Origin of the sequence: Azospirillum sp. OGB3 (genome assembly GCF_014192915.1) — a bacterium.
Lineage (GTDB): Bacteria > Pseudomonadota > Alphaproteobacteria > Azospirillales > Azospirillaceae > Azospirillum.
The window spans coordinates 1-87,016 of the sequence record NZ_JACHYN010000022.1 but is presented as its reverse complement, the minus strand read 5'-3'; the positions used below and the strand labels follow the sequence as shown (position 1 = coordinate 87,016).

The 87,016-nt window shown below is 68.1% G+C and carries 80 protein-coding genes, 2 pseudogenes and 1 riboswitch; of the genes and pseudogenes, 53 read left to right on the top strand and 29 right to left on the bottom strand.

All coding sequences use genetic code 11. From position 1 onward, the window contains the following. Nucleotides 1–126: pseudogene (locus tag FHW79_RS32990) on the top strand (succinate--CoA ligase subunit alpha); the annotation flags it as partial. Nucleotides 127–397: 271 nt separating this feature from the next. Here FHW79_RS32990 and FHW79_RS28610 read toward each other — a convergent pair. Further along, on the bottom strand, nucleotides 398–1,285 hold the full coding sequence (locus tag FHW79_RS28610) for a LysR family transcriptional regulator (RefSeq protein ID WP_183182050.1): 888 nt from the start codon (nucleotides 1,283–1,285) through the stop codon (nucleotides 398–400). 104 nt (nucleotides 1,286–1,389) lie between these two features. Here FHW79_RS28610 and FHW79_RS28605 point away from each other — a divergent pair, with 104 nt between their 5' ends. Then, the gene (locus FHW79_RS28605) at nucleotides 1,390–2,607 is read left to right on the top strand and encodes an MFS transporter (protein WP_183182049.1); all 1,218 of its coding nucleotides are present in this window, start codon (nucleotides 1,390–1,392) and stop codon (nucleotides 2,605–2,607) included. Nucleotides 2,608–3,060: 453 nt separating this feature from the next. Continuing rightward, nucleotides 3,061–4,323 carry an oxalate/formate MFS antiporter gene (gene oxlT, locus FHW79_RS28600; protein WP_183182048.1) on the top strand — a complete coding sequence of 421 codons (1,263 nt, stop codon included), beginning with the start codon at nucleotides 3,061–3,063 and terminating at the stop codon, nucleotides 4,321–4,323. A 72-nt stretch (nucleotides 4,324–4,395) separates the two neighbouring features. Here oxlT (FHW79_RS28600) and FHW79_RS28595 read toward each other — a convergent pair whose 3' ends face one another. Then, on the bottom strand, nucleotides 4,396–4,584 hold the full coding sequence (locus FHW79_RS28595; protein ID WP_183182047.1) for a hypothetical protein: 189 nt from the start codon (nucleotides 4,582–4,584) through the stop codon (nucleotides 4,396–4,398). Nucleotides 4,585–4,774: 190 nt separating this feature from the next. After that, nucleotides 4,775–4,887, top strand: a riboswitch (TPP riboswitch). A gap of 116 nt (nucleotides 4,888–5,003) precedes the next feature. Here FHW79_RS28595 and thiC point away from each other — a divergent pair. Then, nucleotides 5,004–6,845, top strand: a complete 1,842-nt coding sequence (thiC, locus tag FHW79_RS28590; protein WP_183182046.1) for a phosphomethylpyrimidine synthase ThiC — start codon at nucleotides 5,004–5,006, stop codon at nucleotides 6,843–6,845. 81 nt (nucleotides 6,846–6,926) lie between these two features. On the opposite strand, the gene oxlT (FHW79_RS28585) is transcribed toward thiC, so the two are convergent. From oxlT (FHW79_RS28585) to gcl, 5 genes are all read right to left on the bottom strand, one after another. After that, nucleotides 6,927–8,225: an oxalate/formate MFS antiporter gene (gene oxlT / locus FHW79_RS28585; RefSeq protein ID WP_183182045.1), complete on the bottom strand. Its 1,299-nt coding sequence runs from the start codon at nucleotides 8,223–8,225 to the stop codon at nucleotides 6,927–6,929. 255 nt (nucleotides 8,226–8,480) lie between these two features. Further along, complete coding sequence (locus FHW79_RS28580) at nucleotides 8,481–9,743, bottom strand: glycerate kinase (RefSeq protein ID WP_183182044.1); 1,263 nt, start codon at nucleotides 9,741–9,743, stop codon at nucleotides 8,481–8,483. A 257-nt stretch (nucleotides 9,744–10,000) separates the two neighbouring features. After that, nucleotides 10,001–10,909, bottom strand: a complete 909-nt coding sequence (gene glxR / locus FHW79_RS28575; RefSeq protein WP_183182043.1) for a 2-hydroxy-3-oxopropionate reductase — start codon at nucleotides 10,907–10,909, stop codon at nucleotides 10,001–10,003. A 40-nt stretch (nucleotides 10,910–10,949) separates the two neighbouring features. After that, nucleotides 10,950–11,747, bottom strand: coding sequence for a hydroxypyruvate isomerase (gene hyi, locus FHW79_RS28570; RefSeq protein ID WP_183182042.1), 798 nt, complete (start codon nucleotides 11,745–11,747; stop codon nucleotides 10,950–10,952). A gap of 244 nt (nucleotides 11,748–11,991) precedes the next feature. Then, nucleotides 11,992–13,761, bottom strand: a complete 1,770-nt coding sequence (gene gcl / locus FHW79_RS28565) for a glyoxylate carboligase (protein ID WP_183182041.1) — start codon at nucleotides 13,759–13,761, stop codon at nucleotides 11,992–11,994. A gap of 198 nt (nucleotides 13,762–13,959) precedes the next feature. On the opposite strand from gcl, the gene FHW79_RS28560 reads away from it, so the two are divergent. Both FHW79_RS28560 and FHW79_RS28555 read left to right on the top strand, forming a co-directional pair. After that, nucleotides 13,960–14,580 (top strand): thiamine phosphate synthase, encoded by a 621-nt coding sequence (locus FHW79_RS28560; RefSeq protein WP_247884651.1) that lies wholly within the window; start codon nucleotides 13,960–13,962, stop codon nucleotides 14,578–14,580. A 170-nt stretch (nucleotides 14,581–14,750) separates the two neighbouring features. After that, nucleotides 14,751–15,440 carry a GntR family transcriptional regulator gene (locus FHW79_RS28555; RefSeq protein WP_114859145.1) on the top strand — a complete coding sequence of 230 codons (690 nt, stop codon included), beginning with the start codon at nucleotides 14,751–14,753 and terminating at the stop codon, nucleotides 15,438–15,440. A gap of 44 nt (nucleotides 15,441–15,484) precedes the next feature. Here the strand turns inward: FHW79_RS28555 and pyk are convergent, their stop codons facing one another. Next, nucleotides 15,485–16,948 carry a pyruvate kinase gene (gene pyk, locus FHW79_RS28550; protein ID WP_038528090.1) on the bottom strand — a complete coding sequence of 488 codons (1,464 nt, stop codon included), beginning with the start codon at nucleotides 16,946–16,948 and terminating at the stop codon, nucleotides 15,485–15,487. A 192-nt stretch (nucleotides 16,949–17,140) separates the two neighbouring features. Here pyk and FHW79_RS28545 point away from each other — a divergent pair, with 192 nt between their 5' ends. Further along, nucleotides 17,141–17,893, top strand: coding sequence for an NUDIX hydrolase (locus FHW79_RS28545; RefSeq protein WP_183182039.1), 753 nt, complete (start codon nucleotides 17,141–17,143; stop codon nucleotides 17,891–17,893). A gap of 248 nt (nucleotides 17,894–18,141) precedes the next feature. Then, nucleotides 18,142–19,875: a pyruvate, phosphate dikinase gene (locus tag FHW79_RS28540; protein WP_183182038.1), complete on the top strand. Its 1,734-nt coding sequence runs from the start codon at nucleotides 18,142–18,144 to the stop codon at nucleotides 19,873–19,875. 88 nt (nucleotides 19,876–19,963) lie between these two features. Here FHW79_RS28540 and FHW79_RS28535 read toward each other — a convergent pair whose 3' ends face one another. Continuing rightward, complete coding sequence (locus tag FHW79_RS28535) at nucleotides 19,964–20,413, bottom strand: CBS domain-containing protein (RefSeq protein ID WP_183182037.1); 450 nt, start codon at nucleotides 20,411–20,413, stop codon at nucleotides 19,964–19,966. Nucleotides 20,414–20,758: 345 nt separating this feature from the next. Between FHW79_RS28535 and FHW79_RS28530 the strand changes: the two genes are divergently transcribed. Then, nucleotides 20,759–21,508: a sulfite exporter TauE/SafE family protein gene (locus FHW79_RS28530; RefSeq protein WP_183182036.1), complete on the top strand. Its 750-nt coding sequence runs from the start codon at nucleotides 20,759–20,761 to the stop codon at nucleotides 21,506–21,508. A 34-nt stretch (nucleotides 21,509–21,542) separates the two neighbouring features. Here FHW79_RS28530 and FHW79_RS28525 read toward each other — a convergent pair whose 3' ends face one another. Continuing rightward, nucleotides 21,543–22,091, bottom strand: coding sequence for a gamma carbonic anhydrase family protein (locus FHW79_RS28525; RefSeq protein ID WP_183182035.1), 549 nt, complete (start codon nucleotides 22,089–22,091; stop codon nucleotides 21,543–21,545). A gap of 128 nt (nucleotides 22,092–22,219) precedes the next feature. Between FHW79_RS28525 and FHW79_RS28520 the strand changes: the two genes are divergently transcribed. Beyond that, nucleotides 22,220–22,450, top strand: a complete 231-nt coding sequence (locus tag FHW79_RS28520; RefSeq protein ID WP_183182034.1) for a zinc ribbon domain-containing protein — start codon at nucleotides 22,220–22,222, stop codon at nucleotides 22,448–22,450. A gap of 10 nt (nucleotides 22,451–22,460) precedes the next feature. On the opposite strand, the gene FHW79_RS28515 is transcribed toward FHW79_RS28520, so the two are convergent. After that, nucleotides 22,461–24,002: a sigma 54-interacting transcriptional regulator gene (locus FHW79_RS28515; protein ID WP_183182033.1), complete on the bottom strand. Its 1,542-nt coding sequence runs from the start codon at nucleotides 24,000–24,002 to the stop codon at nucleotides 22,461–22,463. 152 nt (nucleotides 24,003–24,154) lie between these two features. Between FHW79_RS28515 and FHW79_RS28510 the strand changes: the two genes are divergently transcribed. Further along, on the top strand, nucleotides 24,155–25,585 hold the full coding sequence (locus FHW79_RS28510) for a D-amino acid dehydrogenase (RefSeq protein ID WP_348984303.1): 1,431 nt from the start codon (nucleotides 24,155–24,157) through the stop codon (nucleotides 25,583–25,585). A gap of 37 nt (nucleotides 25,586–25,622) precedes the next feature. Here the strand turns inward: FHW79_RS28510 and FHW79_RS28505 are convergent, their stop codons facing one another. Continuing rightward, entirely contained in the window at nucleotides 25,623–26,357 is a 735-nt protein-coding gene (locus FHW79_RS28505; RefSeq protein WP_183182031.1) for a PRC-barrel domain-containing protein, read from the bottom strand. A 129-nt stretch (nucleotides 26,358–26,486) separates the two neighbouring features. Here FHW79_RS28505 and FHW79_RS28500 point away from each other — a divergent pair, with 129 nt between their 5' ends. Next, nucleotides 26,487–27,059 carry a type 1 glutamine amidotransferase domain-containing protein gene (locus FHW79_RS28500; RefSeq protein ID WP_183182030.1) on the top strand — a complete coding sequence of 191 codons (573 nt, stop codon included), beginning with the start codon at nucleotides 26,487–26,489 and terminating at the stop codon, nucleotides 27,057–27,059. 47 nt (nucleotides 27,060–27,106) lie between these two features. On the opposite strand, the gene FHW79_RS28495 is transcribed toward FHW79_RS28500, so the two are convergent. Further along, complete coding sequence (locus FHW79_RS28495) at nucleotides 27,107–27,769, bottom strand: response regulator transcription factor (RefSeq protein WP_183182029.1); 663 nt, start codon at nucleotides 27,767–27,769, stop codon at nucleotides 27,107–27,109. Nucleotides 27,770–28,121: 352 nt separating this feature from the next. Between FHW79_RS28495 and FHW79_RS28490 the strand changes: the two genes are divergently transcribed. From FHW79_RS28490 to FHW79_RS28415, 16 genes are all read left to right on the top strand, one after another. Beyond that, entirely contained in the window at nucleotides 28,122–28,823 is a 702-nt protein-coding gene (locus FHW79_RS28490) for a response regulator transcription factor (RefSeq protein WP_183182028.1), read from the top strand. Between the two features lie 118 nt (nucleotides 28,824–28,941). Beyond that, a complete protein-coding gene (gene xdhA / locus FHW79_RS28485) occupies nucleotides 28,942–30,408 on the top strand; it encodes a xanthine dehydrogenase small subunit (protein ID WP_183182027.1) in 1,467 nt (488 codons plus the stop codon). Further along, nucleotides 30,401–32,776, top strand: coding sequence for a xanthine dehydrogenase molybdopterin binding subunit (gene xdhB, locus FHW79_RS28480; protein ID WP_183182026.1), 2,376 nt, complete (start codon nucleotides 30,401–30,403; stop codon nucleotides 32,774–32,776). The genes xdhA and xdhB overlap by 8 nt, the downstream gene beginning before the upstream one ends. Next, nucleotides 32,769–33,611 carry an urease accessory protein UreD gene (locus tag FHW79_RS28475; RefSeq protein ID WP_348984301.1) on the top strand — a complete coding sequence of 281 codons (843 nt, stop codon included), beginning with the start codon at nucleotides 32,769–32,771 and terminating at the stop codon, nucleotides 33,609–33,611. Before xdhB ends, FHW79_RS28475 begins: the two co-directional genes overlap by 8 nt. Nucleotides 33,612–33,653: 42 nt before the next feature. Further along, on the top strand, nucleotides 33,654–34,919 hold the full coding sequence (locus FHW79_RS28470) for a glycosyltransferase (RefSeq protein ID WP_183182025.1): 1,266 nt from the start codon (nucleotides 33,654–33,656) through the stop codon (nucleotides 34,917–34,919). A 37-nt stretch (nucleotides 34,920–34,956) separates the two neighbouring features. Further along, nucleotides 34,957–35,259, top strand: a complete 303-nt coding sequence (locus FHW79_RS28465; RefSeq protein ID WP_014240308.1) for an urease subunit gamma — start codon at nucleotides 34,957–34,959, stop codon at nucleotides 35,257–35,259. A gap of 11 nt (nucleotides 35,260–35,270) precedes the next feature. Beyond that, complete coding sequence (locus FHW79_RS28460; RefSeq protein ID WP_014240309.1) at nucleotides 35,271–35,576, top strand: urease subunit beta; 306 nt, start codon at nucleotides 35,271–35,273, stop codon at nucleotides 35,574–35,576. Nucleotides 35,577–35,602: 26 nt separating this feature from the next. Next, on the top strand, nucleotides 35,603–37,312 hold the full coding sequence (gene ureC / locus FHW79_RS28455) for an urease subunit alpha (RefSeq protein ID WP_183182024.1): 1,710 nt from the start codon (nucleotides 35,603–35,605) through the stop codon (nucleotides 37,310–37,312). An 18-nt stretch (nucleotides 37,313–37,330) separates the two neighbouring features. Next, on the top strand, nucleotides 37,331–38,182 hold the full coding sequence (gene murI, locus FHW79_RS28450) for a glutamate racemase (RefSeq protein ID WP_183182023.1): 852 nt from the start codon (nucleotides 37,331–37,333) through the stop codon (nucleotides 38,180–38,182). Next, the gene (locus FHW79_RS28445; protein WP_183182022.1) at nucleotides 38,179–38,760 is read left to right on the top strand and encodes an urease accessory protein UreE; all 582 of its coding nucleotides are present in this window, start codon (nucleotides 38,179–38,181) and stop codon (nucleotides 38,758–38,760) included. Before murI ends, FHW79_RS28445 begins: the two co-directional genes overlap by 4 nt. Before the next feature lie 142 nt (nucleotides 38,761–38,902). Continuing rightward, entirely contained in the window at nucleotides 38,903–39,556 is a 654-nt protein-coding gene (locus tag FHW79_RS28440) for an urease accessory UreF family protein (RefSeq protein ID WP_247884655.1), read from the top strand. Further along, nucleotides 39,553–40,191: an urease accessory protein UreG gene (gene ureG, locus FHW79_RS28435; RefSeq protein ID WP_014240314.1), complete on the top strand. Its 639-nt coding sequence runs from the start codon at nucleotides 39,553–39,555 to the stop codon at nucleotides 40,189–40,191. Before FHW79_RS28440 ends, ureG begins: the two co-directional genes overlap by 4 nt. Before the next feature lie 100 nt (nucleotides 40,192–40,291). Further along, nucleotides 40,292–41,164 (top strand): PRC-barrel domain-containing protein, encoded by an 873-nt coding sequence (locus tag FHW79_RS28430; protein ID WP_183182021.1) that lies wholly within the window; start codon nucleotides 40,292–40,294, stop codon nucleotides 41,162–41,164. 28 nt (nucleotides 41,165–41,192) lie between these two features. Beyond that, nucleotides 41,193–41,612 carry a YgaP-like transmembrane domain gene (locus FHW79_RS28425; protein WP_183182020.1) on the top strand — a complete coding sequence of 140 codons (420 nt, stop codon included), beginning with the start codon at nucleotides 41,193–41,195 and terminating at the stop codon, nucleotides 41,610–41,612. 288 nt (nucleotides 41,613–41,900) lie between these two features. After that, on the top strand, nucleotides 41,901–42,686 hold the full coding sequence (fabI, locus tag FHW79_RS28420; RefSeq protein ID WP_183182019.1) for an enoyl-ACP reductase FabI: 786 nt from the start codon (nucleotides 41,901–41,903) through the stop codon (nucleotides 42,684–42,686). 361 nt (nucleotides 42,687–43,047) lie between these two features. Beyond that, entirely contained in the window at nucleotides 43,048–43,458 is a 411-nt protein-coding gene (locus FHW79_RS28415; RefSeq protein ID WP_183182018.1) for a bacteriohemerythrin, read from the top strand. A 15-nt stretch (nucleotides 43,459–43,473) separates the two neighbouring features. Here FHW79_RS28415 and hutG read toward each other — a convergent pair whose 3' ends face one another. Together hutG and FHW79_RS28405 are read right to left on the bottom strand one after the other, a co-directional pair. Beyond that, nucleotides 43,474–44,292: an N-formylglutamate deformylase gene (gene hutG, locus FHW79_RS28410; RefSeq protein ID WP_183182017.1), complete on the bottom strand. Its 819-nt coding sequence runs from the start codon at nucleotides 44,290–44,292 to the stop codon at nucleotides 43,474–43,476. Between the two features lie 176 nt (nucleotides 44,293–44,468). Then, the gene (locus FHW79_RS28405; protein WP_014240322.1) at nucleotides 44,469–44,819 is read right to left on the bottom strand and encodes a metalloregulator ArsR/SmtB family transcription factor; all 351 of its coding nucleotides are present in this window, start codon (nucleotides 44,817–44,819) and stop codon (nucleotides 44,469–44,471) included. A 288-nt stretch (nucleotides 44,820–45,107) separates the two neighbouring features. On the opposite strand from FHW79_RS28405, the gene FHW79_RS28400 reads away from it, so the two are divergent. The 5 genes from FHW79_RS28400 (at nucleotide 45,108) to FHW79_RS28380 (ending at nucleotide 49,992) form a co-directional block, all read left to right on the top strand. Further along, the gene (locus FHW79_RS28400; RefSeq protein ID WP_183182016.1) at nucleotides 45,108–45,578 is read left to right on the top strand and encodes a DUF3299 domain-containing protein; all 471 of its coding nucleotides are present in this window, start codon (nucleotides 45,108–45,110) and stop codon (nucleotides 45,576–45,578) included. A gap of 87 nt (nucleotides 45,579–45,665) precedes the next feature. After that, nucleotides 45,666–46,883, top strand: coding sequence for a hypothetical protein (locus tag FHW79_RS28395; RefSeq protein ID WP_348984299.1), 1,218 nt, complete (start codon nucleotides 45,666–45,668; stop codon nucleotides 46,881–46,883). Between the two features lie 49 nt (nucleotides 46,884–46,932). Beyond that, entirely contained in the window at nucleotides 46,933–48,180 is a 1,248-nt protein-coding gene (locus FHW79_RS33590) for a glycosyltransferase family 4 protein (protein WP_183182015.1), read from the top strand. Next, a complete protein-coding gene (locus FHW79_RS28385; RefSeq protein WP_183182014.1) occupies nucleotides 48,173–49,144 on the top strand; it encodes a hypothetical protein in 972 nt (323 codons plus the stop codon). The genes FHW79_RS33590 and FHW79_RS28385 overlap by 8 nt, the downstream gene beginning before the upstream one ends. Then, on the top strand, nucleotides 49,141–49,992 hold the full coding sequence (locus FHW79_RS28380) for a glycosyltransferase family 2 protein (protein WP_183182013.1): 852 nt from the start codon (nucleotides 49,141–49,143) through the stop codon (nucleotides 49,990–49,992). Before FHW79_RS28385 ends, FHW79_RS28380 begins: the two co-directional genes overlap by 4 nt. Before the next feature lie 23 nt (nucleotides 49,993–50,015). On the opposite strand, the gene FHW79_RS28375 is transcribed toward FHW79_RS28380, so the two are convergent. The 3 genes from FHW79_RS28375 to FHW79_RS28365 all read right to left on the bottom strand — a co-directional run bounded on the left by FHW79_RS28375 (nucleotide 50,016) and on the right by FHW79_RS28365 (nucleotide 54,403). Continuing rightward, nucleotides 50,016–50,483 carry a helix-turn-helix transcriptional regulator gene (locus FHW79_RS28375; protein WP_183182012.1) on the bottom strand — a complete coding sequence of 156 codons (468 nt, stop codon included), beginning with the start codon at nucleotides 50,481–50,483 and terminating at the stop codon, nucleotides 50,016–50,018. Nucleotides 50,484–50,603: 120 nt separating this feature from the next. Then, nucleotides 50,604–51,377, bottom strand: coding sequence for a glycosyltransferase (locus tag FHW79_RS28370; protein ID WP_348984297.1), 774 nt, complete (start codon nucleotides 51,375–51,377; stop codon nucleotides 50,604–50,606). Between the two features lie 32 nt (nucleotides 51,378–51,409). Continuing rightward, a complete protein-coding gene (locus tag FHW79_RS28365) occupies nucleotides 51,410–54,403 on the bottom strand; it encodes an SLBB domain-containing protein (protein WP_247884649.1) in 2,994 nt (997 codons plus the stop codon). A 213-nt stretch (nucleotides 54,404–54,616) separates the two neighbouring features. On the opposite strand from FHW79_RS28365, the gene FHW79_RS28360 reads away from it, so the two are divergent. Beyond that, nucleotides 54,617–55,258, top strand: coding sequence for a putative metalloprotease CJM1_0395 family protein (locus FHW79_RS28360; protein WP_183182010.1), 642 nt, complete (start codon nucleotides 54,617–54,619; stop codon nucleotides 55,256–55,258). Nucleotides 55,259–55,283: 25 nt separating this feature from the next. On the opposite strand, the gene aguB is transcribed toward FHW79_RS28360, so the two are convergent. Further along, on the bottom strand, nucleotides 55,284–56,180 hold the full coding sequence (gene aguB / locus FHW79_RS28355) for an N-carbamoylputrescine amidase (protein WP_183182009.1): 897 nt from the start codon (nucleotides 56,178–56,180) through the stop codon (nucleotides 55,284–55,286). 343 nt (nucleotides 56,181–56,523) lie between these two features. Here aguB and FHW79_RS28350 point away from each other — a divergent pair, with 343 nt between their 5' ends. Continuing rightward, the gene (locus FHW79_RS28350; protein WP_183182008.1) at nucleotides 56,524–57,048 is read left to right on the top strand and encodes a MarR family winged helix-turn-helix transcriptional regulator; all 525 of its coding nucleotides are present in this window, start codon (nucleotides 56,524–56,526) and stop codon (nucleotides 57,046–57,048) included. Nucleotides 57,049–57,115: 67 nt separating this feature from the next. On the opposite strand, the gene FHW79_RS28345 is transcribed toward FHW79_RS28350, so the two are convergent. Then, a complete protein-coding gene (locus tag FHW79_RS28345) occupies nucleotides 57,116–58,426 on the bottom strand; it encodes a pentapeptide repeat-containing protein (RefSeq protein WP_183182007.1) in 1,311 nt (436 codons plus the stop codon). Between the two features lie 317 nt (nucleotides 58,427–58,743). Here FHW79_RS28345 and FHW79_RS32985 point away from each other — a divergent pair. Further along, nucleotides 58,744–58,857, top strand: a pseudogene (locus tag FHW79_RS32985) (phosphate transport system regulatory protein PhoU); the annotation flags it as partial. A gap of 154 nt (nucleotides 58,858–59,011) precedes the next feature. Here FHW79_RS32985 and FHW79_RS28335 read toward each other — a convergent pair. Together FHW79_RS28335 and FHW79_RS28330 are read right to left on the bottom strand one after the other, a co-directional pair. Continuing rightward, nucleotides 59,012–59,236 (bottom strand): ChaB family protein, encoded by a 225-nt coding sequence (locus FHW79_RS28335; RefSeq protein WP_183182006.1) that lies wholly within the window; start codon nucleotides 59,234–59,236, stop codon nucleotides 59,012–59,014. 215 nt (nucleotides 59,237–59,451) lie between these two features. Next, nucleotides 59,452–60,285 carry a helix-turn-helix domain-containing protein gene (locus FHW79_RS28330; protein WP_183182005.1) on the bottom strand — a complete coding sequence of 278 codons (834 nt, stop codon included), beginning with the start codon at nucleotides 60,283–60,285 and terminating at the stop codon, nucleotides 59,452–59,454. A gap of 548 nt (nucleotides 60,286–60,833) precedes the next feature. On the opposite strand from FHW79_RS28330, the gene FHW79_RS28325 reads away from it, so the two are divergent. The 5 genes from FHW79_RS28325 (at nucleotide 60,834) to FHW79_RS28305 (ending at nucleotide 65,788) form a co-directional block, all read left to right on the top strand. After that, nucleotides 60,834–62,363 (top strand): Do family serine endopeptidase, encoded by a 1,530-nt coding sequence (locus FHW79_RS28325; protein WP_348984296.1) that lies wholly within the window; start codon nucleotides 60,834–60,836, stop codon nucleotides 62,361–62,363. A gap of 92 nt (nucleotides 62,364–62,455) precedes the next feature. Beyond that, nucleotides 62,456–63,214, top strand: coding sequence for a glycosyltransferase family 2 protein (locus FHW79_RS28320; RefSeq protein WP_183182003.1), 759 nt, complete (start codon nucleotides 62,456–62,458; stop codon nucleotides 63,212–63,214). Between the two features lie 31 nt (nucleotides 63,215–63,245). Next, the gene (locus tag FHW79_RS28315; RefSeq protein ID WP_183182002.1) at nucleotides 63,246–63,581 is read left to right on the top strand and encodes a lipid-A-disaccharide synthase N-terminal domain-containing protein; all 336 of its coding nucleotides are present in this window, start codon (nucleotides 63,246–63,248) and stop codon (nucleotides 63,579–63,581) included. After that, nucleotides 63,578–65,263: a glycosyltransferase family 39 protein gene (locus FHW79_RS28310; RefSeq protein ID WP_183182001.1), complete on the top strand. Its 1,686-nt coding sequence runs from the start codon at nucleotides 63,578–63,580 to the stop codon at nucleotides 65,261–65,263. The genes FHW79_RS28315 and FHW79_RS28310 overlap by 4 nt, the downstream gene beginning before the upstream one ends. A gap of 129 nt (nucleotides 65,264–65,392) precedes the next feature. Next, on the top strand, nucleotides 65,393–65,788 hold the full coding sequence (locus tag FHW79_RS28305) for a hypothetical protein (RefSeq protein WP_129557161.1): 396 nt from the start codon (nucleotides 65,393–65,395) through the stop codon (nucleotides 65,786–65,788). Here FHW79_RS28305 and FHW79_RS28300 read toward each other — a convergent pair. After that, entirely contained in the window at nucleotides 65,760–66,728 is a 969-nt protein-coding gene (locus tag FHW79_RS28300; protein ID WP_183182000.1) for an ROK family protein, read from the bottom strand. The two genes, FHW79_RS28305 and FHW79_RS28300, sit on opposite strands and share 29 nt — an antisense overlap. Nucleotides 66,729–66,984: 256 nt before the next feature. Between FHW79_RS28300 and FHW79_RS28295 the strand changes: the two genes are divergently transcribed. The 7 genes from FHW79_RS28295 to FHW79_RS28265 all read left to right on the top strand — a co-directional run bounded on the left by FHW79_RS28295 (nucleotide 66,985) and on the right by FHW79_RS28265 (nucleotide 73,865). Beyond that, nucleotides 66,985–67,791 carry a hypothetical protein gene (locus FHW79_RS28295; RefSeq protein ID WP_183181999.1) on the top strand — a complete coding sequence of 269 codons (807 nt, stop codon included), beginning with the start codon at nucleotides 66,985–66,987 and terminating at the stop codon, nucleotides 67,789–67,791. A 400-nt stretch (nucleotides 67,792–68,191) separates the two neighbouring features. Next, nucleotides 68,192–69,097: a branched-chain amino acid ABC transporter permease LivH gene (locus FHW79_RS28290; protein ID WP_183181998.1), complete on the top strand. Its 906-nt coding sequence runs from the start codon at nucleotides 68,192–68,194 to the stop codon at nucleotides 69,095–69,097. Between the two features lie 4 nt (nucleotides 69,098–69,101). Then, entirely contained in the window at nucleotides 69,102–70,619 is a 1,518-nt protein-coding gene (livM, locus tag FHW79_RS28285; protein ID WP_183181997.1) for a high-affinity branched-chain amino acid ABC transporter permease LivM, read from the top strand. A gap of 29 nt (nucleotides 70,620–70,648) precedes the next feature. After that, on the top strand, nucleotides 70,649–71,518 hold the full coding sequence (locus tag FHW79_RS28280) for an ATP-binding cassette domain-containing protein (protein ID WP_247884648.1): 870 nt from the start codon (nucleotides 70,649–70,651) through the stop codon (nucleotides 71,516–71,518). A 3-nt stretch (nucleotides 71,519–71,521) separates the two neighbouring features. Further along, on the top strand, nucleotides 71,522–72,232 hold the full coding sequence (locus FHW79_RS28275) for an ABC transporter ATP-binding protein (RefSeq protein WP_014240352.1): 711 nt from the start codon (nucleotides 71,522–71,524) through the stop codon (nucleotides 72,230–72,232). Further along, a complete protein-coding gene (locus FHW79_RS28270) occupies nucleotides 72,232–72,591 on the top strand; it encodes a DUF6867 family protein (protein ID WP_038527921.1) in 360 nt (119 codons plus the stop codon). Before FHW79_RS28275 ends, FHW79_RS28270 begins: the two co-directional genes overlap by 1 nt. A 173-nt stretch (nucleotides 72,592–72,764) precedes the next feature. After that, the gene (locus tag FHW79_RS28265) at nucleotides 72,765–73,865 is read left to right on the top strand and encodes a branched-chain amino acid ABC transporter substrate-binding protein (RefSeq protein WP_145690095.1); all 1,101 of its coding nucleotides are present in this window, start codon (nucleotides 72,765–72,767) and stop codon (nucleotides 73,863–73,865) included. Nucleotides 73,866–73,964: 99 nt separating this feature from the next. Here the strand turns inward: FHW79_RS28265 and FHW79_RS28260 are convergent, their stop codons facing one another. After that, nucleotides 73,965–74,306, bottom strand: a complete 342-nt coding sequence (locus FHW79_RS28260) for a hypothetical protein (protein ID WP_348984295.1) — start codon at nucleotides 74,304–74,306, stop codon at nucleotides 73,965–73,967. 132 nt (nucleotides 74,307–74,438) lie between these two features. Between FHW79_RS28260 and FHW79_RS28255 the strand changes: the two genes are divergently transcribed. The 3 genes from FHW79_RS28255 to FHW79_RS28245 all read left to right on the top strand — a co-directional run bounded on the left by FHW79_RS28255 (nucleotide 74,439) and on the right by FHW79_RS28245 (nucleotide 77,036). After that, a complete protein-coding gene (locus tag FHW79_RS28255; RefSeq protein ID WP_183181995.1) occupies nucleotides 74,439–74,654 on the top strand; it encodes a hypothetical protein in 216 nt (71 codons plus the stop codon). Between the two features lie 423 nt (nucleotides 74,655–75,077). Further along, entirely contained in the window at nucleotides 75,078–76,118 is a 1,041-nt protein-coding gene (locus tag FHW79_RS28250) for an outer membrane beta-barrel protein (RefSeq protein WP_183181994.1), read from the top strand. A 273-nt stretch (nucleotides 76,119–76,391) separates the two neighbouring features. Beyond that, a complete protein-coding gene (locus tag FHW79_RS28245; RefSeq protein WP_183181993.1) occupies nucleotides 76,392–77,036 on the top strand; it encodes a response regulator transcription factor in 645 nt (214 codons plus the stop codon). Here the strand turns inward: FHW79_RS28245 and FHW79_RS28240 are convergent. After that, nucleotides 77,013–78,476, bottom strand: coding sequence for an ATP-binding protein (locus tag FHW79_RS28240; protein WP_183181992.1), 1,464 nt, complete (start codon nucleotides 78,474–78,476; stop codon nucleotides 77,013–77,015). The genes FHW79_RS28245 and FHW79_RS28240 overlap by 24 nt on opposite strands. Nucleotides 78,477–78,633: 157 nt before the next feature. Here FHW79_RS28240 and FHW79_RS28235 point away from each other — a divergent pair, with 157 nt between their 5' ends. Both FHW79_RS28235 and FHW79_RS28230 read left to right on the top strand, forming a co-directional pair. Then, a complete protein-coding gene (locus tag FHW79_RS28235) occupies nucleotides 78,634–78,921 on the top strand; it encodes a 4Fe-4S dicluster domain-containing protein (RefSeq protein ID WP_183181991.1) in 288 nt (95 codons plus the stop codon). Nucleotides 78,922–79,019: 98 nt separating this feature from the next. Beyond that, nucleotides 79,020–79,460 carry a DUF4383 domain-containing protein gene (locus FHW79_RS28230; protein WP_183181990.1) on the top strand — a complete coding sequence of 147 codons (441 nt, stop codon included), beginning with the start codon at nucleotides 79,020–79,022 and terminating at the stop codon, nucleotides 79,458–79,460. A gap of 21 nt (nucleotides 79,461–79,481) precedes the next feature. Here the strand turns inward: FHW79_RS28230 and FHW79_RS28225 are convergent, their stop codons facing one another. The 4 genes from FHW79_RS28225 to FHW79_RS28210 all read right to left on the bottom strand — a co-directional run bounded on the left by FHW79_RS28225 (nucleotide 79,482) and on the right by FHW79_RS28210 (nucleotide 86,506). After that, nucleotides 79,482–80,171, bottom strand: coding sequence for an RluA family pseudouridine synthase (locus FHW79_RS28225; protein ID WP_183181989.1), 690 nt, complete (start codon nucleotides 80,169–80,171; stop codon nucleotides 79,482–79,484). A 22-nt stretch (nucleotides 80,172–80,193) separates the two neighbouring features. Then, on the bottom strand, nucleotides 80,194–80,544 hold the full coding sequence (locus tag FHW79_RS28220; protein WP_183181988.1) for a hypothetical protein: 351 nt from the start codon (nucleotides 80,542–80,544) through the stop codon (nucleotides 80,194–80,196). Nucleotides 80,545–80,649: 105 nt separating this feature from the next. Then, entirely contained in the window at nucleotides 80,650–82,284 is a 1,635-nt protein-coding gene (locus FHW79_RS28215) for a fumarate hydratase (RefSeq protein ID WP_014240797.1), read from the bottom strand. Between the two features lie 238 nt (nucleotides 82,285–82,522). Then, nucleotides 82,523–86,506, bottom strand: a complete 3,984-nt coding sequence (locus tag FHW79_RS28210) for a Pls/PosA family non-ribosomal peptide synthetase (RefSeq protein ID WP_183181987.1) — start codon at nucleotides 86,504–86,506, stop codon at nucleotides 82,523–82,525. Between the last annotated feature and the right edge of the window lie 510 nt (nucleotides 86,507–87,016).

The following is an 87,016-nucleotide window of genomic DNA, read 5'->3' as shown; positions in this document are numbered from 1 at the left end:
GCGGTGATCTCCGGCGGCAACGACACCGCCGACTTCAAGATCGAGTTCATGAAGTCCGTCGGCATCGCCGTCGCCGACAGCCCCGCGAGCCTGGGGTCCACCATGCTCAAGGTCTTCAAGGGCTGATCCGTTTCCTTCGCAGTGGTGTTTTCCCCGAAGTGACTGGCCGCGCCGGCAACGGCGCGGTCTTCTTTGCTGTGTATTAAGCGGGTAATTGGGCTGTTTCCGCAATGTGGAAAGCTGAAAACAAAGCATTGCGGTGATTGGTCTGACCAGTCATCTTGGTCTTGCACAGGGTGCTTCACCCTTTGTATCGGGCGGGTTGTTGCTCTGCATTTATGCGAGCCTCTCGAAATCACTGGCCGTGCTGGAAACAGCACGGCCATTTTTTTTACTCCTACCGATCGATCATCCGGGCGAGGGCAAGGAAGCCGGCGATGTAGTCCACGCTCTCCTCGCCGCGGCGGACGCCGAGATGAATGCTCTTGCCGATTCCCTCGCTTCCCAGCCGCACGCATCGGACGGGCAGGCCGGCACCGTCTTCCCGCACCAGCCAGTCCGGCAGGACAGTGACCCCGCGCCGGGCGGCGGCGAGCTGGAGCATCAGGTCGGTCGACTCCGCGGTCTTGTGGCGACGCGGACGGCAATGGGCGGGGACGAGGAAGCGGGTGTAGACATCCAGCCGCTCCAGGCTGACCGGGACCGTGATCAGCTCCTCCGCACGCAGGTCTTCGGGCTGCGCCACGCCCCGCGCGGCGAGCGGATGCGCGTCATGCACCACGAGGACGAGTTCGTAGTCGAAGACCGGCGTGAAGAGGACGTCGGCAGTCTCGATGGGGTCGGGCGTGATCAGCAGGTCGATCTCGTTGTCGAGCAGCGCGGCCAAGCCGTCGAAGCGGAAGGCGGTGCGGACCTCGAAATCCACGTCCGGCCATTGCGTGAGATAGCGGGCGGTCATCCGCATCAGCCAAGCTTGGCAGGGATGGCATTCCATGCCCACCCGGAACGCCCCGCGGCGGCCCGACGCGAAATCGGCGAGAACCCGTTCGGCGTGCTCGAACTGCGGCAACAGGCGCTGCGCCAGCGCCAGGAGATGCTGGCCAGCCTGGGTGAAGCGGAGGCTCCGCCCCTTCTTCGTCCAGATTTCGACGCCGCAGCGCTCCTCGAACTTGCGCATCGTGTGGCTCAGCGCCGACTGGCTGAGATTCAGGCGTTCGGCGGCGGCGGTGACGCTGCCCACCCGATCCACCTCCCGCAGGATCGCAAGGATCTGGCGATCAAGCATTCATGACTCCGGCTCATCCAATCATGAGAACATACCACTTTTATTCATGATGGCGCGTCGGTAAGCCTGGGGCAACCGCCACAGAGCCAGTTCCGAGGACCGTCATGAGCCAAGCCGACACCACCCCTTATGCACAGGGCCTCTATGCTCACGGGACGGCGAACGTTCTGCGGCTGGCGACCGCGCAGGCGCTGGCCGGCGCCAACGCGGTGGTCGTCTACGCGACGGGGGCCATCGTCGGGAACACGCTGGCTCCCAGCCCGGCGCTGGCAACGTTGCCGCTTTCCGTCTTCGTCGTGGGCATGGCGGTCTGCACCATTCCCGCCGGGGCCATTGCCCGGCGCCATGGGCGGCGCGCCGCCTTCCTGGCGGGGACGGGCTGCGGCGTGCTCGTCGGGCTGCTGTCCGCCCTGGCGGTGATTCTGGGGAGCTTCTGGCTGTTCTGCGCGGCGATGATCCCCGGGGGCGCCTACGCCGCCGTGGTCCTGTCCTTCCGTTTCGCGGCGACGGATTGCGTCGAACCGGAACGGCGCCCGCGGGCCATGTCGGCCGTGATGGCGGGCGGGGTGTTCGCCGGGGTGATCGGACCGCAGCTCGTCACCGTCACCATGGACGTCTGGCCGCCGCACCTGTTCCTGGCGACCTTCCTCGCCCAGGCCGCCGTGGCGGCGCTGTCCGCGCTGGTGCTGGTCGGCGTGCGGCTGCCGATGCCGACCGCGGCGGAGTCCGCCAGGGGACGGCCGCTCGGAGTCATTGCGCGCCAGCCGCGATTCGTCACCGCCGTGCTGTGCGGCGTCGTCTCCTATCTTCTGATGAATTTCATCATGACGGCAGCCCCGCTGGCGATGCGGCTGTGCGGTCTGTCGCAGGAGGTGTCGAACCTCGGCCTGCAATGGCACGTGATCGCCATGTACGCCCCGAGCTTCGTCACCGGACGGCTGGCCGAGCGTTTCGGCGCGTCCCGCATCGTGTTTGCCGGCCTGGGCCTGATCGCCGCCTCCGCCGTGGTGGGGCTGGGGGGCGTCGATGTGATGCATTTCTGGGTCAGCCTGATCCTGCTGGGAGTCGGCTGGAACTTCGGCTTCCTCGGCGCTTCCGCGCTCGTCCTGGAGTGCCACCGTCCGGAGGAGAAAACGCAGGTGCAGTCGCTCAACGACTTCATCGTGTTCGGCACGATGGCCCTGGGGTCCTTCGCGTCCGGCGGGCTGCTGGCGGCGTTCGGCTGGGACACGGTGCTCTGGGTATCCTTCGTGCCGTTGGCGGCGGCCATCGCGGCGCTCGCCGTCACCGGCTCGTCCCGCGCCGCGTCCGCGACCGTCTGAAGCCGGTCGGCGCCTCGTTCATCCAATCACGAGGACGCCATGGAGCCCCGTCCACAGGGCGGGGATGACCCTCTGGGCTGTCCGGCTTTCGAAAGCCCGAAAAATTTTTGGATGAAAAGCGCAACGCGCCAAAAGTTCGTGTTGCCAACAATCATGTTCCTGGCATACCATATGCCGTATCTGGAGCGCCACGAACGCAGGGACAGCGTGACCGGCTCTCCAGCTCATCATTGAACCATGACTCACATCGGCACGGAACAAGGCCGCCCATGACGCGGCGATGCGGACGCTCGCTCGGACACCGCCTCGCCGGCTCAAGGGGACCCTCATGCCCGGTATCAAAGCGTCGCAATCCCACGGGAGGGAATGATGGTTGGATCGACAGAATCCCAGAGGCCAGCTTTTAACAGTTCCGGCGGCTCGCAGGCGCCCATTTCCGATGGCGCGCGCTGGATGCAGATCGTCGTCGGCATCGTCTGCATGGTGGCCGCGGCCAACATCCAGTATGCCTGGACGCTCTTCGTGCCGGAAATCCAGGCTACCCACGGCTGGACCCGCGCTTCGATCCAGACCGCCTTTACCGTCTTCGTCGTCGTCCAGACCTGGCTGACCCCCATCGAAGGCTACTTCATCGACCGCTACGGCCCCCGTGCCATCGTCGCCTTCGGCGGCGTGATGACCGGCCTCTCCTGGATCATCGACAGCTACGCCGGCTCGCTCGGCATGCTCTATGTCGGCTCGGCCATCGGCGGCGTCGGCGTCGGCTGCGTCTACGCCACCTGCGTCAACAGCGCCCTGAAGTGGTTCCCGGACAAGCGCGGCCTCGCCGTCGGCCTGACCGCGGGCGGCTACGGCGCCGGCTCGGCCGTGACCATCCTGCCGATCGCCAACATGATCCACTCCTCGGGCTACCAGGCGACCTTCTTCTGGTTCGGCCTGCTGCAGGGCACGATCATCCTCATCGCCGCCTTCTTCCTGCGCGCCCCGCAGAAGGATCAGGTGAAGGCCTCGACCAAGGTCCTGCAGTCCCGTCGCGACTACACGCTGAAGGAAGCGCTGCAGACGCCGGTGTTCTGGGTCATGATGGTCATGTTCATCTGCACCGTCTCGGGCGGTCTGATGGCGGTGGCCCAGCTCGGCGTGATCGCTCACGATCTGGGCGTGAAGGAAGCTCCGATCAGCCTGTTCGGCATCACCATGGCGGCTCTGCCCTTCGCGCTGATGCTCGACCGCGTGATGAACGGCATCTCCCGTCCGCTGTTCGGCTTCGTCTCCGACCACATCGGCCGTGAAGCGACGATGTTCATCGCCTTCACCTTCGAAGGCCTCGGCATCCTGATGCTCAGCCGCTTCGGCCACGACCCGATCATGTTCCTGATCCTGTCGGGTCTGGTGTTCCTGGCCTGGGGCGAAGTGTACAGCCTGTTCAGCGCGACCTCGGCGGACACCTTCGGCACCAAGCACGCGGCGAAGATCTACGGCGTGCTGTACTGCGCCAAGGGCGTCGCGGCCCTCCTGGTCCCGCTGGGCAACCTGCTGATGGAAGCCACCGGCACCTGGGCGACCGTGCTCTACATCTGCGCCACCATGGACCTCATTGCGGCCTTCTGCGCCATCGCGATCCTGCGGCCCATGTTGCGCAAGCACCATGCCCGCAACGCCGAACTCGCCGCCCAGCAGGGTGCGGGTGGGCTGGCGGTGCAGCCCGGCCACTGACCGGTCCGCGAAGCTTCAGGTTTCTTGTCTCGGATGATGGCCGCCGCGCGCACCCCGCGCGGCGGCCTTCTTTCATTCCAGGAAGAAGGGGCGGTTGTGGCCCTCGCCGAACTGGTTGAAGCGGTCCGACGACCAGAGGCCGTCCGGCTGCTCGTCCTGCGGATCGGAATTCCACTCGTCGTCCTCCCGCATCAGCAGTGTCAGGCCGTGGCCCATCAGGCCGGCCAGGGCGACGAAGGCGATCAACTGGGATTCGAGCATGGGACGGGCTCCGGGCACTCGGGAGGGGCGTTGCTTTTGTTGTTGTGATGCAACATAGCGACCCGGCTCAGGCTGCGCAATAGGATTTTGTATACCAGATAATGGATACCAGAATCGCGTCAATTGCATTGATCCGGCGGGATTCGCCGTCAAACGCGTTGACGTGGGTGGGGCGGATGGTTCAGCATGGCGACGTTCCAAGGGGAGCCCCATAGCACGGGGCTGAGATGATGCCGTAAGGCGCCGAACCCTTTGAACCTGATCCGGGTCGTACCGGCGTAGGGACAGGAACAAACGGGCCACGGTCACGCGCACCCCCATCGCGCACCCCTCCATGGGGACCGCTCCGGTCGTCCGTTCTGCCGCTCCGTCACACCCGGGTCTCCAACGATCCTATGTGCGATGGAGATCCACAGCAGATGCCCGACTCTCTTCCCCCCGCTTCGCAGAAAGCCGCGCCGTCCGACCATTTCTCGGTGACGACCGGCCCGCTGCCGTCATCCAGCAAGGTCCATGTGGCCGGGGAGCGCTTCCCCGACCTGCGCGTGGCGATGCGCGACATCCATGTCGGCGGCGGCGAGCCGCCGGTGCGCGTCTACGACACCTCCGGCCCCTACAGCGATCCCGCCGTGCAGACCGACATCCGCCGCGGCCTGGCGGAACTGCGCCGCTCCTGGATCGAAGGGCGCGGCGACGTCGAGGCCTATGAGGGCCGCGAGGTCCGTCCCGAGGACGACGGGCTGCGCGTCGGCGAGACGCGCGCCGTGCCCGTCTTCGACCGCGCCGGTCGGCGTCCGCTGCGCGGCAAGCCGGGCCGGGCGGTGACGCAGATGGCCTACGCCCGCGCCGGCATCGTCACGCCGGAGATGGAATACATCGCCGTCCGCGAGAATCTGGGGCGCCAGCGGCTGGCCGAGGCGGCGGCGCGGGACGGCGACGATTTCGGCGCCTCCATCCCCGACCACGTTACGCCGGAGTTCGTCCGCGACGAGGTGGCGCGCGGGCGGGCGATCATCCCGTCGAACATCAATCACCCCGAATCGGAGCCGATGATCATCGGCCGCAACTTCCTCACCAAGATCAACGCGAACATCGGCAACTCCGCCGTCGCGTCCTCGGTGGGGGAGGAGGTCGACAAGATGGTCTGGTCGATCCGCTGGGGTGCGGACACCGTGATGGACCTGTCCACCGGCCGCAACATCCATACCACCCGCGAATGGATCCTGCGCAACAGCCCGGTCCCCATCGGCACCGTGCCGATCTATCAGGCGCTGGAGAAGGTCGGCGGCAAGGCCGAGGACCTGACCTGGGAAATCTTCCGCGACACGCTGATCGAGCAGGCGGAGCAGGGGGTGGACTATTTCACCATCCACGCCGGCATCCGTCTGGCGCACATCCCGCTGACCGCCAAGCGCACCACCGGCATCGTGTCGCGCGGCGGCTCGATCATGGCGAAATGGTGCCTGTCCCACCACCGCGAGAGCTTCCTCTACGAGCGGTTCGAGGAGATCTGCGAGATCATGAAGGCGTACGACGTCGCCTTCTCGTTGGGTGACGGGCTGCGCCCCGGCTCCATCGCCGACGCCAACGACGCCGCCCAGTTCGCCGAGCTGGAGACGCTGGGCGAGTTGACCAAGATCGCCTGGAAGCACGATGTGCAGGTGATGATCGAGGGGCCGGGCCACGTGCCTATGCACAAGATCAAGGCCAACGTCGACAAGCAATTGGCGCTGTGCGGTGAGGCGCCCTTCTACACGCTCGGGCCGCTGACCACCGACATCGCGCCGGGCTACGACCACATCACCAGCGCCATCGGCGCCGCCATGATCGGCTGGTTCGGCACGGCGATGCTCTGCTACGTCACGCCGAAGGAGCATCTGGGGCTGCCGGACCGCGACGACGTGAAGGTGGGCGTGGTCACCTACAAGATCGCCGCTCACGCCGCCGACCTCGCCAAGGGCCATCCCGGCGCCCAGGAGCGCGACGACGCCCTGTCGCGCGCCCGCTTCGAGTTCCGCTGGCGCGACCAGTTCCACCTGTCGCTCGACCCCGAGACGGCGGAGCGCTTCCACGATCAGACCCTGCCGGCGGAAGGGGCGAAGGTCGCGCATTTCTGTTCGATGTGCGGGCCGAAGTTCTGCTCGATGAAGATCACGCAGGAGGTGCGGGACTACGCCAACTCCGGCATGGCCGAGATGTCGGAGAGCTTCCGCGCCAAGGGCGGGGAGATCTATCTGGAGGAGGGGCAGGCGGCGGAGTAGCGTCCGAATCGAAAAGGGGACGCCCTCGCGGGCGCCCCCTCGCTTCGGCTCCTTCCCCGAGCGGGGGAGGGGAAAGGAGCGTCAGGGCGTTGCCGTCACGCTCCGGCCGTTGTGCGTGCCCAGCGACTCGGCGGCCATGCGGTTCCTCATCGGGCGCAGGACGAAGAGCGCCAGGACCGCGGCCAGCGCGTTGACCGCGGCGGCCAGCAGGAAGACGGCGTGCCAGCTTCCCGTCGCGTCGGCGATGATGTTGGCGAAGGGGATCAGCAGCGCCGCGGTGCCCTTGGCGGTGTAGAGCAGGCCGGCGTTGCTCGCCGCGAACTTCGACCCGAAGGTGTCGGCGCAGCAGGCCGGGAACAGGCTGTAGATCTCGCCCCAGGCGAAGAAGACCAGACCGGTCAGCAGCACGAAGGCCACCGGGTCGCGGCCGTAGAGGCTGAGCGCGACGATGCCCACCGCCTCGATGGCGAAGGCGATGAACATGGTGTTCTCGCGCCCGATGTGGTCGGACACCCAGCCGAAGAAGGGGCGCGTCAGCCCGTTCAGCACCCGGTCGATGGACAGGGCGAAGGTCAAAGCGGGCAGGGTCAGGCCGAGGATGCTGACCGGCGCGTGGGCCAGCCCGAAATCCTGTGCGATCGGGCCGAGCTGGGCCGTCGCCATCAGCCCGCCGCCGGCCACCATGACGAACATGGCGTACATGACCCAGAAGACCGGGGTGCGGACCATCTGGCTCGGCGTGTATTGCCGCTGCGCGGGCGGGACGGCGAAGCCGCCGCGGGCGAGGGGAGCGGAGGGCGGGGCGACCAGCAGCCAAGCGAGCGCGAAGACGACGAGCCCCTGACCCAGACCGAAGGCCATGAAGGTCGCCTCGTAGCCCGAGGTCTCGATCATCGTGGCGATGGGCACCACCGTCAGGGCGGAGCCGGCGCCGAAGCCCGCCGCGGTGATGCCGGCGGCCAGTCCGCGCCGGTCGGGAAACCATTTCAGCGCGTTGCCCACGCAGGTGCCGTAGACGGCGCCCGCCCCGATGCCGCCGATGGCCGCCGCGACGTAGAGCACGAGCAGCGAATCCGCCACCGCGTTCAACGCCCAGGAGGCGGCGCAGAGCACCGAGCCGAACAGCACGACGATCCGCGGGCCGAAGCGGTCGACGAACCAGCCCTCGACGGGCACCAGCCATGTTTCGGTGACGATGAAGATGGTGAAGGCCACCTGGATGGCCGCACGGCCCCAGCCGTGCTTGTCGTCGATGGGTTCGACGAAGAGGGTCCACCCGTACTGGAGATTGGCGATCATCGACATGCAGATGACGCCGGCAAGCAACTGCATCCAACGCCCGCCGACAGGCAGGGCGCTCCGCGCACCGGTTTGGCGCATATGGTTCCTCCCGGATGGGTCCGCTGTCTCGTTCTTGTCCTGGCGCGCGCGGGGTGCGTTGGGTGCCCGACCGCTTCGCTTTATCCTTCGAACGGGGCAATCCGGTTGCATGCTGTTGGCATGCCAGACGCCATATTCGTGATGCCTTGACGGTGAGTGTGGCGGATAATCCGTGGAGTCATCAACAAATTTTCGTGAGCGGGCGCCGCCCTGGCCGTAAGTGATATATCAAATCGGCCGGCGACGCCCCGCCGCTTACAGGACCAGAACGGCGCGGAAGTCGTTGACGTTGGTCAGGGTCGGCCCGGTCACCAGCAGGTCGCCGAGCGCGCTGAAGAAGCTGTAGCCGTCGTTGTCGGCCAAGCGCTCCTTGGCGTTGACGCCGGTCTCGGCGGCGCGGGCCAGCGTGTCGGGGGCGAGCAGGGCGCCGGCGTTGTCCTCCGTCCCGTCGATGCCGTCGGTGTCGGCGGCCAGGGCGTGCACGCCCTTCATTCCGTCCAGCGCCACGGTCAGGGCCAGAAGGAATTCAGCGTTGCGCCCTCCGCGGCCCTTGCCGCGCACCGTCACCGTGGTCTCGCCGCCGGACAGCAGGACGCAGGGCTTGGCCGCGGGCTGGTCGTGCTCGACGATTTGGCGGGCGATGCCGGCATGGACGAGCGCCACCTCGCGCGACTCGCCCTCCAGCGCGTTGCCGAGGATGACCGGGGTGACGCCGGCCTTGCGGGCAACCTCCGCCGCGCGCTCCAGCGCCATCTGCGGGGTGGCGACCAGGATCGTGCTGACGCGCTCCAGCCGCGGGTCGCCGGGCTTCGGGCTCTCGTCGCGCCCGGCCAGCAGATGGTCCATGACCGGCTGCGGCGGGGTGATCCCGTACTTCTCCAGAACGGCCAGAGCGTCGGCGTAGCTGGTCGGGTCGGGCACGGTGGGGCCGGAGGCAATCACCGACAGATCGTCGCCCGGCACATCGGAGATGACCAGCGAGACCACCCGCGCCTTGGTGGCCGCCGCCAGCCGCCCGCCCTTGATCGCGGACAGGTGTTTGCGCACGCAGTTCATCTCGGTGATGTTCGCGCCGGAGCGGAGCAGCGCTTTGGACACCGCCTGCTTGTCGGCCATGCTGATGCCCGGCGCGGGCAGGGCGAGCAGCGCGGAGCCGCCGCCGGAGATCAGGCAGAGCATCAGGTCGTCGGGGCCGAGCGACGCGGCGATGTCGAGGATGCGGCGGGCCGCCTGCTGGCCGGCCTCGTCGGGCACGGGGTGCGACGCCTCGACCACCTCGATCCGCTTGCAGGGCACGTTGTGGCCGTAGCGGGTGACGACCAGACCGGACAGCGGCCCCTTCCAGTGATCCTCCACCGCCTTCGCCATGGAGGCCGCGGCCTTGCCGGCACCGACGACGACCGTGCGGCCCTTCGGCGGTTCCGGAAGATGCGGCGGCACGCACAGCGCCGGCTGCGCCGAGGCGACGGCGGCGCGGAACATGTCGGTCAGGAGCGCGCGGGGATCGGTGGTCGTCATGGTCTGGTTCTGTCCCTTCCCTGAGCCGCGCCGTTCACCGGCGCCGGTCCTCATGTGCTGGGAATGCTAACGGATTTGGCGCGGGGGGCAATGGGGAGAAGTATCCCTCTCCCGTCCCGGGAGAGGGTGGCCCGAAGGGCCGGGTGAGGGTGAAGCCGAGGATCAAAGCACTGATCCTTGGCGGCACCCTCACCCTCCCGCCGCATGGCGGCGGGCCCCTCCCTCTCCCGGGGCGGGAGAGGGGGTGCCGAACGGTCTCACTCCGCGGGTTCGGTCACGCGGTGGTTCTGGCCGATCTCGTGGTTGGCGAGCAGTTCCAGCGCGCGGACCATGCCGGAGTGGTCCCAGGCCTTGCCGCCCTGGGCGGCGCAGGCGTTGAACAGCTCCTGACAGGTCGCCGTGTTGGGCAGCGACACGCCGAGCGCGCGGGCGCCGGACAAGGCCAGGTTCAGGTCCTTCTGGTGCAGCTCGATGCGGAAGCCCGGATCGAAGGTGCGCTTCACCATGCGCTCGCCGTGCACCTCCAGGATGCGCGAGGAGGCGAAGCCGCCCATCAGGGCCTGACGGACCTTCGCCGGGTCGGCGCCGGCCTTCGACGCGAACAGCAGCGCCTCGCCCACCGCCTCGATGGTCAGGGCGACGACGATCTGGTTGGCCACCTTCGTCGTCTGGCCGTCGCCGTTGCCGCCGACCAGCGTGATGTTCTTGCCCATCTTCTCGAACAGGGGCTTCACCGTCTCGAAGGCCTTCTCCGGCCCGCCGACCATGATGGTCAGCGAGGCGGCCTTGGCGCCGACCTCACCGCCGGACACCGGGGCGTCGAGGTAGTCGCAGCCCAGCTCGTTGATGCGCTGGGCGAACTGCTTCGTCTCGATCGGGGAGATCGAGGACATGTCCACGACGATCTTGCCGGCGGACAGACCCTCGGCGACGCCGTTCGGGCCGAACAGAGCGGCCTGCACATGGGGGGTGTCGGGCACCATCGTGAAGACGATGTCGGCCTTCTGCGCCACCTCGCGGCTGGAGCCGCAGGCCGTGGCGCCCTTGGCGAGCAGGTCTTCGGGGGCCGGGTTGATGTCGTAGACGAACAGGGTGTGGCCGGCGTCGGCCAGATGACCGGCCATGGGGCGGCCCATGATGCCGAGACCGATGAAACCAACGTTCATGGCTGTGTCCTCGATTCTTCAGTGTTCGGGCGTTTGCAGATCAGGCGGCGACGGTCTCGCCGGGGGTGGCGGCGCGCATCCAGCCCAGCCCTTCGCTGGTCCCCTTGGCCGGCTTGTACTCGCAGCCGACCCAGCCGTCGTAACCGATCCGGTCGAGCGCCGCGAAGACGAAGGGGTAGTTGATCTCGCCGGTGCCGGGCTCGTTGCGGCCCGGGTTGTCGGCGATCTGGACATGCGCGATCTTCGGCAGCAGGCGCTGCATGGTCGGGACGAGATCGCCCTCCATGATCTGCATGTGATAGACGTCGTACTGGATGAAGAGGTTGTCGGAGCCGACGGCCTCCAGAAGCCGTTCCGCCTGCGCCGTGCTGGTCAGATGGAAACCCGGAATGTCGCGGGTGTTGATCGGCTCGATCAGGAAGCGGATGCCGGCCTGCTTCAGCGCCTTGGCGGCGAAGGACAGGTTGTCGACGAAGGTGCGCTCCAGCGCGTCCGCCGCCACGCCCGCCGGGGCCTTGCCGGCGAGGCAGTTGATCTGCTTGCAGCCCAGCGCCGTGGCGTATTCGATGGCACGGCCCACCCCGTCCTGGAACTCGCCGACGCGGTCCGGCAGGACGGCGATGCCGCGCTCACCCGCGTCCCAGTCGCCCGCCGGCAGGTTGTGCAGGACCTGGGTCAGCCGGTTGGCGGCCAGCCTCTCGACCAGCGCGTCCTTCTCGAAGGCGTAGGGGAACAGATACTCGACGCCGGTGAAGCCGTCCTTCGCCGCCGCGGCGAAGCGGTCGAGGAAGGGCAGCTCGTTGTAGAGCATCGTCAGGTTGGCGGCGAACTTGGGCATGTCTCTCTCCCGGATGTTCGTTTCGGGCTTGGCCGTTTGGCTCAGGATCGGAGGGTGATGGCGGAGGCGTCAACGCAACGGCCGCCTTTTTTCACCCTGCGGAACTGTGGATCTGGCGGAGCCGCTTGCCCCCTCCCTGACCCTCCCCCGCTTCGCAGGGGAGGGGATGTGAGTCCCTCCCCTGCGAAGCGGGGGAGGGAGGGGACCCACGAAGTGGGGAGGGTGGGGGCTCGCGGTGCGCCGATCAGATCCGCACCAGCTCCGGCTCGTCCGCGGGCACGTCCAACACGTCCTCGAACTCGGTGATGTTGTTGATCTCCGTGCCCATGGCGATGTTGGTGACGCGCTCCAGGATGACCTCGACGACCACCGGGACCTGGAACTCGTCCATCCACTGCTGCGCTTGGGCGAAGGCGGATTGCAGGTTGTCCGGGTCGGTGACGCGGATGGCCTTGCAGCCGAGGCCTTCGGCCACCGCGACGTGGTCAACGCCGTAGACGCCGATCTCCGGGGCGTTGATGTTCTCGAAGGAGAGCTGGACCTGGAAGTCCATCTGGAAGGCGCGCTGCGCCTGCCGGATCAGCCCGAGATAGCTGTTGTTCACCAGGACGTGGATGTAGGGCAGCTTGAACTGCGCGCCCACCGCCAGCTCCTCGATCAGGAACTGGAAGTCGTAGTCGCCGGACAGCGCGACAATCTTGCGCTTCGGATCGGCCACCCGGACACCGAGCGCCGCCGGCAGGGTCCAGCCGAGCGGACCGGCCTGACCGCAATTGATCCAATGGCGCGGCTTGTAGACGTGCAGGAACTGCGCGCCGGCGATCTGCGACAGGCCGATGGTCGAGACGTAGCAGACGTCCTCGCCGAAGGCGCTGTTCATTTCCTGATAGACGCGCTGCGGCTTGATCGGCACGTTGGCGAAGTCGGACCGGCGCAGCATGGAGCGCTTGCGGACCTGGCAGGTCTTCACCCACTCCGACCAGTCGCGCAGCTTGCCGGCGGCCTTCCACTCCTTCGCCACCTCGATGAAGAGGTCGAGCGCGGCCCCGGCGTCGGACACGATGCCCAGGTCCGGTGCGAAGACGCGGCCGATCTGGGTCGGCTCGATGTCCACATGCACGAACTTGCGGCCCTTGGTGTAGACGTCGACCGAGCCGGTGTGGCGGTTGGCCCAGCGGTTGCCGATGCCCAGCACGAAGTCCGACGCCAGCATGGCGGCGTTGCCGTAGCGGTGGGCGGTTTGCAGGCCGACCATGCCGGCCATCAGCGGATGGTCGTCCGGAATGGCGCCCCAGGCCATCAGGGTCGGGATGACCGGCAGGCCGGCGACCTCGGCGAACTCGACCAGACGGTCGCTGGCGTCGGCGTTGATGATGCCGCCGCCGGCCACCAGCAGCGGACGCTCCGCCGCGTTCAGCATGGCCAGCGCCTTCTCCACCTGGGCGCGGGTCGCCGCCGGCTTGTAGGTGGGCAGCGGCTCGTAGGCGTCGGGATCGAACTCGATCTCGGCCATCTGCACGTCGATCGGCAGGTCGAGCAGCACCGGGCCGGGCCGGCCGGAGCGCATCAGGTGGAAGGCCTGCTGGAAGGCGTAGGGGACCTGCCCCGGCTCCAGCACGGTGACTGCCCACTTGGCGACCGGCTTGGCGATGGACGGGATGTCCACGGCCTGGAAATCCTCCTTGTGCAGGCGGGCGCGCGGCGCCTGGCCGGTGATGCACAGGATCGGAATGGAGTCGGCGGACGCCGAGTAGAGGCCCGTGATCATGTCGGTGCCGGCGGGGCCGGAGGTGCCGATGCACACGCCGATGTTGCCGGCCTTGGCGCGCGTGTAGCCTTCGGCCATATGCGACGCGCCCTCGACATGGCGTGCGAGAACGTGGCCGATGCGGCCGTTGCGTTGCAGCGCCGCGTAGAACGGATTGATGGCCGCTCCGGGGACGCCAAAGCAAACGGACACGCCTTCCTTTTCCAGGACATGCACCGCCGCTTCAATCGCCATCATCCTAGCCATGGCTTGGTCTCCTCCCTCGCGTAACGGGTCGCTGTTGCGTTGGATTGAGCTTTCATCAGCGGGGCGGCTATTGGCAAAGTGTTGGCGAATCCTTTCCGCGTGATGGAAATCACACCGAACGGGGCAGTCCTTCACGGTGCTTCGGACAATTATGCTGCACTTGCACAGTCCCGATGGCGCTGTCATCGTGACCGGATGATGGCGATCCCGAGTCCCCGCCTCCTGGCGATCACGGACCGGCGGCAGGCGGCGCAGCCCCTGCCGGAGCTGGCGGCGCGCCTGTTCGCCGGGGGCTTGCGCTGGCTGTCGCTGCGCGAGAAGGATCTCGACGACTCCCGGCAGATCGCCCTGGCGCACGCGCTGGTGGAGCGGGCGCGGCCCTGGGGGGCGCTGGTCACGCTGCACGGCGATCCGGATCTGGCTCTGGCCGCTGGGACGGACGGGGTGCATCTGCCGGAAGGCGCCGACGTCGTGGCGGCGCGGCGGCGGCTCGGCCCCGGCGCCCTGGTCGGGCTGTCCGCCCACGATGCGGAGGGGATTCGCCGGGCGGCGGCGGGCGGGGCGGACTACGTCACGCTGTCGCCCGTCTTCCCGTCGCCCAGCAAGCCGGGCTACGGCCCACCGATCGGGATTGAAGGGCTGAGGCGCTTGGCCGCGGAGAGTCCGCTGCCCATCATTGCGCTCGGCGGCGTGGAGTCGGGCAATATCGGAGAGTGTCTGGCCGCGGGAGCCGCCGGAGCGGCGGTCATGGGGGCGGTGATGCAGGCGCCGGACAGCCTGTCCGGTCTGCTCAAGGCCTTGAAAGGCGGACAACCGTAAGGACCGGGGTCGGGCGGAACCACCCTTTCCTTATCGTGGTCCTGGACATTTTAGTCCGAAATATGCATCTGGTATCTTATATACGAAAACGATGCGATGCCTTTCGCACGACCGGGCCGGCGCACAGTGGGGTGTTTCCGGACGGCCAGCATTGAGGAACGGTGCCGACCATGAACCCTCCGCCGATCAACGTCCAGCCGCTCGACACCGGATCGACCTTCCGCGCTCAAGCGTATCATGCGTTGAAGCAAGCCATCTCGCAAATGGACATCTACGACCATAACGACGAGATCCGGCTTGAGGAGCGGCAGCTCAGCGAGCTGCTGGGCGTCAGCCGGACGCCGATCCGCGAGGCGCTGACCCTGCTGGAGCAGGAGGGGTTCATCCGCCTCCAGCCCCGCCGGGGCATCTTCGTCATCCGCAAGACCAAGGCCGAGATCGTCGAGATGATCCAGGTCTGGGCGGCGCTGGAGAGCATGGCCGGTCGGATGGTCGCGACGCAGGCGACCGACGAGGACATCCGCACCCTCTGGGACCTGTTCCGCAACTTCGAGATGCGGAACCCCAAGGAGCATGTCAACGAATACTCCGACGCCAACATCGCCTTCCACAAGAGCATCATCCGGCTCAGCGGGTCCAAGCTGATTCAGGAGATGACCGACAACCTGTTCATCCACATCCGCGCGATCCGCAAGCTGACCATCGGTCAGGACAACCGGGCGGAGCGGTCGATCAACGACCACAAGGAAATCATCAAGGCCCTGGAACGCCGCGACGTCGACCAGGCCGAACACCTGATCCGCGACCACACGCTGGGTCTGGCGGCGCACGTTGAGAAGCATTGCGACTTCCTGGAGTGAGGGTGCCCCGCCCCCGCTGAGGGGGAAGGGCACGGACATGGGCGTCAGACCGGCTCGTGGAGCTTCGCGGTCGTCACGCTGTTTAGACCGTTCGCGGTGATCGTGACCACGCGCAGGCTGTTGGTGGTGCCGGGCGTTCCGAAGGGGACGCCCGCCGTCACGATCAGCGACTGGCCGGGAGCGCCGATGCCCTCCTGGGCGGCGACGAGGCTGGCGCGCTCGACCATCTCTGCGAAATTCGCCACGTCGGCGGTCCACACCGGATGGACGCCCCAGGCCAGCGACAGCAGGCGGGCGGTGCCGCGTTCGGCGCTGAGGCCGAGGATCGGCACGGTCGGCCGCTCGCGCGAGGCGCGCCGCGCGGTGGAGCCGGTGCTGGTGAAGGTGGCGATGCCGGCGGCCGAGATGGTTTCGGCGATCTGGCGCGCCGCGGCGGACAGGGCGTCCGGGGTGGTCGCCTCCGGGCTCGGATGTTCGGAGTCCATGATGCGGCGGTAGAGGGGATCGCGCTCCACCCGGCGGATGATGCGGTCCATCATCGCCACGGCCTCCACCGGGTGCTTGCCCGACGCGGATTCCGCCGACAGCATCACGGCGTCCGACCCGTCATAGACGGCGGTCGCCACGTCCGACGCCTCGGCGCGCGTCGGCGTCGGCTCGGTGATCATCGATTCCAGCATCTGTGTGGCGACGATCACCGGTTTGCCGGCGGCGCGGCTCAGGCGAATCATCCGCTTCTGCAGGCCGGGCACGTCCTCCGGCGGCAGCTCCACGCCGAGGTCGCCGCGGGCCACCATCACGGCGTCCGACAGGGCGATGATTTCCTCCAGCCGGGGCAGGGCTGCGGGCTTCTCCACCTTGGTCATGATGTGGGCGCGGTCGCCGATCAGGGCGCGCGCCTCCAGGATGTCCTCGGGCCGCTGCACGAAGCTGAGACCGATCCAGTCGACGCCCAGCGTCAGGCCGAACTGCAGGTCGCTGCGGTCCTTCTCCGACAGGGCGCTGAGCGCCAGCGTGGTGCCGGGGACGTTCATGCCCTTGCGGTCGGACAGGGTGCCGCCGACCATGACCTCGGTCTCGGCGTGGTCCGGCCCGCAGCTCAGCACGCGCAGGCGCATCCGCCCGTCGTTCAGCAGAAGCTCGTGGCCCGGTTCCAGGCTGGCGAAGATCTCCGGATGCGGGACGCAGACGCGGCTGCGGTCGCCGGGGGTGGGGTCGAGGTCGAGGCGGAAGCGGTCGCCGCCGGCCAGGATCACCGCCACCTCCTTGAAGGTGCCGACGCGCAGCTTCGGCCCCTGAAGATCGAGAAGCACGCCGATGGGGCGCCCGACCGTCTCCTCGACCGCGCGGATCTGGCGGTAGCGTTCGGCGTGGTCGCGCTGCGTGCCGTGGCTGGCGTTCAGGCGGAAGACATCCACGCCGGCCTCGGCGAGGGCAAAAATCTGGCTGTAGGTCGAGCTGGCCGGCCCCAGAGTGGCGACGATCTTGGTGCTGCGGTTGCGCTGCATGGCGCGGGCCTCCTGAGAGGGCGATGACTTTAAGCGGTGACTGTGTGGTGCTGGGGCGATGCTGCGACCGGGGTGGGGTGGGGGTCAAACCGCCGCTATGGCTTTTCCACATAGCGGGAAGTCACACGGTTGGTTTGACCGGGGTGACCCCTGGGCGGACACTGGACGCCCGCGATCAGCCAGGACGATGCCATGAACACGCCTGTCGAGCCGCTATCCGCCGCCGGCCTGATCCTTCTGCGCGACAGCGTGGACGGGCTGGAGGTCTTCATGATCCAGCGCCACCGCGACCTTCGCTTCGCACCCGGCGCCACGGTGTTTCCCGGCGGACGGCTGGACGCGGAGGACAGCGAGTTGCCCTGGCGGGAACTGTCCCTGCCGCTGACCGACGATATGCCGCAGCGGATGGCGGCGATCCGCGAGGCGTTCGAGGAGTGCGGGCTGCTGATGACCGGCGGCCCGGTGGACGCCGCCCTTCTCGACAGGCTGCGCAGCGCGTCGGGCGGGACCTTCCTGGACCGGCTTCTGGCGGCGGGGCTGGAGCCGGACGTGGCGGCGTTGGTGCCCTTCGCCCGCTGGGTCACGCCGGAGAGCGTGTGGCGGCGCTACGACACGCTGTTCTTCCTCGCCAAGGCGCCGCCGCGCCAGATCGCCGTGGTCGACGGGGTGGAGGCGGTCGCCGGATTCTGGGGCACGCCGCGGGCCATTCTGGACGAGGCGGCGGCGGAGCGGCTGTCGCTGGTCTTCGCCACCCGCATGACCCTGCTGCGTCTGGCCGGCTGCCGCACGGTCCGCCACGCGATGGAGGAGGCCGCGCGCTTCCATCCCCTGACGCCCATTGTGCCCCGTCCCGCCGACACCCCAGAGGGGCCGGTGCTGTGCATCCCGGACGGGCTGGGCTATCCCCTGACGCAGGTCCCGCTGGAGCAGGCCCGGCTGGGCTGATCGCCTGAGACCGCCACGCATTTCCAACCAGAATTTCCGAGCAACAATTCGCCTAAAATTCCGCTATGCGGAATTTCCCGTGCCTTTTTTCACCGCCGAAGCGTTATCGTCGCAAATGCGACTATTTGTGCATTGCACTCAGTTCGTGAAGTGGCATTATGAGGAAATAAGATATCGATTTGACCGGAGAAATTTTCCGTTCATGTCCATAGGGCGCCTGAACACCACGCCGACGCGAGGATAGGTCCATGCTCCACCAGTCCATCATCCAAGGCTCCACCGACACCAGCGGCCCCATCGCCGTCGGTGCCGCCGTGGTTGCCGGGCACGCGGCGCTGCCGGCGGCCGGTGGGCAGGTAGCCGCAGGACTGCGGTGGGTCTACGCCTTCGGCGGCGGCGGGGTGGAGGGGCACGGCGGCATGTTGGCGGAGCTGGGCGGCAAGGGCGCCGGGCTGGCCGAGATGGCGCGGCTGGGCGTTCCGGTGCCGCCGGGCTTCACCATCGTGGCGGAGGCCAGCCGCCGGCACCGCGCGGGACAGGGCGGCTTCCCCGCCGGGCTGGCCGCCCAGGTGGAGGAGGCGCTGAACCGGCTGGAAGCCGTGGCGGGCGCGCGCTTCGGCGGGTCGGAAAATCCGTTGCTGGTGTCCGTGCGGTCGGGCGCACGGGCGTCGATGCCCGGCATGATGGACACGATCCTGAATCTCGGCCTGACCGACGCAACGGTGAAGGAGCTGGCCGCGCGCAGCGGCGACCCCCGTTTCGCTTACGACTGCTACCGCCGGCTGATCCAGACCTACGGCACAGTGGTGCAGGGCGTGGGCGCCCATGTCTTCGACGCCGCGCTGGAGGCTTACAAGGAGACGCGCGGGCTGACCCGCGACGCCGACCTGAACGCCGCCGATTGGCGCGCCGTGGCCGCCGCCTACCGTGAGGTGATCGTGCGCGAGGCCGGGGAGCCCTTCCCGCAGGACGCGCGGACCCAGCTCTTCGCCGCCATCGCGGCCATCTTCCGCTCTTGGAGCAACGCCCGCGCGGTGGCTTTCCGGGCGGTGCACGGCATTCCCGACGACTGGGGCACCGCGGCGACCGTGCAGGCGATGGTGTTCGGCAACCGCGGCAACGCCTCCGGCACCGGCGTCGCCCACAGCCGCGATCCCTCCACCGGCGAGGCCGTGCTGTGCGGCGAGTTCCTGGCCGACGCCCAGGGCGAGGACATCGTGTCCGGCCTGCGTACGCCGGGGCCGCTGGCCGGGACGGACGCTTCGCTGGAAGCGGTCGCCCCTGAGGCCTTCGCCGAGCTGGGCCGCATCGCCGACCGGCTGGAGCGCCATTTCGGCGACATGCAGGAGATCGAGTTCACCGTCCAGCAGGGGCGCCTGTTCATTCTGCAATCGCGCGCCGGCAAGCGGACGCCGGAGGCTGGGGTGCGGATTGCCACGGAGATGGCGCAGGCCGGCATCATCTCGCGGGCCGAGGCGGTGCGGCGTGCCGACCTGCCGGCGCTGGCGGACAGCCTGCGTCCCATCCCCGACCCGGACGCCCCCCGCACGGTGATCGCCCGCGGACTGCCGGCCTCTTCCGGTGCGGCCACGGGCGTTGCCGTCTTCACCTCGGACGAGGCGGTCCGGCTGGCGGCGGAGGGTGTGGCCGTGGTGCTGTGCCGTCCGGAAACCTCTCCCCACGACGTGCACGGCATGCAGGTGGCCTGCGCGGTGGTGACCGCCCGCGGCGGAGCGACCAGCCACGCCGCCACCGTCGCCCGCGCCATGGGCCTGCCCTGCGTCACCGGAGCGCGCATGCTGCGCGTCGATCCGGCGGCCGGCGTGATGATCGTGGGCGACCTGACCGTCCGGGCGGGTGAGATCATCACCGTGGACGGCGGGGCGGGCCATGTGATCCTGGGCCGCGTGCCGATGATCCGCCCCGAGCCGCCGGAGGCCGTGGCGCTGCTGCTGCGCTGGGCCGAGGGGGCCGACGAGTGATTCCTCCGGCGTCATGAAGAAAGGCCCGCCGTCCGATGGGACGACGGGCCTTCTGGGTGGGGTCTTTGCGCTTTCGCCGGGCCGCGTATCAGTGGGCGTAGACCGGGCTTTCCTGGGCCGGCGGCTGGGCGTGGGCGACCATTTCGGTGAGCTGGAGCTTGGTGAAGTCACGGGCGCTGACCACGCCGACCAGCGTGGCGCCGTCGAGCACCGGCAGATGGCGGATGTGGTGGCGGTCCATCAGTTCCAGCGCGTGGACGACGCTGTCATCGGGCGAGCAGGTCTGCGGTGCGCGCGACATCAGCATGAAGACCGGCGTCTTCAGGACCGAGGCGCCGCGCTCCAGCAGCGCGTAGACGACGTCGCGCTCCGACAGCATGCCGGCGACGGCGTTGCCCTCGGTCCGGCAGACGTCTTTGACCACCAGGGCGCTGATGTTCTCCGACTTCATCAGCCGGATCGCCTCCTCGATGGTTTCTCCGGAACGGACGGTGACGACGCGGGATTCCTTGGTCCGAAGAATGTCGGCGACTTTCATGGCGAGCCCTCCACCAGACAGCGGGTTGCATAAGCGCGCCCTGCACGGAGACCCCCGCGGGGGACCGGAGCTTGACCGGTGGAACCGCGTCGGGCCGGTCGAAGGCCGTCGGCGGCACCTGGGCATCGGGCAGTGGCAGGCGATGGATATTTGGTATACCAGATGCCACGACGCGTCAATAGCTAATATAGCCAACAATCAGCGGAATCGCGTTTTCGTGCGACGAAGCCGCCGAAGCGCGCAGCCTTAGCCTTGGCGTTCATCCGCCTCCTATGGCGTTTGTCAGGGTGCCCACAACGATAACTGGCATGCCAAATACATGCGGATGCTGATGGTGGGGGTGCGATGCTTGCCATGGTGCTGCTGATGCTCGCGGCGTTCGCGTCGGGGGTTCTCAACGCCGTCGCCGGGGGCGGGGCTTTCATCACTTTTCCGGCGCTGCTGTTCGCCGGGGTGCCGCCGGTCAGCGCCAACGTGTCGAGCACCGTCGCCCTGTTCCCCGGCCAGATGGCCAGTGCCTGGGCCTACCGCAACGAGATCCGCGGCGTGAAGGAGGTCAGCGTCACCGCCTTCTCCGTGGTCAGCCTTGTCGGCGGGGTGGTCGGGGCCATTCTCCTGCTGACCACGCCGGACCGCGCCTTCGCCGGGCTGGTGCCCTGGCTGCTGCTGTTCGCGACGGCGGTCTTTGCGGTCGGCAGCTTCATGCCGGCGTTGGCCGCCCGGCTGCGGCTGGGCGGTCGCTCCGTCCTGGTCGTGCAATTCGTCATCGCCATCTACGGCGGCTATTTCGGAGGCGGGATCGGCTTCCTGATGCTGGCGGCGCTGACCCTGTTCGGCCTGCGCGACATCCACGCCATGAACGGGCTGCGCATCCTGCTGGCCGCGCTGATGAATGGCGCGGCGGTGGCGGCTTTCTGCCTGTCCGACGCGGTGTCCTGGCCGGAAACCGCCGTGATGGCGGTGTCGGCCATCGCTGGCGGCTACGTGGGCGCCCACGCGGCGAAGCGGGTCAGCCGCGATGTGATGAAGTGGGTGGTGGTGTCGATCGGCGTGGGGCTGACCCTGTATTTCTTCATCAAGGGCGCCGGGGCGTGAGGCCGCCCCACGCCGCGGCGTTTGGTGGCTGGCGTCAGGGCTGGCCGGGGACGGTGATCGGGCGCAGCCCCTTGGCGTAGCTCTTCCACCGCTGCTGGTAGACGGCGGCGGGCGCGCGCATGCGCTCCACATCCTCGTCCGACAGCGTGCGCACCACCTTGCCTGGCGCGCCGAGGACGAGCGAGCGGTCGGGGATCTCCTTGCCCTCGGCGATGAAGGCGTGGGCGCCGATCAGGCAGTCGCGGCCGATGCGGGCGCCGTTGAGGACGGTGGCGCCGATGCCGATCAGGCTGCCGTCGCCGACGGTGCAGCCGTGCACCATCGCCAGATGGCCGATGGTCACGTTCTTCCCGATGAGCAGTGGGAAGCCTGGATCGACGTGGAGGACGGCGTTGTCCTGGACGTTGCTGCCGGCGCCGATGTGGATGCGCTCCTCCTCGGCGCGCATGACCGCGCCCCACCAGACGGACACGTCCTCCTCCAGCAGGATGTCGCCGACGACGGTGGCGCTGGGGGCCACCCAGCAGGCGGGCGACAGCTGCGGGACCTTGTCGTTGAAGGCGTAGATCACCCGTTCCTCCATGTTTTGTCGTCGGACGATCCTAGCGCAAAATGGTTCGGCGGTGCGTGGTTGCTGCACTGCGCTATACCCATAGGAAATTTGCGTGATAGGATGGGCATGCCCGGTTCCCGATCCGTGTGAGGACTCCCATGCCGCTCTACTCCTACCGCTGCACCGCCTGCGACCACGAGTTCGAAGCGCTGGTGCGCTCGTCGGATACGCCCGTCTGCGCCTCCTGCGGATCGGCGGCGCTGGAGCGGAAGGTGGCGCGCATCGCGCCCGACACCAAGGCCGACAAGTTCCTGAACACGGCCCGCCGCGCCGCCGCCGCCGAGGGCCATTTCAGCAACTACAGCAAGGCCGAGCGCTCGCGCATCTAGCGCGCGGACGTCAGGTCCCGTCCGGTATCCCGTACTTGCGCAGCTTGTTCGCGATCATCGTGTGCGAGGTGTGGAGGCGGGCGGCCAGTTTGCGGCTGGACGGGTGGCGCGGGTAGAGGCGGCGGAGCAGGCCGCGCTCAAAGGCGGCGGCCGCCTCGTCCCAACTCGACGGCTCGGCGGGTTCGCCGCCGGTCTCGGCCTCCATGCGCGCGCCGGCGAGTTCCAGGTCGGCGGCGTCGAGATAGGCGCCGTCGCTCATCGTCACGGCGCGGAAGATGACGTTCTCCAACTGGCGGACGTTGCCCGGCCAGGGGTTGGTGAGCAGGGCGGCGCTGGCCGCGACGGTCAGCCGGCAGGGCGGCCGGCGGGCCTGGGCGCAGGCGCGGGCGATGAAGTGCCGGGCGAGCAGGAGGATGTCGTCGCCGCGCTCGCGGAGCGCCGGGACCTGGAGCGACAGCACGTTCAGCCGATAGAACAGGTCCTCGCGGAAGCTGTGCCCGGCGACCATGGAGTCGAGGTCGCGGTGGGTGGCGCTGACCACGCGCACATCCACCGTCTGCTCGCGGTCGCCGCCGACGCGGCGGAAGCGCCCGTCGTTCAGGAAGCGCAGCAGTTTGGCCTGGAGGTAGGGCGACATCTCCCCGATCTCGTCGAGGAAGACGGTGCCACCATGGGCGAGTTCCAGCAGGCCGGGCTTTCCGCCGCGCTGCGCCCCGGTGAAGGAGCCGGGGGCGTAGCCGAACAACTCGCTCTCCGCCAGATTCTCCGGCACGGCGGCGCAGTTCAGCGCTAGGAAAGGCTTGTCGCGGCGCGGGCTGGCGCGGTGGCAGGCGTGGGCGATCAGCTCCTTGCCGGTGCCCGTCTCGCCCAGAATCAGCAGCGGCGCGTCCACCGCCGCGACGCGCGCCGCCCGTGCCTTCAGCGCGCGGACCGGGGCGGACTCGCCGAGGATTCGGTCGAAGCCGCCTTCATCGAAGTTCTGCAGCGCATTCAGCCGTTCGCCCAGCCGGCTCGGCGCAAAGAGGGTGACGACGCCGCCGGCTGGACGCCCGTCCTCCACGATGGGGGTGGCGTCGAGAAGGAAGGGCTGGCCGTTCAGAGTCACCTCCTGCCCGGCGGCGAGGCGAAATCCGTTGTCCACCAGCAGATCGGACAGCTCGGCATCGCCGAACAGCCGCCCGAAGTCGGCGCCGGTCAGGTCGGCCTCGCTGCGCCCGGCGACCGTCGCGGCGGCGGCGTTCGCCACCACGATGCGCCCCGCGCGGTCCACCGCCAGAACCGGGTCGGGCAAGGCAGCCAGCAGGGCGTCCAGATGCAGCCGTCGCCGCGTGCCGGGCAGGATGTCGATGGGGGTGACGGACTCCACCCCCAGCACGGCGCGCAGCGCGGCGTCGAGCGCACCGAAGCCCGGCACGTCCAGTTCCGGCGCGTCGATGTGGATGTGCGGCGGGTCCACCTCCACCGCCACCACGTTCAGGCGCCGCTTGGCGAGCACGGCCAGGATCTCGTGGGCGATGCCGACCCGGTCGGCGAACAGGACGTCGATGCGCATGGCTCTCCCCAGTGGAGGGATGAGTGTAGCACGATGGGCAAATCCGTAAACATCCGTGTACGCCGTAACGTTTTCTGTACGTCTAAAGCAACTTATTGTTTTTGCGGTGTTTATCTGGGTCCCGGAGGACGCATTTCGGGTGACGTGTAACGATTCGTGTACGGCCTTGTCCGGCATGCAACCGTCCGCCCCAGTGTTTCCACGGCTTTCGGCACTTGGCATCGCGTTTGCGAATGGGATGCGAACAAATCCGTGATCTCGGGAGCCTTCACATGCGCGTCATCGTCCTCGGCAGCGGCGTCATCGGCGTTTCCACCGCGTACTTCCTGGCGAAGGCCGGCCACGAGGTCACGGTGGTGGATCGGCAGCCCGGCCCGGCGCTGGAGACCAGCTACGCCAACGCGGGCGAGGTGTCGCCGGGCTACTCCGCCCCCTGGGCGGCGCCGGGCCTGATGGCGAAGGCGGTGAAGTGGATGCTGATGAAGCACTCCCCGCTGGTGATCCGGCCGAAGATGGACCCGGCCATGTGGTCCTGGTGCCTGAAGCTGCTGGCCAACGCAAACGAGCGTTCCTACGAGATCAACAAGGGCCGCATGGTCCGGCTGGCCGAATACAGCCGCGACTGCCTGCGCGCCCTGCGCGACGAGACCGGCATCCGCTACGACGAGCGCGCCAAGGGCACGCTCCAGGTCTTCCGCACCCGGAAGCAGGTGGACGCCGCCGCCACCGACATGGCCGTGCTGGACCGCTTCAAGGTGCCCTACAGCCTGCTGGACGTCGAGGGCTGCGCGGCGGTCGAGCCGGCGCTGCGGCTGGTCAAGGAGAAGATCGTCGGCGGACTGCTGCTGCCCGGCGACGAGACGGGCGACTGCTTCCGCTTCACCAACGCGCTGGCCGCGCTGGCGACGGAGCTGGGGGTGGAGTTCCGCTACAACACCGGCATCCGCAGGCTGGAGAGCGACGGGCGCCGCGTCACCGGCGTGGTCACCGACGCCGGCACGCTGACCGCCGACTCCTATGTCGTCGCCATGGGCAGCTATTCCCCGATGCTGGTGAAGCCGTTCGGGCTGGATCTGCCGGTTTATCCGGTGAAGGGCTATTCGCTGACGCTGCCCATCGTCGATCCGGCGGGCGCTCCGGAATCCACGGTGATGGATGAGACGCACAAGATCGCGGTGACCCGCCTCGGCGACCGCATCCGGGTCGGCGGCACGGCGGAACTGACCGGCTTCGACCTGACGCTGCGTCCGGGCCGCCGCGGTCCGCTCGACCACGTGGTGAGCGATCTCTTCCCGACGGGTGGCGACCTGTCGAAGGCGGAATTCTGGACCGGCCTGCGCCCGAACACGCCGGACGGCACTCCGATCGTCGGCGCGACCCCGGTGCGCAACCTGTTCCTCAACACCGGCCATGGCACGCTGGGCTGGACGATGGCCGCGGGGTCGGGCCGGGTGGTCGCCGACGTGGTCGGCGGGCGCCAGACGGAGATCGACATGGACGGGCTGACGGTTGCCCGCTACGGCCGATCCGCCGCCGCGGCCAGCCGCCCGACGGTCGGCGGCGTGGCCCGCCCGGCGGCCTGACAGGTCTGTTCCCGAAGAGGCCTGTTCCCGCCGGGGCCTATTCCCGCCGCGCCTGGGCGCCCTGGTTCAGGCGCGCGGTGTTGAACTCCTTCATGCGCGCGGCGTCGAAGGAGCCGAGCGCCTTCACCTGATCCGGCGTCGCCTGCAAGGTGACGGAGGTCAGGCCCGGCTCCAACGCCGCCGCTTTCCAGGCGACGGCGTAAGGGCCTTCACCTTCCGTCTCCGGCGTCACCACGATGGCCTTGAGCGCGCCGTTGCGGTCGAACACCAGATCCTCCACCGTGCCGAAGAAGCCAGCCTCCGTCGCGCCGCCCGCCGTGTTGGCGGGCTGGCCGATCAGGGCGGAGACGCGCCAGTCGCCGGGGCGGCTGGCCGCCTGCTGCTGGCGGCGGATCAGGTCCAGCGTGTCGGGGCCGGTGACCGGATAGGCCAGGACGCCGTCCACCGATCCGGGCATGAGCTGATGCCAGGGCACGGTGAAGCGCGCCTCACCGACATCGAGCATGCCGCTCGCCTCGATCACCGCGCTTTCCAGCCGTCCGTCCGGGCCGACGACGAGATCCACCACCTGCCCAAGCTCCTCGCCGAGCAGCCCCTCGACATCCGTCCCGACGATCACGCCGGCCCGCCAGCCCTGGTAGAGCCGGGGGTAGGACGCCTCCGTGGTTCGCACGGCGTCCACGGCTTGGGCAGGTTGAGGAACGCCCAAAGTCAGGGACGTGGCGATGGCGAACGCGGCGAGGATGCCCGCCGAAGTGCCGCTGTAACGCATGGGTCTGTGCTCCCGATTGTGACGCGCGGTCCGTCAAAGGGAACATGGGAGGTGCGTGGCGGTTCCGGAGGGAACTCCCCAGAGGTACGCCGGTTGCTGACCGGACAGGCCAACCGAGGAGGTGATCCCATGGCAGGAAAACTCGAGAAGAAGACCGTCGCCGTGCTGGCGACCGACGGCTTCGAGCAGGTCGAATTGACCGAACCGGTGAAGGCGCTGCGCAACGAAGGCGCCAAGGTGCGGATCGTGGCGCCCCAGGGCGGGCAGATCCAGGGCTGGAACCATCACGACAAGGCCGACCGGGTGGACGTCGACGTCACGCTCGATCAGGCGGACCCCGGCAGCTTCGACGCTTTGTTGCTGCCCGGCGGCGTCATCAATCCCGACGCGCTGCGGCTGGAGCCCAAGGCCATCGATTTCGTGCGCAGCTTCGTCCAGTCGGGCAAACCGATCGCCGCGATTTGTCACGGGCCGTGGACGCTGATTGACGCGGGCGGCGTCAAGGGCAAGCGCATGACCTCCTGGCCGTCGTTGAAGGCCGATCTCGGCAACGCCGGAGCGAGCTGGGAGGACAGCGAGGTGGTCACCGACCAGGGTCTGGTGACCTCGCGCAAGCCGGACGACCTCCCGGCCTTCTGCCGCAAGATGGTGGAGGAGTTTGCCGAAGGCCGCCACGGTACCCATCGCCACGCGGCGGAGTAAGGCGCCAAGGAAGCCCCCCTCTCACTCCGGGGAAGGGGGGCGGCTCTTCAAACGGACGCCAGCGGCGACAGGCCGTTCTGGATCGCCCACACCGCGGCTTGCGTGCGGTTCTGGGCGTTGATCTTTCTCATGACGTTTTTGAAATGCATCTTCACGGTCGATTCCGTGATGTGCAGGTTGCGCGCGATGGCTTTGTTCGACTGCCCGGCGAGCAGGCAGCGCAGAATCTGGACCTCGCGCTTCGACAACTCGTTGTTGGCGGGCTGGGCACGCTCCGGCTGCGGGCGCTCGCTGTTGGCGTTGGCGATCAGAAGGCTGGCGACGTGGGTCGGATAGACCACCTCGCCCAGCATGACCAGCTGCAGGGCGCGCAGCAGCGACTCGCTCGACATCGACTTGTTCAGATAGGCGTCGGCACCCGCCTTCAGCGACAGCGACAGCGTGCGGTCGGCGATGGCGTCGGCCAGCACGGCGATGCGCGCGCTGGTGGCGGCGCGCAGCCGCTTCACCCCGCCGGCCTCGTCGTTCGTCGCGTCCCCCAGGGCCACCACGATCAGGTCGGGCTGCACGCCCTGCGCGATGGCCGCCTCGGCATCGTCAACCGCCGTGGCGTGGTGGCAGACGCGGAAGGGACCGCCGCTGATGAGCGTTCCCAGCGCCGCCGAAAACAGCCGGTCATGGTCCACGAGCATGACGTTCCAGGTTTTCATCGAAACTCCTCCGCGACGCCACCCGTGACGAGCAGCGCACAACGTCAATCGTTGTCCGTTTCGCCTGGGAAAAGGGAAAAAAGCCGCCTTTATTGTATCGAAAAAGCGTGCTTTACGCTGGTTGTCCCGATGATTTATACGGATGGTCAGGGAGTGGCGCAAGATGCTTGGAAGAAGCTCGATACGAATGAATCATAAATGGCTTCCAAAAGACAGGAATTCGCGACGGCGCTGCTTCTGCAAAGTCCAAAAGAGGTAGCTTTATACTTTTCCGCTGGACAGAAAGTCGGGTCGGTTGGAGGCGTCTTTGTTTCCAAACCGGCATTCGGCGGCTTGATGGGGTAGCAAAGCAATGGAAGTTCAGCTGCAGACGCGCGGCAAGGAGCGGTCGGTGGCCGGCAGGGCGCAAAAGTTTCTGGTGGTGGACGACCATCCCCTGGTGCGGCACGGTTTCGCCCTTTCGGTGGGGGAGATCCACCCGGACGCGCAGGTGCTGGAGGCTGGCTCGCTGGACGAGGCGATGGCCATCGCCGACCGCACGCCGGATCTGACGCTGGTCCTGTTCGACCTCAACCTCGGCGATCGCAGCGGGCGCGACGGGGTGCGCCGCATGGTCGAGGTGTTGGGAAACCGCCCGTTGCTGGTCATCTCGGGGTCGGACGAGGTGGCGGACATCGTCGACAGCGTGCGGCTGGGGGCCAGGGGCTACATCCTGAAGACCAGTTCCACGGCGGTGCTGGAGCACGCTATTTCCCTGGCGCTGACCGGGGAAACCTTCCTGCCGCTGCCGCGCGCCGTCCTGTCCGGCAACGTCGCGGCGGAGGTCGCGCGCCCCTCCGGCCAGATCCTCGACCGGCTGACGGACCGGCAGCGCGACGTGTTCCAGCTTCTGCTGGCCGGTCACTCGAACAAGGAGATCGCGCGGGAGTTGGGTGTCCTGGAAGGCACCGTGAAGGTCCATGTGCGGGCCATCATGCAGAAGCTGGGCGTGCGCAATCGTACCCAGGTCGCCGTCGTGGCCGCCCGCAGCGGCTGCTTCCCCGAGGAAGCCTGACCCCCTTCGGGGCGGTTTATCCATCCGAACCATGCCTTTATGGCTAGACGGCCGGCCCGCCATTGCGGCCTGCGGAGACTTTCCGGCACTATGACGGAAACGCCCGACAGGAGGGACAATGACGGGCTCTGTGCGGTTCGTGCTCGGCGGACGGGTGGTGGAGGTGAGGGACGCCGACCCCACCACCACGGTGCTGAACTGGCTGCGCGCCAACGGGCGCCCCGGTTCCAAGGAGGGTTGCGCCGAGGGGGATTGCGGCGCCTGCACGGTGGTGCTGGGCGATCTCGCGGCGGATGGGCGCGTTCGTTACCGCGCCGTCAACGCCTGCATCCTCTTCCTGCCGATGATCGACGGCAAGCTGCTGCTGACCGTCGAGGATCTGGCGGGCGAGGACGGCGATCTGCACCCCGTGCAGGCGGCGATGGTGGACAGGCACGCCTCGCAATGCGGCTTCTGCACCCCCGGTTTCGTGATGGCGCTGTTCGCGCTTGGCCATGACGGGCGCGCTGCGGCGGGTGGCCTGACCGACGGGGCGATCCACGACGCGCTGGCCGGCAACCTGTGTCGCTGCACCGGCTACCGTCCGATCCTCGACGCTGCTCGCGCTGTGATGGCGGAGTGGGCCGAAGACCGTTTCGACCGGGCGGAGGAGGGCATCGCCACCCTGCTGCGCTCCATCCAGCGCGACGGGCCCCTGGCCGTGACCCGAGGCAGCGCCAGCTTCCATGCACCGCGGAGCGTTGATGAACTGGCGGCCCTGTTCGCCGCCCATCCGAACGCCACGCTGGTCGCCGGGGCGACCGACGTCGGGCTCTGGGTGACCAAGCAGGGGCGCAGCCTGCCCACCCTGATCCATCTCGCCCGGGTGCGGGAGCTTCATCGGATCGGCGAGGGGGCCGAGGCGCTGGAGATCGGTGCGGCGGTGACCTACACCGACCTGCTGCCGGTTCTGGAGCGCCGCCTGCCCGAACTGGCCGCCCTGGTCACCCGCATCGGCGCGGCGCAGGTGCGCAACTCCGGCACGCTGGGCGGCAACGTCGCCAACGGCTCGCCCATCGGGGACAGCATGCCGGCCCTGCTGGCTCTGGGCGCTTCGCTGGTGTTGAACCGGGGAGGGGTGCGGCGGGAGCTGCCGCTGGAGGGATTTTACCACGGTTACCGGAAGAACGACCTGAAGCCGGGCGAGTTCGTCGAGCGCATCCGCATCCCCCTGCCGCGCGACGGCCAGCGCTTCGCCACCTGGAAGGTGTCCAAGCGGCGGGACCAGGACATCTCCGCCGTCTGCGCCGCCTTCCTGCTGACGCTGGACGGCGAGGGGCGGGTGGCCGAACTGCGCGCCGGCTACGGCGGCATGGCGGCGACCCCGGCCCGCGCCCCGGCGCTGGAGGCGGCGCTGGCCGGGCAGCCCTGGACGGCCGACGCCGTGACGGCGGCCCTGCCGGCGCTCGACCAGGACTTCCGGCCCATGACCGACATGCGGGCCGGCGACCGCTACCGGGCGCTGGTGGCGAAGAACCTGCTGATGCGCTTCCTTCTTCACACGACCGGGGCCGAACTGGCCTCGCTGGAGGCAGCCCATGGCTGACGGCGGCACCATCGCCCGGAAGGAGGGCGCGATCCACCCGATCCGCGGCGGCGTCCACCGGGGCATCGAGCATGAAAGCGCCCGCAAGCATGTGATGGGGGCCGCGGTCTACACCGACGACATCCCCGAACTGCCCGGCACGCTGCACGTCGCGGTGCGGCTGTCCGAGCGGGCGCACGCGCGCATCCTGGGCATGGACCTGTCGCGGGCGAAGCAGGCGCCGGGCGTTCGCGCGGTGCTCATCCACGCCGACGTCCCCGGGGACGGCGACATCGGCACCATTCAGCGCGGCGACCCCATCCTGGCCGACGAACTGGTGACCTACGCCGGGCAGGCGGTGGTCGCCGTCGCGGCGGACACGCTGCTGCAGGCCCGCGCGGCGGCCCGGCTGGTCGATATCTATTACGAGGACCTGCCGGCGGTGCTGACCGCCGAGGCGGCGCTGGAGAAGGGCAGTTTCGTCTCGCCGCCGCTGACCTTCCGGCGCGGCGACGCGGCAGCCGAGGTCGCCGGGGCGCCGCACCGGCTGACCGGCACGCTGGAGGTCGGCGGGCAGGATCACTTCTATCTGGAAGGCCACATCGCCTACGCCATCCCCAAGGAGGACGGCGACCTGCTGGTCCATTCCTCGACCCAACACCCGGCGGAGGTCCAGCACGCCGTCGCCCAGGTGCTGGGGCGCCCGATGCACGGCATCGCCGTGGAGTGCCGGCGCATGGGCGGCGGCTTCGGCGGCAAGGAGAGCCAGCCGGCGCAGATCGCCGCCATCGCCGCCATGGCGGCCAACGCGACGAAGCGGCCCGTGAAGTTCCGCCTGGACCGCGACGACGACATGCTGATGACCGGCAAGCGCCACGACTTCTTCGTGCGCTACGACGTCGGCTTCGACGACGAGGGGCGCATCCAGGGTCTGGAGATGGACCTCGCCGGGCGCTGCGGCGTGTCGCTGGACCTGTCCAACGGCGTGGTCGACCGCGCCATGTTCCACGCCGACAACGCCTACTATCTGCCGGCGGCGCGGGTGACCGGGCACCGCTGCAAGACCAACACGGTGTCCAACACCGCCTTCCGCGGCTTCGGCGGGCCGCAGGGCGTCATCGCCATCGAGCATGTGGTGGACGAGATCGCCCGCTCCCTCGGCAAGGACCCGCTCGACGTGCGGCGCGTCAACCTCTACGGCGGGCCGGGCCGCGACACCACCCATTACGGGATGCCGGTGGAGGAGCCGGAGATCCTGGCCGAGCTGATGGACCGGATCGAGCGGGACGGCGACTACCGCCGCCGACGGGAGGAGATCGACGCCTTCAACGCCCGCAGCCCGGTGCTGAAGAAGGGGCTGGCGGTGACCCCGGTGAAGTTCGGCATCTCCTTCACCGTCAAGCACCTGAACCAAGCGGCGGCGCTGGTCCATGTCTACACCGACGGGTCCATCCAGGTGAACCACGGCGGGACGGAGATGGGGCAGGGCATCCACACCAAGATGGCCCAGATCGCCGCCCAGGAATTCCAGATCGACGTGGAGCGGGTGCGGGTCACCGCCAGCGCCACCGACAAGGTGCCGAACGCGCCGCCCACCGCGGCGTCGGCCGGCACCGACCTGAACGGCATGGCGGTGCGCATCGCCGTGGGGACCATCCGCGATCGGCTGGTGGCGTTCCTCGCCCAGCACTGCCACACCACGCCGGACAAGGTGGAGTTCCGCGACAACGCCGTCTTCGCCGGCAACCACGCCATGACCTTCGCGGAGGTGGCGAAGCTCGCCTATCTGAACCGGGTGTCGCTGTCCTCCACCGGCCATTACGCCACGCCGAAGATCTGGTGGGATCGCGAGAAGTGCGAGGGGCGGCCCTTCTTCTACTTCTCCTGCGGCGTCGCGGTGACCGAGGCGCTGATCGACACGCTGACCGGCGAGTACAGCTTCCCCCGCGCCGACGTGCTGCACGACTGCTCCGGCACCATCAACCCGGCCATCGACCTCGGGCAGGTGGAGGGCGCCTTCGTCCAGGGGTTGGGCTGGGTCACCTCGGAGGAGCTGTGGTGGGACGGCGAGGGACGCTTGCGCACCCACGCGCCCAGCACCTACAAGATCCCGACCTCGCGCTCGCTGCCGGAGGATTTCCGGGTGGCGCTCTACACCGACCGCCCCAACCGGGAGGACACGGTGTTCCGCTCCAAGGCGATCGGGGAGCCGCCGCTGATGCTCGGCATCTCGGCGTGGCTGGCGCTGAAGGACGCCGTCGCGGCGGTGGGCGGCCACCGGCTGCCGGTGCGCCTCGACGCCCCGGCGACGCCGGAACGCGTGCTGCTGGCGGTCGAGGATGTGAAGGCCCGGGATATGAAGGCAAGGATGGGTGCCGCTGGTGGCTGACGCGTTGATGAAGAAGGTCGCCGTCCACGGCGCGGCGACGGTGCGGTTCGAGCATCGCCATGGGGCCACGCGCCTCGCCACGCTCTACCACCACGACCCGCTGCGGGTGCTGCTGCCCGACCCGCGGGCGGGGGACCTGCCCATCGCTGTGCTGGTCACCACCTCCGGCGGGCTGGTCGGCGGCGACCGGCTGGACGTCGCCCTGTCGGCGGGGCCGGGGGCGGCGGCGCTGGTGACGACGCAGGCGGCGGAGAAGGTCTATCGCTCCGCCGGGCCGGACTGCCGCATCGACACCCGCGTGACCGTGGAGGCCGGTGCTTGGCTGGAATGGATGCCGCAGGAGGCCATCGTTTTCGAGGGCTCGCGCCTGCGCCGCCTGACCCGGCTGGAGCTGGAGGGCGACGCCCGGCTGATCGCCGGGGAAATGCTGGTCTTCGGGCGCGCCGCCTTCGGCGAGACGGTCACCCGCGGTCTTGTCCGCGACGCCTGGGAGGTGGTGCGCGACGGGCGGCTGGCCTGGGCCGACGCCCTGCACATGGACGGCGACCTTGCCGAGACGCTGGCCCACCCGGCGGGTTTCGGCGGGGCCGGGGCCTGCGCCACGCTGCTCTACGCCGCACCTGACGCCGGGAGCCGGCTGGAGGCGCTGCGCGCGGCGGCGGAGGGGCTGGAGGGCGTGCGGGTCGGCGCCACGGCCTTCGACGGGCTGCTGGTCGTCCGCATCCTGGGCGGCGAGGCGCGGCCGGTGCGCGGTGCCTACGCGGCGCTGTGGTCGCATCTGCGCGCGGCGGCCGCGGGCCTCCCGGTCAGATTACCGCGGCTGTGGGAGGTCTGAGCCACCTTGCCAAGGGGCGGTTGCCGGCGTAGCTCCCGTCCCATGCGCTTCACCATCGTCACCTACGGGTCCCAGGGCGACATCCGCCCCTACGTCGCCCTCGGGAAGGGCCTGCGGGCCGCCGGGCATTCCGTCGCCTTTCCCGCCGACCGCGAATTCCGCGGCCTGATCGAACGGCATGGCCTGGACTACAGCCCGCTGTCCGGCGACCTGCGCGCCGTGACGGGCAGCCGGGAGGCGGACGGGCTGTTCCGCGACGGCATCAACCCCGTCAAGATGATGCGGGCCCTCCTCCGCCTCGGCCAGGATTACGCGCTGGACTGGATGCGGGAGTATTGGGAAGCGGCGCGGGGCAGCGACGCGGTCATCGTCTCCGGCCTCGCCTTCTACGCGGGCGTGGCGGTGGCCGAGAAGCTGGGCGTTCCGGTCGTCGGGACGGCGCTGCAGCCGATGGCGCCGACGCGGGCCTTCCCGCCGCCGATGATGCCGCCCCGGCGCTTTCCCGGCGTCGTGAATTACGCCCTGCATCTGGCGATGATGCAGCTCGTCTGGCAGACCTTCCGGGCGCCGACCAACCGGGCGCGGCGCGCGGTGCTGGGCCTGAGGCCCTCCCTCATCGGGCCAGGACCGTTGCTGATGACGGCGAAATGGCCGATGCCCTACGCCTTCTCGACCCATGTGCTGCCGCGGCCGGACGACTGGCCGGACTTCATCCGGGCGACCGGATTCTGGTTCCTGGACGAGTCCGACGCCTACACGCCGCCGCCCGACCTCGCGGCCTTTCTGGAGAGCGGGCCGCCGCCGGTCTATGTCGGATTCGGCAGCATGGCCGGGTTCGATCCCGCCGAGACGACGCGGCTGGTCGTCGCGGCCCTGAACGGACGGCGCGCCGTGCTCTCCGCCGGGTGGGGCGGGATCGACCGCTCGGCCTTGCCGGAGACGGTCCATGGCCTGGAATCGGCGCCGCACGACTGGCTGTTTCCGCGCATGTCCGCCGTCGTCCATCACGGCGGCGCCGGCACCACGGCGGCGGGCGCGCGGGCGGGCGTGCCGGCGGTGGTGGTCCCCTTCATGGGCGACCAGCCCTTCTGGGGCGCCCGGCTCCACGATCTCGGCGTCGCACCGCCGCCGATTCCCCGCCGCACGCTGACCGCCGAGGGGCTTGCCCGCGCCATCGCGGCGACCGACGATCCGGGAATGCGCGGCCGGGCCGCGGCGCTCGGCGCCCGCATCCGGGCCGAGGATGGTGTCGGAAACGCGGTGCGATTCATCGAAGAGGGATTGGCGCACCGCAGCAACGTGGCATAATCCCGCCAACCCAATGGGAAGGCGGAGAGACAGCCCCATGAACCTGACACCGCGCGAGAAGGACAAGCTTCTCGTGGCCATGGCCGCCATGGTGGCGCGCCGCCGGCTGGAGCGTGGCGTGAAGCTGAACCATCCCGAGGCGGTGGCTCTCATCACCGATTACGTGGTGGAAGGGGCGCGCGACGGGCGCACCGTGGCCGAGCTGATGCGCGACGGCGCGACGGTGATCACCCGCGATCAGGTGATGGACGGCATCCCGGAGATGATCCACGAGATTCAGGTCGAGGCCACCTTCCCCGACGGCACCAAGCTCGTCACCGTCCACCAGCCGATTCGCTAAGGGGAGCCCCGATGAAACCCGGTGAAATCATCCCCGCCGCGGGCGAGATCGAACTCAACGCCGGCCGCGACACGGTGGAACTCGACGTCGCCAACGCCGGCGACCGCCCGATCCAGGTCGGTTCGCATTATCACTTCGCCGAGACGAACGGGGCGCTGACCTTCGACCGCGAGACGGCGCGCGGCTTCCGGCTGGACATCCCCGCCGGGACGGCGGTGCGCTTCGAGCCGGGGCAGACGCGGCGCGTGCGGCTGGTCGCCTACGCCGGCAACCGCGTGGTCATCGGCTTCAACGGCAAGGTCAACGGCAGCCTGTAAAGGGCGCCAGCGGAGGGCATCAGACAATGGCGCATCGCATCGACCGGGCCGAATACGCGGCTCTTTACGGCCCCACCGTGGGCGACCGTGTGCGGCTGGCCGACACCGACCTGATCGTGGAGGTCGAGAAGGACCACACCGTCTATGGCGAGGAGGTCAAGTTCGGCGGCGGCAAGGTGATCCGCGACGGCATGGGGCAGGCCCAGACCTCGCGCCAGGGCGGCGCGGTGGACACCGTCATCACCAACGCGCTGATCATCGACCATTGGGGCATCGTCAAGGCCGACATCGGTATCACCGGCGGGCGCATCGCCGGCATCGGCAAGGCCGGCAACCCGGACGTCCAGCCGGGCGTGACCATCGTCGTCGGGCCGGGGACCGAGGTCATCGCGGGCGAGGGCAAGATCGTCACCGCCGGCGGCATCGACGCCCACATCCACTTCATCTGCCCGCAGCAGGTGGACGAGGCGCTGAACAGCGGCGTCACCACCATGCTGGGCGGCGGCACCGGCCCGGCGGCGGGCACGTCCGCCACCACCTGCACGCCGGGGCCGTGGCACATGGCCCGCATGCTCCAGGCGGCGGAGGGGCTGCCGATCAACCTCGGCTTCTTCGGCAAGGGCAACGCCAGCCGTCCCGACGCGCTGCTGGAGCAGATCGCCGCCGGCGCCTGCGGCATGAAGCTGCACGAGGACTGGGGCACCACCCCGGCGGCCATCGACACCTGCCTGACGGTGGCCGAGGAGACGGACATCCAGGTGGCGATCCACACCGACACGCTGAACGAGTCGGGCTTCGTGGAGAACACCATCGCCGCCTTCAAGGGCCGCAACATCCACGCCTTCCACACCGAGGGCGCGGGCGGCGGCCACGCGCCGGACATCATCAAGGTGGCCGGCCTGCCCAACGTGCTGCCCAGCTCCACCAACCCGACGCGGCCCTTCACGGTGAACACGGTGGACGAGCATCTCGACATGCTCATGGTCTGCCACCACCTGTCGCCCCGCATCCCGGAGGACGTGGCTTTCGCCGAGAGCCGCATCCGGCGCGAGACCATCGCGGCGGAGGACATCCTGCACGACCTCGGCGTTTTCTCGATGCTGAGTTCGGACAGCCAGGCCATGGGCCGGGTGGGTGAGGTGATCATCCGCACTTGGCAGACCGCGCATAAGATGAAGGTGCAGCGCGGGCGTCTGGCCGAGGAGACCGGCGAGAACGACAACTTCCGCGTCAAGCGCTACGTCGCCAAATACACGATCAACCCGGCGCTGTCGCACGGCATCGCCCATGTCGTCGGCTCGGTCGAGGTCGGCAAGCTGGCCGATCTGGTGGTCTGGTCGCCGGCCTTCTTCGGCGTGAAGCCGGACATGGTGCTGAAGGCCGGGACCATCGCGGCGGCGCTGATGGGCGACCCCAACGCCTCCATCCCGACGCCGCAGCCGGTGCATTACCGCCCGATGTTCGGCGCCTATGGCCGCGCGATGCAGGCCAGCTCCCTGACCTTCGTCAGCAAGCTGTCGCTGGAGAACGAGGCGCTGCGCTCGCTCGGCCTGCGGCGCGAGCTGGTCGCGGTGACGGGGGTGCGGGCCATCGGCAAGAAGCAGATGATCCACAACGATTCCACACCCCACATCGAGGTCGATCCGGAAACCTACGAGGTGCGCGCCGACGGACAGCTCCTGACCTGCGAGCCGGCGGACGTGCTGCCCATGGCGCAGCGGTACTTCCTGTTCTGAGTGTGGGGTGACGGGTTCGTGATTGGTGTCTTCGATTCCGGACATGGCGGTCTGACGGTGCTGCGCGCGCTGGTGGCCGCCGCTCCCGGGCGTCCCTTCGTCTATCTCGGCGACCATGCCGCCGCTCCCTACGGTCCGCGCAGCGAGGAGGACATCTACCGCCTGACGGTCCAGGGGGTGGAGCGGCTGTTCGCCCAGGGCTGCGGGCTGGTCGTCCTGGCCTGCAACACGGCGGCGGCGGTGGCCCTGCGGCGGATGCAGCGGACGTGGCTGCCGGTGGCCCATCCGGGACGCAACGTGCTGGGCGTACTCGTCCCGATGGTCGAGGCGATCACCCGCGTGCCCTGGATGCAGGACGGCCCCGCCGCCGACTGGCGTCCGGAGCCGCGGACGGTCGGCGTCTTCGCCACCCCGGCCACCGTCGCGTCGGGCTCCTTCCCGCGTGAGATCGGCAAGCGGGCGCCCGACGTGCGGGTGGTGCAGCAGGCCTGCCCGGACCTCGTCCCGCTGATCGAGCGCGGGGCGGGGGACGCAGAACTGGCTCCGGCGGTGCGTGGCTATGTGCGGGCGCTGCTGGAGCAGCTTGGCGGCCAGCCGCTGGACGCGGCGGTGCTCGGCTGCACCCACTACCCGCTGGTGGCGCATCTGTTCGCGGAGGCGCTGCCGCCGGGGGTGGAGGTGCTGTGCCAGCCCAGTCTGGTCGCCCGATCGCTGGACAACTACCTGGAGCGCCACCCCGAATACGCCCCGTCCGCTGGCGAGGCGCCGGGCGCCCTTCGTTTCTTCACCACGGGAGCGGCGGAACCGGTCGGCGCCCTCGCGGGACGTTTCTTCGGCCGGCCCACACCCTTCGAACGGCTTTCTCCATGACCGACACGCTCCGCCGCGCCACCCGAGTCCACGCCCGCGGCCATTGGCCGGCCGAGCGCGAGGCCGGCACGGTGACCCTCGCCTTCGACGACCGCCACCGGCGCCGCATGGTGATGACGGACGATGCGGGAGCCGATTTCCTGCTGGACCTGCCGCGCGCGGTCGCGCTCGACCATGGCGACGGGCTGGAACTGGGCGACGGCGCCTACCTGCGCGTGGTCGCCGCCGACGAGGAGCTGATGGAGGTGCGCTGCGGCGGCGGGACGGAGGGCTTCGCCCGCATCGCCTGGCACCTCGGCAACCGCCACCTGCCGGTGCAGATCGTCGGCGAGACCATCCGCCTGCGCCGCGACCACGTGATCGAGGACATGCTGAAGGGGCTGGGGGCCAGCGTTGCCGCCATCCACGCGCCCTTCGCGCCGGAGGGAGGGGCGTACTCGGGGCAGGGGCATGGACATTCCCACGGGCACGGCCATGACCATGGGCATGGTCACGATCATGATCATGATCATGGTCATTCGCATTCCCACAGCCACTCCCATGGGCACTCCCATTCCCACGGGCATTCGCATGACTGAGGGCGCTTGCCCCCTCCCTAACCCTCCCCCGCTTCGCGAGGGAGGGGACTTGGACGAGGATAGGCACCCTCTCCCGCATAGCGGGGGAGGGCCGGGGTGGGGGCCCGTCTCGGCCACCCATCTCACCAAGCTCCTCGCTTGGCTGTCGCCGTCCTTCCCGGTCGGCGGCTTCTCCTACAGCCATGGCATCGAGGCGGCGGTGGAGCAGGGGCTCGTCCGCGACCGCGACACGCTGGCGCGGTGGATGGACGGCATCCTGCGCCACGGCGCCGGGCGGACCGACGGCATGCTCTTCGTTGCCGCGCATCGCGCCGTGCTGGCGGGCGACGAGGCGGGCTTCGCCTGGGCGGTCGAACGCGCCGACGCCATGCGCGCCTCCGCCGAAACCGCGCTGGAGAGCCGCGCGCAGGGGCAGGCGTTTCTGATCGCCGTGCGCGCCGCCTGGCCGCTGGAGGGGATGGAGCGCTGGGACCGGGTGATCGCCGACAGCGGTCGCCCGGTCGCCTACGCCGTCGCCGTGGCGCTGGCCGCCGCGCTGATCGGCGTGCCGGAAGGGCCCGCCCTGTCGGCCTATCTGCACGCCTTCGCCGCCAACCTCATCTCCGCCGGGGTGCGGCTGGTTCCGCTGGGGCAGACGGACGGGCAGAAGGCCCTGGCGGCGCTCGATTCCGTGGTGCACTCTGCGGCGGAGGCCGCGCTGGCCGCCCCGCTCGATGACCTGGGCAGCCGCGCCATGGCCGTCGATTGGACCTCCATGATCCACGAAACCCAATACACGAGGTTGTTCCGCTCATGACCGCCCCGATTTCCAAGAGCCATGGTGGCCCCCTGCGCGTGGGCATCGGCGGGCCGGTCGGCTCCGGCAAGACGGCGCTGACCGACGCGCTGTGCAAGCGCATGCGCGACGATTGGGAGGTCGCGGCGATCACCAACGACATCTACACCAAGGAGGACGCCGAATTCCTCACCCGCTCCGGCGCGCTGAAGCCGGACCGGATCATGGGGGTGGAGACCGGCGGCTGCCCGCACACGGCGATCCGCGAGGATGCCTCGATCAACCTCGCCGCCGTCGACGAGATGAACCGCAAGTTTCCGAACCTCGACCTGATCTTCGTGGAATCGGGCGGCGACAATCTGGCGGCCACCTTCTCGCCGGAATTGGCCGACCTGACCATCTACGTCATCGACGTGTCGGCGGGCGACAAGATCCCGCGCAAGGGCGGGCCGGGCATCACCCGGTCGGACCTGCTGGTCATCAACAAGATCGACCTCGCCCCGCTGGTCGGCGCCAGCCTGGAGGTGATGGACCGCGACGCGAAGAAGATGCGCGGCGACCGGCCCTTCGTCTTTACCAACATCAAGACGGGGCAGGGGGTGGACGCGGTCCAGTCCTTCATCGTTCAGCGGGGCGGGTTGCCGCTTCCGGGCTGACCGCTTCGCAGAAGAAGCATTCGCGGAACCTCCGTCTTGGCCGTGCTGTTTTCCCCGCGTGAGAACCACACGCACGGAAACCAAGCCGGAGGCACCCACGATGAAACGCCTGCTCCTCAGCGCCGCCATGATCGCGGGGGCGCTTGGGCCTTGGCCGGCGCTCGCCGAGACCTGCCCGGAGGGGGTGAACCGGCTGGGCCAGCGCATCGGCGCGCTGGAGGCCGCCGGCAACCCGACGCCCGCCTCCATCAGCCCGCAGGAGATCGGCCAGCTCCGCGCCCTGCGCCAGACCGCCGAACGCGCCGGGCAGCGGGGCGGCGAGCCGGCGTGCCAGACCATCCTGGGCGAGGCCGACGCGCTGCTGCGCTCGGTCGAGCATCCGCGCGTGGTCGCCGCCGACGACCTGTCGAAGGCCAAGCTGCACAACGCCAGCGGCGAGGAGATGGGCTCCATTTCCGAGCTGGTGGTCGATCCGAACACCGGGCGCGTCGCCTACGCCGTGGTCGAGGCCGGCGGCTTTCTCGGTCTGGGTGAGCGCAACTTCCCCGTTCCCTGGGCATTGATCCAGCCGGCACAGGGTGGTGACGGCTATGTCCTGAACGTGACCAAGGACCGGCTGACCGCGGCGCCGCAATTCACCAGTTCCAACCGTCCGGACATGTCGGACCGGCAATGGGCGGTGGCGCTGCACACCTATTACGGGGTCCAGCCCTATTGGATGCGCGACGGTGCGGCCCTCGCCGCGGTTGGTATGCCGGAGGGCGGTTCCGCGGGATCGCCGCAGCTTCAATCGGAGGTGCAGCGTCTCTCGCAGGAGGTGGACCGGCTGAACCGCGAGCTGTCGCAGGCCCGCACGCTGGCCGACACGGCCCGCAAGCCCGATGGGACGGCACAGCCGGGCTCGTCCGGTTCGACCGGCGCCGCGCCGACGCCGGGCCAGGGCGGATCCACGCCGCCCGCCCCGCGGCAGTGACCATAGAAAAAGATCGAGGAGAGCAGCGATGGCGATGACGAGCCAAAAGGGCATAGGCAGCCGCGACGCGGCCCTGCCGGACGATCTCGAACGCATGATCAACGTCGGGCACACCGAACGCCTGGTGTCGCTGGTCGGCGGCGGGCTTCTCGCCGTGCTGGGGCTGCGCCGCCCGACTGTCGGTGGAGCGGCGCTGGCTTTGGCCGGCGGCGCCCTGGTCGCCCGCGGGCTGACCGGCTATTGCCCGGCCAAGGCGATGATGGAGGATCTGGGCGGCCATCACGGGGCGGGCACCCCCGCCGAGGATGTGGATCAGGGCGTCCATCGCTATTCCCGCCATCCCGGCGACATCTACGACGATGCCGACGAGAAGGAGAGGGTGGACGAGGCGTCGATGGAATCCTTCCCAGCCAGCGATCCGCCGTCCTTCACGCCCGGCGCCGTCTGAGCGTCATTTCTCCTGTAAAAAAGGCCCCTCAAAAAGGAGGGGCCTTTGTCTTTGTTGCGATCCTGTCAATCAATGCGCAAGAAAGGGGTATGAAACACCAATGCGGACTTCGCGCCTTCGCTGTGTGAAGGCTGTGTTACAGATAAACAAAGCGATAATGTCGGGTATATTGCGACTTTAACAAGTTGCCTATGACCTTCGATTGCATTATGGTGCGTTGCACAATTCGAGTGATCCGATCTGGCGCACTCTGAATCCGGCCACCTTGCAATCCGGGAAAGCCAGCCTATGACCACGATCATCCCCGCCGCCGCCACTCTTGAAGGCAAGAAGGGCCTCGTGCTCGGCATCGCCAACGATCAGTCGATCGCGTGGGGCTGCGCCCGCGCCTTCCGCGCTCTGGGCGCGGATCTCGCGGTCAGCTACCTGAACGACAAGGCGAAGCGCTTCGTCGAGCCGCTGGCCCAGCAGCTCGAAGCGGAGATCTTCGAACCGGTGGACGTCACCGGCGAGGGTGAGCTGAAGGCCATCTTCGAGAAGATCGAGCAGAAGTGGGGCAAGCTGGACTTCGCGCTGCATTCCATCGCCTTCGCTCCGAAGGAGGATCTGCACGGCCGCGTCGTCGATTGTTCGCGCGAAGGCTTCCAGATGGCGATGGACGTGTCCTGCCACTCCTTCATCCGCATGGCCCGTTACGCCGAGCCGCTGATGAAGGATGGTGGTTCGCTGTTCACCATGTCCTATTTCGGCGCCAACCGCGTGATCGACAATTACGGCGTGATGGGGCCGGTGAAGGCCGCGCTGGAGGCCAGCGTGCGCTATCTGGCGGCGGAGCTGGGCCCGAAGGGCATCCGCGTCCATGCCATCTCTCCGGGCCCGATCAAGACGCGCGCCGCCTCCGGCATCGCCCATTTCGACGAGCTGATGGAGAAGGCCGCGGAACGCGCGCCGGAACAGCGCCTCGTCACCATCGAAGAGGTCGGTTACACCACCGCCTTCCTGGCGACGGACGGAGCCAAGGGCATCACCGGCAGCACCACCTATGTGGACTGCGGCTATTCGATCGTCGGCTGATCGGGCGGCGGTTCACCGATAAGCCGGGGCGGGCGATCGTCGCCTCATCCCCATGAAGTCGATGTGAAGGCAGGCGGAAACATGACGTTTCCCCTGCCTTTTCGCGTCTTTGTTTTGGTGCGGCAAAATGCCATGTGACGATCGTATGCGTTCGTTTTGTAGAAAATGCGCCCATAATGCAGGCAAAGGCCGCCGGTTGCGGAGTCGGCGGTAACAAGGGACGCGGCGTCTGGAATTTACGGTTTTTTGACGGGTTGCGCACCTTCATCGTCAGTTGCGCAAGTGCGGCGCGCTTCCCTTCAATGCGGTGGCTTTCGGCGGAATTGCCCGGTGGCCGCGGAAGACAGGGTGCGGAGGGTTCATGGGTGTCATTACGTGGAGGCGGCAGCTCAGCGTCGGCCAGCCGTCCATCGATGAAGATCACAAGCACCTGATCGAGTATCTGAACGAACTTGATGCCGCGCTGACGTCGCGCAGCTTCATGCCCGTGCGTGTCGCCAAGATCCTCATGAAACTGCTGGAATACACCCAGCAGCACTTCGCCCGCGAAGAAAAGATCATGCAGGCCGTGCATTACCCGAAGTTCGAGGAGCATGTCCGCCAGCACCATGAGGCGGTGCGGACCTTGAGCGAATTGTCCGCAGTCTTCACGCGGGACCCGACGCATCAGAACGCCGAGCGGATCTACACCTTCACGGCGAACTGGCTGGTCCACCATATCATCATGCAGGACACCCAATTGACGCCCTATGTGCGGGGCGTCTGGGTCTGAGGGCCTGGCCGGCCGTTACAGGAAGGCGCTGCGCCGCCGGCCGGCGGCGTTCTCCCACGCCCACTCGACGACGAGGCTCAGCAGCCGCTCCAAGGTCGGGCGCACCTGACGCGCCGACTCCTCGCGGAAGCCGAAGGGGGCCTCCTCGTCCATATAGGTGAGCTGCGACAGTTCGAGCTGGATCGAGTGGATGTTGTCGCCGGGATTGCCGTAGCGGCGGGTGATGAAGCCGCCCTTGAAGCGCCCGTTCTGCACCGAGGAGAATCGCCCGGTCGCGGTGAGGACGTTCATCACCCGGCCGACCAGCGCAGGGGAGGCGCTGGCGCCCTCCGCCGTCCCCAGGCTGAAGTCCTGGATCTGCCCGTCGAAGAATCGCGGCACGCGCGACCGGATGGAATGGGCGTCGAACAGCACCGCCACGCCGAAGCGTTCCTTCAGCGCCTGAAGCTCGCCATTGAGCTGTTCATGATAGGGGCGCCAATAGGTGCCGACCCGCCGCTCCACCTCGGCCGCGTCCGGCTCTTTCCCTGGCCGATAGATGGGCTGGTGATCGAAGGTGGTGAGGGGGCAAAGTTCGGTGCTGCCGGCGCCGGGGAGGGGGCTCTCGGGGTCACGGTTGAGGTCGATCACATAACGCGACAGCGTCGGCTTCAGGAAGCCGATGCCCAGCGCTGGGGCGAAGTGATAGAGGCGGTCGAGATGCCAGTCGGTGTCCGGCACCGCCAGGGCGGAGTCGGTCATGGTGGCAGCGATGTCCGGCGGCACGACCGTGCCGACATGCGGGATGCTGAGCAGGACGGGGGTTTCCCCCGGCTGGAAGCGGAACGTCTCCATGCCAACACCCTTTGTTTCCTGGCCGATTCTTCAGGCCATTCGTGCAACAACGGTTTGATGCGCCGCAGCATGGTCGGAACTATGCGGCGCAACTGGCATGGCGGTCAAATCCTATTGCGTATTTGTTATAAAGGCTTCAACGGGTTGTGGCGGCGGAGGCCGCCGCAACCGCACGCTCAGGCCTCCAGGTCGCCTTCGCTTTCCTCCGCCACATGGTCGACCATGTCCGACAGGACGCGCCGGATGTGCTCGTCGGTGATCAGGTAGAAGACCCGGTTGCCGCGCCGTTCCGCTTGGATCAGCCGCCCCGCCCGCAGCAGGCGGAGGTGATGGCTCACCAGCGATGGTGACAGGCCCAACGCCGCCGCCATATCGCCGACCGAGGTCGAGGTGTCCAGGCAGGCCAGGATGATGCGCAGCCGGCTGGGGTCGCTCATCAGGCGGAACATGTCGGCCAGTTCGGTCGTCTGGTCTTCGGACAGGCGGAGATGCGCCGGCTTGTCCTTTGGTGCTGACCCTTTTTGCATGCCGCGTTGATTCCCGCTCGTAAGGTTTTTATCGGTGGTTGCCGCTCTTACAAAGTATAGGTCGGCGGCCGCGTCAATCCCATAGGTCGGCGAAGCGCTGCGCGAAGTCGCCGGGCGGCGGCATCTTACGTATGGCCTATCGCTCGCCTGTTGACCTTGGGCGAGGGCTCGGGAACAATTCGGCCACAAGACGACGGTCCGGGACAATGGCCGCACAGGATGCCTTCAACGATCAAATGAACGGTCGCACGAACGACCGAAACGGGCAGGATCGAGGGGGAGGAAGCCATGACGACGCGCCGACAGGTTCTGTTGCCGCTCGCGCTGGCCCCGGTGGCCGGCTGGGCAATCTGGGCGACCAACGCCAGCGAACCCACGCATCCCGCCGGGCCGTTCCATCTGCCGCTGGACGACACCACGGCCCTGTGGCGGGATTTGGTGCAGGTCCGCATGGAGGGACCGGCGGCCAACCCGGTCTTCCCGACCCGGGTCAGGGCGCTGGAAGGAAAGCTGGTGACGGTCCGCGGCTTCATGGTGCCGTTGAGCGACGCACCGGCCCACAACAGCTTCATCCTCGCCGCCAATCCCATTTCCTGTCCGGCCTGCCACCGGCCCAGCCCTTCCACCATGCTGCACGTCCACAGCCAGATCCCGGTCCGCGAGTCGCAGGCCCCGATGCTGATCACCGGCACCTTGCGGCTGAATCCTCTTGAAGGGTTGTTCTACCGTCTCGACCGCGCGGAGTTGCGCTACGCCTGATCGTTGCGGATCGGATCGGTCGTTCCTTTTTTTGTTGTGACATGAAATGCTGCCGCCTGTTCGAATCGGAGCAGTGGCGGAGAGCGCGTGGCCGGAAAGGGAGTGGCGCTGTGGCGAGCCGCCGGGTTGTGTCTGGCGCTCATCCTCTATGGCCTGCTGAGCGCGCCGGCACCGGCACAGATCCGATTGATCGAAGCGGTGATCGGTGCGTTGCTGGTGCTCGGTGTCGGGCTGCTGCGCCCCCTGTCCGTGACGACGGGCCACGCCTTGCTGGAGCGCGATTCGCCGTCCTGGGAGAGGCCTGCGGTGCTGGCGCTGGCGGTGCTGCTGTGGTGCCCGCTGATGCGGGGCGTTTGGCTGGACTGGTCGCCGGGCGATATGCTGCGCGACGTCGTGCCTCTGTTTTATCTGTTCCTTCCGGTGTTGCTGGTGCCGATGCTGCGCGCCGCTCCAGACCGGGCGGTAGCGTTGCTGACCGCCGGCATGGCGCTGGCCGGAGTTGGGTTCGCGTTGCGTTGGTGGAAGCAGGCGGACTGGGGTTTCGGTGCCGTCGGCGTTCGTGCGATGGCGGATGGCGGCGTTTATCTGCTGAACGCGCCATCGGTTCTGTTCGCCGCCATCGTGCTGCCGTCTTCCGGACTCGGCATGCTGATGCGTGGCCGCTGGCTGTGGAGCGCCGCCGGTGTGGCCGCGATTCTGGGCGGCTTCCTGTGTCTGGCGGCATTGGCCGGAGCGGTTCACCGCATGGCGCTCGGGCTTGCCGTCATGGCCTTCGTCGCATTAGGGCTCTGGCGGCTGAGGCGGACGCCGATGGTCGGGGTTGGGGTGGGGATGGCGGCATTGCTGTTGATGACGCCTTTTTTTGATGTGTTGCTTGGTGCCGCCGGGCAAGTGGCCGAGAAAACCCGGCTGGCTGGGGCCAACACCCGGTGGGAAGAGGCGGATGCCGCTTTTGGCCAGGCGCTGTCCTCCCCGACCGCCTTTCTGTTCGGACAGGGGTGGGGCGCGCTCCTTGCCAATCCGGCGGTCGGCGGCTGGCGTGTGTCCTACACCCACACGCTCGTGACCTACGCCCTTGCCAAGACCGGGGTGATCGGCCTGTGCGCCCTGACAGCCTATCTCGGCGGCCTCGCCCCACGCGCGCTGGCGCTTCTCCGTTCGGACCCCGCGCTTGGTTGGGCGGTGCTGGCGCCGCTGCTGATGGCGCTCGGGGCCCACACCAGCTTCAAGTATCTGGATACAGGAGTTTTGCTCACCTTGACGGTGTTGGCTGCGGAACGCGGGAAGGCGTTGCCGAGCCGCTGACGGAAATGCATACTTATGCGTGATTCGTCACTGAAGTGATCATCTTTCCGTGCGTCATCCATCCATACTCTTCGTGAACCGCGTGTTCCCTCCCGACAAAGGAGCGACCGGGCGTTGCGTGTCCGATCTGGCGCAGCGGATGGCGGCGATCGGGTGGCGCGTCACCGTCGTCGCGGACGGGGCCGGCCCCAGCGCCGCGCCGCCCGGTGTCACTGTCCGCCGCACCGGCGGAGAGCGCCCGCCGGATGGGGTGGAGACGCCGGGAGAGGCACGGCTGACCACGCGCGGCTACTTGGCCGCCGCGGCGCGGCTGATACTGAGGGCGGTGCGCCTGCCGCGGCACGACGTCGTGGTCACCATGACGGATCCGCCGCTTCTGGCGTGCGGCGGCCCGCTGATTGCGGCACGTCATGGCGCGGCTTCCATACATTGGAGCCAGGATGTGTTTCCAGCCCTGCTGCCGGTTCTGGGCATCCGCTTTCCGGAACCGTTGATGCGGATGGTGGAGCGGACCAGTGTCCAGGCGCTTCGCCGCCATGACGCTGTGGTGGCCATCGGACGCTGCATGGCCGGGCGGCTGGCCGCGGCGGGGGTTCCGTGCGAGCGGATCACCGTCCTGCCGAACTGGCCCGATCCGCGCATCCGACCGGTCCCGCGCGCCAACAACCCCTTCCGGCTGGAGCATGGGCTGGGCGACCGTTTCACCGTGGCCTATTCGGGAAACATCGGGCTGGCCCATCCAATGGACGCTGTGCTGGACGCGGCGACGTTTCTGGCGGCCAGCGATCCAGCCATTGCGATCCTGTTGATCGGGGAGGGGCGCCGCCGGGATGCCATGGCGGAGGTGGTGGAGCGGCGCGGGCTGACCAATGTCCGGCTGCTGCCGCTCCAGCCGCCGGATCGGCTGGCCGAGAGTTTGTCCGCCGCGGATCTTCATCTGGCGACCATGGACCCGCGGGCCGAAGGGCTGCTGGTGCCCTGCAAGGTGGCCAGTGCCTTGGCGACCGGCCGGCCTTGCCTCTTCCTGGGACCGGCGGGCAGCGAGGCGGCGACCCTGCTGGAGGGCTGTGGGCATAGGCTGGCGCCGGACGATGGGGCGGGACTGGCCGCTGCAATCCGCCGCTACGCTGGCGATCCGGTTCTGTGCGCGGCGCAGGGAGCGCGGGCGCTGTCCGTGGCATCGGCTTGGGATGCCACGGCGGCGGCGCGGCGCTTCGCGGCGCTGGCGGATGGGCTGCGCCGGACCAGGTTGCGTGGCGGCGCCATCCTGCCGGGACGGAGGCTGCCTCATGCCTGATGGAATGCCATTGCGCCGCTCCCCGTTGGAGGCCGAGGCCGCGGAGTCTGGGCGGCAACTGCGACGCCTCGTGTGGACGATGCGGGAGGGCTGGCCGATCCTGCTCGTCGGAGCGGCACTGGGCGTGGTGGCGTCGGTGACCGCCTTGCGGCTGGTGGTGCCGCAGTACACCGCGGTGATGGTGATCGGGCCGACCGCGCGCGTCGGTGCGGCGGCCATGGGCGCGCGGCTGCCCGTTCTGATCGGCCGGGAAGCCGCCGCCGCCGCGTCGGAGCCCGGTCCGGGCGACGAGATACTTTCGGACTTTGCGCGTTACCTTCAGCTCTTCACCTCGATTCCCGTGGCGGAGCGGCTGATGGCCGATCCGCTGCTGCTGCGCGGGCTCTTTCCCGACCGCTGGGACGAAGAGACGGCGGGATGGCGTCCGGCGTCCGGCGCCATGGCGTCCGCCAAGCGGCTTTTTCTTGCGCTTGTCGGTCGGTCGGATTGGGTGGAGCCCGACGCCGAACGGGTGGCCAGCGCGCTGCGGGATCGACTGACCATCGACATGGTGGGCAGTGGCCCGATGCGGCGGTTGCGGTTGCGCCACGCCGACCGCGCCATGGCCTTGCGGCTTCTGTCCGGCGCGGCCCAGGCGACCGACGCCCATCTGCGGGCGGAGGCGTCGCGGCGCAGCGCCGCGCAGATTGCCCATGCCCGCGCCCGTTTGGCCGGCATCACCGTGGCCGAACACCGGCGCGCTCTTGCCGACCTGCTGTCGGAGCAGGAGCGCATCGCCATGATGATCGAGGTCGATCTGCCACTGGCGGCGGACGCCATCGAACCCCCCGCCGCCGCCCAGCGCCCGGATTGGCCGAACCCCCTGACGGTGGTGCCGATGGCGGCGCTGGCCGGGCTGGTTGCCGGGGCGATCGTCGCCAGCCTGCGGCGCCTGTGGCGGGCCGGTGGGGAGGTGGGGCCATGATCCCCGTTTCGGTCGTGGTGATGACCCGCAACGAGGCGGTCAATCTTCCCCACTGTCTGTCCGCGCTCGACCGTTTCGCCGAACGCTTCGTGGTGGACAGCGGCAGCTCCGACGGGACGCCGGCCATCGCTGCGGCGGCGGGCGCGCGGGTGGTGCCCTTCCAATGGGACGGGCGATATCCGAAGAAGAAGCAATGGTGCCTGGACCGACTGCCGTTCGGTCAGGATTGGGTTCTGTTCCTCGACGCGGACGAATGGCTTGGCAGCGCTCTGGTGGAGGAGATTGCCGTGTTGATGGACGAGGGGCCGCGGCATGCCGGCTATTTCATCGACGGCCGTCCGGTGTTTCTGGGCCGGCGCCTGCGCTTCGGCGCGGGCAACCGCAAACTCGTCCTGTTCGACCGCCGAAAGGCGCGCTTTCTACCGGTTCCTGATCTGGATGTCGCCACCATGTGGGAGGTGGAAGGCCATTACCAGCCGACGATTGACGGCACTCTCGGGCAACTGAGGCACAGTTTGGATCACGCCGACAACAAGCCGGTTGCCGCTTGGTTCGAACGGCACGCCCGCTACGCCGACTGGGAAGCGGCGCTGCGTTCGGATGGACGGATGAAAGACCTGATCGCGCGGGAATCCGGGAGGCGGCGGTGGATGAAGGTTGGGTTGAGCGTGATGCCGGCGCGTCCGCTCCTCGTCTTCCTCCATGGATATTTTGTGCGGTTGGGTTTTCTCGACGGTGGTCCGGGACTCCAACACGCGCTGGCGCGGGCCTTTTACTATTGGCAGATCGGCGTGAAGATCGCGGACGCGAGGCGGCGGGCCGAACCTCCCGCGTCCACCGATGACTGAGGGTCGGATGACGGTGCCGTGCCTTACACCGCCTCGTCCAGGGCGCGCTCGCCGCCGAGCGCCTTGAGCAGGTCGAACGTGCGCTTGCGCACGGAGGCGTCTTCGATGCGGTAATAGGCCCGCACCAGTTCCAAAGTCTCGCGGCGGGCCATAGACTCGAATTCTTCCGTTTCGGACGGCGGAAGATCGGGCGACGGGGCGGCGATGTGCTCCGGCGACGGCATGTCCTCGAAGAAATAGCTGACCGGGACACCCAGAACCTGCGACAGATTGAAGAGGCGGCTGGCGCTGATGCGGTTGGACCCCCGCTCGTACTTCTGAAGCTGCTGGAATGTGATTCCCACGGCTTCACCGAGCTTTTCCTGGCTCAAGCCGAGCAGGGTCCGGCGCAGCCGCAGCCGTGCGCCGACATGGATGTCGATCGGATTGGGCCCTTCGCCACGGCGTGACAGTGTGTGGGCGGGTGATAGCTTGGATTTCGTGGCACTCATAATAGACCCTCAGTATGGAGGTGGCGCAGGCCACCAGGGAAATTGGTTAGTTCAGAAAGTAAATTCTATGCAACTTTTCGTGCGCATCAATAGCTAGATGCGTGGAACAGTCGGCAAAGCTTATGAAAGAAACGATCGTTCATTTGGTGAGAAACGATATTTCGCGTAAAGCCATGGAATTGTCTGGCGCAGGGTAAGGGCAAGCCATTGTAATCCCCACAATGTTGCGTTGGCCGTCCGGCTGAGCCCAAGCAACTCGCGACGGATGACCGCCTGCTCGCGGCGGCCGCGCGCCGGGTTCTGCTGGGACCGCCCGCCATGGGCGAAAACGCATACCGAAAGTGGCAAACGGTACGCCGGGACCCCGCCCTTGAGGACCGTCAGTGTGAAGGCGTAGTCGGCGGCCAAGCCATGGCGCAGATCGAATCGGATGTCGCAGAGTGAGGCCAGACGGTAGACCATGGCCTGGTGGTGCGTGAACATGCCGAGCAGGGCGCGGCGGTGCGACCGCGCCCGCTTCACGACCAGCCGGCCGCCGGGAAGTTCCTCCAGCGCGTCTCCGTAAAACAGGCCGGCCTCCGGACGCTCGGCCAGGATGGGAAGAAGCCGCTCCAGGGTCCGGTTGTCGGCCAGCCGATCGCCGGCGTTGAGAAACAGCACGTGACTGCATGAGGACTTCGCAGCGATGGCGTCCAGGGCGATGTTCATCGCGTCGTACAGGCCGCGGTCGGGCGTCGAGCGCCACCAAGCCGCTTCGTTGCCATGGCGGGCCAGCCAGCGGGCCGTTCCGTCGCTGGAGGCTCCATCGACCACGAACCAATCATAGGCCGCCATGGTCTGGGCGCGCAGGCTGGCGCGGGTGGCGAGCAAGCCCGTCCGGTCGTTGCGGACCACGGTGACAACGGCCAGCCGGACTGTCCCATCCGTCACTCGGAAATCACCGCGATGGCCGCCGCCGAGATGGCGAGCTGACCGAGGATCGTTCCCATGTTCTTGGAGAACTCCATCAGATCGAAGGGCTTCGGGTCGCGTGGCACCACGATGGACGAGCCGGGAGGGATCGCCGTGACGGTGTGGTTCCAGGAGGACAGGGACAGCGGTTGCGCCCGTCCGTCCGGCAAAACCAGGAAGATGCGGGCATCGTCGGCGTTGCGGCTCGCTCCGCCCGCCTCCCGCAGATAGGCGTCGGCGGTCTTGCCGCTGACGAACTGCGTCGCGGTCGGGTGCAGAACCTCACCGGTCACGGTGACCGTCAGGGGACGCTTCGGAACGATGACGCGGTCGTCCGGCTCCAGAAGCACGTCCAACTCGGGCCGCTCGCGCAGAACCTGGGGGTCGGCCTCGACCACGATGCGGCCCAACGGTTCGACACCGCGCAGTTGGGTCGCGAGCTGCCGGGCCAGCCCGACCACGTCCGAGCGCGCGGCCTCGCCTTTCTCGACCTCCTGAACCATCCAGCGCTCCAGGTCGCGGGCCTGCTGGTCGAACCAGGCGCGCTCGCGCTTGCGCTCGCTGTCGCGCAGAAAGCTGGTCCCGGCGGGATAGGCGTCCTCCGTCAGGCCGCCGGCGCGGTCGATCAGCGAGGACAGCGTCTCGCCGCGTGCCACGTCGTAGCTGCCGGGGCGGCGCACCGCGCCGGAGATGGTGACCGCCCGCGCCTCCAGCGCCTGTGGTGCCGGGTTGATGCGCAGGCTGTCGCCCGGACGCAGCGCCGTCAGGGCCGCCGCGCCGTCGCGGAGGTCCAGACGGCGGCGCTGACCAACGGCGGTGGTGATCTCCAGACTGGAGGGGTCGGCGGTTGCTGCGGGGCCGCCGGCGGTTGCCAGCAGAGCCTCGACGGTCGCCGCCTCGGCTACGGGATAGCTGCCGGGTGTGCGCACGGCGCCCCGCACCTGGACACCACGTTCCCGCACCAGCGCCGCGACGTCGGTGGGCAACGGTGATTCGGCTTGTGGCGCGTCTGGCTTGTCATCCCGCTCCGGTGAGGCGGTCAGCGCCTGCACCTCGGCGGTGGAAAACAGGCGCAGCCGGTCGCCATCGGCCAGCGCGCGGTCGGCGCGACCGGAGGCCACCTCCTGCGGCGAGAACGGGATGAGGCGGCGCGCGAGGGTCCGGCGGTCGAAGCGCTCGATGACGCCCAGCAGGGGGTAGACATCCCGCTTCAGGGCATCGCCGCCGCTCAGCGCGTCGCGCAGCGTGGCGCCGCGCGCCAGGAGGCGGACACCGGGACGGCGGGCATGGCCGGTCAATTCATAGGCGGGGCTGTCCGGCTCCAAAATGTCGCCCGGTGCCGTGGGACGGCGTTGCGATGCGCCGCCAACCGAGGGCGTGTCGTAATAGGCGCCGGACTCCGTTCCCCCGGCCGCAAGCGCCAGTTCCGTGGCGCCCCCACGTCCGGTGGAGGGATAGAAGCCCGGGCGTGCCACTCCTCCCATCACCAGAGTGGAATGCTCCAGTGCGAAGACGAGCAGGTCGGGGACGGCTTCGAACAACGTCGGGCAGGGCGCGCGCCCTCCGGTCAGCCGTGCCGCCGCCCGTGCCTGGGGGCCGCCGGCGAGCGGTCCGTCGGGTTGCGCCATCAGCGCGCGGGCGAGCACCACCAGACCACGGCACGCGTCCGGGGCTGGAGCGCGCGCGCCGCGCAGCAACTCAAGCACCGGTTCGGAGGTTAGGAAGTCCACGTCCTCCGCGCTCAGAACGTAGAGCGTGTCGCTCTCGGCGAGGGGGCGGCGGTCGCGGCCGTTGAGCACAGCCCCCAAGTCGATGGGCTGGAGAACGCGTGCGCGGCTGCCCGGACGGGTCGAGGCCAGCACCGCGAAGGGAAGGTAGGGTGTCGGCCCCAGATCCACGGCCGAGACCAGCGCCGCGATGGTCGGGGTCCGCTCCAACGCCCGCGGACCGGGACGCAGGACATGGCCGTCCAAACGCAGGTCGCCGCGCCGGTCCTCGCGTCGGGGCGTCAGCAGCAGCAGGTCGCCGTCCGTCAACGGGGTCGTGTCGGCGTCGGACAGTTCCTCTGCCCGCTCCTCGCCGCTGGGTCCGATGGCGTAGCGGAGCGCCCGGTGCGCGCCGGGCCGCACGAGGCCGCCGGCCATGTCCCGTGCCGCGGCGACCGGCAGGCGGTCCTGGCCGGGGGGAAGCTCATAGACGCCGGGGCGCTTCAGCGGACCGTCCAGCCCCACGGTGGGGCCAAGCGGAGGGACGAAGAGGCGGTCGCCGTCGCGCAGGCGGAGACCCGCGTTCGTGCCGTCTCCGGTCATGAAGAGGTCGTACAGGTCGATGGGCAGCCCGGTGGAAGGGGCGCTTCCGTCCGCCTGGGCATGGAACAGGCGGATCCGGCGCAGCGACCCGGCGCGGGTGACACCGCCGGCGGCGGTCAGCGCGTCGATCAGCGTGGCGAAGGCTCCGACCTCCTGCCGTCCCGGACGCGCCACGGCGCCGGTCACGAGCACGCCGATCCGCCGCATTTCGGTCACGGAGACATACACCTCGGTGTCCGGAAAGGAGGCGGTCACCGCGTCCGCCAGTTCGGCGCGCAGCTCCGCCAGGGTCAGGCCCTGCGCCAGAACGGGCCGGACGTCGTCCGCCGTGAGCAGCCCCGCAGCATCGATGACGTGGCGCTTGCTGGAGGATTTCTGGCCACGCAGAGTCACCAGAAGCTCGTCGCCCGCACCCAGCGTGTAGTCCGATTGGACGCCGCCCGATCCGTCGCGCCGTGGCGCGTCGTCACCGAACTGGTCGTAGCCGAACTGGAGAAGGATGGAGCCCGCCCGTTCGCTGTAGGCGGCTTCGATCGGCGAAAGCGCTCGCGGAAGCGGGGCTGGTTTCGCCTGAGGCGGCGTCATCGGAGTGTGGGCATGGAGCGCCGGGTGCGCGGGCTCCGCGGCCGATACGCCGAGCCCCCCGACGATCGCCGCCATCAACGCCACCAAGAGGGAGAGGAGTCCACGCAAGGAAGCACACTGGGATTGTGGTTGTGCCCATTCCGGTTCCGTTTTGGCCGAGGGATTTGGGCGTAATGAATACTATCGCGTGCACAACCTTGAAAAGGCAACGGGCAAGCTGTGTTGCCGCGCCAACGCGCTGCGTGTAGACTGAGGGAAATCGCGTGGAGCGCGCAGGAGCCGTCGCTCATGGTTGCCGGTGTTTCGTCCAGTGGCGTTTATGCCGTTCCGCTCCCATGGGCGGGCCAGCCGGCGCGCGGCCGAAGCCAGAACGGCGCTCAGGACACCGCACAGAACGGCGCGGGACGGAGCACCGCCGGCTTTCCCGGCACGTTGACCGACGACCAACAGCGGCAGGTTCAGGAACTCAAGCGCATCGACACCAGTGTCCGCCAGCACGAGGCGGCGCATCAGGCGGCCGGCGGCCCTCACGCGGGCGGGGCTTCCTTCACCTTCACCCGAGGGCCGGACGGCAAGAATTACGCGACCGCCGGCGAAGTCCAGGTGGACGTCGGCGCCGAGAGCGACCCCGAAGCCACCGTCCGCAAGATGGACGCGGTCAAGGCGGCGGCCCTGGCTCCGTCCGACCCGTCCGCCCAGGATCTTCGCGTCGCCCAGCAGGCCGATGCCACCAGGATGCAGGCGCAGCGGGATCTGCGGCGGAGAGGGGCGGGCCTGGACGCGCAAGGTAGCGGTTTGCCCGATGGAGGGGAGGGTGACGCGACGCTAGGCGACGCCGCCGCGCCGGCATTGGCGGCGCGGGGTGCGGCGGCTTATGCGTCGGCATTCGGCATTGGTCGGCGGACCGGTACCGCCGGCATCGTGGTCTGACGCCGCGCGGTCCGATTCCAGGGGGTCAGCGGCGGATGGGAGACTCGCCGTCGAGGGTCAGCATTGCGCCGTAAAGGTCCGGCCGGCGGTCGCGGAAGATGCCCCAGGACGCGCGTTGTGCAGCGATCCGGTCGAGGTCGAAACTGGCGGTCAGGACCGTCTCGCTCTCCCGGTCGGCCTGCGCGACCAGTTCCCCGGTCGGCCCGGCAATGAAGGACGACCCGTAGAAAGTGATCCCGCAGGTTTCCCCTTCTTCCCGTCCGATGCGGTTCGACGCGACCAGCGGCATCAGGTTGGCCCCGGCGTGGCCTTGCATGACCCGCGTCCAGTGGGCTTGGCTGTCCAGCGAACCGTCCTGGGGTTCGGACCCGATGGCGGTCGGATAGAACAGGATTTCCGCCCCCTTCAGCGCCATGGCGCGGGCCGATTCCGGAAACCATTGGTCCCAGCAGATCGCGCAGCCGATGGCGGCGTAGCGCGTCTTGTAGACCTGGAAGCCGGTGTCGCCGGGATTGAAGTAGTATTTTTCCTGATAGCCCGGACCGTCCGGGATGTGGGACTTGCGGTAGACGCCCAGCACCGTGCCGTCCGCGTCGATCATCGCCAGGGAATTGTAATAGGCGTTTCGCGCCCGCTCGAAGAAGCTGGTCGGGATGACAACGGAGAGTTCGCCGGCGAGCGCGCTCATCCGCGCGATCACGGGGTGATCCTCGACCGGGTGAGCGAGGGCGAACAATTCCTGCTTCTGATCCTTGCAGAAGTAGGGCGTCTCGAACAGTTCCTGGGGCAGGATGATCTGCGCGCCGCGCGCCGCCGCGTCGCGCACGAGGCGTTCGACGCCGTTCACGTTGGCGTCACGGTCCCAACCGCAGGCCATCTGGGTTGCCGCGACGGTGACGGTGCGTCCGGTGGTGGGGCGCATAAGCTGGTGCTCCTGTGCTCTGGCGTGTGCTGTGCCGTGTTAGTGGGCGAACGGCCGGGCGCGCAACCCAATCTCCGCCCTGTCACAAACCTTTCAGATTCGTCGCCGTTACCAATGGGCCGTCACCAATGGTTGGTCACAGAACTGAACAGTCATATGTATAAATATGAAAAGTGACCGCGAGGGATCGCGCAGTGGTTGGGCGACATATTGTTGCATGCGCGAGAAATTTAAGTCCGCAATTGTTTTGCGATTTTTCCGAGAGCAGATATGATCGGGCAAGTTGATTTCGTCCGCTGCTCCGCACCACGGCCTGACGGACGTCTGCCGAAAGATCGTCGTCATGGTTGGGCGTTTCAAGAGCCAGGAACCCATGTTTACCGAGCCGCACAGGGAGGACGCCGACGGGATTTCCCCGAGCGGCGCGATCCTGCCGCGGGCCGTGCGTGAGGCGCACCGCGCCATCGCACGCGCGCTGCAAACCCGCATCGCCGATCACGGCGTCAGCATGGGGCAGTGGTATTTTCTGCGCGCGCTGTGGGAAGAGGATGGGCTGACCCAACGTGAATTGAGTCAGCGGGTCGGCATGATGGAGCCCACCACCGTAACCGCGCTGAACAACCTGGAACGGTGCGATCTCGTCCAACGGGTGCGCAATCCCCACGACCGTCGCAAGCTGAACATCTATCTGACACCGAAGGGCAAGGCGATGCGGGCGGACATCCTGCCCTGCGCCGAGGAGATCGAGGAGGCCGCCGCCCAGGGCATTTCTCCGGACGAACTGGCGGTGACCGTCAGCGTGCTGCGCCGCGTCTCCGCCAATCTCGGCAGTCTGCCGCATGTTGGCGGAGACGACGACCTGGGATGACGGACGCTGCGGCTGTCATCCCCCGATCGGTGACTCCGGTCAATCGTCCAAGGTCAATCGTGCAAGGTCAATCGTCCAGATCGGGCGGGGGTGGGAGGCTGGCGCCGGTCAGGTTGGCGCCGGTGAAGCGCGCGTCACGGATGTTCGCATCGCTTAAAATCGCTCCGGTCAGGTCGGCGTTGGAGAAGTCGCAGCCGGCCAGATTCGCCCCGCGCATGTTGGTGCGGATGCAGGAGGCTCCGCTGAAGCTGCTGCCGGTCAGATTCGCTGCCCACAACCGTCCGGTCGGCCGCCCATCCGGGCCCTTGATATCGACCCAGCCAATGCCCGCCCCGTCGAAGCGGGCGCCGGAAAGGTTGGTGCCGCGGAGTGTCGCCCCATCGAGAATCGCGCCGCTGAAGTCGCTGCCGGTCAGGTCGGCGGCGGAGATATCGCACATGATGAGCAGGGAGTCGCGCATCTTGGCACCGACCAGCCGCACCCCGCGCAGATTCGCTCCGGACAGATTCACGCCGTGAAGATCGATGTGCGAGAGGTCCGCCCCGCTGAGGTCGGCGCGCGACCCCATGGCGCCGTTGGTGTTGATCCAAGTGTAATGATTGTGCAGCGACTCCTGGATCTGGATCGAGAAATTCTCCGCGGAGCGCGCCATATTGGCGCCCGTCGTGTCCGCCCCGGCAAGGTCGGCCCCCTCCATCTTCGCGCCCTGGAGGTCGGCGTTGCGCAGGTTGGCGCCGGCCAGCACCGCGCCGTTCAGGTTGGCGTCGCGCAGGACGGCGCCCTGGAGATTGACGCCGGACAGATTGCAGCCGCGCAGGTCGGCGCGGGCCAGGTTGCAGTTCTTCATGGTCGAGCGCATCAGCGTGGCCCCGGCCATCAGCGCGCCCTCGCAATCCGCGCCGTTCATCGACACGTCGGTCAGATCGGCGCCGGACAGGTTGGCGTTCGACATCATCGCGTCGTCCATGTCGCTGCCGGACAGGTCGGAGCGCACGAAGTCCAGCCCCTTGCCGCCGTTCGCGCCGTTTCCACCGTAGAGCAGCGCGCCGCCGCGCAGGTCGGCCTCCTTCAAAATGGCGCGTTTCAGCTTGGCGCCGCGCATGTGGGCACCGCGCAGATCCGCCCGGTAGAAGTTGCAGCCGGTCAGGTCGGCTTTGGTCAGATGGGCGGCGAACAGGTCGGCGTGGCTGAGATTCGCGTTGGACAGGTCGCAATGGGCCATGTTGGCCCCAGACAGCTTGCCTTGCGTCAGTTCCACCCCGGCGAGGTTCGATCCCTCCAGGTTGGTCATGGTCAGGTTGGCGCGCGTGCCGCCCGACCGGTTCTTCAGCCAACGCTCGTGCTTTTCCAACACGGCGACCAACTCATGTGGCGTCATGACCCCGTCCGACAATCGGCCCCTTCCCGGCGCAGCGCAGGGTTCCGGGCGCGGTTACTCCAGCGCTTTGGCAGTGTCATAAGATAATCTGCTTTAATTGTTAACATGCTCTTCCGCAGCCGGCCGCGAGAGACGTCCAGGCGGTGCGGTGTGGCAATGGAACGGGAAAAAGAGAGTCGGGATCAACGGCGGACACGCGTGGGCAGCCTTGCCGGTCGAACCGCCCGTCGCGTCGCTGTCCTTGGATGGGCGAAATGGTGCTCGGCATGATCCGCGACGTGGCGGGCACCTGAGATGAGCAGGACGCCGAACGGGCGATGGCCGTCCGCAACCGGGATGGGCAGGTCGAGGCGGCCTACACCAGCCTGTTCCGTGAATTCCCGACCTACATGACGGAGTCGCCGGCCCAGATCACCGGCTGCACCCATCCGTTGTCCGTGGCGAAGTCCATCGAGCGGGCGGGGGACCACGCCACGAACATGGCTGAACACATCTGCTGCATCGCTCAGGGGCGCCTGCCGTCCGACGAACGGGCCAAGGGCGACCTCAGCAGCGTCACCGTGATGGGGAAAGTGCAGGTTTGCTTCAATGCTTGGGACGCCAGCCACCGCCGTCCGGTTCGTAAAGCCGCCGGACGGCGGCCCAGGCGACCTTGTGGGCCAGCCGCTCACGCTGCAGGGCCTGACGCGCCTCCGGCGACCGGCAACCTTGCCAAGTGTGGTTGAAGGCCCAGCGGTAGAGGTCCTGCGCGTGCGGCGGCAGGCACCGCTTCACCGATTCGGGCAGTTCGGTGTTCCTGCGGAAGGTCATCGGGCGTTCCTCCGGCTTTTGCTTGCTTGCCACCAGTATAGCCGCCATTCCACTGGAGTCCGTAGGGCTTTTCCTTGTGGCGTTGGAGGTATGCGGTGCCGGCGGACGGTCTAGGCCGAAAGGCGGAAAGCACGAAAAAAGCCCTTCCCCATCAGCGGGGAAGGGCTTTTCGGTAACCCAAGTGGCGTTGCAAAGACCCGTACGGATGGTCTGCCTTACGGTGTTCGGCGCGCCGTGCGGTGCGCCGGGATCGGGATGGGCCGGATCGCCTGTTCTTCACGGCGGCTGGCCGACATGTCGATCTCGATGCGTGCCAGGGCCTTGCGCAACTCGTGCACCGCTTCCGACAGCGTCTGGATCGACGCTTCGCCGGGTTGCTGGCGCCAGCCGCGGTAAGCGTTCAGGCAACCGCGCGCGGTGTCGCGCAGCCGGGCCTCGACGGCATCGACCGGCGGCGGATTGGTGCCGGCGGAGCGGCTGCCGTCCGCCGCGGCAGGCTGCGGAGCGGTTTGCGCGGGGGCGGCCGTCGGCTGGACCGGGGCCGGCTGAACCGGCGCCGGCTGCGGCTCCGGACGGTTGAGGCGCAACGTCTCGGTCTGGGCCGGCGCGGACGGCTGAACCGGCGCGGGCTGGAGAGCCGCGGCCGGGGGTGCCGGAACCGCGGTGCTGGGCGCCGCCGCCTGGGAGGCCGGAGCCGGGGCCGAAACCGGCGCGGCGGCCGCGGCGCGGCGCGCCGGCTTGGCCGGTGCCGGCGATTCCGCGGCGACCACCGGAGCGGGCGGCGGCTCTTCCGCCAGGGCGTCGCCGGCCGGCGCTTCGGCGGCGCCGTCGCTGACGGCGCCCTCTTCGACCGGTGCATCCTTCTCGCCGGCGGCTTCGGCCTTGCGGATGATGTAGGAAATGGCGCTCGGCGTGCATTCGAATTCGCGCGCGATCGCCGACAGGGTGGCGCCGGAACGGTAACGCTCAAGAATCTGCGGCCACGCCGACTGGGGGATTCGTCCGCGCTTCTTCGGAGCCTCCGGTTCGGACCCGGTTTCTGCGTTCATTATGTCGCTCGGTTGCCAAAGTGAATTTTGAGTCATGCGTACGCTGCTTGGGCCGTATCGCACGCCTTCTGACGCAGCGGCACGCGGGCGCGTGCACGGGCTTCACGTCAGGAGCCGTTTTTGCGTGCGATGTTGTCGGTATGGATGAATATCGGGAACTTGCCGGGAAAATGCCAGAAGAACTTTGCGCCGCATGGAAAAATTGCGCTTAGGCGGCTTGCCGGACCCTTCGTCCAAAGGCCGGATTGCCTTGTGGCAATGCCTGCGCGAATCGCATAGGAACATCCGCGGAAGAGAATTTTAAAAACTGTATTTCACGAATTGGTCGTAAGGACGCGGTTGCAAAGAGGTTTGAAAATCCGCCGCGGTCCGGAATGCGTTGCGGAGCGTTCTGTTGACATGAAGCGCCCCTTGCGTGGCGCGTGCTGTCCGACAGGCGGAGTTTCTTCATGCCGCATTCCATCGATCGATTCCGGCCCCGGTCCGGCCCAGTCCGGCGCCCAGCCGGATTGACGAGCGGATCTGCATCGCACTCGGCGGTGCCCACCGTGTCCGCGGGGCTTTTTGCCGCCATCCTGACTTTTTCGGCGCCGGCCTTCGCGCAGGACGCGGGGGGAGCGGCCGCTCCGGCTCCCGCAGCGCCGCCGCTGGCGTCCATCCTGCCGCCCAACGCCCCCCCGACCTTCGCCGATCTCGCGGAGAAGCAACTGGACGCGGTTGTCTTCATATCCACGACGCAGGCGCCTGCGCAGGGCGGTCCGCAGGCGGGGCCGCGCGGACCGGACATGCCAGGCTTTCCGCCCGGTTCGCCCTTCGAGGAATTCTTCCGCGAGTTTCGCGACCGCCAGCGCGGCCAGCCGCAACAACAGCAACCGGCACCGCGCCCGACGGCCGCCTTGGGCTCCGGTTTCATCATCGACCCGGCGGGCTTCGTCGTCACCAACAGCCATGTGGTGTCGGAAGCGGCGGAGATCTCCGTCACCATGCACGACGGCACGAAACTGCCGGCGAAGCTCGTCGGCGTGGATGGGCCGACCGACCTTGCCGTTTTGAAGGTGGACAGCAAGAAGCCGCTGGTCTCTGCCCCCTGGGGCGACAGCGAGGCGCTGCGGGTCGGCGACTGGGTGGTCGCCATCGGCAACCCCTTCGGCCTCGGCGGGTCGGTGACCGCGGGAATCCTGTCGGCGCGGCAGCGCGACATCCAGCAAGGGCCGTACGACGATTATCTGCAGACCGACGCCTCGATCAACCGCGGCAATTCCGGCGGACCGCTCTACAATCTCAACGGCGAGGTGATCGGAATCAACACGGCGATCTACTCGCCGACCGGCGGGTCGGTGGGCATCGGCTTTGCCATCCCGTCCTCCGTCGCGCGCCCGGTCGTCGAGCAACTCCGCGACCATGGCCAGGTGCGCCGCGGCTGGCTGGGCGTCCAGGTGCAGAGCGTGACCCCGGACATCGCCGAGAGCCTGGGCATGCAGGAGCCGGCGGGCGCCCTGGTGACCAGCGTGTCGCCGGAGGGCCCGGCGGGGAAGGGCGGCGTCCGGCAGGGCGACGTCATCACCCGTTTCAACGGCGAGTCCATCGAGCAGATGCGCGAACTGCCGCGCGTCGTCGCCACCACGAAGATTGGGTCCGCGGTGCCGCTGGAACTGGTGCGCGAGGGCAGGGCCGAAACCCTGACCGTGACGGTGGGCGAGTTGGAGCCGCAGGAGCAGGTCGCCCTTTCCGGATCGAGCGGGGCGCCGCGTCCGGAGACGACCATCGACACCAAGCAGGTGCTCGGCCTGACCCTGTCGCAACTCACCCCCGGGCTGCGCGACAGCTTTTCCATCAATCCCGACGTCGAGGGCGTGGTGGTGACCGAGGTCGGCGATGCCAGCGCCGCCAGCGAGCGCGGCATCGAGGCCGGCGACGTCATCGTGGAGGCGGGGCAGGAACCGGTGAAGACTCCGGAGGACCTGAACCGCCTGGTCGACGACGCGCGCAGCCAGGGGCGCAAGACCGTGCTGATGCTGCTCAGCCGTGACGGCGACCTGCGCTACGTGCCGATGCCCATCGAAGACCGCAAGGGCTGAGGGCGGGCGGGAGACTGTCCCAACCTTTTCCTCTACCGTTTGCCGGGCGGCGGGAGTAATTTGCCCGCCACTTGGCGAATGGGATTAATCCAGTGAGCGTAGATTCCGAGGGCCGTCCGCCCGTGCGGCTGTCGGTCGTGGTTCCGGTCTTCAACGAGGCCGAAAACGTCCTTCCCCTTCTTGAAGAGATCGAGCGCGCGCTGTCGCCCGCCGCCGTGCTGGGCCGCGCCTTCGAGGTGATCTATGTGGACGACGGCTCCAGCGACGACACGCTGACGCGCCTCGCCCCCGTGGTCGCCGCGGGCCGCCTGCGGCTGGTCCGCCATGTCCGCCGGTCCGGGCAGAGCGCGGCCGTGCGCACCGGGGTGAAGGCGGCGCGCGGGGAGTGGATCGCCACCCTCGACGGCGACGGCCAGAACGATCCCGCCGACATTCCTGCCCTGTTCGCCCTGGCCGCCAAGGGCGGTCCGGACGCGCCGGTGCTGGTCGGCGGCCTGCGCAAGAAGCGGCAGGACACGCTGTCCAAGCGTCTGGCCTCGCGCTTTGCGAACGCGGTGCGGCAGTCCTTCCTGCAGGACGGCTGCACGGACAGCGGCTGCGGGCTGAAGCTGTTCCGCCGCGACGCCTTCCTCGATCTGCCCTTCTTCGGGGCGATGCACCGCTTCCTTCCCGCGCTGTTCCGGTCGCACGGCCATCCGGTGGCCTATGTGCCGGTCAACCATCGGCCGCGGGAACGGGGGGTGTCGAAATACACCAACTGGCGCCGCGGGCTGATCGGCGTGGTCGATCTGCTGGGCGTCTATTGGCTGAAGCGGCGCACCGCGCTGTCGCCTGCGGTCGAAGACCGCTGACCCCATCTCCGTCCGGACCGGTCGCCGCCCGATGCTCGAACGCGCCATCGCCTGGTACCAGAGCCAAAGCACCGCCGACCTGATCTGGGTCGGCGTCGGCTTTTTCGCGCAGACGCTCTTCATGATGCGCTTCGTCGTGCAATGGATCGCCAGCGAGCGCGCCCGGCGCAGCATCGTGCCGGACCTCTTCTGGTACTTCTCGATCGGCGGCGGGGTTCTTTTGTTGGCCTACTCGATCCAGCGGGGTGATCCGGTGTTCATGTTCGGCCAGGGGCTGGGTCTCATCATCTATTTCCGGAATCTCTACTTCGTCTTGAACAACCGCCGGAACGGCGGTGCGGACGGCAACGCGGCGGGCGCGCCGTGAGCGCGGTGCCGAGCGCCGCGGCTGGCCGCCTGCCGGTCCCGGCCTATCTGCTTCTGGCGGTGCTCAGCGTCCTGCTGTTCCTGCCCGGCTTCTTCGATCTGCCGCCCTTCGACCGGGACGAGGCGCGCTTCGCCCAGGCGTCGCACCAGATGCTGGAAAGCGGCGACTATGTGGACATCCGCTTCCAGGACGAGGCGCGCCACAAGAAGCCGGTGGGCATCTACTGGCTGCAGACGGCGGCGACGCGGCTGGTCGACGGGCCGAACGGGATGCCCAAGGAGATCTGGACCTTCCGCATCCCCTCCCTGATCGGGGCGGTGCTGGCGGTGCTGGCGACGGCCTGGACCGGGGCGCGGATGTTCGGCGGAACGGTCGGCTTCCTCGCCGGGCTGATGATGGCCTCCTGCGTCGTGCTGGGCGTCGAGGCCCGCATGGCCAAGACCGACGCGGTCCTGCTGTCCACCATCGTGATCGGGCAGGCGGCGCTGGCCAGCCTCTATCTGAACCGCCATGCGGAGCGGTCCGGCTGGGCGGCGCCGCTCGCCTTCTGGATCGCCGCGGGGATCGGCATCCTCATCAAGGGACCGATCGTCCTCCTGGTGTCGGGGACGACGGCGGTCGTTCTGGCGGTGCTGGACCGCCGGGCCGGCTGGCTGAAGCGGTTGCGCCCGCTGGTCGGCCTCGCCATCGTGGTCGCCATCGCCGCGCCCTGGCTGATCGCCATAACCATCAAGACCAAGGGCGCCTTCTTCGCCGAGTCGGTCGGGCACGACATGATGGGCAAGGTGGTGAGCGGTCAGGAGGCCAAAGGCCTGCCGCCCGGCTATTACCTGGGCACCTTCTGGGTAACCTTTGCGCCCTGGTCCTTCCTGGCGCTGCTGGCCGTTCCCTGGGCGTGGCGCCACCGCAAGGGCGCCGGGCCGGCGCCGGACGCCGTGCGCTTCTGCATCGCCTGGATCATCCCGAGTTGGCTGGTCTTCGAGGCGGTGCCGACCAAGCTGCTGCACTACACGCTGCCGGTCTTCCCGGCCATCGCCATCCTGACCGCCGCCGCGGCGCGCGAGCATTTCCTGCGCCGCGCCGACGCGCCGCGCCGGGGCTTGTTCTGGGCCGCCACCGTTTTCGGAGCCATCGGGTTCGGCGCCCTGGCGGTGGCGGTCGCGGTGATCCCCTATCTGGTGGACGGGCGCGTCGATCCGGTCGCCGTCGCCATGCTGCCGGTGGTGCTGGTGCTGTACGCGCTGGCCGTACGCCTGTTCGCCCAGCGCCGGGAGAAACCGGGTTTCGCGGCGGGACTGGCGGCGGCGGCGGTGCTGTACGCGGGCACCTACGGCGCGGTCCTGCCGGGCATCGACGGCGTGTGGATCAGCCGGCAGGCGGCGCGGACGGTCGCGGCGGTTCGCCCCTGCGCCGACAGCTTGGTCGCCTCCGCCGGCTACTCGGAGCCGAGCCTCGTCTTCCTGCTGGGCACCGACACGCGCCTGACCCACGGGACGGGCGCCGCCGCCCATCTGGCGGAGAACCCGTCCTGCGGGCTGGCCCTGGTGACCGATCGGGAAGAGGCGGAGTTCCGCGCGGCGCTCAAGGGGGCGGAGCCGGTGCCGCTCGGCCGTTTCACAGGCTTCAACTACAACACCGGCAAGCGGCTGACCCTGACGCTTTACGGCGCGGCGCGGCCCTGATTGAACCGGAATGGGGTGTTCACCGGATGGAGGTTGCGGGCTGAGTAATCCGCCTCCTCCCTGGACATGCGCGGCCGCATCCGGCGGAATCGGACTTCCACACGCAAAAGGATGGAAGGCCGCCGTGTCATGCTTCGAACGATGACTGTAGCGACCCTCGCGGTGCTGGCCTTTGCCGCACCCGCCGAAGCGCAGAGGCAAGAATACCCCTCCTGGGTGTATGAGGAGATGGTCCCGACCGGCCCCCACATGCGCCGCATGGAAGAGGCCCAACCGATTCCCGGAGCGCGGCCGTCCCATTGGGGTGCCATGGGCAACGGCGAGCAGTTCCGTGCCGGCTCGCGCGGCTACGGCACCGATCCGGCCCGCGCCACGCCGTCCTACTCCCGGACCAATTCGCTGACGCCGCCGGTCCGCGACGGGCGCGGCGCGGCAACGGCGGCTCGGCGTGGCGGTGGCGGCGACAACGTGCCGGGCACTCCGCGCGAGGTGATGCTCAATCCGGAGTACAATTTCGAGCGTTGACCGCGGCCTCTTCGGGCCGCCACAGCCAGGCGGCCCCGCGGACCCCGCTCGAATCGCCGTGGACGGCCCGGCGGACTGGCGTGTCCAACCTGTCCGTGAAAGCCCAGCGCGCGATCGCCGGCGGAAGGACGGGGTACAGGAATCCCAGATTGGACAGCCCGCCGCCCAACACGATCACGTCGGGGTCCAGAACATTGATGACGCTCGCCAGTCCACGCCCCAGCCGGCCCACCAGCCGGTCGAGGGTGGCGCGGGCCGCGGCGTCGCCGCGCTCCGCCAGCGCCGCGATGGCTTCCGCCGACAGGTCCGCTCCGGTGATCCGGCGGTGGTCGGCGGCGACGGCGGGGCCGGACACGAAGGTTTCCAGGCAACCGGACTTGCCGCAATAGCAGGCGGGGCCGGGCCGTTCATCGTCGGTGGGCCAGGGTAGGGGGTTGTGCCCCCATTCGCCGCCGATGGCGTTGCGGCCGCGCAGCGGACGGCCGTCCACGACGACTCCCGCCCCGCAGCCGGTGCCGAGGATCGCCGCGAAGACCACGCCGCAGCCGGCCCCGGCGCCGTCCGCCGCCTCCGAGACGGCCAGACAGTTGGCGTCGTTCTCGACCCGCACCGGGCGGCTGAGCGCGTCGGTCAGATCCTGGTCGAACGGCTTGCCGATCAGCCAGGTCGAGTTGGCGTTCTTCACCAGCCCCGTCGCCGGGGAGATGGCGCCGGGAATGCCGATCCCGACGGTGGCGCCCGCCGACTCCGTAGCACGCTCCAGACGCGCCACCAGATCGGCGATGGTCCGCACCGTCGCGTCGTAGTCGCCGCGCGGGGTGGGGACGCGGACGCGGGCGCGTTCCTCGCCGGCCGCGCCGAGCGCGATCCCCTCCGTCTTCGTGCCGCCGAGGTCGATGCCGATGCGGATGGCCGATGGGGTTCCGTCGGTGCGCGTCATGGGAAAATGCCCTGATCTGTGGCCTGCGTCACAGAATGACGCCGCGGCTGTTGCAATACTGGGAAAGACCGCCAGCCCGCAAGTCAAGCAACCGCTAGGCCTTCCCGGCGACAGCCGCGCCACAGGCTGGGACAAATGGTCTTTCGGCGGGCGATATGGGTTGACCGTCTGTCGGGATCTTGTAGAACCAGCGAAGGAGAGGGCGTGATCCGTCGGATTCCGCCCGTCAATCAGGGCCACCGGAGCCGGACCAACGATGAATCGCCAGCGCGCCGCCCACCGCATTCCTTCCTTCACCTTGCGCAGCGCCGCCGCCATCGGCCTCGCCGTTCTGTTCGCCGGCGCCGCGCTGCCGGCCGCCGCCAAGGAGGCGGCGAAGCCGGCTGAAAAGGCGGCTGCAAAGGCCACCGCGAAGCCGGCCGCCGCGAAAAGCACCGCAGCCAAGAGCACCGCGTCCAAGGCCACCGCGGCCAAGCCCGGCGCCTGCTACAGCCGTGCCGAGCACGCCGCGGAGCAGACCATCCGCATGCACACCGAGATGATGGTGGTCGGGCTGACCTGCATGCAGGTGAATCCGGAAAAGAAGCCCTTCAACCTGTACCAGGACTTCACGGTCAAGAACCGCTCGCTGATCTCCAACTCGGAAGCGTCGATGATCGACCATTTCCGCAAGAAGGGCGGCGGCAACGCGACGCGGCAGTTCGACATGTTCCGCACCGAACTGGCGAACGAGGTCAGCCGCCGCGCCGCGGTGATCGGCACCGGCCTCTATTGCGCCAACTTCGTTGACCGCTCCAAGGCGGCGATGGACCTGACGGCGGACGACATCCGCGTCCTGACCGGCGATGAAAAAAGCGCCGGCCTGATGCATTTGTCGTCAAAGCCGCTGTGCGATGTACAGGTCGTCAGCAACCCGGACGTGAACTACGACGTGGCCCAGGCCCCGGCCTCGCGCAGCGGCAGCGCGGCCGCCGCCGCCAAGTCCACCGGCAAGGCGACGGCCAAGGCCCCTGGAAAGCCCAAGGACCCGGCGAAAGCCCAGGTCGTCTCCGCCAAGCGCTGATCGGCCAATATCGGTGGTGATGCCGGAGGTCATAGGCGAACCGGCATCATGCATCGCAGCAGTGGCACAGTTGTTGCGAAGCCCTCTTCACCACAGTGAAGAGGGCTTTTTCATGCGGTGCATTCGTTATGGTAGAAGGCAAGCGCAAAGTTCACGGAACTGACATGAATCGATATTGCAAATTCTCGGAAAATTGGTATTACCGCAGATAGAGTGCGGGTTTGCCCTCTTGCTCTGTTGAGAGCCGCTGGGCTAACGTTCCGCTCACACAACAATCTTGGCCCCGCGCTCAAGAGCCCGGGTAAGCCAATTCGGGGAGTGGCACTTCACGTGACTGGTGTACGAGCGCGCTTGTCTCGCTCGCCGAAGCCTGCGCATCGCGCCGAGGCGAGGTAAGACAATGGAATACTTTCTTCAGCAGTTGATCAACGGCCTGTCGTTGGGTGCCATCTATGGCCTCATCGCGATCGGATACACGATGGTGTACGGCATCATCGGCATGATCAACTTCGCCCACGGCGAGATCTACATGATCGGCGCCTTCGTGGCCCTTATCACCTTCCTGGCCATCGGCAGCCTGGGAATCACCTGGGTTCCGCTGGCCCTTCTCATCATGCTGGTCGCATCGATGCTGTTCACCGCCGTCTACGGATGGACAGTGGAGCGCATCGCCTATCGCCCGCTGCGCAGCTCGCCGCGTCTGGCGCCGCTGATCTCGGCGATTGGCATGTCGATCTTCCTGCAGAACTACGTGCAGATCCTGCAGGGCGCCCGCAGCAAGCCGCTGCAACCGATCCTGCCGGGCAATCTGACCTTGATGGACGGTGCGGTGTCGGTCAGCTACGTGCGTCTGGCGACGATCGTCATCACGATCGCGCTGATGTACGGATTCACCCAGCTCATCACCCGCACCTCGCTCGGCCGCGCCCAGCGCGCCTGCGAGCAGGACAAGAAGATGGCCGGCCTGCTGGGCGTCAACGTCGACCGCGTCATCTCGCTGACCTTCGTCATGGGCGCCGCCCTGGCCGCGGTGGCGGGCATGATGGTTCTGCTGATCTACGGCGTGATCGACTTCTACATTGGCTTCCTGGCCGGCGTTAAGGCCTTCACCGCCGCGGTGCTCGGCGGCATCGGCTCGCTGCCGGGCGCGATGCTGGGCGGCGTGGTCATCGGCCTGATCGAAGCCTTCTGGTCGGGCTACATGGGCAGCGAATGGAAGGACGTGGCGACCTTCACGATCCTCGTGCTCGTCCTGATCTTCCGTCCGACCGGCCTGCTGGGCCGTCCGGAAATCGAGAAGGTGTGAGGCCATGACCGCGATTTCCCTGTCTTCGCCGCGGGCCATCGCCTGGCCCGCGATCCTGAAGGAGGCGGCGATGACCGCCTTCGTCGCCCTTCTCCTGACCATCCCGCTGGTCGGCCTGCGCACGGTGGACCGTCCCACCGGCCTTGGGCTGGAAACCCGCTGGGACGAGGTGGCCGCCGCCGTCGGTCTGGTTTTCCTCGGCCGGCTCGGCCTCTGCCTGATCCGCGAGGGCCACGCCGTCACCGTCCTGGTGCTGGCCGCGGCCGCCACCGCGGCGGGCTTCTTCATCGCCATGCCAACGGAGGCCCTGCGGGTCATCCTGATTGCCGGCGGTGCGGTCATCGCGATCCGCGCCATCCTGGCGATCCGCACCGGCCGCTCCAAGCTGTCGCAGGCGGAGCGCGACAAGCGGATGGACCACATCGCGGCGCAGGTGCAGCACGCCTCGCGTTGGCTCGGCCCGATCGCTGTCGTCGTGGCTCTGGCCTTCCCGTTCACGCCGCTGGCCGACCGCCAGTTGCTGGACATCGGCATCCTGCTGCTGACCTACATCATGCTGGGCTGGGGGCTGAACATCGTGGTCGGCCTCGCCGGCCTGCTCGACCTCGGCTATGTGGCCTTCTACGCGGTGGGTGCCTACTCCTACGCGCTGCTGGCCCATTATTTCGGCTTCAGCTTCTGGGTCTGCCTGCCGCTGGCCGGCTTCCTGGCGGCGATGTCGGGCGTTCTGCTGGGCTTCCCGGTCCTGCGCCTGCGCGGCGATTATTTCGCCATCGTGACGCTGGGCTTCGGTGAGATCATCCGGATCATCCTGATCAACTGGTACCAGTTCACCGGCGGCCCCAACGGCATCTCCGGCATTCCGCGCCCGAGCTTCTTCGGCATCGCCGACTTCACGCGGACCCCGGCGGAGGGCACGGCGGCCTTCCACGAGATGTTCGGCCTGGAGTTCAGCCCACTGCACCGGATCATCTTCCTTTATTACTTGATCCTGGTTCTGGCCCTGGTGGTGAACCTGTTCACCATGCGCGTCCGCAAGCTGCCGCTGGGCCGCGCCTGGGAAGCGCTGCGCGAGGACGACATCGCCTGCGCCTCTCTGGGCATCAACCGCACGAACATGAAGCTGGCGGCCTTCGCCATCGCGGCGATGTTCGGCGGCTTCGCCGGCTCCTTCTTCGCCACCCGCCAGGGCTTCATCAGCCCGGAAAGCTTCACCTTCATCGAATCGGCGATCATCCTCGCCATCGTGGTGCTGGGCGGCATGGGCAGCCAGATCGGCGTCGTCGTGGCGGCCCTGCTGGTCATCGGCCTGCCGGAGGCCTTCCGTGAACTGGCCGACTACCGCATGCTGGCGTTCGGCATGGGCATGGTGCTGATCATGCTGTGGCGTCCGCGCGGCCTGCTGGCCCACCGCGACCCGACCATCCTCCTGCACGGTCGTCCCAAGGGCGGCGGCGGCGGCCCCGCCGCGGGCACCGCCGCCGCCGGCGGCCAGGGCATCGCCGGGGGGAGCGCGAAGTGATGGAAGCGACTGTGATGACGGGTCATCCCATGACCACCACGCCCCTGCTGACGGTCGAACACCTCACCATGCGCTTCGGCGGGCTGGTGGCGGTCAACGACGTCTCCTTCGCGGCCAACAACGGCGAGATCACCGCGATCATCGGTCCGAACGGCGCCGGCAAGACCACGCTGTTCAACTGCATCACCGGCTTCTACACCCCCACGGTGGGCCGGCTGACGCTGCGCCACGCCGACGGCAAGGAGTTCCTGCTGGAACGGATGCCGGGCTACCGCATCTCGCAGAAGGCCAGCGTGGCCCGCACCTTCCAGAACATCCGCCTGTTCGGCGGCATGAGCGTCCTGGAGAACCTGATCGTCGCCCAGCACAACAAGCTGATCCGCGCGTCGGGCTTCTCCATCGCCGGCCTGCTCGGCCTGCCGTCCTACACCAGGACGGAGCGGGAGGCGGTCGATCTGGCCAAATACTGGCTGGACCGCGTCCGCCTTCTGGAGTTTGCGGACTGGGAAGCCGGCAATCTCCCCTACGGCGCCCAGCGCCGGCTGGAGATCGCCCGCGCCATGTGCACGGAACCGGTGATGCTTTGCCTGGACGAGCCGGCGGCGGGCCTGAACCCGCGCGAGTCGGGCGAACTGGCCGATCTGCTCACTTACATCCGCGACGAGCACAAGATCGGCGTCCTGCTGATCGAGCATGACATGAGCGTGGTGATGACCATTTCCGACCATGTCGTGGTGCTGGATTACGGACGGAAGATCTCCGACGGCGATCCGGCCTTCGTCAAGAACGACCCGGCGGTCATCCGCGCCTATCTGGGCGAGGAGGAGGACGAGGAGTTGCCGCCGGAAATCAAGGCCGACCTGCCGGAGGTCGCCAAGCGAGCCGAGGAAGGGGCCTGAGCCATGCTGAAGGTATCGGGCGTCCACACCTTCTACGGCGCCATCGAGGCGCTGAAGGGGGTCGACATCGAGATCGGGGCCGGCGAGATCGTTTCGCTGATCGGCGCCAACGGCGCCGGCAAGTCCACGCTTCTCATGACCATCTGCGGCAGTCCGCGCGCCCGCATGGGCCGGATCACCTTCGAAGGGCAGGACATCACGCAGATGCCCACCTACGAGCTGGTCCGCCTGGGCATCGCCCAGTCGCCGGAGGGCCGCCGGATCTTCCCGCGCATGAGCGTGCTGGAGAACCTGCAGATGGGCTCCATCACCGCCAAGCCGGGCAGCTTCGCCAACGAGTTGGAGCGGGTCCTGACCCTGTTCCCGCGCCTGAAGGAGCGGATCAGCCAGCGCGCCGGCACCATGTCGGGCGGCGAGCAGCAGATGCTGGCCATCGGCCGCGCGCTGATGAGCCAGCCGCGGCTGCTGCTTCTCGACGAGCCGTCGCTGGGCCTCGCCCCGCTGGTGGTGAAGCAGATCTTCCAGGCGGTGAAGGACATCAACCGCGAACAGAAGATGACCGTGTTCATGGTCGAGCAGAACGCCTTCCACGCGCTGAAGCTCGCCCACCGCGGTTATGTGATGGTCAACGGCAAGGTCACCATGTCGGGGACCGGCGCAGAACTGCTGGCGAACGAGGAAGTTCGCTCGGCCTATCTCGAGGGAGGTCACTGATGGACGGCGTTCTCGGGTCCTCCCTGCCGGTGTTCCTGGGCCTGACGGTCCTGGTGTTCGGCGGCTGCGGCGTTTTGACCGGCCAGACCCTCGCCGAGGGCTGGAAGCCGCTGTCGAGCGCCATCGCCTATTCCATCCTGCTGGGCTTGGGCGACCGGTTCCTTGTCTGGGGTCTGTTCGGCGGCCAGCTCCTGTCGGTGTACGGATTCGTGGTGCACACGCTGGTGATCGGCGCGATCACCCTGACCACGTACCGCATTTCGATGGCGCGCCGAATGGTGTCCCAGTATCCTTGGCTGTACGAGCGTTCGGGACCCTTCGGCTGGCGCGAACGCGTCGGCGGAACGCTCGCCGAATGATTGCGAATTCCATGGCTCCGATCATGACCAGGACGTGGGTGAAACTGTCGCACTTGGCGATGATCGGACTATAGTGGAACCTTGTCGGCACCGGCGCCCCCAGCCCTTGGGGGACCGGTGAAAAGGCCCCGGCGGGGCCGGCGTACGACTCATAACAGGGAGCCAACGAAACTATGAACTACAAGCTTTCCCTCCTCGTTGCGGTTGCGGCGACCGCTATGACCGCCTCGGTGGCGAAGGCCGACATCGCGGTGGCGACCGCCGGCCCGATCACCGGCCAGTACGCCACCTTCGGCGAGCAGATGAAGAAGGGCATCGAGCAGGCGGTCGCCGACATCAACGCCGCCGGCGGTGTCCTGGGCCAGAAGCTGAAGCTGGAAGTGGGCGACGACGCCTGCGACCCGAAGCAGGCCGTCGCCGTGGCGAACCAGCTCGCCAAGGCGGGCGTGAAGTTCGTCGCCGGCCACTTCTGCTCAGGCTCCTCGATCCCGGCCTCGCAGGTCTACGCCGAGGAAGGCGTCCTGCAGATCTCCCCGGCTTCGACCAACCCGAAGCTGACCGAGCAGAACCTGAAGAACGTCTTCCGCGTTTGCGGCCGCGACGACCAGCAGGGCCAGATTGCCGGCAAGTATCTGCTGGAAAACTACAAGGGCAAGAACGTCGCCATCCTGCACGACAAGTCGGCCTATGGTAAGGGTCTCGCCGACGAGACGCAGAAGGCGCTGAACGCCGGCGGCCAGAAGGAGAAGATCTACGAGGCCTACACGGCGGGTGAGAAGGACTATTCGGCGCTGGTGTCCAAGCTGAAGCAGGAAGCGGTCGACGTCGTCTATGTCGGCGGCTACCACACCGAGGCCGGGCTGCTGGCCCGCCAGATGAAGGATCAGGGCCTGAACGCCCCGATCGTGTCGGGCGACGCGCTGGTGACCAACGAGTACTGGGCCATCACCGGTCCGGCCGGCGAGAACACCATGATGACCTTCGGTCCGGACCCGCGCGAGATGCCGGAAGCCAAGGACGCCGTGGAGAAGTTCCGCAAGGCCGGTTATGAGCCGGAGGGCTACACCCTCTACACCTACGCCGCCCTGCAGATCTGGGCGGACGCGGTCAAGCAGGCCAACTCCACCGACGCCGCCAAGGTCGCCGAAGTTCTCCGCAAGGGCAACTACAGCACGGTGATCGGCAAGATCGGCTTCGATGCCAAGGGCGACGTGACCACCCCGGCCTATGTCTGGTACCGCTGGAACAACGGCCAGTACGCCCAGGTCAAGTAAACCGGTCGTACAATCCGTTCCCTTCGGGAAACGAAGTCGCGCAAAGGCTCGGCGGGAAACCGCCGGGCCTTTCGCTTGACGGGGTGTCCACCGGGCGGATCAGAGTGTGACGGTCTGCGCGGTCATCGAAGAAGGCATCGGTGCCGTCATCGGGGGCGCCTTCATCGGGGGTGACGTGGGAGGTGGTGCCAAAGCCGGGGAGCGCTCCGCCAGAAGCCTCTCCGAGGTCTGCATCACATCCCGCCAGAAGGCGGCAGCGCGCAGGTTGTTGGCAGCCGTGAGTTCGACGAGGCGGACGCGGCTGATGCGGATGGCGGACTCGCCAAGTTCTTCCACGAGGCGGGTCGCGAACAGGAGCACGTCGTGATCGATTTTCATGAGGGCATCAACACGCTTGGCGGAGAGTTTGTTCCGCAGGTGCGAAGGCGGTTGTTGCAGCACCGCTACATCCCGCCTCCGGTATGCGTGGCGCGCACAACGGACGCTCGCCAACCAGGGGCTTGTTGGTGTTTGAATGGTCCGCCGTATCCGCAGGGTTGGCGGGTTTGACGTTCAGGGTTTTGGAGATCGGATATGCGCAGAAAGCGCGAAGTCGTCGAAGGCCAGATGTTCCGCAAGTTGGGTCCCGGCGGCGGAATCTGGCAGGTGATCGCTGTCCGCAAGGATGGGCTGGGCACCCAGCACGCCCAACTGCAGCGGTCCGATGATCACAAAACTCTGAAAACCCTAGCGGTTTCCGCGCTGCTTGATCCCACCCAGTTCGAATCGGTCGCCGAACCGCAGGATTGAACGGGACGCCGGCGTCGGTTCCGCCGGTCTCTTATCAACGGTATCGTGGAAGCGCGCCCTGCCGAAGGTGGGGCGCTTTCGCATGCGTGGGATTGTTGGTTCTATCCGCATATGTATCTCAAAAGCCATGTCTTTAGCCCAAATGGATTAGGAAGAATTCGACAGACGATTGCTTCGCGTTCGAAGGAATATGAAGAGTGCGACGAACGTTCGGGTAATGCAGAAATGCAACATCTCTGTTCATCTTGTCGCAGAGCACTTGTGACGGCGGGTGGTTGCTGATATCTCGAAGTCATGACGTTTCAACCGCCGTACGGGACGCGGCGGGCTCGCCCGATGAAGGCTGGTGCCACCAGACGCACCGCTTTCCGAACGGTTCGCATCGACAGCCCCGGCAACGCCGTGCACAAAGGAAAGAATAAAATGACTCTGCGTGGGATTCTGCTCGGAACGGCGCTCGCGGCGATGCTGCCGACCGCCGCCATGGCCGCGACCGAGGGCTTCTACGTCGGCGCCGGCGCCGGCGTGAACTGGACGCGCGACGCCGATCTGCGCTTCGAAAACACCCCGACGGATGCCAGCACCAGCTTCAAGCTGGGCGGCATCGGCGACATCTCCGCCGGCTACGCGACCGCCGCCGGCCCGCGCGCCGAACTGGAGTTCGCATGGCGCTGGCGCAACGCGATCGACAGCACCGACAGCTCCAACGCGGCGGTGAACGGTCTGGGTGGAAAGGCCAGCTCGCTCGCCTTCATGGGCAACGTGCTGTACGACATCAACACCGGCACCGCCTTCACGCCCTACATCGGCGTCGGCGCCGGTATCGCCCAGGTCCGTCTGGATCTCGGCGGTTTCGATGACCGCGACTGGGTGTTCGCCTACCAGGGCATCGCCGGCGTGTCCTACGCCCTGAGCCAGAACCTGGCCCTGACGCTGGATTACCGCTACTTCGCGACGCTCGATCCGAAATTCGATCTCGGCGGCCCCCCGGGCCTCGCCAGCTCCACCGTCAAGGGCGAGTACCAGAACCACACCATCATGGCCGGCCTGCGCTACACCTTCGGCGCCCCGGCGGCCGCTCCCGCGGCGGCGCCCGTCGCTCCGGCGGCTCCGGTCCAGGCGCAGCCGCAGTCGGAGTATCTGGTGTTCTTCGACTGGGACAAGGCCAACATCACGGCGGCGTCCGACAAGATCATCGGCGATGCCGCCGCCTCCGCCGGTCAGGTGCGCGCCGTCAGCATCCATGTGGTCGGCCACACCGACACCTCGGGTTCGCCGGCCTACAACCAGCGGCTCTCGCTGCGCCGCGCCGACGCGGTGAAGAACGCGCTGGTCGGCAAGGGCGTTGCCGCCAACCAGATCACCGTCGAGGGCAAGGGCGAGACCCAGCTCCTGGTGAACACCGGTGCGAACGTCCGCGAACCATCGAACCGCCGCGCGCAAATCCTCATCCGCGTGCAGTGATCCGGCGAGCTGCCGGTCCCGTTCGGGGCCGGCCGGCACGGTCAAGATCGGGGAAGGGCGCCGCCGCTGCGGCGCCCTTTTCGCATCTGCGGCAGAAACACGCGCGGCATTGCGGAATCATGCATCAATTGTGGCATGAAACCTCCTGTCGGCGTATGAGGTTCATACCGGAAGCCGCACTTTGGTTTGAGATGACCGAGGCCGGCCCGGTCCCAGCGGACCCTGTCCCATTGGGTCGTTCCCACCAGCCGCCTCCGCCGAAGCAGGGTTGTCATGCAGGTATTGATCGCCGACGATCACTCCATCGTTCGCAGTGGCCTGACCCATCTGGTCGGCGAATTGAACGAACAGGCCAATGTTGCGGCGGCAACCAGCTTCGGCCAGTTGACCCAATTGCTGGACCAGGGACCTTACGACCTCGTCATCATGGACCTGCGCATGCCGGGCCTCGGTGGTCTGGACGATGTGGAGGCGGTGGTGAAGCGCGTGGCGCCGGTGCCGGTCGTCGTTTTCTCGATGATCGATTCGCCGGACGAGATGCGCGCCGTTCTGTCGCGCGGCGTGCGGGCCTTCATCCCGAAATCCACCGACGACGTGCTGGTCGTGAACATCCTGCGTCTGGTCATGGCCGGCGGGTCCTACGTGCCGCCGGTGCTCGGCATGCCGGGAATCGCCCAATCGCCCGTCGCCGCGAGGGTGCATGAGCCGAGCGTCTTCGACGGCATGACCCGCCGCCAGCTCGAGGTCCTCGATCTTCTGGCCCAGGGCCTGTCGAACCAGGAAATCGGGGAGCGTCTGGGGCTGAACCTGTCCACCGTCAAGACGCATGTCACCGGGGTGCTGAAGGCGCTCGGGGTGGGCAGCCGGACCCAGGCGGTGCTGCTGGTCAAGGAATCAGGCCGCGACCGTCTCGTGTAGGCTGCGGACCAGGGGAACCCCTACGGCGAACACCGTTCCGCGCCCCTCGACGGAGCGAAGCTCCAGCGGGTGGCCGAGCAGACGGGCGAGCCGGTCGACGATGGCCAAGCCCAGCCCGATCCCTTCGCTGCGGTCGCGGTCAGGCCGGTCGAGCTGGACGAACTCCTCGAAAATGCGGCGGCGGTCGGCCTCGGCGATGCCGCGCCCGGTGTCGTAGACCTCGATCCACACGGTGTGGCCGCGGCACCGGCAACCCATCAGCACGCCGCCCTGCTCGGTGTAGCGCACGGCGTTGGTCAGCAGGTTGCGCAGGATTCGCTCCAGCAGGAACGGGTCGGTCCGCACGGTGAGATCCGTCGGAACGACGCGCAGCCGCAGTCCCTTGTCCTCGGCGATCCCGGTGAATTCCGCTTCCAACTGGTCGAACAGGGCGGACAGGGCGACATCGGCGGGCTTCGGCTCGACCACCCCCGATTCCAGCTTCGAGATGTCCAGAATGGCGTTCAGCAGGTCGTGCATCGAGCGCTGGGCCAGACGCAAATCCTTCACCAGCGCCAGGGCGCGGGGCTTGTCGAGCTGCCGTTCCAGCATGCCGGTGAACATGTTGATCGCCTGGAGGGGCTGCTTCAGATCGTGCCCGGCATGGGCGAGGAAGCGCGACTTCGCCAGATGGGCCTGCTCCGCCGCCACCTTCGCCGTGTGCAGCTCGGCGGTGCGGGCGCGCACCTGGGCTTCCAGAGTGACGTTGGTCTGCTCCAGCGCCCGGGTCATGCGGGTGATGTCGGCGAACTGGCGCTGCACCTGCCGGACCATCGGGCGGAAGATCACCAGGACTTCGGCGCACAGCGTCAGCAGCGTCAGGATCAGGGCGGCGAAGCCCAGATTGTGCAGGGTGGCGAAGCCTTGCTCGCCCGCCTCCTGATAGCGCGCCACCATGTCCTCCAGTCCGGCCAGCAGCGGGCCGAGCGCCTGATGGGTGACGAGGTCGGCCTCGGGCATGTCGGGGGGCAGGCCGGCAGGGCCGGCGGCGATCACCGCGCGGAGCGCGGTGATGTGGCGGAGCACCAGATCGTTCAGCGGCTCCGGCCCGTCGAAATAGAGGCGCCGCACGTCCTTGCCCATGGCCGGGCCCTCATCGGCGCCCGTCAGGCGCCGGTGGGCGTTCTCGAACATGTCGGTCGCCTCGGCCAGCCGGATGGTCAGGACGCTGCGCTCGGCGTCGGTCGGGGCGTTGCGAAGCTGCTCCGCCAGCAACGCGGTGCGCTGGGACAGCATGCGCTGGCGGCCGGAGATGTTCACCACCTCCAGCATGTCGGCGTGCTGGTCGATGACCCGTTCGGTCATGACGAAGCCAGCCAGCGTGCACAGCGCGATCACCCCGAGCGCCAGCCCGTAGCGAAGCGTCATCCAGCGCGCCGTGGTGTTGCCGATGGGGACCATGCCGTCCGTCCTTCCGGTGCGGACCTTGACGACGATCAAGGCCGGGTGGTGCACGAAAGGTCAGTGTACCGCCATCGCCGACGCCCAGCATTCGCGAATGCAGCAAACGAATGCAACAAACTCCGGGCAGCGGATCAGCAAGGGGAGGGCAGCCACCATGGCGATCAGTCGCGCGGATCTGTTCCGGGGACGCCTCCACCCCAAGCCTGTTCCGTCCGAAGCGCCCCAGACGTTGGAGGCGCGCATCGGCGCGGCGTGCCTGTCCTACACCGGGACCGACTGCCGGATGTGCGGTGACCACTGCGACCGCGGCGCGATCCGTTTCCGCCCGCTGGGGCGCGGACGCTGGCTGCCGATCATCGAAGAGGGTGGTTGCACCGGTTGCGGCGACTGCTCGGCCGTGTGTCCGGTCAAGGCCGTGACCATGGAGGCGGTGACCGCCTGAGATCGCTGCCCGAGATTGCGGGCGGAATCTGGGAACGCTGTTTCTAAACCCTCTGTTGGTAAGTCGGATTCATCCCCTGTCTGCCAACGGAGAAACACATGTGGTGGCGCAACGTAACGCTGGTCTACGCCGCGGCCTTTACGGCGATCGGCATACTGGGCTTCATCCCGACCTTCCTGTCACCGCCCCCGGAAGGCATGACCCTTGCCGTCGAATCCTTCCACGGCTATCTGCTCGGGTTGTTCCCGGTGAACCTGCTGCACAACGTCGTGCATCTCCTGTTCGGCCTGTGGGGCTTCTTCGCCTATTTCTCCAGCCGTCTGGCCTCGCGCAGCTATCTGCGCAGCGTCGCCGTGGCCTACGCCGCCCTGACCGTTCTCGGCTTTATTCCGGGTCTGAACACGCTGTTCGGGCTGGTGCCGCTGCACGGCAACGACATCTGGCTGCACGCCGTCCTGGCCATCGTCGCCGGCTATGTGGGCTTCATGGTGCATGAGACGGAAACCGGCACGGAGAAGCGCGCGGAGTGGCGAGCCTGACGGCCCGGCGGCCCCTGGCCGTCAGGCCGGATCGTCTCCCGGAAATCCGCAGGTGGCGAGCGCCGCGCGCATGTGGGGCGGAACCGGCGCCACCGCGCCGACCGCCTCGCGGGAGGGGTAGAGTGGCAGCGAAATGGCCCGGGACTGAAGATGCAGCGGATGCCCCTCCGGTCCGCCATATTGCGGGTCGCCGAGCAGCGGGCAGCCCAGCGCCGTGGCGCAATGCACGCGGATCTGGTGCGTGCGCCCGGTGTGGGGCTTCAACTCCAGCCATGTCATGCCGTCGCCGCGTCCCAGCACCCGGTAGTCGGTGACGGCGCTTTGCCCGTCGTCGGCCACAACGATCCGCCAGCCGCCGGTTTTGTTGGTGACCTTCATCAAAGGCAGTTCGATGCGGCCCTGCTCCTCCGGCGGGGTGCCGGCGACGACCGCCCAGTAGGTCTTGTCGACCTTGCCGTCCTGGAACAGCTTGCCCAGCTTGCGCAGGGCCTTGGCGTGCCGTCCGAGGATCAGGCAGCCGGAGGTGTCGCGGTCGAGCCGGTGGGCAAGCCCCGGCGGCTTCGGAAAGCCGTAGCGCAGGGCGTCGAAATGGCGCTCGAGATTCGGGCCGCCACCCGGTCCGGCATGGACGGGCAGGCCGGCGGGCTTGTCGATGATGAGCATCAGCCCGTCGCGGTAGAGAACGCGGGCCTGGATTTGTTCGGGTGTCATGGTGCCTTAACGGACGAGGCTGTCAGTCTTCCTCATCCTCTTCGGGGGTCAAAGCGGCTTCGTCAACTGTTGTCAGCACGTCGGGCCGGATCGCGGCCAAGGCAAGCAGCACCGCCCGGACCGTTTCCGGGACGTGGGCATCACCCGCAACCTGAGCCACCAGCGCGTCGGTCACCGGTGGAGCGGCCGGGAGACGGCGGCGGATCGCGCGGATTTCCTTCTCGATGGCCTTGCGTTCCTCCGCCACATCGTTGGCGTAGTGCGTCTGGTGGCGCATCGAGAAATCGTGCAGGCGGCGGTTGACGATCACCTCCGCGGCGAATAGGGCGCGGCGCTGGGCATCGGTGATCTTGGCGGTCAGGTCGTCAGACATGGCAATCCTCAACGGAAGGCACCGGCCCTCACCGTGACCCTCCCCCGCTGTCGGCGGACCTTCGGTTTGCGCTGACGCGGGGGAGGGAGTTGAGATGTGCGGGTGTTACGCCAGCTTCAATTCCTTGAAGAAGTCGTTGCCCTTGTCATCGACGATGATGAAGGCCGGGAAGTCCTCGACCTCGATGCGCCAGATGGCTTCCATGCCGAGTTCCGGATACTCGACGCACTCCACCTTCTTGATGCAGTCCTGGGCGAGACGGGCCGCCGCCCCGCCGATGGAACCCAGATAGAAGCCGCCGTGAGTCTTGCAGGCCGCGGTCACCTCCGGGCTGCGGTTTCCCTTGGCCAGCATGACCATCGAGCCGCCCGCCGCCTGGAACTGCTCCACGAAGCTGTCCATGCGACCGGCGGTCGTCGGACCGAAGGAGCCCGAGGCATAACCTTCCGGGGTCTTGGCCGGGCCGGCGTAGTAGATGGGGTGGTTCTTGAAATAGTCTGGCAGCGGCTCGCCGGCGTCCAGCCGCGCGCGCAGCTTGGCGTGGGCGAGGTCGCGGGCGACGATCAGCGGACCGGTCAGCGACAGGCGGGTGCGGATTGGATACTGCTTCAGCGTCGCGAGAATCTCGCTCATCGGCTGGTTGAGATCGATCTTGACGACCTCGCCGGCCAGATCGCCGTCGGTGATCTCCGGCAGATACTTGGCCGGATCGGTCTCCAGCTGCTCCAGGAAGATGCCGTCCTTGGTGATCTTGCCCACCGCCTGACGGTCGGCCGAGCAGGACACGCCCACGCCGATCGGCATGGAGGCGCCGTGGCGCGGCAGGCGGATGACGCGGACGTCGTGGCAGAAGTACTTGCCGCCGAACTGCGCGCCGATGCCCATGGTCTGGGTCAGCTTGTGCACCTCGGCCTCCATGGCGAGGTCGCGGAAGGCATGCGCGTCCTCGCCGCCCTCGGTTGGCAGATTATCGAGGTAGCGGGCCGAGGCCAGCTTCACCGTCTTCAGATTCTGCTCTGCCGACAGGCCGCCGATGACGATGGCGAGGTGGTAGGGCGGGCAAGCCGATGTGCCGAGGTAGCGGATCTTGTCCTCAAGGAACTTCAGCAGCCGGTCCGGCGCCAGCACCGACGGGGTGGCCTGATGCAGGAAGGTCTTGTTGGCCGACCCGCCGCCCTTGGCCATGAACAGGAACTTGTAGGCGTCCTCGCCCTCCGCGTAGATCTCGACCTGGCCCGGCAGGTTGTTGCGGGTGTTCTTCTCCTCGTACATGGAGATCGGGGCGAGCTGGCTGTAGCGCAGGTTGCGCTTCAGATAGGCGTCGCGGGCGCCCTCCGACAGCGCGGCCTCGTCGCCGCCCTTGGTGAAGACGCGGCGGCCCTTCTTGCCCATGATGATGGCGGTGCCGGTGTCCTGGCACATCGGCAGCGTGCCGGCGGCGGCGATGTTGGCGTTCTTCAGCAGGTCCAGCGCCACGAACTTGTCGTTCGGCGAGGCTTCCGGATCGTCGAGGATCGCGCGGATCTGGCCCAGATGCCCCGGACGCAGCAGATGGTTGATGTCCTTGAAGGCCTCTTCGGCCAGCAGGCGCAGGCCCTCCGGCTCCACCTTCAGGATCTGCTCGCCGTCGAACTCGACGACCGAGACGTGATCCGAGGTCAGCTTGCGGTAGGTCGTGTCGTCCTTGGCCAGCGGAAACAGCGTCGCGGCGCCGCGGGCGGGGCTGATGTCATCGGGCATTCGGGGGGCTTCCTTCCTGTTCTTGGGTCACAGGCCCCGATGCGGCGCGCAGCAGCGCGCAAAAGGGCCAGGGCCACGCTCGCGCACCGTTATACACCCCTGCGCCCGCCGCACAACGGGAACGGAACGCCCTGCGGCGTTAAGGAATGGGTCTGACCTCGCCCCGGAAACGATGCGGCCCGGACCCATTGCCGAAGCGCTGGATGCCGGGCCGCAACACGTTAATAAGGACAAGGGCTTACGCAGCGCTCTTGAACTGTTCGTTCAACTCCGTCTGTCCTTCGACCACCGGCTCCGCCGGGGCGCCGGCCCATTCGGTGTGCGCCGGGATCTCCTCGCCCTTCATGACCAGGGTCAGCGGGCCGAGATGGGCGTAATCGCCGACGCTGGTGTCGTACAGCACGGTGGATCCCGCGCCGATGGTGACACCGCGCCCGACCTTCACGCAGCCGACCTTCATCACGCGGTCCTCGTAGAGGTGCGTCTGCAGGGCCGACAGCGCGTTCACCGCACTGTGGTCGCCGACCGACACACAGTCGAACTCGGTGATGTCGGTGGTGTCCATGAAGACGCCCTTGCCGAACTTGGTGCCGAACAGGCGCAGCACCCAGGGCAGCATCGGCGTGCCGCGCAGGTGGTCCAGCAGCACCTTGCCGGCGAGGCCCCAATAGAGCACCGCCACCGCTTCCGTCTTCATGGCCCACCAGGACCACATCGGCTTGACGGTCGGCGTGTAGCGGCCCATCAGCAGCCACTTCACCAGGATCACCACCGCCACCATGGCCACCGGAATGGCGACGCTGACCGCCAGGAACTGCGCCAGGAAGGCGCCGTAGCGCTGTTCCAGGATGGCCGGCGCGAACAGCTCGACCGCCAGCGTGCCGAAGGTGATGAACAGCATCGTCGGCATCGACAGGCTGAAGGCCTCGAACACCGCGCGGCCCAGGCGGCGGGCCTTGGACGGTTCGTAGGTCCAGTTGGCGCCGACCCCGTCGAAGCGCTGGCGCACCGGCAGCTTGATCGGCGGGCTGCCGAACCACGTCTCCCCGGCGGACATCGCCTCGTTGGCGGGCGGCTTCGACTTGATGCCGATCAGCGAGCCGGTGGGGATGCAAGCGCCCGCCGGAACCACCGCGTCGTTGCCGACGAACACGCGCGCCTCGGTCTTCACCGGCTTCAGGAACATCCAGCCGCGACGGATGTCCTCGTCGCCCAGAACCACCTCGTCGGCGATGAAGCACTTCTCACCGATCTCGACGAGGTCGTAGCGCCCGGCGAGGTTGGTGGAGATCTCCGCATCCTTGCCGATCCTGGCGCCCATCAGGCGGTACCACGCCCGCATGTAGACCGTGGCATAGAGCGAGCTGAGCGTGTCGAGCATCACCTCGGTGGACAGCGCCACCATCCATTTGCGCAGATAGAAGCCGCTGTGCACCGAGTAGGTGCCGGCCTCGACGCGCGGCAGGACGATCCAGCGCACGGCGGCGATCATGCAGACCGTCACCGCGACCAGCGCCATGGCGGTCGGCCAGGCGATCAGCGGCAGGTAATAGAGGTAGCTGACCCCGAAGACCGACCCCAGCACCCCGTCCAGATTGTCGAACAGGTAGAAGGCCGGGAAGATGGGCATCAGCGAGATCGGCGGCAGGGCCAGCAGCATCGCCGTGTAGAAGGCGGCGTTCAGCCCGCGGCGCAGCCGTCCGGCGGTCGCCGGGGCGGGCAGCTCCGCCCGGTCGACACTGCCGATGCGGCGAGCCGGCGAGCCGTCCCAACGCTCATAGGTGCCGGTCCGGGCGCCGGCGGGCAAGGCGGTCAGGTCGGCCAGTTCCGTGCCGGGACCGACCACCGCGTCCATGCCGATGACGCAGGAGGTGCCGACATAGGCGTCGGCGCCGATCTCCACCGCGCCGATGACAAGCTCGTTGCCGATCACTTCGGCGTTCGCCAGCTTCACCTTGCCGCCGATCGAGGCGCCGGCGCCGATGGTCACGAGGTCGATGGCCCCGGACTCGAACTCGCCGATCAGCGCCTCGTCGCCCACCTTGGCGCCAAGCGCGCGCAGGAGGACCCGCATGACCGGCGAGCCCTGGAACCATTTCAGATGGACGAGGCTGATGAAGCGCTGCGCCAGCCACCAGCGGTAATAATAGGCACCCCACAGCGGGTAGCGTCCAGGCTTCGTCCGCCCGATGACCAGCCACTTGGCCGCAACAGCGATCACCACCGTGGCCACGTTGATGGCCATGTAGACGCCGAGCAGCGTGGCGACTTCCTGGAGGAAATTCGCGTCCTCGCCGGACAGCAGCATGTAGCTGACGAAGACGCCGAGCCACTGCGCCGTCATCAGCGCCAGGATGAAGGGCAGGGCCGCCGCCTGCGCGGCGCCGCAGAGGAAACGGCGGAGCAGGGGTGGCGGCGTGAAAGAGCGGTCCTTGCGCTCCGCCCCTCCGCCGTTGCCGCCGCGCGGGGCGCGGGCGTCGAGCCGCTCGGCCATGGCGCGCAGGCTGCGGGCGCCGTAGACGTCCTGCAGGGTCAACCCATCGAGATGCCGGGTCTCCCGCACCGCCGACACGAACCGCGCGGCGAGCAGCGAATGTCCGCCCAGATCCATGAAGAAGTCGGCTTCCAGCGGCACCGCCTGACCGGGGAAGACTCGCTTGGCCGCCTCCAGCAGGGCGGCCTCCGTCGGGGTCTGCGGCTCGTCCTGCTCGCTGGGGCCGGCGTCGTCGGTCAGCGGCGCGGCCTGCAACGCCTTGCGGTCGGCCTTGCCGGAAGTCAGGCGGGGCAGGCGGTCCGTCACCTCGAAATGCGACGGCACCATGTAGCTCGGCAATCGGGCGCGCAAGCCGTCGCGCAGCGCCGCCTTGTCCAGCGCGGCGCCGGCCTGCGGCACCAGGAAGGCGACCAGCCGGTCCAGCCCGTTGTCGTTGCGCAGCACGACGGTGGCCTGGCTCACTCCGGTCATCCCGGTCAGCTTCGCCTCGATCTCGCCCAATTCCAGCCGGAAACCGCGGATCTTCACCTGATCGTCGATGCGGCCGTGGAACAGCAGGTTGCCGTTCGGATCGACGCTCACCGCGTCGCCCGAGCGGTAGAGCAGCGGGTCGTTGCCGTGGATGGCGAAGCTGTTGCGAATGAACTTCTCGGCGGTCAGGTCAGGGCGCCCCAGATACCCCTGGGCAACGCCCGGCCCGCCGATCAGCAACTCGCCCTGGGTGCCGGGGGCGACCAGCGCCATCGCCTCGTCCACCACATAGCAGCTGTAGTTCGGGATCGGCCGGCCGATGGTGACCGGCTCGTCCGGGCGCACCTCGGCCACGGTGGCGACGACGGTCGCCTCGGTCGGGCCATAGCTGTTGAAGATCGTCCGCCCCGGACGGCACCAGCGCGCGGCCACCGCGGGCGGGCAGGCCTCGCCGCCCAGGATGACGACGCGAAGGCTGGGCACGTCTTTGGGCAGCATGGCGAGCAGAGTCGGCACGGTGTCCAGCACGGTGATGCCGGCTTCGTTTAGAACGTCGGCCAGACGGTCGGCCTCGTCCAGCACCTGCCGGCTCGCCACCCAGAGGGTCGCACCGACCAGATAAGGAACGAAGATCTCTTCCAGCGACAGATCGAAGGCCACCGACGCGCCCTGGAACGCAACGTCGTCGCGGGTGATCCCGTAGACGCTGTTGGCGGCGCGCAGGTAGTGGCAGATGTTGGCGTGGCTGATGACGATGCCCTTGGGCTTGCCGGTCGAGCCCGAAGTGTAGATCGCGTAAGCCGGATGATCGCGGGTGACCCCATCCGCGCGCAGGTCGGGCGCACGCTCATCGTCCGAGGCCAACGCCTCCAGCGTCAAAGCGGGCACCGCGAGCCCGACCGCCTTGGACGCGGTCACGGCGTCCACCAGGATGGCCGGCGCGGCGCAATCGGCAAGGCTGGCCGCCACGCGTTCGACGGGCGCGTCGGCGTCGAAGGGCAGATAGGCTGCGCCGGCTTTCAGGATGCCGAGCAGGGCGACATGCAGGTCGAGCGACCGCGTCATCCACAGGCCGACGAAGCTCCCCGGACCGAAGCCGCGTGCGCGCAGCGCGTTGGCGACACGGTTCGCCCGAGCCTCCAGTTCCCCATAGCTGACGCGGCGCCCGTCGAACAGGATGGCGGTCCGCTCCGGCATTGCCCGCGCGGTGTCCGCGAAGAGGTCGGACAGCAGTTCGTCCCGAAGCAGTTCCGGCATCGCGCTGCCCCGCAGCACGCCGGAAACAGGAAGAGAGGGAAGGGGAGAGGAGAGTGCATCGTTCGAAGATTCGGACGAACGATGGCCGGCGCCCGGGGCTTCGACCAAGGTCGGCGTGCGAAGCAATGTCACGCTTGTCAGCCTTTTTAAAATGGTTCAGCGCAATCGCGGCGGTCGGACCTGTGTCTAATGGTCCCGGCGGTCGGCTGGCGGCTAGTTTCTGCCGTTTTGCAAACCTACCGGATTTTGGTTAACGAACCATTGATTACTGCCGCGCCCAAGCTGAGAGTCTCTCCAGCCGTTCGCCCGACTATGGCGCCTTCGACTTGGGTCGACCAATGAAAAGGGTGTCATGTGCATCGGGAGTGAGCGGCGGAAAAAATCGCCGGGGGATGAAAAAAGTGCTTGCCACCCTCGGGATACCCCGCATATAAAGCGCCTCCCGACGCGGTGGCCGCCAACGAGGCGCCGACGGGTCGGGAACACAAAAGACAGTCTGGCCCTGGCGGC

What these genes read in the sequence shown, in the direction of transcription:
- FHW79_RS28610 (WP_183182050.1), bottom strand. Translation starts at nt 1,285, where the DNA reads ATGCTTGATCGCCAGATCCTTGCGATCCTGCGGGAGGTGGATCGGGTG.
- FHW79_RS28605 (WP_183182049.1), top strand. Translation starts at nt 1,390, where the DNA reads ATGAGCCAAGCCGACACCACCCCTTATGCACAGGGCCTCTATGCTCAC.
- oxlT (WP_183182048.1), top strand. Translation starts at nt 3,061, where the DNA reads ATGCAGATCGTCGTCGGCATCGTCTGCATGGTGGCCGCGGCCAACATC.
- FHW79_RS28595 (WP_183182047.1), bottom strand. Translation starts at nt 4,584, where the DNA reads ATGCTCGAATCCCAGTTGATCGCCTTCGTCGCCCTGGCCGGCCTGATG.
- thiC (WP_183182046.1), top strand. Translation starts at nt 5,004, where the DNA reads ATGCCCGACTCTCTTCCCCCCGCTTCGCAGAAAGCCGCGCCGTCCGAC.
- oxlT (WP_183182045.1), bottom strand. Translation starts at nt 8,225, where the DNA reads ATGCGCCAAACCGGTGCGCGGAGCGCCCTGCCTGTCGGCGGGCGTTGG.
- FHW79_RS28580 (WP_183182044.1), bottom strand. Translation starts at nt 9,743, where the DNA reads ATGACGACCACCGATCCCCGCGCGCTCCTGACCGACATGTTCCGCGCC.
- glxR (WP_183182043.1), bottom strand. Translation starts at nt 10,909, where the DNA reads ATGAACGTTGGTTTCATCGGTCTCGGCATCATGGGCCGCCCCATGGCC.
- hyi (WP_183182042.1), bottom strand. Translation starts at nt 11,747, where the DNA reads ATGCCCAAGTTCGCCGCCAACCTGACGATGCTCTACAACGAGCTGCCC.
- gcl (WP_183182041.1), bottom strand. Translation starts at nt 13,761, where the DNA reads ATGGCTAGGATGATGGCGATTGAAGCGGCGGTGCATGTCCTGGAAAAG.
- FHW79_RS28560 (WP_247884651.1), top strand. Translation starts at nt 13,960, where the DNA reads ATGGCGATCCCGAGTCCCCGCCTCCTGGCGATCACGGACCGGCGGCAG.
- FHW79_RS28555 (WP_114859145.1), top strand. Translation starts at nt 14,751, where the DNA reads ATGAACCCTCCGCCGATCAACGTCCAGCCGCTCGACACCGGATCGACC.
- pyk (WP_038528090.1), bottom strand. Translation starts at nt 16,948, where the DNA reads ATGCAGCGCAACCGCAGCACCAAGATCGTCGCCACTCTGGGGCCGGCC.
- FHW79_RS28545 (WP_183182039.1), top strand. Translation starts at nt 17,141, where the DNA reads ATGAACACGCCTGTCGAGCCGCTATCCGCCGCCGGCCTGATCCTTCTG.
- FHW79_RS28540 (WP_183182038.1), top strand. Translation starts at nt 18,142, where the DNA reads ATGCTCCACCAGTCCATCATCCAAGGCTCCACCGACACCAGCGGCCCC.
- FHW79_RS28535 (WP_183182037.1), bottom strand. Translation starts at nt 20,413, where the DNA reads ATGAAAGTCGCCGACATTCTTCGGACCAAGGAATCCCGCGTCGTCACC.
- FHW79_RS28530 (WP_183182036.1), top strand. Translation starts at nt 20,759, where the DNA reads ATGCTTGCCATGGTGCTGCTGATGCTCGCGGCGTTCGCGTCGGGGGTT.
- FHW79_RS28525 (WP_183182035.1), bottom strand. Translation starts at nt 22,091, where the DNA reads ATGGAGGAACGGGTGATCTACGCCTTCAACGACAAGGTCCCGCAGCTG.
- FHW79_RS28520 (WP_183182034.1), top strand. Translation starts at nt 22,220, where the DNA reads ATGCCGCTCTACTCCTACCGCTGCACCGCCTGCGACCACGAGTTCGAA.
- FHW79_RS28515 (WP_183182033.1), bottom strand. Translation starts at nt 24,002, where the DNA reads ATGCGCATCGACGTCCTGTTCGCCGACCGGGTCGGCATCGCCCACGAG.
- FHW79_RS28505 (WP_183182031.1), bottom strand. Translation starts at nt 26,357, where the DNA reads ATGCGTTACAGCGGCACTTCGGCGGGCATCCTCGCCGCGTTCGCCATC.
- FHW79_RS28500 (WP_183182030.1), top strand. Translation starts at nt 26,487, where the DNA reads ATGGCAGGAAAACTCGAGAAGAAGACCGTCGCCGTGCTGGCGACCGAC.
- FHW79_RS28495 (WP_183182029.1), bottom strand. Translation starts at nt 27,769, where the DNA reads ATGAAAACCTGGAACGTCATGCTCGTGGACCATGACCGGCTGTTTTCG.
- FHW79_RS28490 (WP_183182028.1), top strand. Translation starts at nt 28,122, where the DNA reads ATGGAAGTTCAGCTGCAGACGCGCGGCAAGGAGCGGTCGGTGGCCGGC.
- xdhA (WP_183182027.1), top strand. Translation starts at nt 28,942, where the DNA reads ATGACGGGCTCTGTGCGGTTCGTGCTCGGCGGACGGGTGGTGGAGGTG.
- xdhB (WP_183182026.1), top strand. Translation starts at nt 30,401, where the DNA reads ATGGCTGACGGCGGCACCATCGCCCGGAAGGAGGGCGCGATCCACCCG.
- FHW79_RS28470 (WP_183182025.1), top strand. Translation starts at nt 33,654, where the DNA reads ATGCGCTTCACCATCGTCACCTACGGGTCCCAGGGCGACATCCGCCCC.
- FHW79_RS28465 (WP_014240308.1), top strand. Translation starts at nt 34,957, where the DNA reads ATGAACCTGACACCGCGCGAGAAGGACAAGCTTCTCGTGGCCATGGCC.
- FHW79_RS28460 (WP_014240309.1), top strand. Translation starts at nt 35,271, where the DNA reads ATGAAACCCGGTGAAATCATCCCCGCCGCGGGCGAGATCGAACTCAAC.
- ureC (WP_183182024.1), top strand. Translation starts at nt 35,603, where the DNA reads ATGGCGCATCGCATCGACCGGGCCGAATACGCGGCTCTTTACGGCCCC.
- FHW79_RS28445 (WP_183182022.1), top strand. Translation starts at nt 38,179, where the DNA reads ATGACCGACACGCTCCGCCGCGCCACCCGAGTCCACGCCCGCGGCCAT.
- ureG (WP_014240314.1), top strand. Translation starts at nt 39,553, where the DNA reads ATGACCGCCCCGATTTCCAAGAGCCATGGTGGCCCCCTGCGCGTGGGC.
- FHW79_RS28430 (WP_183182021.1), top strand. Translation starts at nt 40,292, where the DNA reads ATGAAACGCCTGCTCCTCAGCGCCGCCATGATCGCGGGGGCGCTTGGG.
- FHW79_RS28425 (WP_183182020.1), top strand. Translation starts at nt 41,193, where the DNA reads ATGGCGATGACGAGCCAAAAGGGCATAGGCAGCCGCGACGCGGCCCTG.
- fabI (WP_183182019.1), top strand. Translation starts at nt 41,901, where the DNA reads ATGACCACGATCATCCCCGCCGCCGCCACTCTTGAAGGCAAGAAGGGC.
- FHW79_RS28415 (WP_183182018.1), top strand. Translation starts at nt 43,048, where the DNA reads ATGGGTGTCATTACGTGGAGGCGGCAGCTCAGCGTCGGCCAGCCGTCC.
- hutG (WP_183182017.1), bottom strand. Translation starts at nt 44,292, where the DNA reads ATGGAGACGTTCCGCTTCCAGCCGGGGGAAACCCCCGTCCTGCTCAGC.
- FHW79_RS28405 (WP_014240322.1), bottom strand. Translation starts at nt 44,819, where the DNA reads ATGCAAAAAGGGTCAGCACCAAAGGACAAGCCGGCGCATCTCCGCCTG.
- FHW79_RS28400 (WP_183182016.1), top strand. Translation starts at nt 45,108, where the DNA reads ATGACGACGCGCCGACAGGTTCTGTTGCCGCTCGCGCTGGCCCCGGTG.
- FHW79_RS28385 (WP_183182014.1), top strand. Translation starts at nt 48,173, where the DNA reads ATGCCTGATGGAATGCCATTGCGCCGCTCCCCGTTGGAGGCCGAGGCC.
- FHW79_RS28380 (WP_183182013.1), top strand. Translation starts at nt 49,141, where the DNA reads ATGATCCCCGTTTCGGTCGTGGTGATGACCCGCAACGAGGCGGTCAAT.
- FHW79_RS28375 (WP_183182012.1), bottom strand. Translation starts at nt 50,483, where the DNA reads ATGAGTGCCACGAAATCCAAGCTATCACCCGCCCACACACTGTCACGC.
- FHW79_RS28365 (WP_247884649.1), bottom strand. Translation starts at nt 54,403, where the DNA reads ATGGCGGCGATCGTCGGGGGGCTCGGCGTATCGGCCGCGGAGCCCGCG.
- FHW79_RS28360 (WP_183182010.1), top strand. Translation starts at nt 54,617, where the DNA reads ATGGTTGCCGGTGTTTCGTCCAGTGGCGTTTATGCCGTTCCGCTCCCA.
- aguB (WP_183182009.1), bottom strand. Translation starts at nt 56,180, where the DNA reads ATGCGCCCCACCACCGGACGCACCGTCACCGTCGCGGCAACCCAGATG.
- FHW79_RS28350 (WP_183182008.1), top strand. Translation starts at nt 56,524, where the DNA reads ATGGTTGGGCGTTTCAAGAGCCAGGAACCCATGTTTACCGAGCCGCAC.
- FHW79_RS28345 (WP_183182007.1), bottom strand. Translation starts at nt 58,426, where the DNA reads ATGACGCCACATGAGTTGGTCGCCGTGTTGGAAAAGCACGAGCGTTGG.
- FHW79_RS28335 (WP_183182006.1), bottom strand. Translation starts at nt 59,236, where the DNA reads ATGACCTTCCGCAGGAACACCGAACTGCCCGAATCGGTGAAGCGGTGC.
- FHW79_RS28330 (WP_183182005.1), bottom strand. Translation starts at nt 60,285, where the DNA reads ATGAACGCAGAAACCGGGTCCGAACCGGAGGCTCCGAAGAAGCGCGGA.
- FHW79_RS28315 (WP_183182002.1), top strand. Translation starts at nt 63,246, where the DNA reads ATGCTCGAACGCGCCATCGCCTGGTACCAGAGCCAAAGCACCGCCGAC.
- FHW79_RS28305 (WP_129557161.1), top strand. Translation starts at nt 65,393, where the DNA reads ATGCTTCGAACGATGACTGTAGCGACCCTCGCGGTGCTGGCCTTTGCC.
- FHW79_RS28300 (WP_183182000.1), bottom strand. Translation starts at nt 66,728, where the DNA reads ATGACGCGCACCGACGGAACCCCATCGGCCATCCGCATCGGCATCGAC.
- FHW79_RS28295 (WP_183181999.1), top strand. Translation starts at nt 66,985, where the DNA reads ATGAATCGCCAGCGCGCCGCCCACCGCATTCCTTCCTTCACCTTGCGC.
- FHW79_RS28290 (WP_183181998.1), top strand. Translation starts at nt 68,192, where the DNA reads ATGGAATACTTTCTTCAGCAGTTGATCAACGGCCTGTCGTTGGGTGCC.
- livM (WP_183181997.1), top strand. Translation starts at nt 69,102, where the DNA reads ATGACCGCGATTTCCCTGTCTTCGCCGCGGGCCATCGCCTGGCCCGCG.
- FHW79_RS28280 (WP_247884648.1), top strand. Translation starts at nt 70,649, where the DNA reads ATGACCACCACGCCCCTGCTGACGGTCGAACACCTCACCATGCGCTTC.
- FHW79_RS28275 (WP_014240352.1), top strand. Translation starts at nt 71,522, where the DNA reads ATGCTGAAGGTATCGGGCGTCCACACCTTCTACGGCGCCATCGAGGCG.
- FHW79_RS28270 (WP_038527921.1), top strand. Translation starts at nt 72,232, where the DNA reads ATGGACGGCGTTCTCGGGTCCTCCCTGCCGGTGTTCCTGGGCCTGACG.
- FHW79_RS28265 (WP_145690095.1), top strand. Translation starts at nt 72,765, where the DNA reads ATGAACTACAAGCTTTCCCTCCTCGTTGCGGTTGCGGCGACCGCTATG.
- FHW79_RS28255 (WP_183181995.1), top strand. Translation starts at nt 74,439, where the DNA reads ATGCGCAGAAAGCGCGAAGTCGTCGAAGGCCAGATGTTCCGCAAGTTG.
- FHW79_RS28250 (WP_183181994.1), top strand. Translation starts at nt 75,078, where the DNA reads ATGACTCTGCGTGGGATTCTGCTCGGAACGGCGCTCGCGGCGATGCTG.
- FHW79_RS28245 (WP_183181993.1), top strand. Translation starts at nt 76,392, where the DNA reads ATGCAGGTATTGATCGCCGACGATCACTCCATCGTTCGCAGTGGCCTG.
- FHW79_RS28240 (WP_183181992.1), bottom strand. Translation starts at nt 78,476, where the DNA reads ATGGTCCCCATCGGCAACACCACGGCGCGCTGGATGACGCTTCGCTAC.
- FHW79_RS28235 (WP_183181991.1), top strand. Translation starts at nt 78,634, where the DNA reads ATGGCGATCAGTCGCGCGGATCTGTTCCGGGGACGCCTCCACCCCAAG.
- FHW79_RS28230 (WP_183181990.1), top strand. Translation starts at nt 79,020, where the DNA reads ATGTGGTGGCGCAACGTAACGCTGGTCTACGCCGCGGCCTTTACGGCG.
- FHW79_RS28225 (WP_183181989.1), bottom strand. Translation starts at nt 80,171, where the DNA reads ATGACACCCGAACAAATCCAGGCCCGCGTTCTCTACCGCGACGGGCTG.
- FHW79_RS28220 (WP_183181988.1), bottom strand. Translation starts at nt 80,544, where the DNA reads ATGTCTGACGACCTGACCGCCAAGATCACCGATGCCCAGCGCCGCGCC.
- FHW79_RS28215 (WP_014240797.1), bottom strand. Translation starts at nt 82,284, where the DNA reads ATGCCCGATGACATCAGCCCCGCCCGCGGCGCCGCGACGCTGTTTCCG.
- FHW79_RS28210 (WP_183181987.1), bottom strand. Translation starts at nt 86,506, where the DNA reads ATGCCGGAACTGCTTCGGGACGAACTGCTGTCCGACCTCTTCGCGGAC.